The sequence below is a fragment of the Pseudomonas sp. GW704-F2 genome (assembly GCF_059423025.1).
This window is the reverse complement of the sequence record NZ_JBWKXO010000017.1, coordinates 32,879-139,641: the sequence shown is the minus strand read 5'-3', so window position 1 is coordinate 139,641 and position 106,763 is coordinate 32,879. Positions and strand designations below refer to the sequence as shown.

Sequence of the window (106,763 nt, the reverse complement as noted above, 5' to 3'; positions counted from 1 at the left end):
GGGGAATCGTGGGAATAAGGGTATGATCCCGTTTTTACTGATCGTTCATATTCCACAACATCCATATTATGATAAAATTCAAGAAGATGCCTAAATACGATTCGCTCCGCATAACAAACGCTCAACTTTAACCCCCTAAAGCCCATAAACTTTTTTATACTAAAAGCCGGCACCGTGCAATCACACTTCTCAACTAAAAAACGGGAAAGATCAGTGCAACGTGGCACACACCACTACTATGAGACATAGCCGACTAATGAGTTCGCTTAATATCATTGCCTGCCCTCAATCTTCGCCAAGAGAAGCGTGAAATTAATATCGAATAACTGGCGCGCATTTAGTCAATATTAAAAAATAATAAAAACACATATCTTTGAGCTTCAGCATAGTTCTGCCAAAAAACCACTCAAAGTGATAGCGAGTTAGCCGCTACCACCTCGTAAGTTATACAAGTCAATATTTACGAGAAAAATTTGATTTAACCACGCTTGAAATATAGCTATTGAGTCCGCGGCCAGCCACAGCAAGTCGCTGTAATTCCGCAACCATTACTGGTCCGGGGCGATTGGAATCATATACATAGGTTCTATAGGCTCCTGAGGCGAACTCTACCGATATCGACCCTTGGTCCAGTTCATATGCCACCACATTTGACTGACCACTGAGATTTTTGTAACGCTCCATGTGTCTCACCTCCCGGAACCGGCAAGTCGCCAGCACACATACTTTAGACATCAATTGCCTCCCAGCCAAGTCGAAAATCCATTACCTCAAGAAGCCCGTGTAAATTGCGAGTTTCGCCAATACCGAGTAGATACAGGAAAGGTTACGGAAGCTCAAAATCAGCAACTCTATGATGGGGAATAGAGGTCAGACCACGCTTTCAATTAAAGAACGAAAATCGTGGTCTGACCCCGTTTTTCTTCATATACACACCCTCAAGCAGGGGTGTGGGGGTCTCACCCTACGCTGATGATCCAACCATCGACGGGGTTCCTACGCCAGTTATAGCCGCTGGATGGCAACTGGTTTCGCGCTCACGGCTAAATTAGGAAAATAGGGGTCAGAGCATGTTTTCAATAATGGTGGTCTGACCCCTGTTTCCCTAGTGAGTGAGCCTTCTGAAAGATGGCATCAGGTTTTCAAGGATGCTTTGAGCTTTCTCAGGACTACTCTTGCTGAAGTCTGAGTGTGTATTCAGCTCTTCTTGAGTCATTCAGGCCAGCGCCCACCGATGAGGCTGGGGAATAAGGGTCTGACCCCGTTTTTATGACCCCGTTTTTACTACTTCTGACGCCCTCCGTCACTATTGCAAAGCGGAATTAGGGGACATAGAGCCAGTTGCAGATAGCAGGCCATAGCGCTAACCTCCTTCCCGTCGCTGCTCATCAGCGACCGGGCCTGGAAACCCGAAACCGAGACGCACGTAGCGTCGTCAAACAATCAGCGGACGCTTTTTTTGTGCCTGCCGTTTGTGCTTCATGGCGGCCGTGTGCGGGAGACATTCGTGTCTGCCGAGTTGTCTCTGTCTCGGTTTCCAGCCTGCGCACGGCTGCCACCCATCGCCTGGAATCGATGTGTGGCCGTCTCAGTTGGTCATCACAGAGGTTTCACACCATGCTTAATTACCGTAGTGCCGTCCGTCCCAATGCCGCCACCCTGTACGCAGGAGGTGAGCAATGAGCACCCCACCCGCAGAAGCCAAAACCATTGGCGCTCAGACCTTCGCAGATTGTGGCGAGGAAAAGTCCCATCTGAAATTGTTTCGAGTCAATGCTGGGGTTCCTATTCTCGAAGCCCTTGAACACGCAGCACACGTTCTCTACTACGCAAAAATGCTCTCGCTTGAAGCCGCCATGGACCCCAAGGCGGAGAAGTTCGCATTTGCCTCGCACTACCTGTGCGAAATGGGCAAAGCGATTGTCGATGACCTGCTTTCGGCTATGCAGCCAGGCGGGCCGCACCCGCAGTAAGTAGTCCGCGCCCGGTGCAGTGCATCGGGCGCCTGAAGCACAGTGTTCAACTACAATCAAACTGATATAACTTGATCGTTCAACGACCACTAATGGAAAATACATCCTCAATCGGCATGAGAAACGGCTTATCTATATCCCGCTCAGGTTCTGGAATGTAACTATCTAAATTCTCAAAAAGTTTCAAAGATTTTGCAGCAGGAGACAAAGCATAAGTTACAACTGCAATTCGCTCACCACTTGGGCGATCAAATAACATCACATTTTTGACCGACGAATTAGTTTTAGACTCAACATCTGACTTTACCTTCTCAGCAGTATCCGTGATAGGGGACAGATCCACCAGCAAAACCGTAACGTCTATCATGATAGCTCTCCTCAAGTATCGAAACGTAAAAAACCTGCTCAAACTAAAGGCAGGCCAACCTACGGTAAGACGTAACATTTCCGCCATCTACTGTTAAACGTAACAGGTCTTTAGACCAATTCTGACCAACTATTATTACGACAAATCATAAAAATCAGGCCTATACTTTGGCAATTGAAAAACACACGCGCACACTTCTACCTATATATGCCCCCTACGAGCTCATCTATCAATCCATTCTATGCCTCGATCCATACGCAACCGCCCATTCACCTGTAAAAACAACTGCCTGATCGACCGTATTTCATTATTCATATACACCCGATCAATCTTTTCCACATCCCCAAACCCCGCCGCATTTTCCGGCATGGAAAATAGTGGAAAATAGGGGTCAGAGCATGTTTTCAATAATGGTAGTCTGCCCCTGTTTCCCAAACTGTTCGACGGCGGCGGCATGTACCTTTTCGTCAAACCCAATGGCGTGAAGACCTGGCGCTTGAAGTACACCAAGCCCAGCGGCAAGGAAGGTACGCTCATCATTGGCAATTACCCCATCGTTACCGCCAACCTCTCCCGGTCGCTGCTCATCAGCGACCGAGGCTAAAAACTCCATTAACTCAGAGAATGCCGCACAGTTTACGTAAATGTTCACGCGGCTCACCACCGGCAAGTATCGTTACTCACCCTGAATTATTTTTGCTCCGTATTGAAACTGAGCCTCATTAACTCGGATCATCTCTCCAATGAAGGTTACAGACTGCCCAACGTGTAATGGACCTCCAGACACCACGTCCGAGTCGGAAAAGGTATAGTGATTGAGATTTTTTGTGTTCTTATCTGCAATTACCCCCCCCGAGCACTCAGAACTATATGACAGTACCGTACCGGAAAGTATGGTCATTCCCACCCTATACGGCCTACCTTGAACCAAGGTAGCTCTATATCCAGGGGTCCCGCCACTTAAAGATACTTCTTCAGTAAAAAACACAAGCTGGTCTTTTTCCAACGTCTCACCAGATACCACGTCCGAGTCATGAAAAACATAACGTTTCATGCTTCCCGCCTCGTCGCCTATCGTCCCCGTCTGGTACTTGGGATCATAAAATAAAACCTTTCCATTAAGAGTGGCCATGTGCACGCCTCCGAATAGTATGTTTGAAATTGCAAACATTTAAGCAAATTCACTATCACGAACCCGTGTACTATTCCACAGCATCAAAATGGCCAACACTGTTAGAAACAACAGGAAGTTAGATTAATTTGAATTATCCCTTATCGCCGGTGGTTTACTCCGTGAAGGCGCCTGCTCTCAGTGCTGCGTGTACAGGTCAATTGCTTGGAGAACAGCGGTCAATAGGGGCAAGGCCATATTTTCAATCAGATAACGAAAATCATGTTCTTCCCCTGACTCCCCCTAACGCCCAAAACCATCAACCCCCCAACTACTCCGACAACGACTCGATCATCTGCCCATGACACACCGCCAAAATCTCATCCGCCAGCGCCGAGTCGTCAGGGCAGGCGCGCGATAGCGTGATCGCGCCGACCGCGCGTGCCAGCAGGTCGATCATTTTCTCCCTTGCCTCACCCGGCGCCGCATCCGGGCCGGTCGGGTATTTTTCGCCGAGCGTTTGCAGCATGTGCTCGATGCCTTCAGCGAATGCCGATTTCAAGTCGCCCGATTGACGCGCTGCGTCACCGCACAGCGCTGCCATGGTGCAACCCGTGGCGCGTCTGTCGCGATGCTCCCTGGAGACGTACAGATCGATGAAGTCCTTCACGCTCAATGCTTCGGCGTTGGCCAGTGAGTGCGCAAGGCTGTTGGCCGAGGCTTCGGCCATCAGGTCGGCCTTTGAAGCGAAATGTTTGTAGAAACCGCCATGGGTGAAACCGGCGGCGGCCATCAGGTCGGCCACGCCGACTCCGTCAAAGCCGCGCTCGCGAAACACGACTGACGCCGTTTCGACGATGTGCTCCCGATTTGCCTGGGCCTGAGCCTTGGACACTCGCATGTTCGATACCTCTCTACCGCTGAAATTCATCGGCTGATGATACATAGATGTCGACCATAATCAAAACCGTTGACAGTTTAGATTTCGATCATCATCCTAATCGCAAGCAAGATGACCATTTACCAACGGGCACGGAACACACACCCATGAGCGACTTGAACCTGTTCACCCCCTACACACTGGGCGCTCTGACGCTGTCGAACCGCGTGGTTCTCGCACCACTGACGCGCAATCGCGCCGGAAAGGGTTTTGTCCCGAGTGAATTTGCTGCGGCCTATTACAGCCAGCGGGCCAGTGCGGGTTTGCTGATTTCCGAAGCCTCGCAGATCTCCCAGCAGGGGCAGGGCTATCAGGACACGCCAGGTATTTACACAGCGGCTCAGATAGAGGGATGGCGCAAGGTGACCGATGCTGTACACGCCAGGGGCGGGAGGATTTTCCTGCAGCTGTGGCATGTGGGCCGTGTTTCCCATGTGGATCTGCAACCGCACGGCGCGGCGCCGGTAGGCCCTTCCGCGCTGCGTGCGGCGACCAAGGTGTTCGTCAACAATCGCTTCGAGGACGTTTCCGAGCCGCGCGCGCTGGAAATTGACGAGCTCCCAGGCATCGTCAACGATTTCCGCCAAGCGGCGGCAAACGCCATTGCGGCAGGCTTCGACGGTGTGGAAATCCACGGTGCAAACGGCTATTTGCTGGATCAGTTCATCAAGGACGGCGCCAACCTGCGCACCGATGCCTACGGCGGCTCGATCGCAAACCGTGCGCGCCTGCTGCTGGAAGTGACAGCCGCGGTGGCCGCCGAGATCGGTGCTGATCGCACGGGGATTCGCCTTTCGCCGGTCTCGCCGGCCAATGGGGTATCGAGCAGTGATCCGCAGGCTCAGTTCGATTACATCGTCGATCAACTCAATGCCCTGGACATCGTTTATCTGCATGTCGTCGAAGGCGCAACCGGTGGGCCACGCGACGTAGCGCCCTTTGATTTCGACGCCTTGCGCCAGCGCTTCAAGAACACTTACATCGCCAACAACGGCTATGACCTGGACCTGGCCACCGCACGCCTTGCGCATGACAGGGCCGACCTGATCGCCTTTGGCCGCCCGTTTATCGCCAACCCCGATCTGGTGGAGCGGCTCAAGACCGCTGCGCCACTGTCCGCCTTCGACCCCTCCACGCTCTACGGTGGCGGCGCGGCGGGATACATCGACTACCCAACGCTTGCAGAATCCAGCACCCGCGCGAACTGAGCACTGGCTGATCGAGCCCGGTTTTATTCGTGCATCAATCCATGTTCCCGATAAAGAGCTGACATCATGACGACTTACCCTACTGTTCTCATCACTGGCGCTTCCACTGGCATCGGCGCGGTTTACGCCGAGCGTTTTGCCCAACGCGGGCATGATCTGGTGTTGGTTGCCCGCGACCACGCGCGCCTGGAAACGCTCGCCGCAAAGTTGCGTGGCAAACACAACGTCGCCGTTGAAGTGCTTGCGGCCGACCTGACTCAACTCAGCGACCTGCACACCGTCGAAGCGCGCCTGCGGGACGACGCTCGCATCGGCATCCTCGTCAACAATGCCGGTGCCGCGCAGTCCGGCAGCTTCATCGAGCAAAGCACCGACAGCGTGGCGCAGCTGGTGGCCCTCAACACCACGGCGCTGGTGCGACTCGCCAGCGCCATCGCGCCACGCCTGGCCAAAGCCGGTGCAGGCGCGATCATCAACATCGGTTCGGTGGTGGGCCTGGCGCCTGAGTTTGGTATGTCGGTCTATGGGGCGACCAAGGCGTTTGTGCTGTTCCTTTCCCAAGGCCTGAGCCTGGAGCTTTCGCCTCAGGGTGTTTATGTGCAGGCCGTATTGCCCGCGGCCACCCGCACGGAGATCTGGGATCGCGCCGGTATCGACATCAACACCTTGAGCGAAGTCATGGAAGTGGCTGACCTGGTCGATGCCGCACTGGTCGGCTTCGATCGCCGCGAACCGGTGACCATTCCGCCGCTGCAAGAAGGCGAGCGCTGGGATGCCCTGCAAACCGCACGTCAGGGTCTTTTGTCGCAGATCAGACAGTCCGTCGTGGCGCCGCGTTATTTGACTTAAGTCTGAACCCTGTCGAGCAGGTCGGCCTCGCTCCGCAATCGCACGGAATAAACATGACTCTTTTGGCTAGCAGCAATCATCCCGGTTCACCGTCGTCATTTATCCACGCGGCGAACCAGTCGGTTCTGGTGGGCGGGATACCTTTTGCCTACCGCGATCTGGGCCCCAGAACGCAGGTTCCGCTGGTCATGTTCAACCATTGGGGGGCAGTGCTGGATAACTTTGACCCCAGGATCATTGACGGTCTGGCGAAAAACCGGCGTGTCATCACCACCGATTACCGTGGTATCGGTGGCTCGGGTGGCGTCGCGCCGTTGACCGTCGGTGAAATGGCTGACGATGGCATCGGTTTTATCCGTGCGTTGGGTTTGGACAAGGTGGACCTGCTCGGCTTTTCACTCGGCGGCTTCGTCGCTCAAGACATCGCCCTGAAAGCCCCCGAACGCGTGCGCCGGCTGATCCTCACCGGAACCGGACCGGCCGGCGGCACAGGCATCGACAACGTCGGCTCGGTGACCTGGCCGTTGATGCTCAAGGGGCTGCTGACCCTACGCGATCCCAAGTTCTACCTATTCTTTACCGGCACGGCCAACGGACAACGCGCCGCGTCCGAGTATTTGCAACGGCTGAAAGAACGCCAGCAAGACCGGGACAAAGGCCCGACACCCCGTGCGTTTTTTCGGCAATTAAAAGCCATTACTGCGTGGGGCAGGCAGGCGCCGCAAGACCTCGGGCGCTTGCAGATGCCGACGCTGATCGCCAACGGCGACAACGACATCATGGTGCCCACGGTCAACTCGCTTGAGCTGGCAAAGCGAATCCCTGACGCGCAACTGGTCATTTACCCGGACGCCGGGCATGGCAGCATTTTCCAGCACCCTGGCGATTTCGTGAGCAAGGCCTTGGCGTTCCTCGACGCCTGAACGTCTCATCGCATCAACGTTGCCGGGGCCGCGCCCCGTTCTCATTCCACCGACAAGAGCGTTGCAACATGAAGGCATTTTTTATCGACCGCTACGGCAAGCAGAACGGCATGCTTGGCGAAGTGCCCGACCCTGCGGTCGGTGTGCATGACGTTCTGATCCAGGTACACGCAACGAGCGTGAACCCGCTGGACTCGAAGATCAGAACCGGCGAATTCAAACTGATCCTGCCTTATACATTTCCATTGGTCTTGGGCAACGACCTGGCGGGGGTGGTCGTTCGCACAGGCTCGGCGGTGACGCGGTTCAACCCGGGAGACGAAGTCTATGCACGCCCTCCCGAGGATCGGATCGGCACGTTTGCCGAACTGATCGCCGTGAACGAAAACGCACTCGCGCTGAAACCCTCGAACCTGAACATGGCCGAAGCGGCGTCCGTCCCCTTGGCCGCCTTGACGGCCTGGCAGGCGCTGGTTGAGACCGCCCAGCTGAAAAAAGGCCAGAAGGTGTTGATTCATGCCGGCTCCGGCGGTGTCGGCACGTTTGCCATCCAGCTCGCCAAACACCTCGGCGCTTTTGTAGCGACCACCACCAGCACGGCGAATGTCGAATGGGTGAAGGCGCTCGGGGCGGATGTGGTCATCGACTACAAGAAGCACGACTTTGCGAGCGAATTACACGATTTCGACGTGGTATTGAACAGCCTGGGCACGGATGTGCTGATGAAATCGGTCGAGGTTCTCAAACCCGGTGGACAGCTCATTTCCCTCTCCGGGCCACCGACGACAGCCTTTGCCCAAGCGCAAGGCTTGTCCTGGATGCTGCGACAAGTCATGCGCCTGCTGAGCAACGGTATTCGTAGAAAAGCCCGCAAGCACGGGGTGAACTATGCATTTCTGTTTATGCGGGCCAGCGGCGTACAACTGCAAAAAATCAGCTCGCTTATCGAAGCTGGCGTCATCAAACCGGTCATCGATCGTTCCTTCCCTTTTGAATCGACGGCAGAGGCGTTGCGCTACGTCGAGCAGGGCAGGTCAAAAGGCAAAGTCATCATCACTCTCCAATAAGCGCACTCCAACAATATGTCAGTCGATAACGCGCACGCCGCCAAGTATCAGCCCCCAGCGCCTGAACCAGAGGAACCGCCACCGCACACACAGGCGCCGTTGCAACCGCAAGTCGTACCTGTGGAAGCGCCGATAATCATTTGGTGTAGCTTGATGCTTGAGCAGTAACGGGAAAGGGTCGCCGAAAGATGAGCCTTTTTGTTTGTGCCTGCTCACGATGTTTCAGGTTGCGCCGGCAATTCACACACAGAATATGGCATTTCGCCACCTTTCCAATTGACACCCCCTCCCCACCACGTTAAAAACCCTGTCTTGCTGCTGCCTTTTATCGAGACATGGATGTTGTCGCCCCCCCCGCTGTTCAAATACCGCCGCTATTGGCTGGCGGCCCTCATCGTGCTGCTGGCGATCCTCGATCCTTTCGGCCTGGCCAGTTCCAGCGACAAGGCGTCGGCGCAGTGGCTCAACCGGATGTTCGCCAGCCACTACGCCCATGAAGGGCAGCAGCGGGTGGCGGTGGTGTTGATCGATGACGCGTACCTGATGCGCAACGCCACCTCCTGGCCGATGCCCTATGGCGAGCAGAGCAAGTTGTTCAAGCGCTTGCTGGCGTTCAAACCCAAGGCGGTGTTTGTCGACTTGCTCTACAGCCATGACCACTCTTTCGGCGACCCGGCACGGGGCAGTCAGTTATTGGCGAATGTGTTCGAGCGCTATCAACGCCAGGGCATTCCGTTGTGGCTGGCCAATACCGGGGTGGAGCGGGGTGAGGCAGGCCAGGCCAATACGCTGGCACCGTTTGTCGAGGTCAGCCGCCCGGGCCTGGTGGCATGGGATGGAGTCGATGACAAGTACCCGCTGGCGGTGAATACGCCCATAGGCCTGATGGAAACACCGGCCCTGGCGCTGTACCGCGCATTCTGTGGGACACAGGCCTGCCCGTCGCCGCCGGTGGACGCCCAAACCGCCGCACGCCGGCAACCGATCGCGGTGCAATGGGGGCTGAAGCTGGCACCGGAGCAGGCGCGGATCGCCGACGTGCGCCACTGCGCACCGGCGCGGCATTTTTTGCTGGATGGCCTGGCGCAGTTGCTCCAGGCGGTGTTCTGGAAACTCGATGGCTCGGAGCAGGCACGCTGCCCTTATACGCTGACGTTGGCGGCGAGCGACCTGGAAGTCAGCGACCCGGACGACCAAGCCCTGGTCGCCGAGTTGCTGCGCGACCGTCTGGTCCTGGTCGGGGCCAATATCACCTCGACGGGTGATCTGGTGGAGTCGCCGGTACACGGCCAGCTACCTGGCGTTTATCTGCATGCCATGGCCCTCGACAACCTGATCAATGCGGGCATGGACTATGACCATGAGCCTGCCAACTTCCCTGGCCTGCCCTTTAATTGGCTGGACCTGCTCGAACTGGGCCTGCTGGCGTTGATTGCCGTGCTCAAGGCGCTGCACGCGCGGCGGCTGGCGGGTCAGCGCACCTGGAGCCGGTGGCGGCGCCAGGAAATCTGGTTTTTTTCTTCGCCGTGCCCGTCATGGCTGCTGGTGATGTCGGTGCTCGTCTCGGTGAGTGTGCTGCTGAGCGTCAGCCACATCACGCCGGTGAACGTGTTGGGCATTGTTTTGCTGTCGTTGGTGCTGTTCAGCGAACGTATCGAAGCCTTCTTCGATCGCGATCGTTGAGCGCGTCGCTTTGTCATTTGACTCAAGGAATCCAAGGATGAACAGAAGTCTGATCGTCGTGCTCGTTGCACTCTTCACCCAGGGTGCCTGGGCGGAAACCCACAGCATCAAGGCGTTTCTGGCCGACCCGGTGGCGGTGCTGGATGAACAGGGTAAACAACAGCGCGAGCTGCCGAAAAAAGACGCGCCGACCCAACCCGTCCCCGTGTTGCAGTACAACAAGGCGCTGGATCTGGTGCAGGTTGAGCTGGCGGGTCAGAAGGTCTGGCTGGACACCATGGACCTGCGCATCGAACCGCCACTCAATGTGGTCGACCTGCCCTGCCAGGGCCTGACCAAGAGCCAGACCAAAGACAGCCGCAACAACTCCACCATCGGTTTTGGTGCGGGCTGCAATCAATAAAAGGAGCGGTGCGGTGAAGGGATCTCTATTGGCAGCCAGCTTACTGGCCAGCACGGTACTCAGTGGTTGCGCGACATTGAAGGGCGCCGACCAGGCGTTCCTGAACCTGGTGGGTCCGTCGACCCAATCCAGGGTCCAGGGCCACTACGTGGATAACACCGACGTGCGCCAGTACTACAAGCTCGACCCGCAACGCCAGAGCCAGCAGCGCTTGAGCTATGACGGGCGCGCCGTACCGGCGGCCGAAGCACGCCAGCAGAACCTGGTGGATATCCCGATGCTGCAGGTGTATCTGCAGGGGATTGTCACGCGCCTGTCCAAAGGTTGGCCGGGGGAGTTGCCGGCCTTGCAGGTGAAAATCACCGACAGCTACAGCTTCGGGCCCTCGGCGGACCCTTACGGCAATGTGTTCGTGCCGCTGGGCATGCTGGACAACGTCGGCAGCGAAGATGAAATCGCTGCAATGCTCGGCCACGAAATGAGCCACGTTCTGCTGCATCACCATGACCGCATGGCGGCCTTCCAGCAGCAGAAAGAGATGTTCACCACAGTGGCCTCCACCGTGGCCTTGGCCACCATGGCCGCCGATACCGGCGTGGACCGCAGTTCCGGCACGATGAAGCTGTTCAGCAAAGACCCCGCCGGCACCCAGAAAACCATCGGCAACACCGTGCTCTACACCACGTTGGCCAACACGTTTTCCGACCATGTGTGGAGCACCGCGTGGGGCCGCACCCAGGAAGACCAGGCCGACCTGCTCGGCACCGACTTGATGATCCGCGCCGGTTACGCGCCCCGTGCCGCCACCCATAGCCTGGAGCGCCTCAACGACTTCCAGGGCAAACAGAAACCGTTGCTCAGCGGCTTCCTGACCGCGCGCAAGAACGCCATGCAGGATTCGCTGCAGCAGTTCAATCTCAACCGCTTCACTCAGGAGCTGGACGTGCTGGTCAAAGATGGGCTGACCACCAGCATTTCCGCGACCACCCAGTATTTCAATCGCTCCCACATGTCGGCGATGGATCGCGACACCGAGTTGCGCCAGTACCTGCAGCGCGAGTACCGCCAGGAGCGCCGCGCGCGCATCAACCCCGAGAGCTGGGCGAAGATCAAAAGTACGCCACAAGTGGCCAAGGCCATGCAGGGCTACAAGGACGCCTACTTCGCCAACGACGCCCTGGAGAAAAACAAGCTGCCTGCGGCCGACGGGTTTATCCGCAAGGCCCTGGCCTCGCCGGTCAAGGACCAGCCAAGCATCCGGCGCACGGCGTATACCGTGCGCCTGGCCCAGGGCAACAGCGGCGCAGCCTTGAAAGAGTTGCAGGCCATCAAGGACTGGAGCCTGGCCGGCCCGTCGACCTATGACCTGATGATCAGCTACCACCTCAAGCGCGGCGACGGGCAATCGGCACTGGCGATGATCGACAAGGCCGAACGCAACCTGGGCTCGGAAGAGCTGTTCATCACCGAGAAGTTGCTGGCCAACCAGCAACTGCAGAACGCGCAGCAGGTGCAAACCGTGCTGCGCAAGTGCGAGCAATACCCGACCCGCAAGGCAAACTGCAAGAAACTGGCGCCAGCCAAAGCCTGAGGCTGACGATTTAGCCTACAGAGCCCTCCTCCTTCCCGCGGCGCTTTTTCCTAACGCCCGGGAAGACCGCTCCTCTCGCCCACCCCACCTGTTCTTCGGTATAAACGTTCGCTTTCTGCGTTGCGAACGGACTCCCATGAACGCCATAAAACTGATTTTCCTGCTGATCATTTTTCCCCTGCTGCTGGCCGGCGTTGGAACATGGCAATTGCAGCGCGCCACCGAGGGCGCGCGGGTTCCCGAACAAGCCCAAGCCTATGTCAACGTGCTGATCGGCGTGGCCGCGCTGGCCGGTACGCAATGGGCGGGGCGGCGCGCGCAGCAGTCGCGAGAACAGTTGCTGCAGGTATTTTCCCTGGGCAGCCGGTTGTTGCCCTACGTGCTGGTAAGCCAGGTGGTGGCGATGGCGAGGTGCTGTTGCAGATGGCGCAGCTGTGCATCGACAACAAGAAGATCGAACCCTATAAAGGCCTGATGCTGATGACTGACTACGTCAACGCATCCCTCGCCCGCAAGATTCTGCAAAACCGGCAGGACTGAACCCGCGACATAAAAAAACCCCGAACCAGTCGGGGTTTTTTATCGCCTGCAATCAGGCGCGACGCCGGATCAATTAGAAAACGTTGATCGGGTAGTCGGCGAACAGGCGGAATTCGTTACCGCCTACGTTGTACTTGTCAGCGTTGTTGGAAACGCGCAACCACGAGGCACGAGCACGCAGGCTCAGGTCTTTGGCTGGGCCGCTCTGGACGATGTACTTGAACTGGTTAAAGATTTCACGCTCGGTGCCATCGCCACGGCCACTGCCGTCGTCGATGTTGGTACCGCGCACGTAAGCCACGTTGTAGGTCAAGCCAGGTACACCGAAGGTAGCGAAGTCGATGCCGTAGGCCGCTTGCCACGAACGCTCGTCCTTGCCGTTGAAGTCGGACCAGTAGGAGTTGGCCAGCAGGATGGTGTTGCCGCCGTCGCCGATGCCGCCATCGTTGCGGTAGCCGCCGTACAGGTAGCCGGTGTCGCCGGTGCTGCGCTGGTGAGCGACGGTGAAGCTGTGCGGACCAACAGCCCACGTGGCGCCCAGGCTCCAGATTTTGTTGTCGCGCGCGTCTGCATCACCTTGGTTTTCCAGGGCGAAGCTGCGATCCAGCTTGGTCTTGTAGCCGTTGAAGTCAAACGTCAGCGACTGCTTTTCCGGCAGGGCCAGTACGTAGTTGACGTTGACGTATTGCTTCTTCAGCACGTCCTGCATGTCGGAGGCGTACAGCGCTGCCGACAGGCTTTCGGTGAATTTGTAGCTACCACCGATGTAATCGATGCTTTTCAGACGGCCGCTGTCGGTACCTTCAGCGCTCTTACGCGCTTCCTTGGTGAAGTGACCCGCGTCCAGTTGCAGACCTTCGATCTCTTTGGAAACGATCGAGGTACCGGTGTAGGTTTCCGACAACAGACGAGAGTTGTCGTAAGCCAGCACGGGCACGTTCGGGAACTGGTCGCCGTACTTGAGCACAGTGTTGGACAGGCGGAACTTCACCGCCGCGCCGCCTTTGGCCAGGTCGTTGGCAGCCGAGCCGCTGTCGCCTTGCTTGAAGAAGTCGATACCGCCCGCGCCGCTGCGGCCTTTACCGCCGTCCAGACGAATGGCGTACTGGCCAATCACGTCCACACCGACACCGACGGTGCCTTGGGTGAAACCAGACTCGAACTTGCCGATGAAGCCTTGGCCCCATTCGGCTTTGTCTTGCTTGTCGTTCTTGTAGTCACGGCTGATGTAAGCGTTACGTGCGGCGATGTTCAGGTGGCTGTCTTCAACGAAACCCTTGGATTGCTCCTGGTCGTTTGCCATGGCTGTCGATGCGCTCAAAATCCCCAGAGCGATCAGACTCATCCGTTGTTTCAACATTTCTTATATTCCTTATTACTGGTTGAGTACGCGCTATGACACCAGGCTCCATATTGCTGTTTTGGTGTCGACTTTTTCCGAAAAAAACAAAGCCCGCGGACGACTGAACTGCCGCGGGCCTTTTCTTATTGGTTAAGTCATGGCTGTTAGCCACAGGCGTTGGACGCAATGCTAGTCTCGCGTTGAACTATGTGTCAATTTCGCGAATCGTCTGTATTTAGGCAAAAAAATTCTAAGCCACGGCCTACAGCGCTTTGGCCATCGCCTGGAAGTCTTATCCATACAGAAAAAATACGGACTCACTAACATATTTTATAAGTCGAACGCGTGGGAACAGGCATGCGCCCAAATGCAAATAATTGTCATTATTCTCAAGTAAGGTCTTATGCGCTTAAGCGAACCATGTGACGCAGATTCAGCCCGAAGATCTGTCGTCACATCATGGTGAGGGGAACCTGCCGTTTCTGAGACTGAACCGACTTTAAATGAGAGCCTGCTCGCGACAGGTATAGCTCAATCACTTATTCAGTGAAGGGCACACCGCAATAGCGAACATGTTCCCTCGCCGATGGTTGATCGGCGAGTTCTCAGTTATTCATCAATTCGCACAATGCGTGCATTTCTTCGTCGCTGAACAAGCCTGCCGGGTAGCGCTCACTCATCACACTGAATAAATCGGGCGGCTGCCTGACCTGCCGTGAGCCATGTGCCTTCAACCAGAGCGCCAGCGCATGGATTTCGTCACTGTTGACTCGCACGGGGTGGAACGTGCGCGTGTGCATCAAGTTGATATCGACATTCATTTCAGCGCTCTCTCCTACTGCATGAGCGGCTAACTTACTCAAGGTTTATGACAGAACTGCGCAGTCATCACCGTGGGCCACTGTGACAATACCAATACAAGAGCTATGCCAATGTGCAGTATTTATAGGCAGTTGGACACAAAAAAGCCCACGGCCTTACGGGGCCGCGGGCTTGCTGTGAACGCTAGAACCGAGTGGCGCTCGGTCGTCGCTCCGACGTTGTTACAACCGCACTCAATTTTTCTGCGGGGCAGGCTGTTGTTGGGTCAGGCAATGGATATTGCCCCCACCCAGTAACAGTTCGCGGCCCGGCACCATCACCACTTCGTGCTGCGGGAACAGGTTCTGCAGGATTTCACGGGCCCGGTTGTCCAGCGGGTCGTCGAAGCTCGGCGCGATGATGCCGCCGTTGACGATCAGGAAGTTGACGTAGGAACCGGCCAGACGCACGGAAGGGTTGCGCTCCTGGCTGCCGTCCATCGGGTCCACACCCGCGCACTCTGCTTCGGTGGCATAAAGCGGCCCCGGAATCGGCATTTTATGCACTGTGAACGAGCGGCCCCGGGCATCGGTGCTGCTTTGCAGCACGTCCATGGCGGCGTGGCAGCGTGAGTAGTTCGGGTCTTGCGGGTCGTCGGTCCAAGCCAGCAGCACTTCGCCCGGGCGTACATAGCAGCAGAAGTTATCCACATGGCCGTCGGTTTCGTCGTTGAACAGGCCGTCTGGCAACCAGATGATCTTATCCACAGCCAGGTTGGCGCTCAGCACCGCCTCGATGGCTGCACGGTCGAGATGCGGGTTGCGATTGCGGTTGAGCAGGCATTCTTCGGTGGTGATCAGGGTGCCTTCGCCGTCGACATGAATCGAGCCGCCTTCCAGCACAAACCCTTCGGTGCGGTAGCGCGGCGCACGCTCGATCTCGAGGATCTTGCCGCCGACCTGCGCGTCACGGTTCCACGGCGCATACAGGCCGCCGTCAAAACCGCCCCAGGCGTTGAAATCCCAGTTTACGCCGCGCACTTCGCCACGGTTGTCGATCACGAAAGTCGGGCCGGTGTCGCGCACCCAGGCGTCGTCGCTGGACATTTCCACCACGCGGATATTGGGCACGTCGAGGCGGGCACGGGCGTTTTCGTACTGGCCGGCGGAAACCGCCACGGTGACCGGCTCGAAACGCGCGATAGCCTTGGCCACCGCCACGTGCGCGGCCTGCGCCGGCTTGCCACCCAGGCGCCAGTTGTCCGGGCGCTCGGGCCAGATCATCCAGGCTTGGGTCTGTGGCGCCCATTCGGCAGGCATATGAAAGCCATCGGAGCGAGGTGTGCTGTGCAGGGTGGTCATGGCGATCAGGGCTCCGAAAGGGTGAAGGCCGACTTTATAACCGATAAAAATCGGCCTTAAAAGCATCAAAACAATATAGCCGATAAATATGACAGCATTTAACCGATAACAATCGATTATTTATAGCTGTTCATCCAGCACCTTCGACAGCATGTCGACAAAGAAATCCACACTGCGTCTGGAGGTGACCATCGGCGGCTTGATCTTGAGAATATTCAGGTAATCACCGGTCGGCTGCATGAAAATCCCCAGCTCACGCAAGCGGTCGCACAGCAGTGTGGTCTCTTCGGTGGCGGGTTCCAGGGTATGCCGGTCGCGCACCAGTTCCAGGCCCAGATAGAAGCCGGACCCATGAACCGCGCCGACCAACGGGTGACGATCGATCAGGGCTTCCAGCCGCGCCTTGAAATGCGCGCCGACCACTTGGGCGTTTTCCCAGAGCTTTTCTTCCTCCATCACATCCAGCACCGCCATGCCGATCCGGCAACTGACCGGGCTGCCCCCTGAAGACGAGAAGAAATACCCCTCGGCCTCCAGCGCCTCGGCAATCTCGCGACGGGTGATCACCGCCCCCAACGGCTGACCGTTGCCCATGCCCTTGGCCATGGTAATGATATCGGGCACCACGCCCTGCTCTTCAAAGCCCCAGAAGAAATGCCCCATGCGGCCATAACCCACCTGAACCTCATCGGCGATGCACACGCCACCTTGGGCACGCACCAACGCATACACCTGCTGCAAATAGCCCGGCGGCAGGGAGATGCCCCCGGCATTGCCATACACCGGCTCACAGATGAAGCCGGCCAGTTGGCGCTGGCTCGCGGCGATTTTCGCCAAGTTGTGTTCCACACTTCGCACGTAATCCGGCGCGCTGTCCTGCCCGCGGAACTCACCGCGATAGGTATTGGGCGCGGTCACCGGGTGGACCCAGTCCGGACGACTGCTCAGGGCCTTGGGGTTATCGGCAATCGACGTGGACACCGCATCCGCCGCCACCGACCAACCGTGGTAGGCCTCCAGCACACTGAGCATGTCGCGCCCGCCGCTGTAGGCCCAGGCCAGGCGGATGGCCAGGTCATTGGCCTCGGTGCCGCTATTGACCAGGAAGACCCGGTCCATGCCGTCCGGCGCCAGCGCCAGCAAGCGCTCGGAGAATTCGGCAATCGCCGCATAGTGAAAGCGCGAGTTGGTGTTGAGCAGCGACCACTGCCGCGCTGCCACCGCTGCCATGCGGGGGTGACCATGGCCGAGCACGGCGACGTTGTTGAGCATGTCCAAATAGGAACGGCCTTGCATGTCGATCAGATGGTTGCGCCAGCCTCGTTCGATGCGCGGCGGATCGACGTAATAGTGCTTCTGCGAGCGCGCGAAGCTGGCGTCGCGTCGCGCCAGCAGGGCTTGGGGGTCGAGCTCGGGTTCGGCATCGCAGGCCAGCCCCAGCAGCGCCGAGGGTGACGGGCATAGCGCTTGCCACGCCGACGCCCGGCTCGGCGTGCAGAACAGCGGTGGCTCAACGTCAGCGCGGCACCATTGCACAGTCAGGGGGGCATGGACCTCGCCCAGTATTTGCCCTTCCACCACCGCCGCTCCCGCGCTCAATGAGGTGCTTACGCCCCACAAGCGCAGGCTCAACGGACCATCCTGCACGCACAGCAAGCCATCGGCACCGACACGCAGCACCCCAGCGAAGGGCGCCTCCACCGCTGTACCGTGGGGCAGGTGCAACTCGACATGCAGCGGGAACGTCTGCGGCTCCGTGGCGCTGTCCGGGCAGGTGCGCGACAAACGGTATTGGCCGTAGCGACTGGCGGCCAACCCGTGAACCGCCGCAGCCTCGTCCAGTAAGCGCCGGTCAATCCCCGGCTGCTCCCAATTGCCCGCTTCGAAGTGTGGGCTGAGCACTCCCAGGTCGATCAGCGCGAACTCGCGTCCCACCAGCCCCGGCAAGAGCGGCGCGAACCCCTCGCTGGCGATCGGTGGCAGCGTCTGCCCGACACAGAGCAGGATCGCCGCCTCCATCAATTCAAACGGCACCGACGTTGCAACCTGGAAAATTTCCCACTCATGCTCGGCGTTTTTCAACAGGTAGTCGTTATCGGGGTCCAGGCGTTGCTGCTGTTCGCTGCTGAGCACCAGCACCGCCGCACGGGCGACGATCAGCGGCCATAGCGCCTGCAGTTCTTCGCGCTGCAACGGCGTAACAGCATGACAGGCCTGGATTGCCGGCAAAATGGCAAAGGGATCGCCCTGGGCATGGTGCAACAGGGCGGCGCAGGTCACCGACAGGTCGGCGATGCGCCAGGTGTGTACCAGATCGCCGAAATCGATCACCCCCTGGATCTGCCAATGACGCAGGGCATCGCGCTGCCAGACCACATTGTCATCGGTAATGTCCATGTGTACCGCTTGCCACGGCAAGTGATCCGCCAGGGGCCGAATGCGCTCACCGACCTGCTCGGCGACTTGCTCCAATGCCGCGCGGTGGGGCAGGTCTGGCAGGGTCGCCAGCAGGTGGCTGATCAGTTCCTGCGCGTGGCGCGGGTCCCATTGCAGGGTCCGCTCCAGGCCCGGATGCGCAAAATCGGCCAGCGCCTGGCTCATCCGCCCGCACAAGTCACCGAAGCCTGCGATGACCTCGCGGCCCACGTGAGGCAGGTGGGTCAAGGGCTGGCCGTCGATGTAATCCAACAGCCGCAGGTGCAGGGTTTGCCCGTCGACGGTCACGGTCAGCAGGTCCTCACCGGTCAGGGCCTTGATGACTCGGGGGACGCGCAACCCGTCCTGCGCCTGCAAGGCGTGGAGCGCGGCGTGCTGGGCGTGCAATTCGACGGCGGCGTAGTCGCCCAGGCAGATTTTCAGAACAAAGCGGCCATGGTTGGTGTCGACGCTGTAGTTGAGGTCTTGTTGGCTGCCAAGTGATTGCAATGTGCCGCCAAGGCCATAATGCCGCTCAAGCAAGTGTGCAGCCTGATCGGGCCCCACTTGCGGGCAAGGCAGGCTGGTGCGATGGATCAACGTGGCAAGCAACATGATGAAGACCTCTGTTTTTATCAGGCGCCTATATCGCCATTGTTGATGGGGGTTAAGCAACCCCCCAACGTGCCGCGCTTGCACAGATCCGCGTCACAACTCAAGCTATGCCCCATTCGCTAAATGTCCGTCTAAGGAAAAGGCCCCCCGACATGCGTATTCTTATCACCGGTGGTGCCGGTTTCATCGGCTCTGCCCTGATCCGCCACCTGATTCAACACACCGAGCACGAAGTGCTCAACCTGGACAAACTGACCTACGCCGGCAACCTGGAGTCGCTGACCAGCATCGCGTCCAACAGCCGCTATGAGTTCGTCCAGGCCGATATCGTCGACCAGGCCACCGTCAGCGCCGTGCTCGCGCGCTTCGAGCCCCAGGCGATCATGCACCTGGCGGCCGAGTCCCATGTCGACCGTTCCATCGACGGCCCGTCGGATTTTATCCAGACCAACATTGTCGGCACCTACAGCCTGCTGGAAGCTGCCCGCGCGTATTGGCAAACGCTCGCAGAGCCGGCCAGGAGCGCGTTCCGCTTCCACCACATCTCCACCGACGAGGTGTACGGCGACCTGCACGGCGTGGACGATCTGTTCACTGAAACCACGCCCTACGCCCCCAGCTCGCCCTACTCGGCCAGCAAGGCCGCGTCCGACCACCTGGTTCGCGCCTGGCAGCGCACGTATGGCCTGCCGGTATTGCTGACCAACTGCTCGAACAACTACGGGCCGTTTCATTTCCCCGAGAAGCTGATCCCCCTGGTGATCCTCAACGCCCTCGCTGGCAAGCCGTTGCCAGTCTATGGCGACGGCTTGCAGGTCCGCGACTGGCTGTTCGTCGAAGACCACGCCCGTGCGTTGCTCAAGGTGGTGACCGAAGGCGTGGTCGGCGAGACCTACAACATCGGCGGCCACAACGAGCAGAAGAATATCGACGTGGTACGCAGCATCTGCGCCCTGCTGGAAGAGCTGGCACCGCAACACCCGGCCGGTGTCGCGCACTTTGCCGACCTGATCACCTTCGTCAAGGACCGCCCCGGCCACGACCAGCGCTACGCCATCGATGCCAGCAAGATCGAACGCGAGTTGGGCTGGGTGCCGCAAGAAACCTTTGAAACCGGGCTGCGCAAAACCGTGCAGTGGTACCTCGATAACCTGGAATGGTGCCGCAGGGTCCAGGACGGCAGTTATCAGGGCGAACGATTGGGCAATACCGACATGAAGGATCTGCTTGCATGACAAAGGGAATCGTATTGGCCGGCGGCTCCGGCACCCGTTTGCACCCCATCACCCTGGGCGTGTCCAAGCAACTGTTGCCGGTGTATGACAAGCCGATGATCTACTACCCGATCTCGGTGCTGATGCTCGCGGGAATCAAGGACATCCTGGTGATCTCCACGCCGGTGGACTTGCCGCAATACCGCAATCTGCTGGGGGATGGCAGCCAGTTCGGCGTGCGTTTCAGCTATGCGGAGCAGCCGTCGCCGGACGGTTTGGCTCAAGCCTTCATCATTGGCGAAGCATTCATCGGCGACGATCCGGTGTGCCTGATCCTGGGCGACAATATTTTCCATGGCCAACACTTCGGTGATCAACTGCGCACCGCGGCCGAACGCCCGTCCGGCGCCACCGTGTTCGGCTATTGGGTCAAAGATCCAGAGCGTTTCGGCGTAATCGACTTCGACAAAGAGGGCCGCGCCCTGTCGATCGAAGAGAAGCCGGCGAAGCCGAAATCCAGCTATGCCGTGACCGGTCTGTATTTCTACGATAACGACGTGATCAACATCGCCAAGGCGGTCAAGCCCTCGCCACGCGGAGAGCTGGAGATTACCGACATAAACAATGCTTATCTCCAACGCGGCGACCTGCATGTAGAGCGCTTCGGCCGTGGCTTTGCCTGGCTCGACACCGGCACCCACGACAGCCTGCTCGAAGCCTCGACCTATGTGCAGACCATCGAGCACCGCCAAGGGCTGAAAGTTGCCTGCCTTGAAGAGATCGCTTACGAGAATGGCTGGATCGATCGTGACCATCTGCTGGAACGCGCCAAGTACTTTGGCAAAACCGGCTACGGTCAATATTTGTACACGCTCGCCGGGGAAGCTGAATGAATGTAACCGCCACTGAGTTGCCCGGTGTATTGATCATCGAGCCGAAGGTTTTTGGCGATGAGCGCGGCTTTTTCTACGAGAGCTTCAACGCCCGGGATTTTGCCCAGGCCACAGGTTTACAACCACAATTTGTGCAGGACAACCACTCACGCTCGCAAAAAGGCGTGCTGCGGGGCCTGCACTATCAGATCGAACACGCCCAGGGCAAACTGGTACGCGTGACAGCGGGTGAAGTATTGGATGTGGCGGTGGATATCCGCCGCAGTTCGCCTAATTTCGGCAGGTGGGCCAGCGTGCGCCTGTCTGCCGACAATAGCCGCCAATTGTGGATTCCACCGGGGTTCGCCCACGGCTTTGTGGTCCTCAGCGACTACGCCGAGTTTCTCTACAAGACGACCGACTACTACACGCCTGCCGCAGAGCGTTGCATTCGCTGGAACGACACCGAACTCGACATCGATTGGCAGTTGGACGGCACACCGACATTGTCCGCCAAAGATCAGAACGGCAAAGACCTGAAGGACGCGGAGCTATTCCCTTGAGCAGCCGCCTTAAAATTCTGATCACCGGCCAACACGGCCAACTCTCCCAAGAGCTGCAACAACGGCTCCTGGGCCTGGGCGAACTCATCGTGCTGGGCCGCGACAGGCTGGACCTGGCTCACGTCGACCAGATCCGCCAGCAAGTGCGCGCCCATCGCCCCGACCTGATCATCAACGCCGCGGCCCACACCGCGGTCGATCAGGCCGAAAGCGAGCCGGACGCGGCCTTCGCGATCAATGCCACCGCGCCCGGCGTTCTCGCCGAAGAAGCCAAGGCCTTGGGCGTGCCGCTGATCCATTACTCCACCGACTACGTGTTCGACGGCAGTAAAACCGCGCCCTACACCGAAGCCGACACACCCAACCCGCTGGGCGTCTACGGCCAGAGCAAGCTCGCCGGTGAGCAGGCGATCGTGGCAGTCGGGGGCGAATACCTGATCCTGCGCACCAGTTGGGTTTACTCCCTTCACGGCAAGAACTTCCTGTTGACCATGCAGCGTCTGCTGCAAGAAAAACCGCAGATGCGGATCGTCGCCGACCAGATCGGCGCGCCGACCTGGGCCGGCACCATCGCCAACAGCACCCGCGCGTTGATCGAGCGCTGGCAGGCCGGGCAAGCGGGCGACTGGGGTGTCTATCACCTGACCGCCCAAGGCGAAACGTCGTGGTTCGGCTTCGCCCAGGCGATTGGCGAGCACCTGCGCGCCACAGGCAAACCCTGCGCCGACCTGGAAGCGATCCCGTCCAGCGCCTACCCGACGCCGGCCAGGCGCCCACTGAACTCGCGCCTCGATTGCAGCCGTCTGCAACAGCAGTGGCAGGTCAGCCAGCCACAGTGGCAAGACGCATTGCGCGAGTGTCTTGCACAGCAGCACTAGGCATAATGCGCCTGTACCCTCAGGCGCATGACTCCCATGACCCCACCCCTCCCGCGAAGACCCCGCTGGCGCAGCCTCGCCCTGTTGGCGCTGTGCCTGGCGCCGCTGCTGTGGCCGCTGGAGCACCTGGCCGAGCGCTACTACCGCAGCGAACTGGCCGGGCAGAACCGCCAGACCCTCGACCTGTACGTCGCCAACCTGCTGGGCACCCTGCACCGCTATGAAGTGCTGCCGCAGATCCTCGGCGACTTGCCAGCCCTGCGCACCGCGCTGGCGGCACCGCAGGTCAGTACCAACCTGGCCAACGCCAACCTGTTGCTCAAGGACGTCGCCGCCCAGGCCGGGGTCGAAGTGATGTACCTGATGGACACCACCGGCAAGACCCTCGCTGCGTCCAACTGGGACAAGCAAGACAGCTTCGTCGGGCGCAATTTCTCGTTCCGCCCGTATTTCAGCGAAGCCATGGCCGGACGCCTGGGCCGATTCTTCGGCTTGGGCACCACCTCGGCCAAACGCGGCTACTTCTTCGCCGCCGCGGTGCGCGATGGCGAGAAAGTCATCGGTGTGCTGGTGGTCAAGGTCGACCTGGACCACACCGAAAGCCTGTGGGGCAACACCCCCGAGCAACTGCTGGTCACCGACCACAACGGCGTCGTGATCCTGACCTCGCGCCCGCAATGGCGGTTCCGCGCCACCCGGCCACTGACGGACGAAGAGCACCAGGCGATCATCGCGATCCAGCCCTACCCGACCCGCGATCCGCAACCGCTGGCCTTGAGCCCGACGGCCTGGCTGCGCCAATCCACGGCCATCGCCGAAACCGGCTGGAACGTGGAGATCCTCGCGCCACAATCGTTGATCAACCGCCCGGTACGCACCGTGGTCGCGGTGGGCGGCGCCACGCTGTTGGTGCTGATGTTGCTGCTGGGCCTGATGATGCAGCGCCGTCGGCACTACCTGGACCGCATCGCCTTCGAAGCCAAGGCCCGACGCGAACTGGAAATGCGCGTGGCCGAGCGTACCAGCGACCTGGAAGGGCTCAACCGACGCCTGAAACAGGAAGTGCTGGAGCGCGAACATGCGCAGCAGGAACTGGTGCGCGCCCAGGACGACCTGGTGCAGGCGGGCAAACTGTCGGCGCTGGGCACCATGTCGGCGAGCATCAGCCACGAGCTCAATCAACCCCTGGCGGCGATTCGCAGCTACGCGGAAAACGCCGAAATCCTGCTCGACCATGAGCGAACCGACGACGCGCGCGGCAATCTCAAACTGATCAGCGAACTGACCGGCCGCATGGCCTCGATCATCGCCCACTTGCGCGCGTTCGCCCGCCGCGATCGGCATGCGCCGGAAAGCGTCGCCCTGCAACCGGCACTGGACGACGCGCTGGCGTTGCTGGCCAAACGGCGGCGCGCGATGGAAGTCGAGCTGATCCGCGATTTGCCCGAGGCGACCTTGTGGGTCGAGGCCGGTGAAACCCGCCTACGCCAGGTGCTGGGCAACCTGCTGGCCAATGCCCTCGACGCCCTCACCGAAAAAGGCCCGCCGCGCAAACTCTGGCTGAGTGCCGAAACCACCGAGCAGGGCGTCAACCTGTACATTCGCGACAACGGCCCGGGGTTTTGCATGGAAGCCCTGGGACGCGCCAGCGAGCCGTTCTATACCACCAAGACCCGCACCCAGGGCCTCGGGCTGGGCCTGGCGATCTGTGACACCTTGATGCGTGCCTTTGGTGGCGAACTGCTGTTTGCCAACCACAAGCAAGGCGGCGCGCTGTTAACCTTGAAATTGCGTGCCGGCTCGCCGGGCGTCAGTCTGCAACCGTCCGAGGACCGCAGTGTATGAGTATCGATAACCAGATTCAGGTGGTGTTGATCGACGACGATCCACACTTGCGTCAGGCCTTGTGCCAGACCCTGGACCTGGCCGGGCTGAAAGTCCTGCCCCTGGGCGAAGCCACCGGCCTCACCGCACAGCTGTCGCGGGATTGGCCGGGCGTGGTGGTCAGCGATATCCGCATGCCTGGCATGGACGGCCTGGAGCTGCTGGCCGAGCTGCACGGCCAGGACCCGGAGCTGCCAGTGCTGCTGATCACCGGCCACGGCGATGTACCGCTGGCGGTGCAGGCCATGCGTGCCGGTGCGTATGACTTCCTCGAAAAGCCGTTCGCCAGCGACGCCCTGCTCGACCGCGTGCGCCGCGCCCTGGCCCTGCGCCGGCTGGTGCTGGATAACCGCAGCCTGCGCCTGGCCCTCAGCGATCGCCAGCAATTGAGCACGCGCCTGGTCGGGCATTCCCCGCAAATGCTGCGCCTGCGCGAGCAGATCGGCGCGCTGGCGGCAACCAAGGCCGATGTACTGATCCTCGGCGAAACCGGCGCCGGCAAAGAGGTGGTCGCCCGCGCACTGCACGACTTGTCGAGCCGGCGCAGCGGGCCTTTCGTGGCGATCAACGCCGGCGCGCTCGCCGAGTCGGTGGTCGAAAGCGAGCTGTTCGGCCACGAGCCGGGCGCCTTTACCGGCGCGCAAAAACGCCGCATCGGCAAATTCGAATTCGCCAACGGCGGCACATTGTTCCTCGACGAAATCGAAAGCATGAGCCTGGACGTGCAGGTCAAGCTGCTGCGCCTGCTGCAGGAGCGCGTGGTCGAGCGCCTGGGCGGCAATCAACTGATCCCGCTGGATATCCGCATCATCGCCGCCACCAAGGAAGACCTGCGCCAGTCCGCCGACCAGGGCCGCTTCCGCGCCGACTTGTATTACCGCCTCAACGTCGCGCCGTTGCGCATTCCACCGCTGCGTGAGCGCGGTGAAGATGCGTTGATGCTGTTCCAGCACTTTGCCGACGAAGCCAGCAGCCGCCATGGCCTGCCGCTGCACGAATTGCAGCCGGGCCAGCGCGCGCTGCTGCTGCGCCACAGTTGGCCGGGCAATGTGCGGGAATTGCAGAACGCCGCCGAGCGCTTCGCCCTGGGCCTGGAGTTGGCGCTGGACAACACCCCGGACAATCTCTCCGCCGGCCTGCTGACCTCCACCCCCGGCGGCCTGAGCGAACAAGTCGAACAGTTCGAAAAAAGCCTGATCGCCGCCGAACTGAGCCGCCCCCACAGTTCCCTGCGCAGCCTCGCCGAAGCCCTCGGCGTACCGCGCAAGACCCTGCATGACAAACTGCGCAAGCACGGCCTCAACTTTGCCGACAGCGCCAGCCACAGCAGCGACGACGAATGACCCACCCTACCCACCAAGAGGCCGCCATGAGCCGCGACAGCCGTTACCTGGAATCTATCCTCCACCACGACATCCCCCTCACCCGGGAAATGGGCCTCAAGGTGCTCGACTGGCAACACGGCCAATTGCAACTGCACTTGCCCCTGCAAGCCAATATCAACCACAAGAGCACCATGTTCGGCGGCAGCCTCTATTGCGGCGCGGTCTTGGCGGGTTGGGGTTGGCTGCACTTGCAGTTGCGCGAAGAAGGCATTCTCGAAGACGGGCATATCGTGATCCAGGAAGGGCAGATCAGTTACCCGCTGCCGGTCACACGAGACGCGACCGTGATCTGCCAGGCGCCGGAGGAGAAAGTGTGGAAGCGCTTTGTGGCGACGTACAAGCGCTATGGCCGCGCGCGGTTGACCCTGGAAACGTGGATTGTGAATGACGGCAGTGACGAGCGCGCAGTGGTTTTCAGCGGCCAGTACGTCCTGCACCGCTAGCCGCCGCGCCACAAAACAAAGTGGGAGCAAGTCGAATCGTCGCACCGCCCCTCCCACATGTTGATCTGCTGAGGCCTTAAGCGCGGGCCAGGGTGAGCAGGCGTTCGCGCCACGCGGCTTTGGCCGGCAGCGCCAGGAAGAACGGGTTCAGCAACGATTCCCGCGCCGGATAGCTGAACGGCTCGCCGCTCAACTCCAGCACTTCGCCGCCCGCACCTTCGAGCACGCCCTGGGCTGCGGCGGTATCCCACTGGGAGGTCGGCGCCAGGCGCGGGTAGCAATCGGCACTGCCTTCGGCCAACAGGCAAAACTTCAACGAGCTGCCGATATTCGCCAGCTTCAACTCACCCAAGCCTTCGCTCAAGCCCTGGAGCAAACGCTCCTGCTCAGGGCTGCTGTGTCGGCGGCTGGCAACCACGGTAAACGCCTCGCCGGCGGCCGGGGCCAGGCGCACCTGGATCGGCCTGGGCGCTTCGTTCACATCGGAGCGCCACGCCCCCAGGCCCGCGCCGCCAAAGTAGCAACGGCCGCTGGTGGGCATCGACACCACGCCAAACACCACGCGGCCCTGTTCGATCAACGCGATGTTGACAGTGAACTCATCGCTGCCGGAAATGAATTCCTTGGTGCCATCCAACGGGTCCACCAACCACCAGCGCTGCCAGCCGGCACGCACGCTCTGGTCGATATCGGCGTCTTCTTCAGAAAGCACCGGGATGCTTGGGTCCAGCGCGGTAAGGCCGGCGAGAATCAGATGATGAGCGGCAAGGTCCGCCGCCGTCACGGGTGAATTATCGGACTTGGACGTCACGGCCACATTGGCGCGCCAGAACGGCATGATGACTTCACCGGCCTGGCGCGCCAGCTCGATCACCGGGGCAATGAATGGGTGGCCTAGAAACAATTCGCTCATGCGCTGAACACTCCACGCTGGGTCAACAGGTCTCGTACCAGGTACAGCGCGGCCAGGGCACGGCCTTCGCTGAACTGCTCGTTTTGCGCCAGTTGCGCCAGCTCGCGCAGGTTGACCCGGTCTACACGCATCGGCTCGGGCTCATCGCCTTCCAGGCGTTCTTCATACAGATCGGTGGCCAGTACCACCTGGATTTTCTGGCTCATGTAGCCAGGCGACAGCGAAAGCTCGGTGAGGTGCTCCAACTGGCGTGCGCCATAGCCGGCTTCTTCCTTGAGTTCACGGTCCGCCGCCGCCAGCACATCCTCGCCCGGCTCGATCAAACCCTTGGGCAGCGAAAGCTCGTATTCGTCGGTCCCGCCGCAGTATTCCTCCACCAGCAACGCATGCTCGGCGTCGATCATCGCCACGATCATCACCGCGCCGTAGCCGGCACCGCGCCCCACCAGGCGCTCGTAGGTCCGTTCTACGCCGTTGGAAAAGCGCAATTGCACTGCTTCCACGCGGAACAAACGGCTACTGGCGACTATTTCGCGGGAGAGGACGGTGGGTTTCTGGCGCATAAGCGGCTCCTTGGGGTGATCGGGTTACTATACCGTGGCTTTTCCGATTGTCTGTGTCGGATATCTTTACTTACGTGAGAACGCCCCATGCCCTCTTTGCCCTGGCACGCCATCGACACCGTCCTGCTGGACATGGACGGCACCCTGCTCGACCTGCATTACGACAACCACTTCTGGATGGAACACCTGCCCCAACGCTACGCCGAGCTGCATGGGGTGAGCCGTGCCATGGCCGAGATGGAGTTGCAGCCTCTGTTCGAGCGTAACGCCGGCCAGTTGCAATGGTATTGCCTGGATTTCTGGAGTACCGAGCTGAAAATCCCGGTGCGCGAACTCAAGCAGGAAACCGCCCACCTGATCGCCCTGCGTGCGGATGCCGATACGTTTCTGGCGGCGATCCGACAGGCCGGCAAGCGCGTGATCCTGATCACCAACGCGCACCGTGATTCGCTGTCATTGAAGATGGAACGCATCGAGCTGGCGCCGTATTTCGAGCGGATGATCAGTTCCCACGACTACGGTTTCGCCAAGGAAAACCCACAGTTCTGGGACGCCCTGCAGGCCGATATCGACTTCGACCCGGCGCGCAGCCTGTTCATCGACGACACCTTGCCGATCCTGCGCAGCGCCAGGGACTTCGGCGTGGGGCATTTGCTGGCGGTGAAAGAGCCGGACAGCAAAAAAGGGCCAAAGGACACCGGGGAATTTGCGGCAGTCGAAGACTACCGGGATCTCATTGTCGGACTCTGAACCCATGTGGGAGCAAGCCCCCACACAGGTTTACCGCGTGTACTACTCGGGAATACGCAGCGTCTGCCCCGGGTAGATCTTGTCCGGATGCGACAACATCGGCTTGTTGGCCTCAAAGATCTTGTTGTACAGATTGGCGTTGCCGTACACCGCCAGGGAAATCGCGCTGAGGGTGTCGCCCTTCTTCACCACGACAAAACGCGCCGCCACAATCGGTGCGGGGTCGGTGACCTTGATCTGGTCATCCACACTCGCGACCCCGGCAATATTGCCCAGCGCCAGCAGGATCTTCTCTTTCTCTTCCTGGCTGGCGACTTCGCCGGTCACGGTCACCTTGTCGCCGTCAACCGTGGTCTGTACGTTCGGATTACCCAGACCGACCTTGGCCACATGCTCTTTCAACTGCTCGCTGGCGTTCGCATTACCCGGCGTCAACAGGTCGATCAACTTTTCGCCGGCTTCCTTAACAAAGCTCAAAATACTCATGCTGCTCTCTCCTTGGGTTTGAGTTCCAGATGCCAAAGACTAGACCAGCCCAACAGATCTGGGTTCCCAGCCGCCTAAAGACCCAAACACGCTAGAATCCCCCCGCCATTGGAATAAGCCCTGGAGCGAAGATGGACATCAAGCAGCTGAAATTCCTCATCGCCCTCGACGAGACGCGCCACTTCGGCCAGGCGGCCGCGCGTTGCCATATCACCCAGCCGACCCTGTCGATGCGCCTGCGCAGCCTCGAAGAAGAACTCGATCTGCCACTGGTCAACCGTGGCCAGCGCTTCGAAGGCTTCACCGCCCCGGGTGAGCGCGTGCTGGCCTGGGCGCGCACGGTGCTGGCGGCGTATGACGGCCTGCTGGCCGAAGCCGCAGCCTGTCGCGGCAACCTGGTGGGGACGTTGCGCCTGGGCGTGGTGCCGCTGTCGAGTTTCGATCCGTTGGCGCTGATGCAGCAACTGCATACAGAACACCCAAGCCTGCGCTTTGAGCTGTCGGCCCTCAGCTCTGAACAGATCCTCGAACAATTGGCGAGCAATCGCCTGGACCTCGGCGTGTCCTACCTCGACCGCCTGGACAACGAGCGCTTCGACTCCCTGGCCCTCGGCGAAACCCGCATGGGCCTGCTGTACGACCAACGCTATTTCAGCTTCGGCGAAAAGCCCCTGAGCTGGGAAGCCCTGATCGAACTGCCGCTGGGCATGCTCACCAGCGGCATGCACTTCCGTCAGTCCATCGATCACAACTTCCATAGCCGGGGCCTGCACCCGCAACCGTTGTTGCAGACCGACGCGGTCCATCAGTTGTTACAAGCGGTTCACGGCGGGCTGTGCTGTGCGGTGATGCCCTTGGACGGTGGCCTGGATGCGCTGACCGAGCATCTGCGCCTGCAACCGATCGAAGACGCCCACACCCTGGCGCGCCTGGGGCTGATCATGCGCCGCAGCGCCCCGCGCTCTGCGTTGGCGGAAGCGTGTTTCGCGCTGTTTCAGAAATCGCAAACCGAGTCTTGATCGACGTCATCTATCGGTAGATCAGTACTGGCAATTAGACGCGACGCTTTGTCGCGCCTAGTCTAAACACTGACCCATCCGCCGTCGGTACTGCCTCATGAACGCCAAGCGCCCAGTCTGCGCGGCGCCCGCTGCTCAAACGCCCGCGTCCGCCGCCAGCCAGAGCTACCAGTTTTGCACGCTCGAACACACGGAAGTCGCCAGCACCGCGTTGGCGGAAGAAGTGGCGTTGGCGATTGCCTATAACGACATCAGCCAGGCCGTGATGCTGGTGACGCCGACGGACCTCGAAGACTTCATTGTAGGCTTCAGTATCGGCAGCGGCATTATCGCCGACGTTAGCGACATTTATGACCTGAAACTCAGCGGCACGGGCTCTGCCCAGTACGCTCAGGTGCAGATTTCCAGTCGCGCGTTCTGGAACCTCAAGCAGCAGCGCCGCCAACTGGCCGGTACCAGCGGTTGCGGGTTGTGCGGCGTGGAAGCGCTGGAACACGCCCTGCCGGACCTTGAGGTACTGCCCGGCGCGCCCCTGCCGCCGGCCGAGTGGCTCGACGGCCTGCGCCAGCGCATCAGCGCGTTCCAGCCTCTGGGCCAGCACAGCGGCGCGGTGCATGCGGCGGTGTTCATGAACAACCAGGGCGAACTGCTGCTGGGCCGCGAAGACATCGGCCGACACAACGCCCTCGATAAATTGATCGGCGCGCTGATCCGCCAACGGATTCCAAGCGAAGGCGGCCTGGCCATTGTCACCAGCCGTTGCAGCCTTGAGTTGATCCAGAAAGTCCTGCGCGCAGGCATCCAGACCCTGGTCAGCCTGTCGTCGCCCACCGGCCTGGCCCTGCAATGGGCACGCCGGCACAACCTCAATCTCATCCACCTGCCGCAGAAAAGTGCGCCGCGGGTCTACAGCCCTGCGATGGAGAAACAGCCATGAGCAATCACCACCAAGCCGACCAACCCCCAACCCCGCGCTACAAGCCTTACAAGGGTGCGGCGGGCGGCTGGGGCGCGCTGATCAGCGTGGCGCAGGCATGGCTGACCAGCGACAACGCGCTGAAAAACCTGCGCATGATGCTCAAGACCAACCAGAACGGCGGCTTCGACTGCCCGGGCTGCGCCTGGGGCGACTCGCCGGAAAGCGGCATGGTCAAGTTCTGCGAAAACGGTGCCAAGGCAGTCAACTGGGAAGCCACCAAACGCCGCGTCGATGCCGCGTTCTTCGCCAAACACAGCGTCACCGCGTTGCTGGAGCAAAGTGACTATTGGCTGGAATACCAGGGCCGCCTGACCGAGCCGATGCGCTACGACGCACAGACCGACCGTTACCAGCCCATCAGTTGGGAGGCGGCGTTCGAGCTGATCGGCCAGCACCTCAACGCCCTGCCGAGCCCGGACATGGCCGAGTTCTACACCTCGGGCCGCGCCAGCAACGAAGCGGCGTACCTGTACCAGTTGTTCGTGCGCGCCTACGGCACCAACAACTTCCCGGATTGCTCGAACATGTGCCACGAAGCCAGTGGCGTGGCCCTGGCGCAAAGTGTCGGTGTCGGCAAAGGCACCGTGACCTTTGACGACTTCGAACACGCCGACGCGATTTTCGTCTGGGGCCAGAACCCCGGCACCAACCACCCGCGCATGCTCGAACCGCTGCGCGAAGCGGTGAAGCGCGGCGCTCAAGTGGTGTGCATCAACCCGCTGAAAGAGCGCGGCCTGGAACGCTTCCAGCACCCGCAACACCCGCTGGAAATGCTCACCAACGGCGACAAGCCGACCAATACCGCATACTTCCGCCCGGCGCTGGGGGGCGACATGGCCATCCTGCGCGGCATGGCCAAGTTCCTGCTGTTGTGGGAGCGCCAGGCCCAGGCCGAAGGCAAGGCAGCGGTGTTCGACCACGACTTCCTCAACGAACACACCACCCACGTGCTCGATTACCTCGGACAGATCGATGACACCTCCTGGGAAGAAATCGTCGCGCAGTCCGGCCTGCCCCTGGTGGAAATCGAGCAAGCGGCGCGCATGTACGCCAAAGGCAAGAACGTGATCATGTGTTGGGCGATGGGCATCACCCAGCATCGTCACTCGGTGCCGACCATCCAGGAAATCGCCAACCTGATGCTGCTGCGCGGCAATATCGGCCGCCCGGGCGCCGGCCTGTGCCCGGTGCGCGGCCACAGTAACGTGCAGGGCGACCGCACCATGGGCATCAACGAACGGCCGCCGGTGGCGTTCCTCGACGCCCTGGAGCGGCGCTTCCAGTTCCAGGTGCCGCGCACCAACGGGCACAACGTGGTCGAGGCGATCCACGCCATGCTGGAAGGCCGCGCCAAAGTATTTATCGGCCTGGGCGGCAACTTCGCCCAAGCCACCCCGGACAGCCCGCGCACCTTCGAAGCCCTGCGCAATTGCGACCTGACCGTGCAGATCAGCACCAAGCTCAACCGCAGCCACCTGATGCACGGCAAAGACGCGCTGATCCTGCCGTGCCTGGGCCGCACCGACATCGACATCCAGGCCGAAGGCCCGCAGGCGGTGACGGTGGAAGACTCGTTCAGCATGGTCCACGGCTCCAACGGCCAGCTGCAACCGCTGTCGAGCCGGATGAAATCCGAGCCAGCCATTCTCGCCGGCATCGCCGCCGCCACCCTGGGCAGCCAACCGGTGGACTGGAACTGGCTGGTGGCCGACTACGGACGTATTCGCGAGCTGATCGCCGACACCATCCCAGGCTTCAAGGACTTCAACGAGCGGATCAAAAACCCGGGCGGTTTCTACCTGGGCAACGCCGCCGGGGCACGTCGCTGGAACACGCCTTCGGGCCGCGCCAACTTCCGCCCGAACGTTCTGCCCAAGGACCTGATCCACGAACGCACCCACGCCACCGGGCACGTGCCGGACCTGATCATGCAGTCGATGCGCTCCCACGATCAGTACAACACCACCATTTATGGCCTGGACGACCGCTATCGCGGGGTCAAAGGTCAACGCGACGTGTTGTTCGTCAACGAAGCCGACATCATCCGCCTGGGCTTCAAGCCGGGGCAAAAGGCCGACATCGTGTCGCTGTGGGAAGACGGCCGTGAGCGCCGCGTAAAAGGCTTCACCTTGCTCGCGTTCGATATTCCGGCGGGGCAGGCAGCGGCTTACTACCCGGAAGTGAACCCGCTGGTGCCCTTGGAAAGCACCGGGGATGGCAGCCATACGCCGACGTCGAAATTTGTGGCGATCCGCCTGGAAGCGGCGAGCGACAATGGCCTGATCATGGCGCGCTCGGCGTAAATCCCGGGCACAAAAAAGGCCGCTTTTGCATAAAAGCGGCCGTTCCGAAGTAACTAAAGACCCGCCGAAATCACTTAAGTTCCCTAGCTAAAACAGTAAGTTAGAGAATTGTGTACAAGTCGTGTTACTGGTCGGATTTCTATTGTCACAATGTCGACACAGCCTCAGGATCGCGCCGTCATCCTCTTGAGGTCTCTCTATGAAGTTCTCCTCGATTCTCTTGTTGTCCCTTGGCCTGGTCAGTGGCGCAGCCATGGCCGGTGGCACCACCGAAGCCGGTGTAGGCGGCGCATTGGGCGGGGTACTCGGTTCGGTTGTCGGCCAGCAGGTCGGCGGTAATACCGGTTCAGCCATCGGTGCAGCCCTGGGCGGCGCGGGCGGCAGTGCGGTCGGCGCTGACAAGCGCAGCCGCGGCGAAGCAGCCATTGGCGGCGCCCTGGGCGCAGCGGGCGGCAACGTGGTAGGCCGCAGCATGGGCGGCACCACCGGCAGCCTGATCGGCGCAGCCGCTGGCGGCGGCGCGGGCGGCGCGCTGGGCAACTACATGGGCAACAAGAGCGATGACGACGACCGTCGTTACCGTGGCCGTGACGACCGTCGCTACTACCGGGATGGTCACCCTGGCCGTGGCCATGCCTATGGCCATCGCAAGAACAAGCATCACTACCGTGATTGATCAGATCTAAAGAACACTGAAGAAACACTGTGGGAGGGAGCTTGCTCCCGATAGCCGAGTTTCAGTCACCCATGTGCTGGCTGATACACCGCTATCGGGGGCAAGCCCCCTCCCACAGTCAGGCCACCAACCGCTGCAACGCCTCGCGCAACATCCCCGGAATCGTCACCGGCTGGTTCGTCCCCCGATCCACGAACACATGCACGAAGCGCCCCGCCGCACAGGCGTCCTCCTCGCCTGCCTTGAACACCGCCAACTCATACTGCACCGAGCTGTTGCCCAACTTGCCGACCCGCAGGCCTATTTCGATGCGCTCGGGAAAGGCGACGGAAGCAAAGTAATCACACGCCGAACTCACCACAAACCCGACCACCTCGCCGTCATGAATATCCAAGCCACCGTGTTCGATCAGGTAGGTATTCACCGCGGTATCGAAGAAGCTGTAATAGGTCACGTTGTTCACATGACCATACACATCATTGTCGTGCCAGCGCGTAATGATCGGCTGGAAGTGCCGGTAATCGGCGCGTTGGGGCATGGAGTCAGGCATCGGCGCGTCTCGTCAAAGTGGGTTTACAGGTTATTCAAATGGGTTTCGGCCCACTCGCGTACCTCGGCGTAGGGGTAGTCCTCCAGCGCAGCAAAACCAGGGATGCCGCGTGCCTTCAATTTGGTGAACAGCGGCACGCTGATACCGCCCAGGAACCGCGTCAGCCGTTCGGCGCCGGGCAGTTGGCCGCAGTACTCATGATGCCTGTGGATAAAATCACCGCACAGCCCCATGAAGTTTTTATCCACAAGCGGCGCCAGGCTCGGCGGCGCCGGCAAATGCGCGACATGGCCGTGGCACACCGAACAATGCCCGCAGCGCTGCGGTGCATGTTCATCACCGAAATAGCGGGCCAGGCGCTGGCCCAGGCAGTGTTCGGTGGCGAACAGGTCGAGCATGGCGTGAATCCGCGCCACTTCCGTGACCTCGTGTTGCTTGAAGCCTGTGTATAACTCGGCGCTCAACACCTGCGAATCGAAATCGGTATTCAGCAGGCTGTAGACCTCCGTCATCTGCTTGCTTTCCAGCTCGATCAGGCCCTGCTCCTGGAAGTAATCCAGCGCTTTCACCACGCGATTGCGCTCGGCCTGGTGCTGTTGATAAAGCGTGTCGAAATCCACCGTCGCCCAGGTCTTGGCCCGTTTGCACACTTGGACGATCGCGGCGACAAACGCCTGCCGCTCCCCGGAAAACCGCGCCAACAAGGCGTCGGGCTCGATCAGGTACTTGAACCGGTATTCGGCGTAAAACGCGTAGCGCGGCGCAATCACGCCTTTGAGTTCCAACTGCACCAGCAGCGTCTTGAGGGGCAGCTCGCGGATGTTGCTGTGGTCCGACAGCGAGCGCAGCAGAAACTCCCACTGCCCGTCCCCTCGCGCGGCCTGCAACTCGTCCAGCACACGGCGAATGCCCTCCTGCTCGGGCGTGTCGCCGTACACGAAGTTTTCCAGCACATTGAGGCTGTCGCGGTTGGCGAGCACCAGGCAATCCGAGGGTTGCCCGTCACGCCCGGCGCGGCCGATTTCCTGGCTGTAGTTTTCGATGGATTTGGGCAGGTCGAAATGCACCACGTTGCGGATATCGCTCTTGTCGATGCCCATGCCAAACGCGATGGTGGCGACGATGCAATTGGAGCGCCCACCCATGAAACGCTGCTGGATGCCCTCGCGTTTGTCGTGGGGCAAGCCGGCGTGATACGCCTCGGCCTGGATGCCATGGCGATTCAGGTGCTCGGCGATCTGCTCGGCGGTTTTCTGCAAGGTAACGTAGACGATGCTCGGCTGGCCGGGCCGCTCGTTCATCCATTGCACCAGCCGCCGACGCTTGTCCGCGCCGCTCACCGGCTCCACCAACAGGTTGAGGTTCGGCCGGTAGAAGCCCGTGGTGATCACGTCGTCAGGCGCAATGGCGAACTTGGCCTGCATGTCGGCAATCACCTTGGGCGTCGCTGTAGCCGTCAGCAGCAGCGCTTGTGGGATATTGAACTGATGCTGGTAGTCCGGCAGCTTCAAATAATCCGGACGGAAGTTGTGGCCCCATTCGGAAATACAGTGCGCCTCATCCACCACCAGCAATGAAATGGGCACGCTCTGCAGGAAGTTGCGAAAGCGCTCGTTCTTCAAGCGCTCCACGGAAATCATCAGGATTTTCAACTCGCCCGAGCGCGCGCGCGCCATCACCTCATTGGCCTCATCGCGGCTTTGCGCCGAATCGATACTGCCGGCCGAGATGCCATGGCGTTGCAGGAAACCCAACTGGTCCTGCATCAGCGCCAGCAACGGCGACACCACCAGCGTCAGGTGCGGTAGCAACACCGCCGACAGCTGGTAACACAGGGACTTGCCCGACCCGGTCGGAAAAATCGCTGCCGCCGAACGACCGGCCAGTACGGCGCTGACCGCGGCTTCCTGGCCCAAACGAAATTGTGGATAACCAAAGACCTGCTGGAGGGTGTCGTGCATAAGCTGTCACTCCATTGACCGCTGAAGGTGGCTCAAAAACATAGCCTGGGACGCTCAGCGAATCGAGATAGGTCGCAAGGAAAAAAGAGACAGGATGATACACAGGCTGGGGCAATGGCCTTGGGCCAAATGTGACAAGTTCGACTGTGTAAGTAGGAACATCACAAACCAAATGTGGGAAGGGGATTGCTCCCGATGGCAGTGTATCAGTCAGAAATTAACCGACTGAATTACCGCCATCGGGAGCAACCTCCTTCCCACACCTTAGAACGGCCCTACAGCTAAATCAGCGGTTCTGCACACGCTCGATCGCCGTGTCATACACCGGATTGGCCTTCTGTTCCTTGGCCAACTGGTAGTGACGCAACGCATCCGCGAACTGCCCCGCCGCTTCGTAGATCCGCGCAATGTTGTAGTAGGCGCCGGCACGCACAGTCGCGGCAGTGGCACCGTTCGCCAGGGCGATGGCCTTGCGGTTGGCCCAGATCGACTCGGCGGTGTTGCCGGCCTTCTGATACGCCAGGCCCAGGTTGCCGTAGGCTTTGCCGAAGCTATTGTCCAGGTCGATGGCCTGACGGAACAGGTCGATGGCCTGGTCCAGGTTACCTGCCTGGTAGGCTGCTTCGCCCTTCAGGTTCAGCTTCTTCGCATCCGCTTGTACCGACGAGCTGACAGCCACTGCGGTGACAGCCACGCTGTCGTCCAGCAGAGGCTTGACCTCATTGAGTACGTCTTCGGCACCGACTCTCACACCGGTGAACGTGTTGATGTCCTGGAAGTCGCCACTACCGGTCATGCGGAACACGGTCCACAGGTTGCCAGCGCGGTTCTGCGGCACGTAGTAGGTGCGTACCAGGGATTGCCCCATGTACACAAACACCTTGGCCTCACTGTTGGACAACTCGTTCGAGTTTGGATAACCACTGTTGGAGTAGTCATGCACGGCATACACGTAGCTTTCGCCGTAGTGCTTCTTCTGCAGGGTAATGGTTTCCGGGCCATAGCTGTCGGTGTCGTCCACATCCAACTCAGCGTCGGTGCCCTTTTTGTTACGGAAGAAGATGTTATTGCCGGGGAAAATCATATGCGAGTCGAGGTCGCGCGGGGTCTTGCCCCAGGTCAGCACCACACGCAGGCCGTCGAGGTTTTCCATCACCGGGCTGATGGCGTAGGTCATGCCGGCGCAGGGGCACTTCACTACCAGGTTGGAATAGCCGGGCTTCTTGATGATCAACAGGTTGCTGGCATCATCGGCCGCTTCGCTGGTGAGGGTCACCTGGCCCTGGGCGTTGGTGCGGCCCACTACGTTCTGTGCGCCGTTACGTTGCAGCAGGACTTCGGCGTCGGCGATTTTCTGGTCCTTGACCACCGCACTGAGCACCTCGATCGGCAACTGCTCGGCCTGGATCGAAAAAGCCACTGCACACAATGACATCGCCGAAGCGACACGAAGCAAACCCATGCTTAACTCCCTTTAAGTAGTAGGCGGAATCGCCCTGTAAGATTTCGCGGTGAAACATACGCTGAATTCAGAGCGCTGGCAGAATTTTTCTACAGAATGTGATGTGGTTTTATCGAGCACTTGGTACTACGCCAAGATCAGCCTTCGCCTCGGACGACGGGCAAGCGCAACGCCCACAATTGATTGGTTTTACCCGGCAAGTCCCGGCGAAATAAAAAATGCCGGAAGCATCTGTAAGAAACCGTTAAATACAGCGTAATCCTCTTCCTAAACCGCTTCAAACACCCGCTTGGCCCTCTATAGAAGTGACCTGCGGCTGACCGAAAATAGCGTCCTCTCAACTATTTCGGCAAAAGCCCGTGAATTTAGAAAGGACTCAATACATCGGTCATTACGGCGTCACGCTCTCCGTGATTCGCTCCACCGTAAAGCCTAACGGCAAGCAAGCGCTCAGCGATTTGATATCTCGCAAACCCTGCAACTTGCATAGCGCAGACATCATCATCGGCCTCGATGCTCAGGCGAGCGGTGGCATAGACCCTCAGCGCTCAAGCATCTCAATGCACGTGTATTCAAATGAACCATAATCAATGGCTTTACCTACAGACGGCGCTATTTCTTGCCTTCTATTTATCGCTTTACTACAAAATCACCGACTGCACGCTAAGAAAGCGTTTCGCCGTTACCTTCGTCGTAACTGGGTTAGTCCTTTTGTTCTGGCTACCCTACGTCGCCATCATCCTTAGCATTCAACTCCTTCCTCTAGCCCTGTTCTTGATAGGCTTGGCACTCTTCATCACCCGAAACAAATTTCGCCTCAAACGCGACCGTCCCCCTCACCCACTCCTGCGTGCTCCCACCATGAACCTGGCTCCCAACTTCCCCGAAGACCCCGTCATGCAGCAACTCCTGCAACTGCTGCACGAAGAAATCGGCCTGCCCAAACACAAGACCATTCGCCTGCAGACCTCACTCAACTTCGACCTGGGCTGCGACGGCAGTGAAGCCAAGCAACTCATGGAAGCGCTGGAGCAGGAATTCGCCCTCGATCTGGGCGACTACGACACTTATCGTTACTTCAACCCACCGGTGTTTGATGTGTTCCTCAAGCGGCGGGCCAAGGGGCGTGGCGAAAAGGTGCCGCTGACCATCGGCATGCTTTACCTGGCGATCAAAACCCACAGCTGGGACACGCAGACGCTGGAAAACCTGAGTTAACCGGCAAAACAGCGGCAGGCGCCAACTGACCGTTCGCGCACAAAAAAGCCGCTCACAAGGAGCGGCTTTTTCACAACGACCGAATCTTACAACTTCGGACCCGCTGCCTTGATCGCATCGCTCACGTCAAACTTCTTGAAGTTCTCGATGAACAGACCCGCCAGCGCCTTCGCCGCTTCGTCGTAGGCAGCCTTGTCAGCCCAGGTGTTACGTGGGTTCAACAGGCCGGTCTCAACGCCCGGTACAGCCAATGGCACGTCCAGGTTGATGGTGTCGAGGTGTTGCGTTTCAACGCCGATCAACGCGCCGCTCTGGATCGCTGCGATCACGCCGCGGGTGGTCGGGATGTTGAAGCGTTGGCCGACGCCGTAGCCGCCGCCGGTCCAGCCGGTGTTGACCAGGTAGACCTTGGAGCCGAAGCCGCGGATGCGCTTGATCAGCAGCTCGGCGTATTCGCCGGCAGGGCGTGGGAAGAATGGCGCACCGAAGCAAGTCGAGAAGGTCGACTTGATGCCGCTGCCCGAACCCATTTCAGTCGAGCCCACCAGTGCGGTGTAGCCGGACAGGAAGTGGTAGGCCGCTTGTTCTTCGCTGAGGATCGACACAGGCGGCAGTACGCCAGTCAGGTCGCAGGTCAGGAAGATCACAGCATTTGGCTCGCCGCCGAGGTTCTTCTCGGAACGCTTGGCCACATGCTCGAGCGGGTAGGCGGCACGGCTGTTCTGGGTCAGGCTGACATCGCTGTAGTCGGCATGCTTGGCCTCGTCGATGACGACGTTTTCCAGCACCGCGCCGTGCTTGATGGCTTTCCAGATAACCGGCTCGTTCTTCTCCGACAGGTCGATGCACTTGGCATAGCAACCGCCTTCGATGTTGAACACCACGCCCTTGCCCCAGCCGTGTTCGTCGTCACCGATCAGGTAACGGCTTTCGTCGGCGGACAGGGTGGTCTTGCCGGTGCCGGACAGGCCGAAGAACAGGGTCACATCGCCTGCTTCGCCAATGTTGGCGGCGCAGTGCATCGGCAGTACGTCGGCGGCCGGCAGCAGGAAGTTCTGCACCGAGAACATGGCTTTCTTCATTTCACCGGCGTAAAGCATGCCGGCGATCAGCACTTTTTTCTGGGCGAAGTTGAGAATCACGCAACCGTCGGAGTTGGTGCCGTCACGCTCAGGCACGCACTCGAAGTTGGCCACGTTGAGCACTTGCCACTCGTCACGGCCGGCCGGGTTGTACTGGGCCGGGTTGATGAACAGGCAACGACCGAACAGGTTATGCCAGGCAGTCTGGGTGGTCATCTTCACGGCCAGGTAGTGGTCTTCGGAGGCCCCTACATGCACGTGGGAAACAAAATGTTCTTGCGCGTTGTTGAACGCCTCGACGCGAGCCCACAGGGCATCGAACTTGTCGGCCGGGAACTTGCGGTTGATCGGGCCCCAGGCAATGGCGTCCTGGGTCGAAGGCTCTTCAACGATGAAACGGTCGACTGGCGAACGGCCGGTACGGTGACCGGTTTCTACGACCAGTGCGCCAGTATCGGCAAGCACGCCTTCACCGCGCTGCAGGGCTTCTTTGACCAGATCGTCAACACTCAGATCGGTGTATACGGCGTTATTGGCTTGCGTCATGAGGTTCCCCGTCGGCCTGTGGCCGAGTGCTCCAAACGTTTTGTAGTAGAAAGTTGCGCACTACTACCGCGAAAAAAGTGGGCCGGATTATGCCAGAAAAGCCCAAAAAAAGTAGGGCCCTCCCGTCAGAACAGCGCTAATCCGGCATTTGTCAGGTGATTTACCTGTGCTTAAACGTTTTAGTGGCGGGTATCTGAGGGGGTACCGATACCGGCGCCGGCGAACAATTGGGCGATATCGGCGGCGTCGAACAGGTAGCGCTGGTTGCAGAACTGGCAGTCGATTTCGATCTGACCACCGTGTTCCACCACCAGATTTTGCGCATCTTCCAGGCCGAGACTGACCAGCGCGTTCGCCGAACGCTCGCGAGAGCAACTGCAATGGAAGCGCAAGCCCTGCGCGTCGAACAGGCGCACAGTCTCTTCGTGGTACAGGCGATGCAGGATGGTTTCGTTGTCCAGGGCCAGCAATTCTTCAGCGGTCAGGGTGCCAGCCAGGGCGGTGAGGTTGCGCCAGCTTTCGGCGCGTTCGTCGTCGTCCTTGATGCGGTCGGCGGGCAGCTGTTGCAGCAACAGGCCACGGGCGCGCTTGCCGTCGGCGTTGAGCCAGAAGCGCGTGCCGATCTGCTGGGACATAACGAAATAGTTGGTGAAGCAGTCCGACAGGTTTTCGCCGTCGAGGTCGACGATGCCCTGGTAACGCTGGCCGTCGGTCGGGTCGACGGTGAGCGCCAGCACGCCGTTGGGCATCAGGTCGGCCAGGGTCGCGTCCGGGGCGATCAGGTCAGCCTCATACCGGGCCAGGCCACGGATCTCACGCTCGCTGGAGCACTCGATCATCAGCAACGGGACCGGACCTTCGGACCGCGCCTGCAGGATCAGCAACCCGTCGAATTTCATGGTGCCGACCAACAGCGCCGCCGCCGCCATCAATTCACCGAGCAGTTGCGCGACCGGCTCCGGATAGGGGTGCTTGGCGAGGACTTCGGCATAGCTGCGCTCCAACGAGACCAGTTCGCCGCGGGCGTCGTTCTCGTCGAAGATAAAGCGTTGGGTGAAGTCGGTATCCGGTAAATCAGTCATAGGTCTGGGTATCTGAATTGATGACAAAATTATTACAATATTTATAAGATTGAACGCTTTCGCACCATTTTAGTGCGACTTTCTCCGGGAAACAGAGAGCTTATATAGAGCAAAGAGGGACAGTTTATGAACAATCCGGGTTTGTTCCAAGCCAAGTGGAACCTCCGGCGATGGGCTTTTTGCAATCTACTCGCATTCGGGCTGCTGTGTTTTTGGCTGTGGCCCGCAGGCCAGATGCTATGCGTGTTTTTCGACGAGTGGCTGTTTCACCTGTTCAATGCCCCCCTGGCGAGCAATCCGACCTGGCTGCATGTGTGGGCCGCGGCCAGCCTGCGGCCGTTTGATGCGGTGGTCGGCGTGATTCTGCTGACGCTGTTGATTCGCGGCGATTGGGTGTTCAAGGCGGCGCAGGTGCGCCAGGCGTTTCTTGGCTTCTTCGGGATTCTGCTGCTGTTGCTGTTTATCCGCATGCTGTTTTCCAAACTCGCGGCGCAGATGGGTTGGCAACACAGCAGCCCTTCGATGGTGCTCAGCGGCGCGATTCAGATGAGCGACTATTTCCCGGGGCTGGAGAAAACCTGGGAGTTGAAAGACCGTTCGAGCCAGAGTTTCCCTGGGGATCATGCTTCGGTGCTGCTGATCTGGGGAATGTTCATGACGGTATTCGCCCAGCGGCTGGGCCAGGTGCTAGTGATCTGGGGCCTGGCGTTGTTGTTCATGATGCCGCGGCTGGTGGCGGGCGCACATTGGGCGCAGGACGATTATATCGGCGGAGTGTTGCTGGCACTGCTGGCATTGGGATGGGGCTATTACACACCGTTTGCGGCAAAGGTGTCGCAGGTGTTGCTACGGCTGACCGCGCCAGTGTTCGGGTTACTCGCCAAGCTGCCGGTGATCGGGCGATTGAGCGTCATGCGCGCATCCTGCTGACGCTCCCACATCTATCGATCTGCTTTGCGCTGACGATGTGCGCGGTCAATCGTCATTACCGCTGCCGCGAAACTTGAACAGGTCGCGGCGCTGCTTCTTGCTCGGCTTGCCATCGGTGGTCATGCCTGTGGCGCCGGCCTTACGCATCGCCGCTGCGTTTTCGCGCTTGGCGACGCTGGCTTCGGTCTCGGCATACAGCGCCTGCGCTTCGGGCGCGCCACGGCGCACGCTGGAAAGCGCCTGGACCACGACAGTTTTTTCGTCAAACCCTATGCGAATCTGCAACTCATCACCCACGCGCGGCTCTTTGCCCGGCTTGCAGCGTTCGCCGCGATGATGCACCTTGCCACTCTCGATAGCGGCCTTGGCCAAGGCACGGGTCTTATAGAAACGCGCCGCCCACAGCCATTTGTCCAAACGGATTTTTTCTTCCTCTGCCTGCTTCTGAGCCACTTGAATTCCTCGTTCTGAAAAATGTCGCAACTTTACTGTTGAAACCCTTCGACGCATAAACCCCAAGGCTCACCTAAGATACGCCAGGTAGCCCCCTGTTTTCGCGAGGATACCCTGTGACCGACTTCCCGACTTCACTCACCTCGTCCAACCAGCATTGCGTGGGCTGCCAGCAAAGCGAGCCCTTGGGTTTTGATTTTGCATTCGCCTACCAACCGATCGTAGACCTTCGCGACCATTCGGTTTTTGCCCACGAAGCCTTGGTTCGGGGTTCACAGGGCGAAGGGGCGTTGTCGGTGCTGGCCCAGGTCAACGATAGCAACCGCTACCGTTTCGACCAGCGTTGCCGTACCCAGGCAATCGCCGGCGCCGCCGCCCTGGGGATGCAAACCTGTCTTTCCATCAATTTCATGCCCAACGCGGTGTATCGACCCGAGCTGTGCATTCGCAGCACCCTGGAGGCCGCCCGCACGCACAATTTCCCGCTTGACCAGCTGATTTTCGAGACACTGGAAAGCGAACACATAGATAACCATCGCCATTTGACGAATATTCTGCGTGAATACCGCGAATTCGGCTTCAAAACTGCCATCGACGATTTCGGCGCGGGCTATTCGGGGCTGAACCTGCTGGCCGATTTCCAACCTGACTTGATCAAACTCGACATGGCGCTGATTCGCGATGTCGACCAGGATCGTGTCCGCCAGGTTATCGTCCAGGGGATTGTCACAATCTGTGAGCAGTTGGGCGTTACTGTCATCGCTGAAGGCATTGAAAGTGCCGGTGAGCGCGACTTCCTGTCCGACTGTGGAATATTTCTGATGCAGGGCTACTGGTTTGCCAAGCCCGCATTCAACGCGCTGGCCGAGGTTTCCCCTCAAGCCTGGGCGAATTGACCGGTTACCCATATTGAAGACATTTGACCATTTGACCGTTGTCGGTCTGCGCGAGTGGGTGGCACTTCCCGACTTGGGAGTGGCAGGCCTGCGCGCGAAGATCGACACCGGTGCCAGCACTTCGAGCCTGCACGCCACCGATATCGAACCCTTTGAGCGCGACGGTGAGAAATGGGTGCGCTTTACCGCACACCTGGGCAGCGTTGTGCAGTTGCGTCACCGCCGCTGCGAAGCGCCGCTGGTGGCGATGAAAACCATCAAGAGCTCCAATGGTCATGCGCAGGTGCGCTATGTGATCAGCACCACCCTGGCACTGGGCGACCGGGTATGGCGGGTGGAATTCACCCTCGCCTGCCGCAAGGCCATGCGCTACCGCCTGCTCCTCGGTTCCAAGGCGCTGATTGACGGCCAGTTGGTGGTCAATCCCGGCGTCAAGTACGTTCAAGACAAGCCGGTGTTCCCGGTCTCCACTATTTCTGCCCCAGGTGCTGCATGAAGATTGCTGTGCTGTCGCGAAACCCGCGTCTGTATTCCACCCGCCGCCTGGTCGAGGCCGGCACCGAACGTGGCCACGAAATGGTGGTGATCGACACGTTGCGTGCCTATATGAACATTGCCAGCCATAAGCCGCAGATCCATTACCGCGGCAAACCACTGGAAGGCTTTGATGCGGTGATCCCGCGTATCGGCGCCTCGGTGACCTTTTATGGCTGCGCGGTGTTGCGCCAGTTTGAAATGATGGGCGTCTCCCCGCTGAATGAATCCGTCGCGATCGCGCGCTCACGGGACAAGCTGCGCTCGCTGCAATTGCTGTCGCGCCGGGGTATCGGCCTGCCGGTCACCGGCTTTGCCCACTCCCCCGACGACATTCCCGACCTGATCGAAATGGTCAACGGCGCACCGCTGGTGATCAAGGTGCTGGAAGGCACCCAGGGCATCGGCGTGGTGCTGTGCGAAACCGCCACGGCGGCGGAGTCGGTGATCGAGGCATTCATGGGCCTCAAGCAGAACATCATGGTGCAGGAATACATCAAGGAAGCCGGCGGTGCGGATATCCGCTGCTTCGTGGTCGGCGACAAGGTGATTGCCGCGATGAAACGCCAGGCCAAGCCTGGGGAATTCCGTTCCAACCTGCACCGTGGCGGCAGCGCCAGCCTGATCAAGATCACCCCCGAAGAGCGCATGACCGCGCTACGGGCGGCCAAGGTCATGGGGTTGAGCGTGGCGGGTGTGGACATCCTGCGTTCCAACCATGGCCCGCTGGTGATGGAAGTCAATTCATCACCTGGCCTGGAAGGCATCGAGACCACCACCGGCAAGGATGTGGCGGGGATCATCATTCAGCATCTGGAAAAGAGTGGCGGGCCGAACATGACCCGGACCAAGGGCAAGGGCTAGAGGAGCAGTCTTCAGCTTGAAGCTTCAGGCTGCAAGAGACGGGCAGAAGCCGTTTGCTTTTCTCTTGCAGCTCTAAACGTGCAGCTTGCCGCTGCAGCTATACCGCGTCTCGGGGCAACATCAAACCCAACGGCAAGCGCACCCGCGCTTCCAGCCCACCGCCCTCGCGGTTGCGCAGCTCAACATTGCCGCCATGCATCGAGGCAATCCGCCGCACAATCGCCAGCCCCAAACCGGTGCCCTTGCCACCCCGAGCACGGTCGCCACGGGTGAAGGGGTTGAAGATGCCTTCCAGCTCGGCCGGATCGATACCGGCCCCGCGATCCATCACGCTCAGCACCACATAGGGCGCAGCACTGTCACCGGAGACATACGCCGCCACTTCCACATCCGAACCGGCGTGGTGCAAGGCGTTGCCGATCAGGTTGTTCAGCAGGCGCTTCATCGAGACCCGACGCAACGCAAACGGCTGGATCGGCTCCAGGCGCATCCGCACCTGCTCGCCATTCTGGTTGTAGGGCGCTACCACCTCGCGCACCAGGTCCGTCAGGTCGACGACTTCCACCACCTCGTCGCGACCATCGCGGATAAAGGCCAGGAACTGGTCGAGAATCGCGTCCATGTCCTCGATATCACGCACCATGTCGTCCGTGAGATCGGTATGGTTGCCCATCAGCTCCAGGGACAGCCGCAAACGCGTCAATGGCGTGCGCAAGTCATGGGACACGCCCGCAAGCATCAGCTCGCGCTCGCGCCCGGCCTGTTCGACGTCCTCGGCCATCTGGTTGAACGCGCTGTAGACCTCGGTCATCTCGCTGGGCGTGTCGCTGACCGGCAGGCGCACACTGCGCCCCTGTCCCAGCTGGCGGGCGGCGAACACCAGGCGCTTAAGCGGTTGATTGAGCTGGCGCACGAAAATCCACGCAGACGCCGTCGAAAGCAGGCCGATAGCCAGGAACCAGCCCAGTACATTCCAGATCTTCTGCCCTCGCAAAGGGTGCGGATACAGCGGCACCTTCAGCCAATCTTCCCCCAGGCTCGGCGCGCGCACCCACAGCGCGGGTGACACATGCATACGCAGCCGAACTTCGGTGTCGTCGCCCAATTCCGCCTGCATCTGGCGCTGGTAAATCTCACTGTAGGGCCAATGCTGCTCGCCTTCCGGCACACCTGCACCCGCCACGCGCACCAGTGTGGCCGCCTTGGCGATTTTCTCGCGGTTCTCGGGGTCGGCCGCCCAATAGGCGCGCAAGGTCAGGGCGACACCGTGGCTGTATTGCCGATCTACCAGCACGTCTTCGTTCATCAACAGATAAACCAGCGTGAGCGCCTTGGAAAACAGAACGACGATGAGCACCAGCCAAAGGGTGCGGGAGAAGAAACTTTGCGGGAACCACAGCGGGGTTTTCATAGGAGACAGCTAGACACCTTGCAGGAACGAGCGGCGCTCGCAGAATTGCAGACGCCGGACATCCCGTCGCCCCTCATGGAGCCAAACGCCAGGATGCCCGCCCCTGCAAATCATCGGTCACTTGGTTGCAGTGCCATCCGGCACAAACACATACCCCACGCCCCACACCGTCTGGATATAACGCGGCTTGGACGGGTCCGGCTCGATCATTCGGCGCAGACGGGAGATCTGCACGTCGATGGAGCGCTCCAGAGCGTCCCATTCCCGACCACGGGCCAGGTTCATCAGTTTGTCGCGGGTCAGCGGCTGGCGCGCGTTCATCACCAGCGCCTTGAGCACGGCGAACTCGCCGGTGGTGAGCATGTGGACTTCATCGCCACGCTTGAGCTCACGGGTGGCCAATGACAGTTCGTAATCGCCGAAGGTGACGCTTTCGTCTTCACTGCCCGGTGCGCCCGGCACCGGCGCCGCCTGGCGACGCAATACGGCCTTGACCCGCGCCATCAGTTCGTCCGGGTTGAACGGCTTGGCCAGGTAGTCATCAGCGCCCAGTTCGAGGCCCTTGATGCGGCTCAGCTCATCGCCCTTGGCGGTGAGCATGATGATCGGAATCTGGTTGTTCGCGCCGCGCAGGCGTTTGCAGGCGGTGAGGCCGTCTTCGCCGGGTAGCATCAGGTCGAGCACGACCAGGTTGAACACTTCCCGCCCCAACAGGCGGTCCATCTGTTCGGTGTTCGGCACCGCGCGGGCACGATAACCCTTGGAGTTGAAAAAACGCTCCAGCAGGCTGCTCAGCCCCGGATCGTCATCAACGATGAGAATTTTTTCGCCTTCAGCAGTTTGTGCAGTGCTGCTCATTGGATGCTCCTCTTATCTCGGCGCGCATTATGGCCTAGCTGCCGTTATACGCACCGTGTGCATTGTTAGCAGATTTTTCCTCTACTGCCAGCGAACCCACGCCCTACAACCTGTGGCGCAGTCCCCCCCAAGGACAGAACGCTGGTTATAATGCGGCGCCTTCGTGCAGGGCAACGTCAGATCGTTACCGTTTACTGCCGGGCTTTTTTTCACCCGCTTGTCGTGATTTTTACGATTTCGAGGGTCAATAGGCAGCCTCTTGACCCAGGCAGCGGCGCCAGTCGGGCCGCTCAACCAGCCTCGTCGGGCCTTGTTTTCCGGGCTTGCGAGCTGCTTTTAAGAATTTCAGGTGGTTTTATGGACAGCATCAACAGCCGCATCGCCGAGGAACTCGGCGTACGCCCCCAACAGGTCGAAGCGGCCGTCGCTCTACTGGATGAGGGCTCCACGGTGCCCTTCATCGCCCGTTACCGAAAAGAAGTGACCGGCAGCCTCGACGACATTCAACTGCGGCACCTGGAAGAGCGCCTGCGCTACCTGCGAGAACTCGACGAACGGCGCATCAGCATCCTCGCCAGCATCGCGGAACAGGGCAAGCTGACCCCACAATTGGAACGCGACATCAAACTCGCCGATACCAAGACCCGTCTCGAAGACCTCTACCTGCCGTACAAACAGAAGCGCCGCACCAAGGGCCAGATCGCCCTGGAAGCCGGCCTCGGCGACCTGGCCGACGGCCTGTTCAACGACCCATCGCTGAACCCGGATACCGAAGCCGCGCGCTTCATCAACGCTGAAAAAGGCGTCGCCGACGTCAAGGCCGCCCTCGAAGGCGCCAAATACATCCTGATGGAACGCTTCGCCGAAGACGCCAGCCTGCTGGAAAAGCTGCGCACCTACCTGAAGCAGGAAGCCATCCTCAGCGCCCGCGTGATCGCCGGCAAAGAGGAAGAAGGCGCCAAGTTCCGCGACTACTTCGAACACGACGAACCACTCAAGAGCATGCCGTCCCACCGTGCCCTGGCGATTTTCCGCGGCCGCAACGAAGGTATTCTCAGCTCCGCGCTGAAAGTCGGCGACGAACTGCCGGGCACCATGCACCCGTGCGAAGGCATGATCGGTCAACAATTCGGCATCCAGAATCAGAACCGTCCTGCGGACAAGTGGCTCGGTGAAGTTGTGCGCTGGACCTGGAAGGTCAAGCTCTACACCCACCTGGAAACCGACCTGCTCGGCGAGTTGCGCGACGGCGCCGAAACCGAAGCAATCAACGTCTTCGCCCACAACCTGCACGACCTGTTGCTGGCCGCACCGGCCGGCCCGCGTGCCACCCTGGGCCTCGACCCGGGCCTGCGCACCGGCTGCAAGGTCGCCGTGGTCGACTCGACCGGCAAGCTGCTGGACCACGCCACCGTGTATCCGCACGTGCCCCACAACAAGTGGGACCAGACCCTCGCGATCCTCGCCGCCCTGTGCGCCAAGCACGCGGTGGACCTGATCGCCATCGGCAACGGCACCGCCAGCCGTGAAACCGACAAACTGGCCGCCGAACTGATCAAAAAATACCCGGCCATGAAGATGACCAAGGTCATGGTCTCCGAGGCGGGCGCTTCGGTGTACTCGGCGTCGGAACTGGCTTCCAAGGAATTCCCGGACCTCGACGTGTCGATCCGTGGCGCGGTGTCCATCGCTCGTCGTCTGCAAGACCCGTTGGCCGAACTGGTGAAAATCGACCCGAAATCCATCGGCGTCGGCCAATACCAGCACGATGTGTCGCAGCTGAAACTGGCACGCGGCCTGGATGCGGTGGTGGAAGACTGCGTGAACGCCGTGGGCGTGGACGTGAACACCGCCTCCGTCGCGCTGCTGGCGCGGATCTCCGGCCTCAACGCGACCCTGGCGCAGAACATCGTGACCCACCGCGACGAAAACGGTGCGTTCAAGACCCGCGCCGCGCTGAAAAAAGTCGCACGCCTGGGTGAAAAAACCTTCGAACAGGCCGCCGGCTTCCTGCGCGTGATGAACGGCGACAACCCGCTGGACGCCTCGGCGGTCCACCCGGAAGCCTACCCGCTGGTGCAACGCATCGCCGCCGAGACCGACCGCGACATCCGCTCGCTGATCGGCGACGCCGCGTTCCTCAAGCGCCTGGACCCGAAGAAGTACACCGACGAGACCTTCGGCGTGCCGACCATCACCGACATCCTGCAAGAGCTGGAAAAACCCGGACGCGACCCGCGTCCCGAGTTCAAGACCGCCGAGTTCCAGGACGGCGTCGAAGACCTCAAGGACCTGCAACTGGGCATGATCCTCGAAGGCGTGGTGACCAACGTGACCAACTTCGGTGCCTTTGTGGACATCGGCGTGCATCAGGACGGTTTGGTGCATATCTCCGCGCTTTCGGAGAAGTTCATCAAAGACCCGCGCGAAGCGGTGAAGGCCGGTGACGTGGTCAAGGTCAAGGTCATGGAAGTCGACATCCCGCGCAAGCGCGTCGGCCTGTCGATGCGTATGAGCGACACCCCCGGCGAGAAAATCGACGGTGCCCGTGGCGCCCGCCCAGGCTCGGCGCCGCGCCAGTCGCAAAACAACGCGCCGCGCAAGGAAACCGCGACCGCAGCGCCGAGCAACAACGCCATGGCCTCGCTGTTCGCCAACGCCAAACAGTTGAAGAAACGCTGATGGAGATTCCGGCCGGCTTGACCCAAAGCGCGTTCAGCGAACTGATCGGCTGCCGCCTGCAACGCCTGGAGCAGGGCGTTGCCGAGGTGGCCCTGAGCCTGGAACCGCAACTGCGCAACCGCGCAGGCAAGCTGCATGGCGGGGCGATTTTCAGCCTGGTCGACATCACCATGGGGCTGGCCTGTTCCAGCGCCCACGGGTTCGACCAGCAGAGCGCGACCATCGAATGCAAAATCAACTACATCCGCGCGGTGGAAAACGGCGAGGTGCTGTGTACCGCGCGGGTGATTCACCCCGGGCGGCGCACGTTGGTGGTCGAAGCCGACGTGTACCAGGGTGAAAGACTTGTCGCAAAAGCGCAGGGCACCTTCGCTGTCCTATAGCTCCCCGCCCTCGATTTGAGTTAATTTCGGCGCTGCGATAACAGCGTCGGAATTTTCTTGCTGCGCTACACCCCAATTCATGGAGTGATGTAGGCTTTTTCAAAGCGGGTCAAATCGACTCAAAACCAGGCGATCACGCCAGTTTTAACTTCACCCTTGTAGACCGTCCTGCCCACCCCCATATTGGGGCGACTGACGCGTGAAGGAATCCAACTTGAGCGAACTTCTCAACCGCCGCCTGGCCCTGCTCGGCAAGCGCGAACACCTCTCCCTGCTGGAGCATTGCTTGCACGGCATCGAGCGCGAATGCCTGCGTGTCACCCATGAAGGTCGCCTGGCGCAGACGCCGCATCCCGAAGCCCTGGGCGCCGCGCTGACCCACGAACAGATCACCACCGACTACTCGGAATCGTTGCTGGAGTTCATCACCCCAGCCCTGCCCAACCCGGCCGATACCCTGAGCAGCCTGGACAAGATCCATCGCTTTGCCTACAGCAAGCTCGGCAGCGAATACCTGTGGAGCCCCTCGATGCCGTGCCCGTTGCCGGCCGAGGAAGACATTCCGATTGCCTACTACGGCACCTCCAATATCGGACAGCTCAAGTACGTGTATCGCAAGGGCCTGGCCCTGCGTTACGGCAAGACCATGCAGTGCATTGCCGGCATCCACTACAACTTTTCCCTGCCGGAAAAATTGTGGCCGCTGCTCAAGGAAAGCGAAGGCTTCGTCGGCACCGACCGCGACTATCAGTCCGACGCCTATATCGCGCTGATCCGTAACTTCCGCCGCAACAGCTGGCTGCTGATGTACCTGTTCGGTGCCTCGCCAGCGCTGGACGCAGGCTTCCTGCGCGGCCGTTCGCACCAGTTGGACGTGCTGGATGCCGACACCTTGTACCTGCCGTATGCCACCAGCCTGCGCATGAGCGACCTGGGTTACCAGAGCAACGCCCAGGCCGGCCTGACGCCGTGCTACAACGATTTGGCCAGCTACACCGACAGCCTGCGCGAAGCGGTGGCAACGCCCTACGCGCCTTATGTCGAAGTCGGCACCCACAAGGACGGAGAGTGGGTGCAGCTCAACACCAACATCCTGCAGATCGAAAACGAGTACTACTCCAACATCCGCCCCAAGCGCGTGACCTACACCGGCGAGCGGCCGATCCAGGCGCTGATGGCCCGTGGCATCCAGTACATCGAAGTGCGCTGCCTGGACATCAACCCGTTCCTGCCGATGGGTATCGACCTGCAAGAGTCGCGCTTCCTCGATGCGTTCCTGCTGTATTGCGCGATGAACGACAGCCCGCTGTTCGCCGACAACGAGTGCGGCAATGCCACCTCGAACTTCCTCAGCGTGGTCAAGGAAGGCCGGCGTCCAGGCCTGCAACTGCAGCGCAAGGGCCAGGCGGTGGACATGAAGGAATGGGCCACCGAACTGCTGGAGCAGATCGCGCCGCTGGCGGCCCTGCTCGATCAGAGCCACGGCATCGAGGAACACCGCCAGGCACTGGACGCCCAGTTGGCCAAGGTCAACGACCCGTCCCTGACGCCATCGGCCCAGGTGCTGGCCGCGATGGCCGAGCGCAAGGAAAGTTTCGCCCAGTTCTCCCTGCACCAGAGCGAGGTGCATGCCGAGTATTTCCGCAGCGAACCGTTGCCCGCCGAAGAGCAGGCGCACTTTGAAGAACTGGCACGCAAGTCGCTGGCGCAACAGGCGGAGCTGGAGCAGAACGAAGTGGGCGATTTCGATGTGTTCGTCGGCTCGTACCAGGCCAGCATCCTGGCCATCAGCAACTAAAAACCGAACTCACTCCCCCAGGGAAATGAGCTCTATGTGGGAGGGGGCTTGCCCCCGATGGCGCTGTATCAGTCAATGCATGTACTGACTGACCCACCACCATCGGGAGCAAGCCCCCTCCCACATTTGCCCTCACTGGGATGAAGAATCCCGCCCACCCTTCTCCTCATAAGCTAATTCGAAAAAGTTATTTATTTTCGCATTCTTAGATCATTTAGTCTCCTCACACGCCGACACTCGGCCGCCTGATTGAGGAGCTTCCCCTTGAAACTGCATTCCCCTCTCCGCCTCTTGGCGGCATTGTCCCTGGCCGGTGCCAGCCTGTTCGCCCAGGCGGCGGACGTGACCATCGCCTACCAGACCACCGTGGACCCGGCGAAAGTCGCCCAGGCCGACGGCGCGTATGAAAAAGCCACGAACGCCAAGATCGACTGGCGCAAATTCGACAACGGTTCCGACATCATCGCCGCCATCGCGTCCGGCGATGTGCAGATCGGCTACCTCGGTTCCAGCCCGCTGACCGCCGCCATCACCCGTAAAGTGCCGGTGCAGACCTTCCTCGTCGCCACCCAGATCGGCGGCGCTGAAGCCCTGGTGGCGCGCAACGGTTCGGGGATCAACGGCCCGCAGGACCTGATCGGCAAAAAAGTCGCCGTGCCCTTCGTATCCACCGGCCACTACAGCCTGCTGGCCGCGCTGAAGCACTGGAACATCGACCCGGCGAAAGTGACCATCCTCAACCTCGCGCCGCCGGCCATCATCGCCGCCTGGAAGCGCGGCGATATCGACGCCACCTACGTATGGGACCCGGCCCTGGGCGTGGCCAAGGAAAACGGCAAGGTGCTGATCACTTCCGGCGAGCTGGCCACGTTCGGCGCGCCGACCTTCGACGCGTGGATCGTGCGTAAGGACTTCGCCGAGAAGCATCCGGAAATCGTCAGCGCTTTCGCCAAAGTCACCCTGGATGCCTACGCCGCGTACCGCAAAGACCCACAAGCCTGGCTCGCCGACAAAAGCAACGTCGACAAGCTGGTGAAACTCTCCGGGGCCAAGGCCAGCGACATCCCCGCGCTGCTGCAAGGCAACGTCTACCCGCTGGCCGCTGAGCAGGTGACGCTGCTGGGCGCGCCGACCATCAAGGCGGTAACCGACACCGCGGCATTCCTCAAGGAACAAGGCAAGGTCGAGGCGGTGCTGCCGGATTACGCCCCTTACATCAGCGCCAAGTTCATCACCCACTGATCAGGAGTTCATCGCGATGGCCTTGCTACAACTGGAGCGCATCAGCGCACGGTACCCAGGCGCCACAGAACCGGTACTGTCTGATATTTCACTCGAACTTGGGCCCCGGCAATTGCTGGTGGCCCTCGGCCCGTCCGGCAGTGGCAAGACTTCGCTGCTGAACCTGATTGCCGGTTTTGTCGAGCCCTCTGCCGGGCGCATCAGCCTCGATGGCGTGCCAGTCAAAGGCCCGAGCGCCGAACGCGGCGTGGTGTTCCAGGACGATGCTCTGCTGCCCTGGCAGGACGTGCTGGCCAATGTCGGCTTCGGCCTGGAGCTGGCCGGCGTGAGCAAGGCGCAACGCGAAGTGCGCGCCCGGGAAATGCTCGCGCTGGTGGACCTGGCCGGTTTCGACAGCCGGCGCATCTGGCAACTGTCCGGCGGCCAGAAGCAACGCGTCGGCCTGGCCCGCGCCCTGGCGGCAGACCCGCGTGTACTGCTGATGGACGAACCCTTCGGCGCCCTCGATGCATTCACCCGCGAACAGATGCAGGAGCTGCTGCTGCAAGTCTGGCGGCGCACGGCCAAGCCGGTGTTCCTGATTACCCATGACATCGAAGAAGCGGTGTTCCTTGCCACCGATCTGATCCTGCTGGCGCCCAACCCCGGTCAGATCGTCGAGCGCCTGCACCTGGATTTCGGTCAACGTTATGCGGCCGGCGAGTCGGCGCGAGCGATCAAATCCGACCCGCGCTTTATCGAAACCCGCGAACACGTGCTGGGCAAAGTGTTCTCCCAACGGCAGGTGTCCGCATGAGCAGCTACGAACTTCCCGCCACGGTCGCCAAGCCGGTGGCGCGCACCGTTATCCCGCTGCGGCGCAGCCTGAGTACGCGTTGGATCAGCCTGTTGACGCTGGTTGCCTTGCTGGTGATCTGGTGGGCGGTGACCGCCAGCGACCTGATCGAACCATTGTTCCTGCCGCCACCGTCCGCCGTGCTGCAAAAAGGCTGGTTGCTGGCGACCACGGGCTATATGGATTCCACCTTGTGGCAGCACCTCGGCGCGAGCCTCGAACGCATCGGCCTGGGCCTGGGCTTTGCGGTGCTGACCGCGGTCCCGGTGGGGATTGCCATCGGCTCGAACCGTATCGCGCGGGGCATTCTCGACCCGTTGATCGAGTTCTACCGGCCGATTCCACCCCTGGCCTACCTGCCGCTGATCGTGATCTGGTGCGGCATCGGTGAGCTGTCCAAAGTGCTGCTGATCTACCTGGCGATCTTTGCCCCGATTGCCATCGCGACCGCGACCGGCGTGCGTACCGTCGACCCGGCCAAGCTGCGTGCCGCGCAGTCGCTGGGGGCCACGCGCGCCCAGCTGATTCGCCACGTGATCTTGCCGAGCGCGCTGCCCGACATCCTCACCGGCGTGCGTATCGGGCTGGGAGTTGGCTGGTCGACCTTGGTCGCCGCCGAGCTGATCGCCGCCACCAGCGGCCTGGGCTTCATGGTGCAGTCGGCGGCGCAGTTCCTGGTCACCGATGTCGTGGTGCTGGGGATTCTGGTGATCGCACTGATCGCCTTCGCCATGGAAATGGGCCTGCGGGCCCTGCAGCGTAAATGGGTGCCGTGGCATGGCCAGGCACACTGAGTGATGAGAACCCAATGAGCAGCCTGACCGTTACCCCATTAAGCACCGCCCTCGGCGCGCAGATCAGTGGCGTCGATATCACTCAACCGCTGACCCCCGAACAGCGCGACGCCATCGAACAGGCGTTGCTCACTCATTCGGTGGTGTTTTTCCGCGACCAGCCGCTCACGCCGCAGCAACAAGCACGCTTCGCGGCGAACTTCGGCGATCTGCACATTCATCCGATCTACCCCAACGTGCCGGAACAGCCCGAAGTGCTGATCCTCGACACCGCCGTCACCGACGTGCGCGACAACGCCGTCTGGCACACCGACGTGACCTTTCTGCCCACCCCGGCCCTCGGCGCGGTGCTGAGTGCCAAGCAACTGCCGGCGTTTGGCGGCGACACGCTGTGGGCCAGCGGGATTGCTGCGTATGCGGCCCTGTCCGAGCCGCTGAAGAGGCTGCTCGACGGGCTCACCGCCACGCACGATTTCACCAATTCCTTCCCGCTGGAGCGTTTTGGCAACACTGCCGAAAACCTGGCGCGCTGGGAAGAAACCCGCAAGAAGAACCCGCCGCTGTCGCACCCGGTGGTACGCACCCACCCGGTGAGTGGGCGCAAGTCGCTGTTTGTCAGCGAGGGCTTCACCACCAGAATCAACGAGCTGGAAGCGGCGGAGAGCGAGGCGATCTTGAAGCTGCTGTTCGCCCACGCGACACGCCCGGAGTTCACGATTCGCTGGCGCTGGCAGGAGAATGACGTGGCGTTCTGGGATAACCGCGTCACCCAGCATTACGCGGTGGACGACTACCGGCCACAGCGGCGGGTGATGCACCGGGCGACGATTCTTGGCGATGTGCCGTTCTGAGCCGAACACGACAGTCGCCACACTGAAGACAAAATGTGGGAGGGGGCTTGCCCCCGATGGCGCTGTATCAGTCAATGCATGTACTGACTGACCCACCATAATCGGGGGCAAGCCCCCTCCCACATTGACCGGGTTATTCAGCCGTCGATGGCTTTTCCCACAGGTTGATCCCGCCTTCCAACGCGAACCGATCGATCTCCGCCAGTTCTTCGGCGGTAAAGCTCAAGTTCTTCAGCGCCCCGACGTTCTCGATGATCTGCTCCGGCCGGCTCGCGCCGATCAGCGCACTGGTTACCCGTGGGTCACGCAGGGTCCAGGCCAGCGCCAGTTGGGCCAGGCTTTGGCCACGGCGCTTGGCGATTTCATTCAGCGCGCGCACGTGAGCGAGGTTGGCTTCGGACAAGTGCTTGGCCTGCAACGAACCGCCGCCGGGGCGATTGACCCGTGCATCGGCCGGCACGCCATTGAGGTACTTGTCGGTCAGCAGCCCCTGGGCCAACGGCGTGAACGCGATCACCCCGGCGCCGAGGGCTTCGGTGGTGTCGAGCAGGTCTTTTTCCACCCAGCGGTTGAGCAGGTTGTAGGCCGGCTGATGGATCAGCAGCGGGACTTTCCACTCGTTGAGCAAGGCGGCGATTTCGCGGGTTTTCACCCCGGAGTAGGAAGAAATACCGATGTACAACGCCTTGCCTTGCTGCACGGCGGTGGCGAGGGCGCTGGCGGTTTCTTCCAGGGGGGTGTCGGCGTCGAAGCGGTGCGAGTAGAAAATATCCACATAGTCGACGCCCAGGCGCTGCAGGCTCTGGTCCAGGCTCGCCAGGATGTATTTGCGCGAACCGCCGCCCTGGCCATAAGGGCCGGGCCACATGTCCCAACCGGCCTTGCTGGAGATGATCAATTCGTCGCGGTAATGCTTGAAGTCTTCGCGCAGCAAACGCCCGAAGTTGATCTCGGCGCTGCCATAGGGCGGGCCGTAGTTGTTGGCCAGGTCGAAGTGGTTGATCCCCAGGTCGAACGCGGTGCGCAGCAGGGCGCGCTGGGTGTCGATCGGGGTGCTGTCGCCAAAGTTGTGCCACAGCCCCAGGGACAGTGCCGGCAGCACCAAGCCACTGCGGCCAACGCGGCGATACGGAATAGATTCGTAGCGGTTTTCGGCAGCGATATAAGTCATCGAATCCTCTCTTGGACGGGGGCAAATAAGGCCTGGGAATAAGCCTATTCCCAGGCCTTTTAAGCAGCTGAATCGCTTAACGTTGCCTTTCCGTTTTACAGCAAACTCCTACCAAAGTGGAACGACATAGCTGACATAAAAGCGGTTTTCATCCTGCACGGTGGCACCGGTAATGTCCGGGCTGGCGTGGGCGTTTTTCCAGGTCACGCCCAGGCCCTTGAGGGTGCCGGTCGGCACTTGGTAGGCCACGGCAACGTTGCGTTCCCATTCGCTGGTAGTGCCCTGTGCGGTGCGGATGTCATCGCCGTGGGCATAGGCGGCGGAGAACGTCAGGCCGTTGAGGCCCAGTTTGCCGAAGTCATATTTGTATTGCGCCAGCCAGGTGCGTTCGCCGGCGTGCTGGAATTTGTTCAACTGCATGTTGGTCAGCGCCGGGGTGTCGGCACCCGAGCCGGGGCCCTGGTGGCTGTCGCCGCTGTTCAGGCCGGAATCCAGGTAGGGGAAGTCGCTGCTGCCGCTGTTTTTCTGGATGCCGAGGCCGACGGTATGACCTTCCAGGCTGTAGCTTTCCAACAGGCTGACGGTGGACTGGTTGATGCGGCCCTTGTTCACGCCATCGCCATAGACCCCCGCCGCGGCATAATCCTTGTCGCCATCGGCGTTACCGCCCACCCCCAGGCTGCGGAACATACGCACATCGGTGTCGATTGCACCGACCGACAACGCGTCATGGCGCTTGGCACCGAGGAAGAATTGTTGGTAGTAATCCTCAAGGTTGGAATACCACAGGCTGACGGTGGTGCCCGGCAAGCCGGTGTAGTCGGCACCGCCGAAGAGGAAGCGGTCGCTTTCCTTGGTGCCGCCCGCGGTGATCATGCCCTGGTCGCCGGTTTCATTGCGGATCTTGGTCTTGAAGATATCGCCACCGGTGAAGGTGAAGTCGCTGAGGTCCTTGGAGACCAGTTGCACACCGGTGTTGGTCTGCTGGTACAGGCGGCCGTCGGTGTTGGCCAGCACCGGGTTGTTGCCATACAGCGTACCGACCCGCAGTTCATCCTTGGCGAAGCGCATTTTGAACGTCGGGCTCAGCACGCCGAACTGGTCAGCGGATTTACCGTCGTCCAGCGGGAACATGCTGCCGGGGTAGCGGCCCTGGTGATTCTTGTCATTGAGGTCGCCGCCGGAGTCCAGTTTCAAACCATAGAACGCCTGCAAGTCGAGGCCGAAACCCACGGGGCCTTCGGTGTAGCCGGACTTGAAGTTGAACTCGAAACCCTGGCCCCAATCGCGAATGCTGTGGGCCTTGGCATTGCTGCCGACCACGTCACGCCCCTGCTGGTTGAGATAGCGGTTGAGCAGGGTCACATCGGCGTGGCTGTCATCGATAAAATCGGCATGGGCGGACAACATAAAGCTCGCCATGGCGACACCGACCATGGGGCTTAATAACGTCTTCATTGTTACCGGTCTCCGTCACTGTTCTGAAATGAAAGCGTCAAACGCTTCACACAATTACGCAGTGGCTAGATGACAGTTGCGCGTCAAAACGCGGCGGGGGCACATGAAATTAAGTTTAAGAAAGCCCCGTAATAGAGGCTTTGCGTGGGGGTGAAGCGCGCCCTGCCCACGCGGGAGCAGGGCCTGAAACATCAACGCACCAAGTGCAGGAACTGCAGGTGGCGCTCGTACTGGTCGAGAATATCGTTGATGACCTGCTCCTTGGTATAGCCCACCAGATCGTAGTCCTGGCTGCCCTCGCTCAAGTGGACTTCGGCCCGGTAGTAGCGACGGTTGTTGAGCTCCTTGGAACCCATGCCGCCACGGGCAAATGACGGCGTGAAGTACCCGCGCATTTGTACCTGATAAACGAACGGATGCTCTTCGCCATGGCCGATTTCCAGGCTGACGCTGTCGTTGGACGGGTCAGGCTGGGTCACCACATTCAGGCCCTTCTCGACGAACACGGCGGTCACTTCTTCGATCGCCGGGCGTACCGTCGACTCAAGGAAGCGGTACACCTCGTCGCGCGACGGGAAATGCACCGCCTGGCTCAAACGCTGGCGCCAACCGCCACGGCCCTTGCGCGCCGCGGACACCGGGGCCAACGAATGCAGTTGGGCGATCTGCTTCTGCGATTCGAGGTAGAAGGCTTTGTGCAGCCCCCACATCATCAGCAGCAGGATCAACGAGAACGGCAACGAGGTCAGCACCACCGCCGATTTCAGCGAATCGATACTGCCTGCAAACAGCAAGGCACTGGTCACCAGCGCGGTCATCGCGCCCCAGAACACCCGCAGCCACTTCGGCCCGTCTTCATCGGCGTTGCCGCCTTTGGATGACAGCGTGGATAGCACCACGGTGCCGGAGTCGGCGGAGGTGACGAAGAACACGAAGCTGATAAACACCGTGACCGCGATCACCGTCTTGCTCCACGGGTAGGTTTCCAGCAGCAGGTAGAGGCTCATCGACGGGTCATCGATGGCCGACTGGCCGAGCGCCGTCATCCCGTGATTGAGCACCTGGTCGATGGCGCTGTTGCCGAAGATCGACATCCACGCCAGGGTGAAACCCAGCGGGATCAGCAGCACGCCAAACACGAATTCGCGGATGGTGCGGCCACGGGAAATACGCGCGATAAACAGGCCCACGAACGGCGACCAGGCAATCCACCAGGCCCAGTAGAACACGGTCCAGCCACCCAGCCAGTCGCTCGGCTTGTCGTAGGCGTAGACGTCGAAACTCTTGGTCGGCAGTGCGCCGAGGTAGTCGCCGATGTTCTGGATCAGGGTGTTGAGCAAGTGCTGGGTGGGCCCGGCGAACAACACGAACAGCAGCAGCGCACAGGCCAGCAGCATGTTGATGTCGGACATCACGCGCACGCCCTTGTCCACGCCAGCCACCGCCACCAGGATCGCCGCCCCCATCATCAGGGTGATCAGGCCGACCTGGATCCACTGGGTGTGGGCAATGCCAAACAGGTAATCCAACCCGGCGTTGAGGTGCAGCACACCGAAGCCCATGTCGGCACCGAGGCCGAACACCGTGGCGATGATGCCGAAGCCGTCCACCGCGTAGCCGATCGGGCCGTTGATGCGCTTGCCGATCAGCGGGTACAGCGCCGAACGCAACGCCAGCGGCAGGTTATGCCGGTAGGCGAAGTACGCGAGGGCCATGCCGACAAAGGCGAACACGCCCCAGCCATGCAGGCCCCAGTGCAGAAACAGGATCTGCATGGCCTGGCGCGCGGCATCGGCGTTCATCGCCGCGCCCTGGGGCGGTTGCACCAGGTGCGTCAGCGGCTCGGAGACGCAAAAGAAAAACAGCGTGATGCTGATCCCTGCGGCGAACAGCATGCCGGCCCAGGACAGGTAACTGAACTCGGGCTCGTCGTGGTCGGCACCGAGTTTTATCTTGCCGTAGCCCGATAGCGCGGTGACCACCACGAAGACCAGATACAGAGTCATCGCGAGCATGTAGTACCAGCCGACCGTATTGGCCGCCCAGTTTTGCGCCGCCAGCAACCAGGCACCGGCCTGTTGCGGGATGGCGATGACGGTGATGCCGAACAGCAGGATGAAGCTTGCGGCGAAATAGAACACGGGCGCATTCATACGCACCAGACCGCTGGGTGGGGTGGTCGATGCACTCATGAACGATGCACCCCTGAGGTGTGAGATGTGACTGTGAATAACGGACTCAGCAAAGGTAAGCCTCCTGTTGTGAGCGGGCAGCGAACCACCGATTTAACTTGAACAAACGTTCAAGTTAAACATGGATAGGCGGTTTTGGACTAATCGCAGGGCTGAGTGGTAGGTGATTCCTACACTAGCTCAAGGACTGGTATGACGCCTGGGCGAGGCAAATCGTTCAGCGGTTGCCGACTGAAATACCGCTCACATTTGAAATACAGTCACCCTGTGGGAGGGGGCTTGCCCCCGATTGCGGTGGGTCAGCCAGCACATGCATTGAGCGGCCCACCGCTATCGGGAGCAAGCTCCCTCCCACAGGGTTTTGTGTGATCGATAGGCCTCAAGGCTGAGGGGTAGGTGATTGAACGAGGCAAATCATCCAGCGGTTGCCGACTGAAATACCGCTCACATTTGAAATACAGTCACCCTGTGGGAGGGGGCTTGCCCCCGATTGCGGTGGGTCAGCCAGCACATGCATTGAGCGGCCCACCGCTATCGGGAGCAAGCTCCCTCCCACAGGGTTTTGTGTGATCGATAGGCCGCAAGGCTGAGGGGTAGGCGATTGAACGAGGCAAATCATCCAGCGGTTGCCGACTGAAATACCGCTCACATTTGAAATACAGTCACCCTGTGGGAGGGGGCTTGCCCCCGATTGCGGTGGATCAGCCAGCACATGCACTGAGCGGCCCACCGCTATCGGGAGCAAGCCCCCTCCCACAGGTTTGTGTGTGATGTTTAAGGGCGTGCGCTACTTTTGGGTGCCGTCGTCATGCTGCAGATTCGCCTGCGTGATGTTCGCCCCCACCGGTACGCTGCGGGTCAGCCACACGTTGCCGCCAATGGTCGAGCCCTTGCCGATGGTGATCCGCCCGAGGATCGTCGCCCCGGCATAGATCACCACGTCGTCCTCGACAATCGGATGGCGTGGATGGCCTTTCTGCAACTGCCCGTCCTCATCCGCCGGGAAGCGCTTGGCGCCCAACGTCACCGCCTGATAGATACGCACGCGCTCGCCGATGATCGCGGTTTCGCCAATCACCACACCCGTGCCGTGATCGATAAAGAAACTCGGGCCGATCTGCGCGCCGGGGTGTATGTCGATGCCGGTGGCCGAGTGGGCGATCTCCGCGCTGATGCGCGCCAACAACGGCAGGCCGGCGCGGTACAGATGGTGGGCCAGGCGATGGTGAATCACCGCCAGTATCCCCGGATAGCACAGCAGCACTTCATCCACGCTGCGCGCAGCCGGGTCGCCGTGGTAGGCGGCCAGCACATCGGTGTCCAACAGGCTGCGCAGGGACGGCAAGGCCAGGGCGAAATCCTGGATCAGGCGGATGGCGCGGGCGTCGACCTCGCTGTCATCCTGGCCGCTCTGGCGCGCGGCGTAGCGCAGTTCCAGGCGCGCTTGGCCGAGTAAGGCATTCAAGGCGACGTCGAGGGTGTGGCCGACGTAGAAATCTTCACTTTCCTCACGCAGGTCCACCGGCCCCAGGCGCATCGGAAACAGCGCGCCGCACAGCGCTTCGAGGATCTGCGCCACGGCCTCGCGCGAAGGCAGCTCACGACCGCCATGCTCACCACTCATGCGGCCATTGCGCGCTCGCCACTGGTCCCGCGCGCTGCGCAGTTGGCTGACAATGGTGGGTAATTGCCAATGACTGGAACGCTCACTCACGGTTTTCACTCCTGACAAAATGGCCATCACTTTACGATAGGCACCCCGGCCGCTCTTAAGAACCAATGGTGCGATGCTAAGAACCATCAAGCATAAACGATTGGCGGTTGCCCGATGAAAAGTGCCTGCCTATAGTCGCCCCATCACTTAGCAACCGTGCGTAGCCATGATCAAACAACAGCTCGACCGTTTTAACCGCCTGGAACTGCTGGGCGGCGCCACTGCCCTGGAAAAACTCGAGCGGCTGTCGACCTGGCTGGGCAGGGACATCTACGTCAAGCGCGACGACACCACACCGCTGGCCATGGGCGGCAACAAGCTGCGCAAACTCGAATACCTGGCGGCCGATGCCATCGCCCAGGGCGCCGATACCCTGGTGACCGCCGGGGCCATCCAGTCCAACCACGTGCGCCAGACCGCCGCGCTGGCCGCCAAGCTGGGCCTGGGCTGCGTCGCCCTGCTGGAAAACCCCACCGGCACCGAAGACCCCAACTACCTCGGCAACGGCAACCGTCTGCTGCTGGACCTGTTCGACGCCAAGGTCGAGTTGGTAGAGAACCTCGACAACGCCGACGACCAGCTCAACGCCCTCGCCGATCGCCTGCGCAGCAACGGCAAGAAGCCGTACCTGGTGCCCATCGGCGGTTCCAACGCGCTCGGCGCCCTGGGTTATGTGCGGGCCGGGCTGGAACTGGCCGCGCAGATCGAGGACAGCGGTCTGGAATTCGCCGCCGTGGTCTTGGCCTCGGGCAGTGCGGGCACCCACAGCGGCCTGGCCCTGGCGTTGAGCGAAGTGCTGCCGCAGTTGCCAGTGATCGGCATCACCGTATCGCGCACTGAAGAAGCGCAGTGCCCGAAAGTGCAGGGCCTGGCCGAGCGCACCGCCGCGTTGCTCGGTGTGGACATCCCCGAGGCCTTCAAGGTGATCCTGTGGGACGAATACTTCGGCCCGCGTTATGGTGAACCGAACGCCGGCACCCTTTCAGCGGTCAAGCTATTGGCGAGCCAGGAAGGCTTGCTGCTCGACCCGGTCTACACTGGCAAGGCCATGGCCGGCTTGCTGGACGGTATCGGGCGTCAGCGCTTTGAGGATGGCCCGATCATTTTCCTGCATACCGGTGGGGCGCCGGCGTTGTTTGCTTACAACGCCGTATTTAACTGAATAAACAGGGATCAACATGTGGGAGGGGGCTTGCCCCCGATAGCGGTGGGTCAGTGATACATGCATAAGCTGACACGGCCCTATCGGGGGCAAGCCCCCTCCCACAATTGGATTGAGTGCATGTTCAAAAATAGAATATAAATTTAGATTTATATTATTTTCAAGTCTTAAAAACCGGCTTTATCATCGCGCCGTAGGCGAAGACGCGCTACGCGCTTTAAGGCAGGATACGTCTACCGCGTCACCTGCTTCGCTCAACATAACAACACAGGGGCTCTTCATGACTATTTCTGTATTCCGTCGCACATTGCTGGTCGGCACACTGGGCCTGGCCCTCGGCGCTGGTTTGTTGGGCCAGGCCGTGGCCGGCGAACAGTTGGGCAACATCAAGAAAGCCGGTGAGATCAAGATCGGTCTCGAAGGCACTTACCCACCGTTCAGCTTTGTCGACGAAAGCGGCAAGCTCAGCGGTTTCGAGGTCGAGCTGTCGGAGGCGCTGGCCAAGGAGCTGGGCGTCAAGGTCAAACTGCAGGCCACGCCATGGGACGGCATCCTCGCCGCCCTGGAATCCAAGCGCCTGGATGCGGTCGTCAACCAAGTGACCATCTCCGAAGAGCGCAAGAAGAAGTACGACTTTTCCAAGCCTTATACCGTCTCCGGTATCCAGGCCCTGACCCTGGCCAAAAACGTCGACACCATCAAGACCGCCGACGACCTGGCCGGCAAGAAAGTCGGCGTGGGCCTGGGCACCAACTACGAACAATGGCTCAAGGACAATCAGCCCAAAGCCATCATCAAGACCTACAACGATGACCCTACCAAGTTCCAGGACCTGCGCATCGGCCGCATCGACGCGATTCTGATCGACCGCCTCGCCGCACTCGAATACGCCAAGAAAGCCAAGGACACTGCCGCCGCCGGCGACGCCTTCTCCCGCCAGGAAGCCGGTATTGCCCTGCGCAAAGGCGAGCCGGAATTGCTCGAGGCCGTGAACAAGGCGCTCGACAAACTGCGCGCCGACGGCACCCTGAAGAAGCTGTCCGAGAAGTACTTCAACGCTGACGTCACTCAATAATGGAAGCAGGTTTCCAACTCGCGCTGGACTCCGCGCCCTTTCTGCTCAAGGGCGCGTATTTCACGGTAATCCTCAGCCTCGGCGGGATGTTTTTCGGCTTGCTGCTGGGCTTCGGCCTGGCCTTGATGCGCCTGTCGCGCTTCATGCTGCTGCGCGGCGTCGCTCGCGTCTACGTGTCGTTCTTTCGCGGCACGCCCCTGCTGGTGCAACTGTTCCTGATCTACTACGGCTTGCCGCAAGTGGGCATCGAGCTGGACCCGATCCCGGCCGCCATGATCGGCTTCTCGCTGAACATGGCCGCCTACGCCTGTGAAATCCTGCGTGCCGCCATCGCGTCCATCGAGCGCGGCCAGTGGGAAGCCGCGGCCAGTATCGGCATGACCCGCGCGCAGACCCTGCGCCGGGCCATCCTGCCGCAAGCGATGCGTACCGCGTTGCCGCCGCTGGGCAACAGCTTTATTTCGCTGGTCAAGGACACCGCGCTGGCGGCCACCATCCAGGTGCCCGAGCTGTTCCGCCAGGCGCAACTGGTGTCGGCGCGCACCTTCGAAATCTTCACCATGTATCTGTCCGCCGCCCTGATCTACTGGGTCCTGGCAAGCATCCTGGCGCATTTTCAAAATCGTCTGGAAGACCGGGTCAACCGGCACGACCTGGAGTCTTGAAGCATGATCGTGGTTGAAAAACTGACCAAACAATTCAACGGCCAGGTGGTGCTCAACGGCATCGACCTGGAGGTCAAGGAAGGCGAAGTCGTCGCCATCATCGGCCCCAGCGGCTCCGGCAAGACCACGTTCCTGCGCTGCCTGAACTTCCTCGAAACCCCCACCAGCGGTCGCATCAAGGTCGGTGACATCGAGATCGACAGCAGCAAGCCGCTCAACCAGCAACAGGGCCTGGTGCGGCGCCTGCGCCAGCACGTGGGTTTTGTGTTCCAGAACTTCAACCTGTTCCCGCACCGCACCGCGCTGGAAAACGTCATCGAAGGCCCGATCGTGGTCAAGAAGATGCCCCGCGAGGCCGCGACCGCCCTGGGCCGCACGCTGTTGGCGCGGGTCGGCCTGGCCGGCAAGGAAGACGCCTACCCCCGGCGCCTCTCCGGCGGCCAGCAACAGCGCGTGGCGATTGCCCGGGCGTTGGCCATGGAGCCGGAGGTGATCCTGTTCGACGAACCCACCTCGGCCCTCGACCCGGAACTGGTGGGCGAAGTGCTGGCGACCATTCGCAGCCTGGCCGAAGAAAACCGCACCATGGTGATCGTCACCCACGAAATGAGCTTTGCCCGGGATGTCGCCAACCGGGTGATCTTCTTCGACAAAGGGGTGATCGTGGAGCAAGGCGAGGCCAAGGCGTTGTTCGCCAACCCCAGGGAAGAACGCACGAAACAGTTCCTGAGCAAGTTTCTCGCGCATTGACGCGCGCCCACCGGCAGCACAACGCGTGTGGGGGAGCCCGCTCCCGCACACGCCCGGCCTGCCTGGGTAAAACAGCCCCCGCGCCCCCCCCGAAATTCCCGCGCCCAGTCAGACCGTTCTGAATCGTCCCAAACCCGCCGTTTAGCCTTTTGCCGCCATTGACGCCCTCCGGCCAACGCTCTTATCTAGCGCCCAGAGGATTGGATCCTATCCCGGCTTTTCACTGAATCGTTCCTTTCGGCCCCCGTCGCGTTCCCGCGCCAAGGGTCCGGAACGATTGCTGCTGGCTGCATCAAGGAGATTACTATGACGCGCACCGCAACCCCGGCCCTGCTCACTGCCCCGACCCTGCCCCAGGCACTTGGCAACGGCATCAACGCCCTGGCCGCCACACAGCTGCAAGTCGACATCGCGCCCTACCCCGGCATGGATGAGGGTGACCTGATCGAGCTGTTCTGGAACAACTGCTTTGCCGACTCGCGGCGTATCACCGCGTGCAAGGTCGGCACCGCCACCCAACTGCGGGTGCCGGAAAGCTTTGTGCAGGACGGCCATGCGCGGGTTCACTACCAGGTCATGCAGATCGGCCACGGCCCCGCACGCTCAGCGGTGACCACGGTGCAGGTCAAGACCAACTACCCGGGCGGCCAACCGAGCGCGCTGTACAGCGACGAAAACCAGAACCTCGCCCCTGTGGGCCTGCCCGACATGATTCGTCGCTACGGCGTCAACAGCAGCCAGGTGCGGCGCGGTATTCCGCTGACCATCGAACCCTACCTGAACATGACCCGCGGCGACGCCATCACCCTGCGCTGGGGCGATGCGCGCCTGGACCTGCCGAAAATCCAGGCCCGAGCCGTCGGCATCGCGGTGCAGGTGTGGGTGCCGTCGGCGATCATCATCGAAGCCGGCGACGACAGCCGGCTGGACGTCACGTACTGCATTCTCGATCGGGTGGGCAATAACTCACGCTGGGCGCCGGCCCGCACACTGCGCATCGCCGCCTATGTGCCGGCGACGCCGAAGCGCCCTTCCAGCGCCGCGCAGATCTATCAACCGCGTCGCCCCTGAAGCGTGGGTAACGGCCCTTCTATGCATATTCCTAAAAGTTAGTTTATTTAAATATTTAACACGTTTAGGGTATATAAACCGGACCACCGGACATTCCTGATTGTTTTGTTTCCATTTCATTGAATGCGAGGTCGGTATGGTCAGAATTACCCCGGTGCAGAACGCCAGGGCATTACGTGCAGCCAAGGAGCGGCGCTGATGTCTAACTTGGCTCTAACACCCCCCCAGAGTGATCTGGACGTCGCTCCCCTGCTGTTGCCGGCCGTTGTGCTGCGCAACGATGCCCAAGCGCTGAGCGCGGCCCATGAGTTGGCCCAGGCCGCGCGCGTACAGGCCGCCAAGCGCGACCAGCAGCGCAAGCTGCCCTGGGCGCAGATCGAGCAATTCACCCGCAGTGGTCTGGGCAGTATTTCCATTCCCCGCGAGTACGGCGGCCCGCAGGTGTCGTTCACCACCCTGGCCGAAGTCTTCGCGATCATCAGCGCGGCCGACCCGGCCCTCGGGCAGATCCCGCAGAACCATTTCGGCATCCTGCACCTGCTGCTGGGCGCGGCCACCGAGCGCCAGAAAAACAGCTGTTCCAGAGCGTGCTCGACGGCTGGCGCATCGGTAACGGCGGCCCGGAGCGCGGCACCAAAAACACCCTGGAGCTCAAGGCGCGGATCAGCGCCGAAGGCGACGGTTATGTGATCAGCGGCCAGAAGTTCTACTCCACCGGCGCCCTGTTCGCCCATTGGGTCGCGGTGAAGGCGCTGAACGACGACGGCAAGCAGGTCATGGCATTTGTGCGCCGTGGCACGCAAGGACTGCGCATCGTCGACGACTGGTCCGGCTTCGGCCAACGCACCACCGCCAGCGGCACCGTGCTGCTCGACCGGGTGCCGGTGGACGCAGAGCTGGTGGTCGAAAACTGGCGCCTCGGCCAAAGCCCGAATATCCAGGGCGCGGTCTCGCAATTGATCCAGGCGGCCATAGATGCCGGCATTGCCCGTGGCGCGCTGGATGACACCATTGCGTTCGTCCGCGAGCGCTCACGCCCGTGGATCGACGCCAAGGTCGAACGCGCCAGCGATGACCTGTATGTGATCGCCGACATCGGCAAATTGAAGATCGAACTGCACGCCGCCGAAGCCCTGCTGCGCAAGGCCGGCCAGGTGCTGGACCAGGTCAGCGCCGCGCCGATCACCGCGCAGTCCGCTGCACGCGCCTCGATTGCCGTGGCCGAGGCCAAGGTGTTGACCACCGAAGTGTCGCTGCTGGCCAGCGAAAAACTCTTCGAACTGGCCGGCAGCCGCGCCACCCTCGCCGAATTCAACCTCGACCGCCACTGGCGCAATGCCCGGGTCCACACCCTGCACGACCCGGTGCGCTGGAAGTATCACGCGGTGGGCGCTTATCGCCTGAACGGCACATTGCCGGCTCGTCACTCCTGGATTTAACCGCCCAGAACACTTTTTCCACGCGCTTCTGGAGAACACCGATGACTTTATCTACCCACGTCGCGCTCATCACCAGCGACGAACAAGCCCTGATTGTCGCCAGCGACCTGGCTGAAGACCTGCGCCGCGACAGCGCCCAGCGCGACCGCGAGCGCCGCCTGCCGCTGCCCGAACTGGACGTATTTTCGCGCTCCGGCCTGTGGGGCATCAGCGTGCCGAAAGCCTATGGCGGCGCTGGCGTGTCCAACGTCACCCTGACCAAGGTCATCGCGCTGATCGCCCAGGCCGACGCCTCGCTGGGCCAGATCCCGCAAAACCATTTCTACGCCCTCGAAGTGCTGCGCGTGAACGGCAGCCCCGCGCAGCAACAACGCCTGTACGCCGAGGTGTTGGCCGGCCAGCGCTTCGGCAACGCCCTGGCGGAACTGGGCACCAAGACCGCCCACGACCGCGTGACCCGCCTCACCCGCGACGGCGACGGCTTTCGGATCAATGGCCGCAAGTTCTACGCCACCGGCGCGATCTACGCGCAACGCATCCCGACCTCCGTGGTGGACGAGAACGGCATCCAGCACCTGGCCTTCGTGCCCCGCGACAGCACGGGCCTGACGGTGATCGACGACTGGAGCGGCTTCGGCCAGCGCACCACCGGCAGCGGTTCGGTGGTGTTCGACAACGTGCGGGTCGCAGCGCACGACGTGCTCCCGTTCCAGAGCGCCTTCGAACGCCCGACCACCGTCGGCCCGCTGGCGCAGATCCTCCACGCCGCCATCGACACCGGCATCGCCCGCGCCGCCTTCGAGGACGCGCTGCACTTTGTACGCACCAAGACCCGCCCGTGGATCGACTCCGGCAGCGACAAGGCCAGCGAAGACCCACTGACGCTGAAGAGCTTCGGCCACTTGAGCATTCGCCTGCACGCCGCCGAAGCCTTGCTGGAGCGCGCGGGCGCGTTTCTCGACCGCGCCCAGGCCGACAGCCACGCCGAGACCGTGGCCGCCGCCTCGATCGCGGTCGCCGAAGCACGCGCCCTGAGTACCGAAATTTCCCTGGCGGCCGGCAGCACCCTGTTCGAACTGGCCGGCAGCCAGGCGACCCTGGCCGAGCACGGCCTCGATCGCCACTGGCGCAACGCCCGCGTGCATACCCTGCACGACCCGGTGCGCTGGAAATACCACGCCGTGGGTAATTACTACCTCAACGATGAAAACCCGCCACTGCGGGGGACCATCTGAATGGCGAAGAAAAAAATCCTGCTCAATGCCTTCAACATGAACTGCATCGGGCATATCAATCACGGCTTGTGGACGCACCCGCGGGACACGTCCACCCAGTACAAAACCCTCGAGTATTGGACCGACCTGGCGCGAACCCTGGAGCGCGGGCTGTTCGACGGGTTGTTCATTGCCGATATCGTCGGCGTCTACGACGTGTACCAGGACGCCATCGACGTGCCGCTCAAAGAGTCGATCCAACTGCCGGTCAACGACCCGTTGCTGCTGCTCTCGGCCATGGCCGCCGTGACCCAACACCTCGGTTTCGGCCTGACCGCCAACCTGACCTACGAGCCGCCGTATCTGTTCGCCCGGCGCATGTCCACCCTCGACCACCTGAGCCGTGGTCGGGTCGGCTGGAACATCGTCACCGGCTACCTCGACAGCGCCGCCAAGGCCATGGGCCTGACCGAACAGGTCGAACATGACCGACGCTACGACCAGGCCGATGAGTATCTGCAGGTGCTGTACAAACTCTGGGAAGGCAGCTGGGAAGACGACGCCGTGCTCAACGATCCGCAGGCGCGGGTGTATGCGCAGCCGGGCAAGGTGCACAAAGTCGAGCACCACGGTGAGTTCTACCAGGTGGAGGGTTATCACCTGTGCGAACCGTCGCCGCAACGCACACCGCTGCTGTTCCAGGCTGGCACTTCGGCGCGTGGCCTGGTGTTCGCCGGGCGGCATGCCGAGTGCGTGTTCATCAGCGGGCGGGACAAGGCCAGCACCCGGCTCCAGGTGGACAAGGTGCGCGCCAGCGCCGTGGCGGCCGGGCGCAACCCGCACGACATCAAGGTGTTCATGGGCCTCAACGTGATCGTTGGCGCCACTGAGGAACTGGCCTGGGCCAAGCACGCCGAGTACCTGAGCTATGCCAGCGCGGAAGCCGGCGTGGCGCATTTTTCGGCGTCCACGGCGATCGATTTTTCCCAGTACGCCCTCGACGAACCGATCCAGTACGTGAAGAGCAACGCGATCCAGTCCGCCACCCAGCACCTGCAGAACAACGATTGGACCCGCCGCAAATTGCTCGAGCAGCACGCCCTCGGCGGGCGCTACATCACCGTGGTCGGCTCGCCCGAGCAAGTGGCGGACGAGTTGGAGTCCTGGGTCGCTGAAACCGGGCTGGATGGCTTCAACCTCACACGCATCGTCACTCCGGAAAGCTATGTGGACTTCATCGACCTGGTGGTGCCGGAGTTGCAGCGGCGTGGGTCGTACAAGACCGCTTACGACACCGGAACGCTGCGGGAAAAAGTCTTCCACGCCAGCGCCCGTCTGCCCGAACAACACACCGGCTCCACCTACCGCCACTGATCGAAAAATGTGGGAGGGGGCTTGCCCCCGATAGCGGTGGTTCAGTCACCTGCATCGTTTGCTGAACCACCGCAATCGGGGGCAAGCCCCCTCCCACATGGGATCTCTATTGTTTGCACCCATCACTTATGACTGGAACTCGATTATGAAAAAGACCCTGTTGTCCCACCCAGTCAAAGCCCTGGCCCTGGCCTTCGGGTTGTTCAGTTCGACGCTGTTCGCCGCCGACGCGCCGCTGAAAGTCGGCACCACCGCGGCCTTCGCGATTCCCCTGGAAGCCGCCGTGGCCGAGGCCGGCAAGCAAGGTTTGAACGTCGAGCTGGTGGAGTTCACCGACTGGATCGCGCCCAACGTCAGCCTGGCCGCCGGCGATATCGACGTGAACTACTTCCAGCACATCCCCTTCCTGGAAAACGCCAAGGCCGCCGCCGGGTTTGATCTGGTGCCGTATGCGCCGGGCATCATCAACAACGTCGGGCTGTATTCGAAAAAATACAAAAGCTTCAACGAGCTGCCCCAAGGCGCCAGCGTGGCGATTGCCAACGACCCGATCAACAGCGGGCGCGGCCTGCAACTGCTGGCCAAGGCGGGGCTGATCACGCTCAAGCCGGGCGTGGGTTACAAGGCCACCGAAGAAGACATCATCGCCAACCCGAAGCAGCTCAAGATCCTGCAAGTCGAGGCCGTGCAGTTGGTGCGCGCGTATGACGATGCGGATCTGGTGCAGGGTTATCCGGCGTATATCCGCCTGTCCAAGACCTTCGATGCCGAGTCGGCGCTGCTGTTCGACGGCCTCGACCACCCGGAATACGTGATCCAGTTCGTGATCCAGCCGAAAGCCAAAACCGACCCGCGGGTGATCAAGTTCGTCGACCTCTACCAACACTCGCCGGTGGTGCGCGCCGCCCTGGATAAATCCCTCGGCAAGCTCTACCAAGTCGGCTGGGAAGGTTGAACATGACGGCCGCCAACATCCAACTGCGCGACCTGGGCACACCACCCAGGAACGCCGAGCAGACTGAACTGCATCCGCACCTCAACCGCGCCCATGTGCGTTTTATCAACCTGGGCAAGACCTATGACGGCACGGTACACGCGCTGCAAGGCATCGACCTGGCGATCCAGCGCGGCGAAGTGTTCGGCATCATCGGCCGCAGCGGCGCCGGCAAGTCGTCGCTGATCCGCACCATCAACCGCCTGGAACAGCCCAGCAGCGGGCGCGTGCTGATCGATCAGGTCGACATCGGCGCGTTCGACGAAGACCGCCTGGTGGCGCTGCGGCGGCGCATCGGCATGATCTTCCAGCACTTCAACCTGATGTCGGCCAAGACCGTGTGGCAGAACGTCGAGTTGCCGCTCAAAGTCGCCGACGTCCCCAAGTTGCAGCGCGAGCAGAAGGTGCGTGAACTGCTGGAGCTGGTGGGCCTGAAGGACAAGCACAAGGCCTACCCGGCGCAACTCTCCGGCGGGCAGAAACAGCGCGTGGGCATCGCCCGTTCGCTGGTCCACGACCCAGAGATTCTGCTGTGCGACGAGGCCACCTCGGCCCTCGACCCGGAGACCACCCAATCGATCCTCGGCCTGCTGCGCGAGATCAACCAACGGCTGGGCCTGACCATCGTGTTGATCACCCATGAGATGGCGGTGATTCGCGAGATCTGCGACCGCGTGGTGGTGCTCGAACACGGGCGCATCGTCGAGCAAGGCCCGGTGTGGGAAGTATTCGGCAACCCGCGGCATGAGGTCAGCCGAACCCTGCTGGCGCCGCTGCAACACGGCCTGTCGGAAGAACTGCAAAGCCGCCTGCAACCCACGCCGGCCTCGGCTGACGCCGCGCTGGTACTGCGCTTGCAGTTCACCGGCAGCGCCACCGATGAACCCGACCTGGCCGCGCTGTTCGGCGCCCTCGGCGGGCGCGTGCGCTTGCTGCAAGGCGGCGTGGAACGGATTCAGGGACATGCCCTGGGGCAATTGCTGCTGGCGGTGAATGGCTCGCCCCATGACCCCGACACACTGCGCAGCCGCGCCGGGCATTGGGCACAACAGGTGGAGGTGTTGGGTTATGTGGTTTGATCGTTTAGTGCAGGGCGCCATCGACACGCTGTTGATGGTCGGCGTGTCGTCGCTGATCGCGTTGCTGGTGGGGATTCCGCTGGCGGTGTTCCTGGTCACCAGCGACAAGGGCGGCATCTACCAGGCTCCGGCGCTGAACCGGGTGCTGGGGGCGTTCGTCAATCTGTTCCGCTCGATTCCGTTTCTGATCCTGATGGTGGCGCTGATCCCGTTCACCCGGCTGATCGTCGGCACCACCTACGGCGTGTGGGCGGCGGTAGTGCCGCTGACCATCGCCGCGACGCCGTTCTTTGCGCGCATCGCCGAAGTGAGCCTGCGCGAAGTCGACCACGGCTTGATCGAAGCCGCACAAGCCATGGGCTGCCGGCGCTGGCACATCATCTGGCACGTACTGTTGCCCGAAGCGCTACCGGGGATCGTCGGCGGGTTCACCATCACCCTGGTGACCATGATCAACTCCTCGGCCATGGCTGGGGCGATTGGTGCAGGCGGGTTGGGGGATATTGCCTACCGCTATGGTTATCAGCGCTTTGATACGCAGATCATGCTCACGGTGATTGTGCTGCTGGTGCTGCTGGTGGCGGTGATTCAGCTGGGCGGAGACCGCTTGGCACGGGGGCTGAACAAGCGCTGAGCACTCGTTTGGACCTGTCAAGGTTGACAGTTGTTGGAGGGGGCTTATGCAGGTTTAATCGACTCGACACCGTTTGCGACGGATCAGGGAGCGAATGCCATGTCCACTGTAACCACCTGCGCCAGGTGCGCCACGCTGGTGTTGGCGCTGGCCGCCGTCACGCTTGGCGATGCAGCGGCAATTCCGCTTCACGGGCAATATTCAACAACTACCGTTAACAACTCCTTCACGTTCAACAAAGGAGCGATCTTTAACTGGGGTAATAATGTGTTTACACAGAAGCTCCAATACAAATAGACACTGACTGACATGTAGTGTGAGTGGGCTCCCACCCCCACCCTTACTCATCACTGTGATTAATCCACAAAGCGCGGGGGCTGAACACGCGCTGAGCACTCGTTTGGACCTGTCAAGGTTGACAGTTGTTGGAGGGGGTTTATGCAGCTTTAATCGGCTCGACACCGTTTGCGACAGATCAGGGAGCGAATACCATGTCCGCTATAACCACCTGCGCCAGGTGCGCCACGCTGGTGTTGGCGCTGGCTGCCGTCACGCTTGGCGATGCAGCGGCAACTCCGCTTCACGGGCAATATTCAACAACTACCGTTAACAACTCCTTCGCATTCAACAAAGGAGCGATCTTTAACTGGAAAGCTAGCACTTTCTATAGATCGCTTGTCCAATACTGACGTTACTTCAGGGTACGCCTTTACGCGCATGAACCATATCGCCACGGGCCTCGACGGTCACGGCCTGGTAATACAAGCCCCCTCCCACATTTTCAACTGCCCTGCTTCGGTTCGCGAATCTTGTACCAAGCCACATACAGCGTCAGCAGCATGGCGATGATGACCCCGTCAATCATCGCGTAGGCCATCGTTGGGTCGGGATCGGTTGGCGCGCTGAGCACTCGTTTGGACCTGTCAAGGTTGACAGTTGTTGGAGGGGGGTTATGCAGGTTTAATCGGCTCGACACCGTTTGCGACGAATCAAGGAGCGAATACCATGTCTACTATAACCACCTGCGCCAGGTGCGCGACGCTGGTGTTGGCGCTGGCCGCCGTCACGCTTGGCGATGCAGCGGCAACTCCGCTTCACCGGCAAAATTCAACAACTACCGTTAACAACATCCCCCAACCCAAATACAGTTACATCTTGATGACCTCTTTACGGAGTATACAAATCCTATCCAATGAGTCGTACTACTCCGTAAATTTCACTGATTAATTCAAGCGCAGTCATCAAATGAAGAGCCGTCTCAGGGGGCAGTCAACTGGACATGGGATATAGTCAGCACTTCACCTCCAAAGCGCCTCCCCATGAAACTCGCCCCCGACGACCTCAACCAGATCACCGCCACCACCCTCGACCACTACAACAGCGTGGCCGAGGACTTCCGTGAAGGCACCCGCGATCACGATGTGAGCCAGAACATCGACGCGCTGCTGCGGCATATCCGGGGCGCGGCGCCGTTTACCGTGCTGGACTTCGGCTGCGGGCCGGGGCGGGATTTGCAGACCTTTACGCGCATGGGCCACATCGCCGTGGGCCTCGACGGCTCCGAGCGCTTTGCGCAGATGGCGCGCGAAGACAGCGGCTGCGAGGTGCTGCAGCAGGACTTCTTGAAGCTGGACCTACCCAACGCACGCTTCGACGGGATCTTTGCCAATGCGGTGCTGTTTCACATTCCCAAGCAGGAACTGCCGCGTGTGCTCAAGCAACTGCATGGCGCGCTGAAACCGGGCGGGGTGTTGTTCAGTTCCAATCCACGCGGTGACAACCGCGAAGGCTGGAATGGGCCGCGATATGGGTCTTATCACGACTTGGAAGCGTGGCAATCGTTGCTGACCGCCGCCGGTTTTGTGGAACTGGAGCACTACTATCGCCCAGCCGGACTACCCCGCGAGCAGCAGCCCTGGTTGGCCAGCGTCTGGCGCAAAACCTGAATAACCGCCTGACAATACATTCCAAATGTGGGAGGGGGCTTGCTCCCGATAGCGCTGGGTCAGTCAAAGTTGCGCCAACTGAAGTACCGCTATCGGGAGCAAGCCCCCTCCCACATTTTTAACCGCGTTCTTCCTGATGTTCCGGCTTCGGTTCGCGAATCTTGTACCAGGCCACATACAGCGCCGGCAGGAACAACAGCGTCAGCAGCGTGGCAATGATGATCCCGCCGATCATCGCGTAGGCCATCGGCCCCCAGAACACTTCCCGCGCAATCGGGATCATGCCCAGGCTCGCCGCAGCCGCCGTCAGCAGGATCGGCCGGCGCCGGTGTTCGGTGGCTTGCACCACCGCATCCCACGGCGTGTAGCCGGCCAGTTCATATTCCTCGATTTGCGTCACCAGGATCACCGAGTTGCGGATGATGATGCCGATCAGCGCCAAAATGCCAAGGATCGCCACGAAGCCCATGGGCGTGCCGGTGGGGACCAGCGCCAGCACCACGCCGATCAGCCCCAGCGGCGCGACGCTGGCCACCAGGAACATCTTCTGTACGCTGTGCAGCTGGATCATCAGGAAGGTCGCCATCAAAAACAGCATCAACGGCACCACGCTGGCAATCGGGCCCTGGGCCTTGCTGCTTTCTTCCACGGTGCCGCCGGTGGCGACCTTGTAGCCCACCGGCAGGCCGGCGTTGAACGCATCGATCTCGGGCTTGAGCTGTTTGACCAGATCGGTCGGCTGCATCGCGTCGCGCACCGCCACCTTGAGGGTGATGGTCGGCTTGCGGTCGCGGCGCCACACCAGCGGTTGCTCCAGCTCATAACGCACAGTGGCGAAAGCCAGCAGCGGAATCGAGACGCCGTTGGGCGTGACGATCTGCAGGTTCTGCAAGGTTTCCGGCGTGCCGCGCTCGGCATCTTCGGCGCGGCCGACCACGTCGATCAGGTAGATATCGTCATGCACCTGAGTCACCGACGCGCCGCTGACCACGCTGTTCATCAACTGCGCCACGTCTTCGGAAGACAAGCCCAACTGCCGCGCCTTGTCCTGGGCAATCTCGATGCGCAGGACTTTGCCCGGTTCGTTCCAGTCGTAAATGATCTCGCCCAGGTGGCGGTTCTTGTCCAGCAAGGTCGCCAGTTCGATGGCGTGCTTGCGCACCTGGTCAGTGTCTTTGCCGGAGACGCGGTACTGGATCGGCCGCCCCACCGGCGGGCCCATCTCCAGCGGCTGCACAAAGCTGCCGACGCCGACGAAATCCTCACGCAGGCGTTTTTGCAGGCGCGCGATCAACTCGCCGCGCGCCTTCAGGCCCTTGCTGACGATCACCAACTGCGCGTAGTAGGGGTTTTCCAGTTGTTGGTCGAGGGGCAGGTAGAAACGGATCGCGCCCTGGCCGATGTAAGTGCTCCAGCGCTCGATATCCGGGTCGTCCTTGATGATCGCTTCGAGGCGGTCGACGGCTTTGCGGGTTTCGTTGATCGAGGCGTTTTGCGGCAGGTTGAGGTCGACGAGGATCTCCGGGCGGTCCGACGACGGGAAGAACTGGTTCTGCACAAACTGCATGGAAAACACCGACGCCGCGAACAGCGCCACGGTGATGCCGATGGCCCACCAGCGGTTGCGCATGGCCCACAGCATGCCGCCATTGAAAGCGCGGCCGATGCGCCCCGGTTCGGCACTGTGGGGTTTCACGTTGGCGCTGAGGATATGCACGCCGATCACCGGCGCAAACAGCACCGCCACCACCCACGACACCAGCATCGCCACGGCAATCACCGCGAACAGGGTGAAGGTGTACTCGCCCGCCGAACTGGCGTTGAGGCCGATCGGCACAAACCCGGCCACGGTCACCAAGGTGCCGGTGAGCATCGGGAACGCGGTGGAGGTGTAGGCGTAGGTCGCCGCCTGTGCCTTGGTTTCGCCTTTTTCCAGGCGCGTGATCATCATCTCCACGGTGATCATCGCGTCGTCCACCAGCAAACCGAGCGCGATGATCAGCGCCCCCAGGGACACGCGCTGCATGGTGATGCCGCTGTATTCCATGAACACGAACACCAGCGCCAGCACCAGCGGGATCGAGCACGCCACCACCAGCCCGGCACGCAGGCCGAGGCTGATAAAGCTCACCACCAGCACGATCACCACCGCTTCGAACAGCGCGCTGGTGAAGCCGCCGACGGCCTCTTGCACCACTTCCGCCTGGTCGGAGACCTTGTAGACGCCAACGCCCACCGGCAGGTCGGCGGTCAGTTCGTCCATGCGCGTGTGCAGGGCCTCGCCGAACGACTGGATATTGCCGCCCTTCTGCATCGCGATCGCCAAACCGATCGCCGGCTTGCCGTTGAAACGGAACATTGGCGTCGCCGGGTCAACGTAGCCACGGCTGATGTCGGCGACGTCCGCCAGGCGATAGAAGCGGTCATTGAGGCGCAGGTTGACGTTGGCCAGGTCTTTTTCCGAGGCGAACTGCCCGGACGTCCGCACGGAAATGCGCTCCGGCCCGGCTTCGATCACCCCGGCCGGGGTCACTGCGTTCTGCGCCTGCAGACTCTGCACCACCTGGCGCTGGTCGATCCCCAGGGCCGCGAGTTTGCGCGTGGAAAAATTCAGGTAAATCACTTCGTCCTGCTGGCCGATCAGCTCGACCTTGCCCAGGCCCGGCACCGCACGGATCTCGGCGCGCGCCTGCTCCACGTAGTCGCGCAGCTGGCGCATCGACAGGCCGTCGCTGGTAAAGGCGTACACCGAGCCGAACACGTCACCGAACTCATCGTTGAACGACGGCCCCTGCAAGCCCTGGGGGAAGCTGCCGCGAATATCGTCGATCTTCTTGCGCACCTGGTACCAGATCTCGGGGATCGCCTTGGCGCTGGTGGTGTCCTTGAGGTACACAAACACCGTGGACTCACCGGGCCGGGTGTAACTGTCCACGTAGTCGAGGGCGTCGAGTTCTTCGAGTTTTTTCTCGATGCGGTCGGTCACCTGTTTGAGCGTTTCTTCCTGGGTCGCGCCCGGCCAGCGGGTCTGGATCACCATGGTTTTGATGGTGAACGAAGGGTCTTCCTCACGACCCAGGTTCTTGTAGGAAAACACGCCCATCAGCAGCGCGACGAACATCAGGTACCAGATGAAGGACTGATGCTTGAGGGCCCATTCGGATAAGTTGAAGCTCCCTTTCATCGCGGGCTGTCCTCGTCGATCTTGACTGTTTGCCCCGGTTGCAGGCTGTTCACACCGGCGACGATGATGCGCTCACCGGGCTTGACCCCGCCGCTGAGCAAAACGCTGTCGGCGTCACGACTGAGCACCGTGACTTCACGCGGCTGCACGGTCCGGCTTTGGGTGTCCAGCAGCCAGATCCGCGTTTTGCCGTCGATTTGCTGCAAGGCGCTCAACGGCAGTTCGATGCGCGGTGGGATGGCCGAGCTCAAGGTCACGCTGATCGCCGTACCCAGCAGAAAGGCCGCCGGCGTGTCGGCCAAGGTCAGGCGCGCGCGACGGGTGCGCGTGGCGCTCTGGGCCTGGGGCTCGATTTCGCGCACGGTGGCAGTGGTGTTCACGCTGGGGTCGAGTTGCCCGGCGACAAGGAACACCACATCGGGCGGCAGGCGCTCGGCGAGGCCGGCGGGCAGGTCGATCACCGCCTCCTTGATGTCCGGGCGCGCCAGGGTCACCACTTGCTGGCCCGCGCTGACCACCTGGCCGGCCTCGGCGTTCCAGGCGGTAACGATGCCGCCATGGTCGGTACGCAGTCGGGTGTAGTTGAGCTGGTCCTTGGCCTGGTTGACCGAGGCCTGTGCCTGGTCGAGGCTGGCCTGGGTGGTTTTCAGGTCGGTCTGGGCTGCGTCCAACTGGGCCTGGGCGCCGACGCCACGGTTGAACAACGCCTGCTGGCGACGGGCGCTGGCCTGGGCGTTGATGAACTGCGCCTGCACGCGGGCGAGGTCGCCTTGGACCGCGCGCAGTTGGTTCTGCTGATCGGTGGGGTCGAGTACGGCGAGTACCGCGCCCTTCTCCACCTCAGCGCCGACATCCACGGTGCGGTGGGCGATGCGCCCGGGCACGCGGAACCCCAGGTTGCTTTCGTAGCGCGCCTGGATGGTGCCGGCGAAACGGCCGAGGGTTTCCTGGTCTTCGGCTTTCACTTCCATGGACAACACCGGGCGCACGGGCTCGGGTGGCGGGTCGTTCTTGGAGCAGGCCAGCAGCAACAGGCTGGCGGCGAGCAGGCCGGTCAGGCGCATCATGGTTGCACTCCTTGGGCCTGGGCCGAGTCGGGCGGCTGGGCGATTTCGACGCGCATGCCGGGGTGCAGCAATTGCCCGCCGGCCACCACGACTTTTTCACCGCCCTGCAGACCGTCACTGATGATCACCTTGCCGGTGAGGTAACGCGCCACACTGACCTTGCGCAACTGCGACAGGCCGTCGCCATCCACCAGCCACACAGCGGGGTCGCTGAGGTCTTTGGTCAGCGCCGACCATGGCAGCTCGATGCTGGGCTTGGCCGGGCCGTTGGCGGTAGCGCTGACCACCGAGCCCAGATGCATGCCCGCGGGCAGGGCCTCCAGAGCGATTTTGACTTGCACCGTGCCGGTATTGGCAGCGACGGCCGGGGTAACTTCGCGGACGTGGCCCTGGACCTTGATATTGGGGTTATCCAACAGGCTCACCGTGATCGGCGCATCGGCCGGCGGCTCCACCAGCAACGACTCGTACACATCGAATACCGCGTCGCGCTCGCCCTCGCGGGCCAGGCTGAAGATTGGCACGGTGGCCTGCACCACCTGGCCCACTTCAGCCTGGCGCGCAGTAATCACCCCGGGGGCCTCGGCGAACAGCGCGGTGTAGCCCAGTTGCTCGCGGGCATTGGCCAGTTGCGCCTGGGCGGCGGCCAGGGCGCTTTGGCTGCTGCGCAACGCCGCCTGGGCGGTGTCGTATTCGCTGCGGCTGGTGTAGCCCTTGGGCAGGAGTTTTTCCTGGCGCACGAACGCGGCAGCGGTCTGCTTGACCCGCGCCTGCTCGGCCACGACCTGGGCCTGGGCGGAGTCGACACTGCTCTGCAAGTCCTTGGGGTCGAGCTTGGCCAGCACTTGCTTGGCGCTGACATGGTCGCCCACATCGACCATGCGCTGAATGATCTTGCCCCCCACGCGAAAGGACAGATCGGTTTGCACCCGCGCCTGGATATCGCCGGTCAGCGTGACGGCCACTGCGTAGTCAGTCGGCTGCACGGTCTGCACGAACACCCGCGCATGCTGCTTGGGCTCGGCTTTTTCCTGGCCGCAGCCGCTCAGCAGCGCCAACAGGCCAAGTGCGAAAATAACTGTCGAAGGGTGACCGCCCATGCAGGCTCCTTTACGTGATGCCAACTTGCCGGAGTGTAGGCGACTACGACCTTTTAGCAGGGTTCCATGTGCATGGATGGCGCCCAACGCCAATGGTTCCGAAGCCAAACGAATGCCCACGCTCAAGACGCCGGGTAGCCCGGCCTTTATTGGCATAAACCGTCCATTTTTGATACCGAAATATCACATTGATATCGCCCAACACGATAGCTGCCAGATTCGCGGGGTTGGCCAATGACGGCTATGGTTGTGGGGTCTGTGATTCGAGGGAATGAACAATGAACGAAGCGAAACCGATTGATCCGCAGGAGCTGGTGAAATGGTTGGTGGCATTGCGCAGGGCGATCAACGCCCGAGTGCGGTGAAACGCTGAAAATCCACTGTGAGATAAAAATCAAATGTGGGAGGGGGCTTGCCCCCGATAGCGGTATGACAGTCACCGATGCATTGACTGAACCACTGCTATCGGGGGCAAGCCCCCTCCCACAATTTTGAGCGCATTCCAAATTCCAACCATAAAAAAACGCCGACGCTATGCAAGCCGTCGGCGTTTAAACCTTGAAAGGTTTTACCGCTCGATCAGAACGCCGGCACGACTGCGCCGTTGTACTTCTTCTCGATGAACGCTTTGACTTCCGGGCTGGTCAGGGCCTTGGCCAGTTTCTGGATAGCAGCGCTGTCCTTGTTGTCCGGGCGCGCCACCAGGAAGTTCACATACGGCGATTTGGCGTCTTCGATGATCAACGCGTCCCTGGCCGGGTTGAGGCCAGCTTCCAGGGCGTAGTTGGTGTTGATCATGTCCAGGTCAACCTGGTCCAGCACACGTGGCAACAGGGCTGATTCCAGCTCTTTGAACTTCAGGTTTTTCGGGTTGCTGGCAATGTCTTTTGGCGTCGCCAGCGCATTGGTCGGGTCTTTCAGGGTGATCACACCGGCCTTCTGCAGCAGCAACAGGGCACGGCCGCTGTTGGAGCCTTCGTTCGGAATGGCCACGGTGGCGCCATCTTTGAGCTCAGAAATGTTTTTGATTTTCTTCGAGTAACCGCCGAAGGGTTCAACGTGTACGCCCACTACGGTGACCAGGTTGGTGCCTTTACCTTTGTTGAAGTTTTCCAGGTACGGCAGGGTCTGGAAGTAGTTGGCGTCCAGACGCTTCTCGGCCACCTGCACGTTGGGCTGTACGTAGTCGGTGAAGACTTTGATTTCCAGATCCACGCCTTCTTTGGCGAGGGTCGGCTTGACCAGCTCGAGGATCTCGGCGTGCGGGACCGGGGTAGCGGCCACTATCAGCTTTTCGTTGGCCTGGGCGAAGCCCGCAGTCAGGGCAGCCGCCAGTGCGGTAAACAACAGAACCTTTTTCATGAGTGTCCTTATCGACATTCCGGGGCGTCTCTGACGACCGTATTGGTGTGGAGTGCCAGCGAAGTGCTATCGCGGCGTGAGAGTGACAATACCTAGATTTTTTATTCCCGAACAATACCTTTTATTCAGGTTGATATTCCATTTTGTTCATGTAGGAATTTGCGCAAGGTTTCCCGTTCGGCCGCACTGGCGCTTTCGAATATCCGCTGCACCTGCTCCAGCGGCGAACCGGCGGTCGGCAGGTTCAAATGCTCCGGCAAGATGTCGTCGCCGCTGCTGACCAGCAAGGCAAAGTGGATGACGTTCTCCAGTTCGCGGGTATTGCCCGGCCAGCTGTGGTGTTCCAGCACGCGCTGGGCCGCGTCGCTGATCAGCGGCACCGGCAGGTCCAGGCGCTGGCTGTAGATGCCGAGGAAGTATTCGGCCAGGGGCAGGATGTCGCCGACCCGCTCGCGCAAGGCCGGCAGGTCCAACCGGCCTTCGCTGAGGTAGTGGAACAGGCGCTCATTGAACTTGCCTGCGGCCACGGCCTGGGCCAGGTCGATGCTGGTCGCCGCCACTAGGCGCACGTCCACCGGGCTTGGTTGCTGCGCGCCGACGCGGGTGACTTCGTGGTTTTCCAGGGCGGCGAGCAATTTGACCTGGATCGGCAACGGCAAGTCGCCGATCTCATCCAGGTACAAGGTGCCGCCGTTGGCCGAGCCGAACCAGCCGGCCCGGCTGCTCGCCGCGCCACTGTGGGCGCCGGCCGCGTAGCCGAACAGCTCGGCATCGGCGTAGGTCGGGCTGATCGCGCCGCAATTGACCGAGACAAACAGCCCGGCGCGGTCGCTGCCCCGATGGATATGCCGCGCCAGCAACTCCTTGCCGCTGCCGGTCTCGCCACGGATCAACACCGGCAAGGCGCGGGGCGCGAGGTGTTCCAGCGCTTCGCGCAGTTGCCGCGAACGCGGGTCGACGAACACCAGTGCCTTGGCGCGGATGCTCAGCGGGCTTTTTTCGGCGTCGGGGAAGGTCAGCAGCGGCTGACCGAAGGTTTCATGCAGACTCATGGCAGGCTCCCGCCCCCAATCCGCTCAGGGACGGGGCGTTGAAAAAGGTTCAGGCCGTGCGCCGGGCGTGATGCTCCAGGCGGCTTTGCAGGCGATAGAGATACGCGAAACCCTGCTCCCAGCGCTGGTGGCCTGACTTCACATTGATATGCCCGGCACCGGACAAAATGCCGGCTTCAGCGCCCCAGTCGCGCGCCAGCTCCATGGCCCTGGGGGCGCTGACGGCACTGTCGTTGTCGGAGCTGACCACCTGGCTGGGAAACGGCAGCAGGTCGCGTGGAATCGGCGCGAAGTTACGCAGCGCGGGGGCACAGGCCGGGCGTTCGACATCCGCCGGCGCCACCAGCAACGCCCCGCGCACCTGCCGCAAAAATTGCAGCGGGGCAGTGGCAGCCCAGTGGGCCACGGTGATGCAGCCCAGGCTATGGGCGATCAGAATCACTGGCGTGCTGTCGGCGGCGATCGCCTCGGCCAGCGCGGCCACCCAGTCTTCGCGACGCGGCGTCAGCCAATCGGCCTGCTCCACCCGGGCGCTGTTGGGCAGGCTGTTCTGCCAATGCGTTTGCCAATGATCTTCTGGCGATCCTTGCCAGCCCGGCACGATCAGGTAACGAATCGATTCGCTGTGCATGGGTGTGCCCTCCTGCAGCGTTTAACGTTGCTGGACAGTATAGGGACGGGGTTTATATTCGTTAAGGAATAAGAAGCTATTTATTAATAACTAAAAAATCAAACTATGGGAGGGGCGGTGTATCAGCTAGCGCATTCATCAATTGATCCACTGTCATCGGGGGCAAGCCCCCTCCCACATTTAACAGCCGGGCTTGCCCGCGATCGCGAGAGCCCAGGCCACACATCTATCAGCGCCCGCGATCGCGACGCAGTAGTTTTTTCACGCGCATGACCAGCGCCTTGTCTTCAAACGGCTTGAGTAAATAATCATCTTCATGCAATTCCAAGTCGCGCAGACGGTCTTCGATCCCACCCGGGCTGGTCAGAAACAATACCGGCGTCTCGCCTTTGTGCCGAATCGCCTGCTGCAACTTCCAGGCGTTCTGCCCGGGCAGCATCACGTCCAGAATCACCAGGTCGTACTCGTTGCCCTCGACAAGCCGCTGGGCGGCCATGCCGTTGGCCGCGACTTCCACGGAATAACCGGCCTCGTTCAAACCCTGGGCCATCCGCTGTGCTTCTTCGGATTCATGTTCCACTAACAGCACGCGCATAACACACCTCGATTGATCAGACCTGCAGGCTAACACCCTGAGGTGTGCGCCGCCTCACGCAGGCGCTGTGCATCGAGGATTTCGATCTCGCCATAGCCCAGGCGCACGATGCCCTGGGCTTGCAGGTCCTTGAGCAAGGCGTTGGTGGTCTGGCGCGACAGGCTCAACATCGCCGCCAGGTCTTCCTGGGGTAACTGCAGGCGGCGTTTTGAGGGCTCGATGTCGCCGTACCCTTCAATGATCATCAACAAACGATGAGCCAGCCGCACCGAGGCGGGCATCAGGCTGAGCTGTTCGAGGCCGATGAAACTCAGGCGCAACTTTTGGCTCATCAGCAAGGCCAAGTCGCGCCAGTACTGCGGGGTTTCATCGAGAATGTCGAGCAATGCCTGCTGGGGCACCTGCAACAGCCTGCACGGCCCGACCGCACAGGCGTCGTGGGTGCGCGGCAGGCCGTCGAACAGGCAGATTTCACCGAACCAGTAGGGCGACTCCACCAGGCTAAGCAGCGCTTCCTTGCCCTGCTCATTCACCGCGCTAATCCGCAAACTGCCGTCGAGCACCGCATACAAGCCGCAGGGCGGGTCACCGCGCTTGAACAGGTATTGCCCCGCCGTCAGCAGCCGCAGCCGCGCATGGACCAGCAGACTATGCTGAAAAGCGCCGGGCAAGTGGCTGAACCAGTGCCCGGCAGCCAGCCGGGGTCGCCATTGCTCTGCGTTCATGAGAACTCCGAAGATTGTCGCCCAGTTGACAGTTAGGCGAAGGCTGACAGGGCATGATCAAACATCCTACAGGAGGAATAACAATGAAAAGCCTCGTCGACCACCTCAGTCAATACGCCGCCTACCACCGCGACCCGCGCAATATCGCCAGCCACTTTATCGGCATCCCGCTGATCGTGGTCGCCGTCGCCGCGTTGCTTTCACGCCCGGAGTGGCCGCTGGCCGGGCTCTGGCTGTCGCCGGCACTGATCGTCGCGCTGCTTGCGGCGTGGTTCTACCTGCGCCTGGAACTCGCGCTGGGCGTGCTGATGAGCGTGTTGATGGGCTTGTCGGTGTGGGCCGGGCATGTACTGGCGGCGCAAAGCACGCCGGTCTGGCTGAGCAGCGGCATCGGTATGTTCGTGGTGGGTTGGGTGATTCAGTTTGTCGGGCATTACTACGAAGGCAAGAAGCCGGCGTTTGTGGATGATGTGTCGGGGCTGATCGTCGGGCCGTTGTTTGTGGTGGCGGAGTTGGCGTTTTTGCTGGGGTTGCGGCACGAGCTCAAAGAGCAGATTGAACGCCGCTCCGGGCCAGTCGCTCGCCGAGATCTGAAGCCGAGAGAAGTCTGAATGTGGGAGGGGGCTTGCCCCCGATAGCGGTGGGTCAGTCAATATCTTCAGTGACTGATCCACTGCTATCGGGGGCAAGCCCCCTCCCACATTGGGTGTTGTAGTGTACTTAGGCTTTTTGCCAGACCTTGGGTTTGAAGAACAAGGTCTCGCCTCGTGCCAGGCCGATCAGGCTGTCGTGGTCTTTCACCACTTCGGCTTCGATCAGTTCGCTCTGGCCTTCGACTTTCAAGGTCACCCGCGTGGTCGCCCCCAGCGGCCGGATATCGCGCACTTCGGCGGCATGGTGGTCTTCCAGTTCATGGCGCGACAGCGACACTTCGTGGGGGCGGAACAGCACGTGTTGGTCGCCCCCCAGGTGCAGGCGGTTGGAGTCGCCGAGGAAGTGGTAGACGAAATCGCTGGCCGGGTTCTCGTAGACGTCGCCCGGTGAGCCGATCTGCTCGATCACGCCCTTGTTCATCACCACGATACGGTCGGCGACTTCCATCGCCTCTTCCTGGTCGTGGGTCACGAACACCGAGGTCAGGTTGATATCTTCGTGCAGGCGCGCCAGCCAGCGGCGCAGCTCTTTGCGCACCTTGGCGTCGAGGGCGCCGAAGGGTTCGTCGAGCAGCAGCACTTTGGGCTCCACCGCCAGGGCGCGGGCCAGGGCGATGCGCTGACGTTGGCCACCGGAGAGTTGTTCCGGGTAGCGGTCGGACAGCCAGTCCAGTTGCACCATGTTCAACAGTTCGTGGACTTTGACTGCGATCTGGCTTTCGTTCGGGCGCTGGTTTTTCGGCTTCATGCGCAAGCCGAAGGCGACGTTATCGAACACGGTCATGTGGCGGAACAGCGCGTAGTGCTGGAACACAAACCCGACGTTGCGATCACGCACGTCGTGGCCGGAGACGTCTTCACCGTGGAACACGATGCTGCCGGTATCCGGGGTTTCGAGACCGGCGATGATGCGCAGCAAGGTGGTCTTGCCGCAGCCGGAGGGCCCCAGCAACGCCACCAGCTCGCCACTCTGGATGTCCAGGTTGATGCTGTTCAGGGCCTTGAAGGCGTTGAAGTTCTTGCTGACATTACGGACTTCGATGGACATGGATTATTCCTCAGCCGCAGCTGCGCGCAGGCGGTTGATACGGTTCTCGCTCCACTGCTTGAGCAGCAGGATGAAGAGCGCCAGGATCAGCAACAGACTCGCCACCGCAAACGCGGCGACGTGGTTGTATTCGTTGTAGAGAATCTCGACGTGCAGCGGCAACGTGTTGGTCACGCCGCGAATGTGGCCGGACACCACCGACACCGCGCCGAACTCCCCCATCGCCCGCGCGGTACACAGCACCACGCCGTAGATCAGGCCCCATTTGATATTCGGCACGGTGACATGCCAGAACATCTGCCAGCCATTGGCGCCAAGCAGCCGCGCGGCTTCTTCTTCCTGGGTGCCTTGTTCCTGCATCAGCGGGATCAGCTCCCGGGCCACGAACGGCACGGTGACGAAGATGGTCGCCAGCACGATGCCCGGCAAGGCGAACACGATCTGGATGTCATGCGCCTGCAGCCACGGCCCAAAGAAGCCCTGGGCGCCGAACATCAGCACATAGACCAGGCCCGCGATCACCGGCGACACCGAGAACGGCAGGTCGATCAGCGTCACCAGGATGCTCTTGCCACGGAACGAGTACTTGCTCACGCACCATGCGGCGCTGACGCCGAACACCACGTTGAGCGGCACCGAGATCAGCACGGCGACCACCGTGAGCTTGAGCGCCGACAGCGCATCGGGCTCGAGGATCGCGGTGAAGAACGCGCCGAGGCCATTCTTCAAGCCCTGGGACACCACGATAAACAGCGGCAGCACCAGGAACAGGAAGAACACCAGCCAGCCCAGGCTGATCAGGATGCGCCGCGACAGCGCACTGCCACGCCGGGCAGCGTTGGCCGAGGACGCAGCGGAGATAGACGATTGGGACATGTTCCGCGCCTCCTTATGGGTGTTCGATGCGCCGCTGCAGCAAATTGATCAGCAGCAGCAACACGAAGGAAACCACCAGCATCAGCACACCGATGGAGGTGGCGCCGTGGTAGTCGTACTGGTCGAGCTTGACCATGATCAGCAGCGGCAGGATCTCGGTCTTCATCGGCATGTTGCCGGCGATGAAGATCACCGAACCGTACTCACCGACGCCACGGGCAAACGCCAGGGCGAAGCCGGTCAGCCAGGCAGGCAGCAACGCGGGCACGAGGATGTAGCGAAACACCTGCAACGGCTTGGCGCCCAGGCAGGCGGCGGCTTCTTCGATTTCCCGGGGGATATCGGCGAGGACCGGCTGCACCGTGCGGACCACGAACGGCAACGTGACGAAGGTCAGCGCCAGGGTGATGCCCAAGGGGCTGTAGGCGATCTTGAAGCCCAGGTCGGCAGCGAACTGGCCGACCAGGCCGGTCGGTGTGTACAGCGCAGTCAGCGCGATACCGGCGACGGCGGTGGGCAGGGCGAACGGCAGGTCGATCATCGCATCGATGATCTTGCGCCCGGGGAAGGTGTAGCGCACCAGCACCCAGGCCAGCAGCGTGCCGATCAGGCCATTGATCAGCGCGGCGTACAGCGCGGTGCTGAAGCTCAACTTCAATGCCGCCAGCACACGCGGTGCGGTGATGATGTTCCAGAACTGATCCCAGGTAAGTTGAGCGGCGTGTACAAACATCGCCGCGAGGGGGATGAGTACGATCAGGCTGAGGTACACCACGGTGTAGCCCAGCGTCAGCCCGAAGCCGGGTATGACGGGGGAAATACGACGCGACATAAAAGTCCTTGGTTAGCAGGTCTGACACACAAAACCCGCAGGTGAATGCGTGCTCTGTAGGAGCGGGCTTGCCCGCGAAAAACGTCAACGATAATGCGCACATTCTGGGTGCATGCGGTGCCTGGACCTTCTTCGCGAGCAAGCTCGCTCCTACAGAGGGCGGTGTTTTTATTGCGCCGAGTAGATCTGGTCGAACACGCCACCGTCGTTAAAGAATTTCGGCTGCGCAGTTTTCCAGCCGCCGAAGTCTTTGTCGATAGTCACCAAATCCAGCTTCGGGAACTGCTGGGCGTATTTGGCGGCGATTTTCTCATCGCGTGGGCGGTAGAAGTTCTTCGCCGCAATCTCCTGGCCAGCCGGGCTGTACAGGTGCTTGAGGTACTCGGTAGCGATCTCGGTGTTGCCCTTTTTCTCAGCGTTCTTGTCGACCACGGCCACAGGCGGCTCGGCGAGGATCGACAGGGACGGTACGACGATGTCGAACTTGTCGGCGCCGCCGTTTTCTTTCAATGCCAGGAACGCCTCGTTTTCCCAGGCCAGCAACACGTCACCCTGACCGTTGTTGACGAAGGTGATGGTCGAACCGCGCGCCCCGGTGTCGAGGACCGGTACGTGCTTGAACAGCTCTTTGACGTATTCCTGCGCCTTGGCTTCGCTGCCACCGGCTTTCAGGCCATAGGCCCAGGCGGCGAGGAAGTTCCAGCGCGCACCGCCGGAGGTTTTCGGGTTCGGGGTGATGACCGCCACGTCTTTCTTGATCAGGTCGCCCCAGTCCTTGATGCCTTTGGGGTTGCCCTTGCGCACCAGGAACACGATGGTCGAGGTGTACGGGGTGCTCGCATCCGGCAGGCGGGTCTGCCAGTTTTCCGGCAGGGTCTTGCCCAACTTGGCGATTTCGTCGATATCACCGGCCAGGGCCAGGGTCACGACGTCGGCACGCAGGCCGTCGATCACCGCACGGCCCTGTTTGCCCGAGCCGCCGTGGGATTGCTGGATCTTGACGCTGTCGCCGGGGTGGGACTGTTTCCAGTAGCTGGTGAACTCAGCGTTGTAGTCCTGGTACAGCTCACGGGTCGGGTCATACGAGACGTTGAGCAACTCGTAGTCCTTGGCAACGGCAGACCCGGCAAACACGGCGCTGGCCAAGGCAGCCAGGGCGTAACGGCGAATCGACGACATAGAAAGCTCCTGAAATTCCGGGGTGTTGGCTGACGACTGTAGGAGCGAGCTTGCTCGCGAAAAACGTCAACGATAACGCTGCACATCAGGTGCAACGCGTTGCCTTCAAGCTTTTCGCGAGCAAGCTCGCGCCTACAGGGGCATTTCTTATAGTGATGGGTTCTATCGCCGCTCTTGCTCAGGCCGGTTTGTTACCCGGGTTCTGCAGGCGGAATTTTTCTTTGCGTTCGATCTGTACTACTTGAGCGTTGTGTACAGTGATTTCCACCGCGCCAAAGCGCAGATCGCGCAACGCGCTCTGGATCTCACGCAAAATGGCTGCTTCGTCCTGGCCGTCGACGCTACGTAGAGATGCGCTCATGGTCTCGCTCCTGAAATGAAGAGTGCCGCGCAGTGGCGGCACTGCTTGCGGCGTGAGGGCGATAGTAGATAAGCGCTGATATTCTTAAAAATACTATTTAAGAATGTTTATATAACCAGAAAGAATTTTCTGGCCGGACGTGGGGTTACGACGGCGTTTTGTGGCCAAGTGCCAAAATCGAGCCTGGCGAATATCCAATTGTGGGAGGGGCTTGCTCCCTCCCACACTTGACTGCATTTCAACTCGGGATGGCGGGGGCTCGGTCCCAATCGATCTCACACGCCGGCATCGGGCGGCCAAACCAATAGCCCTGGCCCATGTCGCAGTTTTGCTCCAGCAGGAACCGCGCCTGCTCCACCTGTTCGATCCCCTCGGCGTGTACCTGCATGCCCATGCTTTTCGCCAGGGCGATCACCACGCGCACGATGGCGGCGTCGTCTTCATCCCACGGCACCCCGGCGACAAAGCCCTGGTCGATCTTGAGCTTCTGCACCGGCAGGCGCTTGAGGCGCAGCAGCGACGAATAGCCGGTGCCAAAGTCGTCAATGGCCAGGCGCAGGCCCAGCTCGCGCAGGCGGTGCAGTTGTTCCAGGGCCACTTCGGGGTCTTCCATCACCGCGCTTTCGGTGACTTCCAGCTCCAGGTAAGCCGGGTCCAGGCCAGTGTCGTGCAGCACCTTGGCGACTTGCTCATACAACTCGCGTCGCGCAAACAAGCGACTGGACACGTTGATCGCGATAAACCTCAACGGCACGCCGTCCTCCAGCCACTGGCACATCTGGGCGCAAGCCTCGTGCATGACCCAGGCGTCGATATCGGCAATCAACCCGGTGCGTTCGGCGATGGGGATGAACTCGACCGGCGGCACCAGGCCACGCTCCGGGTGTTGCCAGCGCACCAGGGCTTCGACGCCGATCAGGCGGCTGGTGTGCAGGTCGTGAACCGGCTGGTAGTAGACACGCAGCTCCTGCTGGTCGAGGGCGCGGCGCAGTTCGCCGGCAATTTCCACGCGGTTCTGCGCGTGGGCAGTCAACTCTTCGGTGTACAACGCGTAGCCTTCACGGCCGACGCTCTTGGCCTTGAACAACGCGGAATCGGCGTTACGCAACAACTGCTGGGCACTCAGCGCGTCGCTGGGAAACAGGCTGATGCCAACGCTCGCACTGATAAACAATTGGTGGCCGTCGAAATTGAACGGGAGTTTCATCGCATCGAGCATGCGTTGCGCGAGCGCGGCGGCCTGCACCACCTGTGGACAGTTTTCCGCCAACACCGCGAATTCGTCCCCGCCCAGCCGCGCCAGCGTCACGCCGGTGCCGAATTGGCTTCTCAGGCGTTCACCGACCAATTTGAGCAACTGGTCGCCGACGTTATGGCCCAGGCTGTCGTTGATGATCTTGAAGTGGTCCAGGTCGAGCAGCAGCAACGCACAGCCGCGTTTATGCACTTGCGCCGAAGCCAGGGCCTGCTCGGCGCGGTCGGTGAACAGCAGGCGGTTGGGCAGGTCGGTCAGCGGGTCGTGGTGCGCGAGGTGCGCCAGTTCGTGCTCGGAATCCTTGATGGCGCTGATATCGGAAAACACCGCGACGTAATGGCTGACATGGCCGAGGTCGTCGTGAATCACCCGGATGGTTTGCCACTGTGGATAAATCTCGCCGCTTTTGCGCCGGTTCCAGATTTCCCCGCTCCACTCGCCGGTTTGCTCCAGGGCCAGGAACATCTGCTGGTAAAAACTCGACGAATGGCGGCCTGACTTGAACAAGCTGGGTTGCTCGCCCATGACATCTTCGCGCCGATAGCCGGTGATCGCCATAAAGGCCCGGTTCACATGGACGATCTGCCCCTTGGCATCGGTGACCAGCACCCCTTCACGGGTGCAATCGAACACGGCAGCGGCCTGGCGCAGGCGCTCACGACTCTCTTTGAGCGGTTGCTGCAATTCGTTGACGCGCGCAAAGCGCGCGCAAATCAGGTAAATCACCAGGGCGCTGAGGGCCACCCACACATAGCCGCGCAACTGCAGCCACTGATCTAACTCAACCGGGTCATCGAGGAACTTGATCAATACCCGGTGAGTAAGCACAACCCACAGCAGCGAAACCAGCAGATATACCAACCCCGCGCGCCGGGCACCTCGGTATGAGAACAACATATGGCCAGTAATCCTTACTAAAAAGCTAGATTCGCCCTACAAAGGTTACGGATTATAGAATAAGAAACATCCCGTCACTCCTATCTGAAAGGTCGGCTGGTTTTCTCTGTGAGCTTAGTGATAATGCGTGAGCTGTTTTTTTCTTTATCTGAGGGCCATACAGCCTATGTGGTACAACGGTTTTCTTGACCTGTCAGCCTGGCAACTGGTGGCAGTCACCCTGTTGATGACCCACGTGACCATTATTGGGGTCACCGTCTATCTGCACCGCTATTCAGCCCATCGCTCCCTGGAGCTCAATGTCGGCCTGAAACACTTCTTCCGCTTCTGGCTGTGGCTGACCACGGCGCAGAACACCCGCGAGTGGACCGCCATCCACCGTAAGCATCACGCCAAATGCGAAACCGTCGACGACCCGCACAGTCCCGTCATTAAAGGCCTGTCTACCGTATTGCGCAAAGGTGCCGAGCTCTATCGCGCCGAAGCGGAGAACCCCGAGACCCTGCGCATCTACGGCAAGAACTGCCCGGACGACTGGATCGAACGCAAACTCTACACGCCCTACCCGCTTTTGGGTGTGGCAATCATGGGTGTGATCGACCTTCTGCTGTTCGGCACCATCGGCATCACCATCTGGGCGATCCAGATGATGTGGATTCCATTCTGGGCCGCCGGTGTGATCAACGGCCTCGGCCACGCCGTGGGCTATCGCAACTTCGAATGCCGGGACGCGGCGACCAACCTGGTGCCGTGGGGCATCATCGTGGGCGGCGAAGAGCTGCACAACAACCACCACACCTACCCCAACTCTGCCAAGCTGTCGGTGAAGAAATGGGAATTCGACCTCGGCTGGGCGTGGATCAAGCTGTTCAGCTTGCTGCGCCTGGCCAAGGTGCAGCGCGTCGCGCCGATCGCCCACCGCGTCGAAGGCAAGGGCCACCTGGACATGGACACCGCCATGGCGATCCTCAACAACCGTTTCCAGATCATGGCCCAGTACCGCAAGCTGGTGATCGGCCCGCTGGTCAAGCAGGAACTGGAGAAGGTCGATCACTCGGTGCGCCACCAGTTCCACCGTGCCAAGCGCCTGCTGTCGCGGGAAACCAGCCTGCTGGATGACCGCCACCACCTGCGTATCCAGAGCATGCTGGAACACAGCCAGGCCCTGAAAGTGATCTACGAAAAGCGTCTGGCCCTGCAGCAGATCTGGCTCAAGACCAGCTCCAACGGCCACGATATGCTGGCCGCGATCAAGGAATGGGTGCATGAGGCCGAGGCCAGCGGCATCCAGTCCCTGCGCGATTTTGCCCACCAATTGAAGACCTACTCGTTGCGCCCTGCAACGGTGTGAACACGCGGAGGGGAAGGCTTGCCTTCCCCTTTGATCGCTTTTTTGACGCCATTCTCCAGACACCCATAAATCCGTCACAATCGCCCCCAATGACGGAACTTAGACGCAATTCGCCCCTCTCAAACAACACTTCGCCATCATGGTGGCCCCTTGTTGTGACCGCTGCTGAACCCTGCGGCGCGCCCAGAGAGAGTTGTGCCGATGGTCCAAGAAAAAACGCACCTGCCCGCTCCCCCCACCGCTGAACCCCCACGCCCCGCAGCCGCAGCAACCTTGCTGGCGTTGATGCACGCCCAGGGCGAGGTCGAGCGGCTGAGTGAGCGTGAGCAATTACTCAGTTCCCTGCTGGTCAGCGTGAATGCGGTGCTATGGGCCATCGACTGGGCGTCGCGGCGCGTGCTGTATGTGAGCCCGGCGTATGAGCGGGTGTTCGGCCGTTCCGCCGGCATGCTGCTGGCCGACCACCGGGAATGGCGCAACAGCATTCACCCCGAAGACCTCGACTACGCCGAACACAGCCTGGCCAGCGTACTCGAACAAGGCGCCGTGGAAGACCGCGAGTACCGCATCATCGCGGCCGGCGGGCAGATTCGCTGGCTCAGCGACAAGTGCTACATCAACCAGCAGGCCGAACCGGGCGAACCATTGATCGTGGTCGGCATGGCCGAGGACATCACCGACAAGAAACAGTTGGAGCTGGAGCTGCACCGCCTGGCCACCACCGACGTGCTGACCCAGAGCAGCAACCGCCGACACTTTTTCGAATGCGCCAACCAGGCCTTCGACAGCGCCCGCGCCCAGGCTGCGCCGCTGGCATTCCTGCTGCTGGACATCGATGACTTCAAGGACGTCAACGACACCTACGGCCACTTGGAGGGCGATCAGGTGTTGCGGCGCATTGCCGAGAGCGGTCGTGGCGTACTGCGCCGTGGCGACCTGTTCGGGCGCATTGGCGGCGAAGAGTTCGCCGCCGTGCTGCCCGGTTGCGCGCCGGAGATGGCGCAGCAGGTCGCTGAGCGGCTTGGCAAGGAAATCCAGGCGTTGAGCTTCAGCTATGAAGGCCACGCGTTCACCGTGACGGTCAGCCAGGGCCTGGCCAGCCTCAACGAGCAAGACTCGACCCTGGACAGCCTGTTCGCCCGCGCGGATGGCGCCATGTACGAGGCCAAGCGCCTGGGCAAAAACCGCGTGGTTGCTGGCTAGAGAATCAACACAGATCACATGTGGGAGGGGACTTGCCTCCTCCCACATCTGAATTTCATAGCCCTTTAGGCCTTGCGCAACCTCATCAGCTCCGACAGCCCCACTTTCAGCAAGCGCGCGGTCTTGCTCCTGACCAGCGCTTCCAGCCCTTCATGCTCGGTCAACCGCGCCATCTGCGCCGCCAGGTTCATCACCAGCGCCTCCCGCGAATACACCCCGCCTTCCAGGGAGTAGATCGCCGCGATCAACTGGCGCAGTTCCAGCGGCAAGCGCCAACGCGTGCGCAACGCCGAACCGTAGGCGGCACCCAAGGCGTGCAGCGACTCGCCAATCGCTTCGTCATCCAGCGCCCCGCCACCCTGGCGCCAGTCTTCCAGGCAGCGCAACAACGCCAGGTCGCCGAGCCGATGCAGGATGCCCGCGCTGTAACAGCGCTCGTGGTCCAGCTCCAGCATGCGCGCCAGGCGGCGGGCGTAGTCGGCGGTGTCCTGGGACAACTGCCAGTGACGCTCGGCATACGCCACCAGGCCCGGATCACCCAATACCACGTTGTGCTTGAGCGCCAGGCCGAGTATCAGGTTCATGCTTTGCCCGGCCTGCAGCTTGTGCAACGCCGCCGACAGGGTCTGCACCGGCGTGCCGTGATGGCCGGCGCTGTTGGCGGCGGCGATCAGCACGGCAGTGATCTGCGGGTCCATACACACGCGGTCTTCCAGGCACTTGAGGTCCAGGCCCTCCGGCCCGAGGCTGTCTTGCACGGCGGCCTTCACATCGACCCACAGCGGCGCGCCATCGCAGGCGTCGCGGCGGCGCTCGAGGAACACCGGCAAGGTCATGCCCGGCGCCAGTCGCGGCACTTCGCAGTACACGCTTTCGCCTTCGTTGAGCAGCAGGTCTTGCAGGCGCTGGGTCAGGCCGTCCATGTTCAGCGGTTTGGTCAGATACGCCGTGGGCGCCAAGGGCAAGGCCTCACGCACACTGGCGCTGTCATTGCGACTGCTCAAGAGGATGAACGGCAAAGCGGGCGAGCGACGCTGCTGACGCACATTGCGCAACAGGCTCAGGCCATCGATGCCCGGCAGTTCCCAATCCGCCACGATCAGGTCGTAGGCTTTGTCGCGCAGCAGCGTAGCCGCTTGCCGGCCATCGCCACACATATCCAGCCGTGCGTCGCAACGCACATTCAACAACACCTGCTTGAGCAGGTCCCGCGACCAAGGGTCTGCCTCAGCAATCAACACCCGGGGTACAGCGGGTAAATCCACAGCACTCATCCTGCACGCTCCATCTGCAATGCCTGCACCTTAGACAATGCGGCGGCCTACGTACAATGAACAACCACTGAATGTGCTGCATCAGGTAAAAAAAAACCCGCCGAAGCGGGTTTTTTCTATCGATCGGTTCAGCCCGGGCTTACAGCTCGGAGAAGCACTCTTCGATGATTGCCAAGCCTTTGTCCAGTTGCTCGTCCGGCGCGGTCAGCGGCACCAGGATGCGCAACACGTTGCCGTAAGGGCCGCAGGACAGCAGGATCAAGCCTTTCTCACGCGCCTTGGCCACTACAGCGGCAACGGCAGCAGCGTTTGGCTTGTGGGTGTCGCCACCTTCGAACAGCTCGATCGCGATCATCGCGCCCAGGGCACGCACATCGCCAATCACCGGGTACTTGGCCTGGATGGCCTTGAGGCCGGAAACCAGACGCTCGCCGACGGCTTTGCAGCGATCCAGCAGGTGCTCTTCTTCGAACACTTCCAGCACGGCCAGGGCCGCGGCGCAAGCGATCGGGCTACCGGCGTAGGTGCCGCCGAGGCCGCCTGGCGCGATGGCATCCATGTATTCGGCCTTGCCGCACACACCGGCCAACGGGAAACCGCCGGCGATGGATTTGGCGAAGGTGGTCAGGTCGGCAGTCACGCCCATCTGTTCCATGGCGAAGAACGTACCGGTACGGCCGGCACCGGTTTGCACTTCGTCGGCGATCAGCAGGATGCCGTGCTTGTCGCACAGTTCGCGCAGGCGCTTCATGAAAGGTTTAGGCGCGACGTAGAAACCGCCTTCGCCCTGCACCGGCTCGATGATGATGGCAGCGATATCACGCGGCTCGGCATCGTTCTTGAAGATGCGTTCGATGCTGGCAATGGAGTCGTCGACGCTCACGCCATGCAGTTCGTTCGGGTACAGCGCGCGGAAGATGCCGCCTGGCATCAGGCCCATGCCGGCCGAGTAAGGCACGACTTTACCGGTGAGGCCCAGGGTCATCATGGTGCGACCGTGGTACGCGCCGGTGAACGCGATGATGCCGGCACGGCCAGTGGCAGCGCGGGCGATTTTCACGGCGTTCTCAACCGCTTCGGAACCGGTGGTGACCAGCAGGGTTTTCTTGGCGAAATCGCCTGGGACCTTGGCGTTGATTTTTTCGCACAGTTCCACGTAAGGCTCGTAGGCCAGTACCTGGAAGCAGGTGTGGGTCAGCTTGTTCAGTTGCTCGGTCACGGCCGCGATGATTTTCGGGTGTACGTGGCCGGTGTTCAGCACGGCGATACCGCCGGCGAAGTCGATGAACTCGCGACCTTCAACGTCGGTCACGGTGGCGTTCTTCGCGGACTCGGCGAAGATCGGGTGAATCTGGCCAACACCGCGTGGTACAGCGGCTTCGCGGCGTTTCATCAGGGAAGCGTTGGTCTTGCTCATAAAGTCCTCATTCGCCACTCATCGGGTGGCGTTGTTCAAGGAATACGTGGCGGGGGGCAACTACGGCAGCATGCGATGATCGACTGACACAGCGTTCCCGGCCACTACGAATAACGGTGTAAAACACGCAAAGGGTCAGCGCTCTCGTGCCCTTTGCGTTTGCAGCAATGCCTTGCCGGGCTTAGATGCCCAGGCAGAGGTATTTGATTTCCAGGTAATCCTCGATCCCGTACTTGGAACCTTCACGGCCCAGGCCCGAAGCCTTGATACCGCCGAACGGCGCCACTTCGTTGGAGATCAACCCGGTGTTGACGCCGACCATGCCGTATTCCAGGGCTTCGGCCACACGGAACACACGGCTCAGGTCACGCGCATAGAAGTAGGACGCGAGGCCGAACTCGGTGTCGTTGGACATCGCGATCACTTCGGCTTCGTCCTTGAAACGGAACAGCGGCGCCAGTGGGCCGAAGGTTTCTTCCTTCGCCACAGCGGCATCTTTCGGCACGTTGGTCAGGATGGTCGGCTCGAAGAAGTTACCTTCCATGACCTTGCCGCCCGCCAGCAGCGTGGCGCCTTTGGCCAGCGCGTCCGCAATGTGTTCCTGGACCTTGGCCACGGCTTTGCCGTCGATCAGCGGGCCGGTGGTGGTGCCGTCTTCCAGACCGTTGCCGATCTTGAGCTTCGCCACCGCCACTTTGAGTTTTTCCGCGAACGCGTCGTACACCGCGTCTTGAACGTACAGACGGTTGGCGCAGACGCAGGTCTGGCCGTTGTTGCGGTACTTGGAGATGATCGCGCCTTCGACGGCCTTATCCAGGTCAGCGTCGTCAAACACGATGAACGGCGCGTTGCCGCCCAGCTCCAGGGACACTTTCTTGATGTCCTTGGCGCATTCGGCCATCAACTGGCGACCGATTTCGGTCGAGCCGGTGAAGGACAATTTACGCACGATCGGGTTGCTGGTCAGCTCGCTGCCGATATCGCCGGCGCTGCCGGAGACCACGCTGAACACGCCTTTCGGAATGCCGGCACGCTGCGCCAGTTCAGCCAGGGCGAACGCCGAGAACGGCGTTTGCGAGGCAGGCTTGAGCACCATGGTGCAACCGGCGGCCAGGGCCGGGCCGGCTTTACGCGTGATCATCGCGGCAGGGAAGTTCCACGGCGTGATCGCAGCAGTCACGCCGATCGGTTGCTTGATCACGATCAGACGCTTGTCCGGCTGGTGGCCAGGAATCACATCACCGTAGATGCGCTTGGCTTCTTCGGCGAACCACTCGATAAAGGAGGCGGCGTAGACAATTTCGCCCTTGGCTTCGGCCAGCGGCTTGCCCTGTTCCAGGGTCATCAGGCGCGCCAGGTCTTCCTGGTTCTCGATGATCAGCTCGAACCAGCGGCGCAGCTTGTTGGCGCGCTCCTTGGCGGTCAGCGCACGCCAGGCCGGCAGCGCTTTGTCCGCCGCTTCGATGGCGCGGCGGGTTTCAGCGGCGCCCATCTTCGGCACAGTGCCGAGAATCTCGCCCGTGGCGGGGTTGTTGACCTTGATGGTCTGACCGTTGTCCGCATCGACCCAAGCCCCATCGATAAAGGCTTGCTGGCGGAACAACTGGGCATCTTTAAGCTGCATGTCGGCTTTCCTTAACAGCACCGCGCGCGCGCGGAGCGAATTAGAGTTGTTGAAAGGCGCCTTTGGGGGCTGCCGTCAGGGAAATCAGCCCCTGCGTGCAAGCAAGTGGAGAGCGCACGGGAGACAGAGCGTTTGAAATCTCAAACGAATCCTAGGATCAAAGGGGGTACAGGGCAATAGGATGTTCGAAAAAAAGAACGAAAACCGCTTATTTGCCGGATTTATCGGATCAGCGACCTTCAGCCCCGTTTCCCGCCACCGCTCCCTCGCACCCGGCGCAGAGCCCCGACACAGACAATTCCTACCCGCCAGCAGCCAAAAACCAGCATGGACGCCCAAGGTCGACATGGGTATGATGTCGCCCGCACAAGCATCCGTAGCTCAGCTGGATAGAGTACTGCCCTCCGAAGGCAGGGGTCGTGGGTTCGAATCCCGCCGGGTGCACCACATACTCGTTTCTGGCTGTCTCAGACAGTCTACGAAACATCCCAAGAAGCCCGCCTTGTGCGGGCTTTGTTGTTTCTGCTTGTCTACAGTCATCTCCCCCGCCACGTGATGAATGCCCATTTGTCGACAAGTCGTTTCGTTTGTTGCGATTTTCGTTTGTTTCGAATATAGATTGTGACTGGTTGCTGATCAGCAGCCATGAAAACAGCTGAATAGAAAGTTTTGGAGCTAATCATGACCACCGCCAACCTCGCTCGCACCATTCTTCCCGATGAGAAGGAAATCGCTGCGGCCGTGGCGTCAAGCCGTCAGTTGGCCGCCTTCCTCACAACAAAATTTGAGACACAACGCATTGAGTTGGTTGACGAAACGCAACACCGCGAAGTCGTCGAACTTCCTACTTTCGCCCTCCGTTTACTCGGCGAAATTTTAAGCGAACTCGCGCTGGGTAACGCCGTCAAGGTCGTGCCGATTCATGCGGAATTAACGACCCAAGAAGGGGCAGACATGCTCAATGTTTCGCGGCCTCACCTGGTGAAACTACTGGATAACGGCGCATTGCCCCACACCAAAACCGGGAGACATCGTAGGATCAAGTTCGCTGATCTAATGACCTACAAGGAGCAACGCGACCAGGCAAGCCGTAATGCCATGGATGAGCTAGCTGCACAAGCCCAGGAATTAGGGATGGGGTATGAATGAGGCATTCACCTTTCACAGCCTTCTATGACGCGAATGTTCTCTACCCTGCACCACTGCGTGACTACTTGATGCATCTAGCCTTGACCGGCGTGTACCGCGCACGCTGGTCAGCTCTGATTCATGAAGAATGGAAGCGCAATCTACTGATCAACCGTCCAGAGCTTACACGTGAGCAATTGGACCGAACGTCCTCGCTGATGGATAAAGCCGTTCCGGATGGTATTGTCACTGAATACGAGCCTCTTATAGAGGGACTGACTCTACCGGACGCTGACGACCGCCATGTGCTGGCAGCAGCTATCAAATGTAACGCCTCGGTTATCGTGACTTTTAACCTTAAGGATTTCCCAAAGAGCGCTCTCGACGCGTTCGATATAGAGCCATTACACCCTGACGACTTTATTGCCGACCTATGGGATCTAGATCAAGCAGCTGTTTTGGAAGCAGCGCAAAGGCAGCGTGCATCCCTGAAAAACCCACCGCATAGCGCACGCGAGTATCTAGATAAGCTACTACAGCAGAAGCTACCCGAAACCGTAAAATTGCTGTCCGGTTTTGAGTTCCTGATTTGAGACTGTGCCCAAGCACGCCGACCCTATGGCTGCACGTTATAAAGAAAACAAATTGGCAAGAGAGATCGGACAACATCGAACGGTCCCAGAACCATTCCCACAGGCATTGCGCGGTTGAATCTGGCAACAATCAAGAATCGCGGCCAGTATCACCGGGAAGCGCTAATCCGCCGCTAGAACTACCCAGCCCAGCGCAAAACCGTCAAAACCAAATCCGATGCCCGAGCCCTGGGCACGCATAAGCGAAAGCGACCGGGATGTTTTTGTCTCTCGCGTCGAGGCTGAACGCACCGCCTTCGATCCACTCATTGATCGCTCAAAGCGCGAAGACTCCACCGCTCCCGCCATTTACAACGAAATGGCAGGAACGATGCCTCGATCAGTACTGCAATGCCAGACGCGTCAGGCGCTCACTTCAGACCCGAGCAGGCGACACAATAATCTTCACATTGTGCTCCTTGTTTTTAACCAACTCCTCAAAGCCCTGCCCCACGATCTGTTCCAACTGGATACGCCCCGTCACCAGCGGCGTAATGTCCAGCCGTCCATCGGCGATAAACGCGATCACGTCAGCGAACTCGCCGTTGTAGGCCAGCGCGCCCATCACCTGTTTTTCCGTCGCCACCAACTCGAAAAAGTTGAACTCGCTGGGCTCCTCGAAGATCCCCACCAGGACGCACTTGCCGGCCTTGCGGATCAGGTCGATTGCGAGCTTGGCCGTGTGTTTGTTGCCGATGCATTCGAAGCTGACATCCGCGCCGAGCCCGCCCGTGAGGCGGCGGACTTCGGCCAGGGCATCGCATTCATTCGGATCGAGCACATGGGTCGCGCCCACTTCCCGGGCCTTGGTCTTGCGGGCGCCGGACATTTCCAGCGCGATCACCTGCGCCGCACCGGCCGCCTTGGCGCACATGATAGTACACAGGCCGATGGTGCCGGCACCGACCACCACTACGTTTTGCCCGAGCAGGCTTCCGGCTTTTTTCACTGCGTGCATGCCCACCGCCAGCGGCTCGATCAGTGCCCCGGCTTCAGCGGGAAAATTCGCCGGCAATTTGTACAGCAGGTTGGCGGGCACGTTGACCAGTTCGGCGAAGGCACCATTGTTCATCAGCCCGGTGAAGGCCAGGTTCTCGCAGATGTTGTACATCCCGTGGGTGCAGTAGTAGCACGTGCCGCAATGCTGGCACGCATCGGCCGCCACCGGTTCGCCGACGCTGAAGCCCTGTACGCCGGCGCCAAGTTCGACGATCTCGCCACAAAACTCATGCCCGAGAATGCACTGCCCCTTTATCCCGGTCAGCGGGTGCGGGGCGTCGACCGGTATGAACACCGGCCCGGCCACGTACTCATGCAAATCGGACCCGCAGATTCCGCACCACTGCACGCGGATCTGCACCCAACCGGCCGGCGGCGAAATGGGCAGCGGGACGTCTTCGACGCGGATATCGTGACGGCCGTGCCAGACAGCGGCGCGCATGCTGCGTTGCGGATTGATCGAAAGGGTCATAGCGAAATCTCCTTGGAACGATTGGCCCTGGCGCCCCGCAAGAGTCCGCCAGGAGGGGCGTCAGCGCGGTAGCACAAGGTCCAGAACCAGTCGATTGAGCTGTTGCGGCATGCGACTCATGACGCCGCCACGGGCAGAACCGGGAAAGGGAGTTGGGCAGGACATCGGGCACCTGTTTTTATTATTGGGTCACCAGTCGGGCTGGTTACCAGAGCCAGAGCAAGGCCGGTGCCAGATCCGCAAAAGCACCTGAACAGGCCTTGCTTAGAGCGGTCCGCTGGAACCCCAGGGGCGGCCGCGATCGCGTTGGAATGAGACGCGCCATGCCAGACCACACCTGGTGGCAATGAGACGGCGAGACGTTGCGTCTCACCGCCCGCCCCGCGTTCAGCGCTTGCGCAACACCTCCAGGCGCGCCGGCAAGTCCTCCTGGGGAAAGCGCGCGTGCAACGCCAGCAGCTTCTCATCCGCCGCTTGGCTGTCCCCGGCCGCCCGCAGGTTGACGATTTCCTGCAAGCCCTCTTCCAATGAAGGCAGTGCAACCGGTGCGCGCTTGCTGAGCCTGGCCGGCGATTGATCCAACAACGCCCCGGCAATTTCGGCTTGGACCGGCGCGCTTTCGGCTCTGGGCGCGACGGCCATCCGGGCCATCGGCGCGGGGGCCGGGCGGGCGCTTTCTGGGTGGGGCGCGGAGAACGTCGCCGGGGAGATGTCGGGTTGAGGCACGGGCGAGCGCATGACCACGCCGATCATCAGCGCTAACCCTGCGACGGTGGCGAATGCCATCTGCCAGCGTGGGCGTTGGCAGGCGTGCAGCCAGCGTTGCCAGCGGCTGGGTTGCGGCGCTGGGGTTTCGCGGCGGGCGGTGGCGAGAATGAAGGCATCGAGGGACGCCGGTGGCTCGCCGCGGCTGTGTTGACGCACGTGCTGGATGAGCAGGTCGTCGGGGTCGGGGGTGTATCGGGAGTCGGTCATGCGGGTATCTCCTCGGCCAGCAGGCGGCGCAGTTTCTGCTGGGCGTAACGCAGGCGGCTTTTCACGGTTTCCAGCGGGGCGCCGGTGAGGGCGGCGATCTGCGGCACGTCGAGGTCGCCATGCAGGCGCAGCAGGAAGACTTCGCGCTGGTCTTCGGGCAAGTCTTGCAACGCGGCGTCGAGACGCGCCTGGTCGCGGCTCAGGCTCAGATGCTGCTCGGGGCCGGCGCTGGTGTCGGGCTGGGCGTGCAGTTGTTCATCGTAACTGTCGTGCAACGGGTTGTGGATGCCGTGCTTGCGCCAATAGTCGATCAGGCGGTTGCGGGCGATCTGGAACAGCCAGGTACGAAAACTCGCCCGGCCTTGTGGCTGGGTGGCGCTGCGGATCAGGCTGAGCCAGGTCTCCTGATAAATTTCCTCGGCCAGTTCGGCCTTGTTGCTCAGGGACACCAGGAAGCGGTAGAGACCTTGGCGGTGCCGCGCGTATAAGGCTTCGAACGCGGCGCCGTCACCGCTTCGGTAGCGGGCCAGCAGCGATTCGTCGCTGGGTGAATCATCTGGAGCGGGCATGTCGGTGGCGAACTCCTTTCTGGTCGTTGTGTTCACGATCAAGGTTTGAGGCTTTGCGCCACTTCCACCAGTTGCACGAATTCATTGCGCAAGCCGAACGGGTCATCGCCCCGGGCAGAGCGGGCGAGTGCGGCGGTGTCCTGCAAACTCATGCTGCCAGTGTAGCGGCCATCGCCCTTGAGTTGCTGGGCGAAGGCGGCCACGGCGGCGCAGAAGCGCAGGTCGTCGCTGGCCTTGGCCGAGGCGTTGCTCACCGGCCGCTCGATCAAGCGGCTCGCGCCACCGGCCGCGGGCTTGTAGCGCACGCGCAACATGGCCAACTCATCGGAAGCGCCCGACACCGCAGGCGCGGAGGCATAGCGCAGCGGCTCCAGCCAGCCCTGCTGGCCCTTCGGTACAATTTCGTACAGCGCGGTCAGCGTGTGCCCGGCGCCGATCTCTCCCGCGTCGACCTTGTCGTTGTTGAAGTCCTCACGCTTCAACGCGCGGTTTTCATAACCCAACAAGCGGTATTCGCTGACCTGGGCCGGGTTGAATTCCACCTGCACCTTCACATCCCGCGCCACCACCGCCAGGGTCGAGCTGAGTTGGTCCACCAGCACCTTGCGCGCTTCGCGCAGGGTGTCGATGTAGGCGTAGTTGCCGTCGCCCGCGTCGGCCAGTTGTTCCATCAGGTGTTCGTTGTAGTTATCCACACCGAAGCCGAGGGTGGTCAGCGACACACCGCTTTTGCGTTGTTCCGCGGCCATTTGCTTGAGGCTGTCGAAATCGCTGACGCCGACATTGAAGTCGCCATCGGTGGCCAGCAGGATGCGGTTGATGCCCTGCTCGATAAAGCCTTCGCGGGCCATCTGGTAGGCCAGTTCGATGCCTGAAGCACCGGCGGTGGCACCGCCCGCGCTGAGCTGGTCGATGGCGTTGCGCAGCTTCACTTTGTCGCGCCCGGAGGTCGGAGGGAGCACCACGCGCGACTCGCCGGCGTAGACCACCAGCGACACACGGTCTTGCTCGCGCAATTGATCCACCAGCAATTTCAGGGTGCTTTTCACCAGCGGCAAGCCTTCGCGACGGTCCATGGAGCCGGACACATCGACCAGAAACACCAGGTTGGCCGGCGCCAGCTGCGCTACGGCGCGGTCGGAGGCCTTGATGCCGATGCGCAGCAGTTGGGTGCGCGGGTTCCACGGGGTGGCCGCCAGTTCGGTGGTCACGCCAAACGGCGAACCGTCGGTGGGCAAGGCGTAGTGATAGGGGAAGTAGTTGAGCATTTCCTCCAGTCGCACAGCGCCCTCGGGCGGTAGACGGCCTTGGTTGAGGAAACGTCTCACGTTGGCGTAGCTGCCGGTGTCGACGTCGATGCTGAAGGTCGAGACCGGCGTTTCGGCGACCCGATGCACCGGGTTGTCCGGCAGGTTGGCGTACTGCTCGCGGGGTTCGCTTTGGTAATCCAGGGTTGCCGACTCCTGCATCCGCATCGGTGCAGGCATCGCCTGGCGCTTGACCAACGCGCCCTGGACCGGCGCGCTGTGCAGCTCGGCGACGGGCTCAGCCGGTTTGGCTAAATCAGGCGGCGAAGACAGCCCACAACCGGCCAGCGCCACCAGCAAAGTAACCGCAAAGCCCTGGGCAGCAGGACGCAGGAAAAGCAGAGGACGGGACATGGACTGAACCTCGTGAATGAATGATCCGTTCACAAGGTCAGACGCAAGGTGTGGGGTGTTCGGGTTAAACCCTGGTTTAGATAACACCTCGATCAGTGTGGGAGGGGGCTTGCCCCCGATTGCCAACTGTCAGCCACTGCATCGGGCGACTGAC

Annotated in this window: 95 protein-coding genes, 1 tRNA gene and 4 pseudogenes; 54 read left to right on the top strand and 46 right to left on the bottom strand. The window is 61.1% G+C overall.

Translation table 11 applies throughout. The features are described from left to right. Positions 1–453: 453 nt before the first annotated feature. Positions 454–684: a hypothetical protein gene (locus tag AC07W0_RS16465; protein ID WP_102617749.1), complete on the bottom strand. Its 231-nt coding sequence runs from the start codon at positions 682–684 to the stop codon at positions 454–456. A 995-nt stretch (positions 685–1,679) separates the two neighbouring features. On the opposite strand from AC07W0_RS16465, the gene AC07W0_RS16460 reads away from it, so the two are divergent. Further along, positions 1,680–1,973: a DUF3077 domain-containing protein gene (locus AC07W0_RS16460; protein WP_017848532.1), complete on the top strand. Its 294-nt coding sequence runs from the start codon at positions 1,680–1,682 to the stop codon at positions 1,971–1,973. Positions 1,974–2,055: 82 nt separating this feature from the next. On the opposite strand, the pseudogene AC07W0_RS16455 reads toward AC07W0_RS16460, so the two are convergent. Both AC07W0_RS16455 and AC07W0_RS16450 read right to left on the bottom strand, forming a co-directional pair. Next, positions 2,056–2,157, bottom strand: a pseudogene (locus AC07W0_RS16455) (hypothetical protein); the annotation flags it as partial. A 405-nt stretch (positions 2,158–2,562) separates the two neighbouring features. After that, positions 2,563–2,709 (bottom strand): annotated as a pseudogene (locus tag AC07W0_RS16450) (phage portal protein); the annotation flags it as partial. A gap of 64 nt (positions 2,710–2,773) precedes the next feature. On the opposite strand from AC07W0_RS16450, the pseudogene AC07W0_RS16445 reads away from it, so the two are divergent. Continuing rightward, positions 2,774–2,917: pseudogene (locus tag AC07W0_RS16445) on the top strand (Arm DNA-binding domain-containing protein); the annotation flags it as partial. A 99-nt stretch (positions 2,918–3,016) separates the two neighbouring features. Here AC07W0_RS16445 and AC07W0_RS16440 read toward each other — a convergent pair. Both AC07W0_RS16440 and AC07W0_RS16435 read right to left on the bottom strand, forming a co-directional pair. Then, a complete protein-coding gene (locus tag AC07W0_RS16440; protein WP_102617751.1) occupies positions 3,017–3,472 on the bottom strand; it encodes a hypothetical protein in 456 nt (151 codons plus the stop codon). A 310-nt stretch (positions 3,473–3,782) separates the two neighbouring features. Then, entirely contained in the window at positions 3,783–4,352 is a 570-nt protein-coding gene (locus AC07W0_RS16435) for a TetR/AcrR family transcriptional regulator (protein ID WP_102617752.1), read from the bottom strand. 146 nt (positions 4,353–4,498) lie between these two features. Here AC07W0_RS16435 and AC07W0_RS16430 point away from each other — a divergent pair, with 146 nt between their 5' ends. From AC07W0_RS16430 to AC07W0_RS16395, 8 genes are all read left to right on the top strand, one after another. Beyond that, positions 4,499–5,599 (top strand): alkene reductase, encoded by a 1,101-nt coding sequence (locus AC07W0_RS16430; RefSeq protein WP_102617753.1) that lies wholly within the window; start codon positions 4,499–4,501, stop codon positions 5,597–5,599. A gap of 66 nt (positions 5,600–5,665) precedes the next feature. Next, positions 5,666–6,448: an SDR family NAD(P)-dependent oxidoreductase gene (locus AC07W0_RS16425; RefSeq protein WP_102617754.1), complete on the top strand. Its 783-nt coding sequence runs from the start codon at positions 5,666–5,668 to the stop codon at positions 6,446–6,448. Between the two features lie 53 nt (positions 6,449–6,501). Next, positions 6,502–7,371: an alpha/beta fold hydrolase gene (locus tag AC07W0_RS16420; protein WP_102617755.1), complete on the top strand. Its 870-nt coding sequence runs from the start codon at positions 6,502–6,504 to the stop codon at positions 7,369–7,371. Between the two features lie 68 nt (positions 7,372–7,439). Continuing rightward, the gene (locus tag AC07W0_RS16415) at positions 7,440–8,438 is read left to right on the top strand and encodes an NADP-dependent oxidoreductase (protein ID WP_102617756.1); all 999 of its coding nucleotides are present in this window, start codon (positions 7,440–7,442) and stop codon (positions 8,436–8,438) included. Positions 8,439–8,777: 339 nt separating this feature from the next. Continuing rightward, the gene (locus AC07W0_RS16410; protein WP_017848540.1) at positions 8,778–10,121 is read left to right on the top strand and encodes a CHASE2 domain-containing protein; all 1,344 of its coding nucleotides are present in this window, start codon (positions 8,778–8,780) and stop codon (positions 10,119–10,121) included. A gap of 37 nt (positions 10,122–10,158) precedes the next feature. Next, positions 10,159–10,524: a hypothetical protein gene (locus tag AC07W0_RS16405; protein WP_017848541.1), complete on the top strand. Its 366-nt coding sequence runs from the start codon at positions 10,159–10,161 to the stop codon at positions 10,522–10,524. A 13-nt stretch (positions 10,525–10,537) separates the two neighbouring features. Further along, positions 10,538–12,115 (top strand): M48 family metallopeptidase, encoded by a 1,578-nt coding sequence (locus AC07W0_RS16400; protein ID WP_102617757.1) that lies wholly within the window; start codon positions 10,538–10,540, stop codon positions 12,113–12,115. 136 nt (positions 12,116–12,251) lie between these two features. Continuing rightward, a complete protein-coding gene (locus AC07W0_RS16395; protein WP_177429288.1) occupies positions 12,252–12,590 on the top strand; it encodes a hypothetical protein in 339 nt (112 codons plus the stop codon). 138 nt (positions 12,591–12,728) lie between these two features. Here the strand turns inward: AC07W0_RS16395 and AC07W0_RS16390 are convergent, their stop codons facing one another. The 4 genes from AC07W0_RS16390 to AC07W0_RS16375 form a co-directional block, all read right to left on the bottom strand. Beyond that, a complete protein-coding gene (locus tag AC07W0_RS16390; RefSeq protein WP_102617758.1) occupies positions 12,729–14,015 on the bottom strand; it encodes an OprD family porin in 1,287 nt (428 codons plus the stop codon). Positions 14,016–14,602: 587 nt separating this feature from the next. Beyond that, positions 14,603–14,818 (bottom strand): hypothetical protein, encoded by a 216-nt coding sequence (locus tag AC07W0_RS16385; protein ID WP_017848546.1) that lies wholly within the window; start codon positions 14,816–14,818, stop codon positions 14,603–14,605. A gap of 234 nt (positions 14,819–15,052) precedes the next feature. After that, positions 15,053–16,159 (bottom strand): agmatine deiminase, encoded by a 1,107-nt coding sequence (aguA, locus tag AC07W0_RS16380; RefSeq protein ID WP_102617759.1) that lies wholly within the window; start codon positions 16,157–16,159, stop codon positions 15,053–15,055. A gap of 120 nt (positions 16,160–16,279) precedes the next feature. Continuing rightward, the gene (locus tag AC07W0_RS16375; RefSeq protein ID WP_102617760.1) at positions 16,280–19,189 is read right to left on the bottom strand and encodes an aminotransferase; all 2,910 of its coding nucleotides are present in this window, start codon (positions 19,187–19,189) and stop codon (positions 16,280–16,282) included. A 152-nt stretch (positions 19,190–19,341) separates the two neighbouring features. Between AC07W0_RS16375 and rfbB the strand changes: the two genes are divergently transcribed. From rfbB to AC07W0_RS16340, 7 genes are read left to right on the top strand one after another with little or no spacing between them, the layout of a single operon-like run. Further along, positions 19,342–20,424, top strand: a complete 1,083-nt coding sequence (rfbB, locus tag AC07W0_RS16370) for a dTDP-glucose 4,6-dehydratase (protein WP_017848549.1) — start codon at positions 19,342–19,344, stop codon at positions 20,422–20,424. Next, positions 20,421–21,296, top strand: coding sequence for a glucose-1-phosphate thymidylyltransferase RfbA (rfbA, locus tag AC07W0_RS16365; RefSeq protein ID WP_017848550.1), 876 nt, complete (start codon positions 20,421–20,423; stop codon positions 21,294–21,296). Before rfbB ends, rfbA begins: the two co-directional genes overlap by 4 nt. Next, positions 21,293–21,838 (top strand): dTDP-4-dehydrorhamnose 3,5-epimerase, encoded by a 546-nt coding sequence (gene rfbC / locus AC07W0_RS16360; protein ID WP_102617761.1) that lies wholly within the window; start codon positions 21,293–21,295, stop codon positions 21,836–21,838. Before rfbA ends, rfbC begins: the two co-directional genes overlap by 4 nt. Then, positions 21,835–22,716 carry a dTDP-4-dehydrorhamnose reductase gene (rfbD, locus tag AC07W0_RS16355; protein ID WP_017848552.1) on the top strand — a complete coding sequence of 294 codons (882 nt, stop codon included), beginning with the start codon at positions 21,835–21,837 and terminating at the stop codon, positions 22,714–22,716. The genes rfbC and rfbD overlap by 4 nt, the downstream gene beginning before the upstream one ends. Positions 22,717–22,752: 36 nt before the next feature. Then, positions 22,753–24,561, top strand: coding sequence for a sensor histidine kinase (locus AC07W0_RS16350; RefSeq protein ID WP_046488743.1), 1,809 nt, complete (start codon positions 22,753–22,755; stop codon positions 24,559–24,561). Continuing rightward, positions 24,558–25,943, top strand: coding sequence for a sigma-54-dependent transcriptional regulator (locus AC07W0_RS16345; RefSeq protein ID WP_017848554.1), 1,386 nt, complete (start codon positions 24,558–24,560; stop codon positions 25,941–25,943). Before AC07W0_RS16350 ends, AC07W0_RS16345 begins: the two co-directional genes overlap by 4 nt. A gap of 26 nt (positions 25,944–25,969) precedes the next feature. Next, positions 25,970–26,428 (top strand): YiiD C-terminal domain-containing protein, encoded by a 459-nt coding sequence (locus AC07W0_RS16340; protein WP_017848555.1) that lies wholly within the window; start codon positions 25,970–25,972, stop codon positions 26,426–26,428. Positions 26,429–26,504: 76 nt separating this feature from the next. Here AC07W0_RS16340 and cysQ read toward each other — a convergent pair whose 3' ends face one another. Further along, a complete protein-coding gene (gene cysQ / locus AC07W0_RS16335; protein ID WP_017848556.1) occupies positions 26,505–27,341 on the bottom strand; it encodes a 3'(2'),5'-bisphosphate nucleotidase CysQ in 837 nt (278 codons plus the stop codon). Next, positions 27,338–27,904 carry an ADP compounds hydrolase NudE gene (nudE, locus tag AC07W0_RS16330; protein ID WP_017848557.1) on the bottom strand — a complete coding sequence of 189 codons (567 nt, stop codon included), beginning with the start codon at positions 27,902–27,904 and terminating at the stop codon, positions 27,338–27,340. The genes cysQ and nudE overlap by 4 nt, the downstream gene beginning before the upstream one ends. An 87-nt stretch (positions 27,905–27,991) precedes the next feature. Here nudE and yrfG point away from each other — a divergent pair, with 87 nt between their 5' ends. Then, a complete protein-coding gene (gene yrfG / locus AC07W0_RS16325; protein WP_046385044.1) occupies positions 27,992–28,654 on the top strand; it encodes a GMP/IMP nucleotidase in 663 nt (220 codons plus the stop codon). 42 nt (positions 28,655–28,696) lie between these two features. Here the strand turns inward: yrfG and lysM are convergent, their stop codons facing one another. Continuing rightward, on the bottom strand, positions 28,697–29,140 hold the full coding sequence (gene lysM, locus AC07W0_RS16320) for a peptidoglycan-binding protein LysM (protein ID WP_017848559.1): 444 nt from the start codon (positions 29,138–29,140) through the stop codon (positions 28,697–28,699). A gap of 131 nt (positions 29,141–29,271) precedes the next feature. Here lysM and AC07W0_RS16315 point away from each other — a divergent pair, with 131 nt between their 5' ends. The 4 genes from AC07W0_RS16315 to AC07W0_RS16300 all read left to right on the top strand — a co-directional run bounded on the left by AC07W0_RS16315 (position 29,272) and on the right by AC07W0_RS16300 (position 34,117). After that, positions 29,272–30,159, top strand: a complete 888-nt coding sequence (locus AC07W0_RS16315; protein WP_017848560.1) for a LysR family transcriptional regulator — start codon at positions 29,272–29,274, stop codon at positions 30,157–30,159. 97 nt (positions 30,160–30,256) lie between these two features. Next, entirely contained in the window at positions 30,257–31,096 is an 840-nt protein-coding gene (gene fdhD / locus AC07W0_RS16310) for a formate dehydrogenase accessory sulfurtransferase FdhD (RefSeq protein WP_102617762.1), read from the top strand. Beyond that, positions 31,093–33,441, top strand: coding sequence for an FdhF/YdeP family oxidoreductase (locus AC07W0_RS16305; RefSeq protein ID WP_102617763.1), 2,349 nt, complete (start codon positions 31,093–31,095; stop codon positions 33,439–33,441). The genes fdhD and AC07W0_RS16305 overlap by 4 nt, the downstream gene beginning before the upstream one ends. Positions 33,442–33,640: 199 nt before the next feature. Further along, a complete protein-coding gene (locus AC07W0_RS16300; protein ID WP_017848563.1) occupies positions 33,641–34,117 on the top strand; it encodes a glycine zipper domain-containing protein in 477 nt (158 codons plus the stop codon). Between the two features lie 118 nt (positions 34,118–34,235). Here the strand turns inward: AC07W0_RS16300 and AC07W0_RS16295 are convergent, their stop codons facing one another. The 3 genes from AC07W0_RS16295 to AC07W0_RS16285 form a co-directional block, all read right to left on the bottom strand. Further along, positions 34,236–34,667 (bottom strand): acyl-CoA thioesterase, encoded by a 432-nt coding sequence (locus tag AC07W0_RS16295; protein WP_102617764.1) that lies wholly within the window; start codon positions 34,665–34,667, stop codon positions 34,236–34,238. A 23-nt stretch (positions 34,668–34,690) separates the two neighbouring features. Next, positions 34,691–36,628, bottom strand: coding sequence for a RecQ family ATP-dependent DNA helicase (locus tag AC07W0_RS16290; RefSeq protein ID WP_102617765.1), 1,938 nt, complete (start codon positions 36,626–36,628; stop codon positions 34,691–34,693). Positions 36,629–36,914: 286 nt separating this feature from the next. Then, positions 36,915–38,090 carry a tetratricopeptide repeat protein gene (locus AC07W0_RS16285; protein WP_017848566.1) on the bottom strand — a complete coding sequence of 392 codons (1,176 nt, stop codon included), beginning with the start codon at positions 38,088–38,090 and terminating at the stop codon, positions 36,915–36,917. An 861-nt stretch (positions 38,091–38,951) separates the two neighbouring features. Between AC07W0_RS16285 and AC07W0_RS16280 the strand changes: the two genes are divergently transcribed. After that, positions 38,952–39,308, top strand: a complete 357-nt coding sequence (locus AC07W0_RS16280; protein ID WP_017848567.1) for a DUF1493 family protein — start codon at positions 38,952–38,954, stop codon at positions 39,306–39,308. A gap of 86 nt (positions 39,309–39,394) precedes the next feature. Here AC07W0_RS16280 and AC07W0_RS16275 read toward each other — a convergent pair whose 3' ends face one another. Together AC07W0_RS16275 and hslO are read right to left on the bottom strand one after the other, a co-directional pair. Then, positions 39,395–40,936 carry a phosphoenolpyruvate carboxykinase gene (locus tag AC07W0_RS16275; RefSeq protein WP_017848568.1) on the bottom strand — a complete coding sequence of 514 codons (1,542 nt, stop codon included), beginning with the start codon at positions 40,934–40,936 and terminating at the stop codon, positions 39,395–39,397. A 179-nt stretch (positions 40,937–41,115) separates the two neighbouring features. Then, positions 41,116–42,018: an Hsp33 family molecular chaperone HslO gene (gene hslO / locus AC07W0_RS16270; protein ID WP_017848569.1), complete on the bottom strand. Its 903-nt coding sequence runs from the start codon at positions 42,016–42,018 to the stop codon at positions 41,116–41,118. A 126-nt stretch (positions 42,019–42,144) separates the two neighbouring features. Between hslO and AC07W0_RS16265 the strand changes: the two genes are divergently transcribed. Then, positions 42,145–42,948: a phosphatase PAP2 family protein gene (locus tag AC07W0_RS16265; RefSeq protein WP_017848570.1), complete on the top strand. Its 804-nt coding sequence runs from the start codon at positions 42,145–42,147 to the stop codon at positions 42,946–42,948. Between the two features lie 45 nt (positions 42,949–42,993). Here AC07W0_RS16265 and AC07W0_RS16260 read toward each other — a convergent pair whose 3' ends face one another. Next, on the bottom strand, positions 42,994–43,401 hold the full coding sequence (locus AC07W0_RS16260) for an RNA-binding S4 domain-containing protein (RefSeq protein WP_017848571.1): 408 nt from the start codon (positions 43,399–43,401) through the stop codon (positions 42,994–42,996). Between the two features lie 116 nt (positions 43,402–43,517). On the opposite strand from AC07W0_RS16260, the gene rimA reads away from it, so the two are divergent. Genes rimA through rimK form a run of 3 tightly spaced genes read left to right on the top strand, consistent with a single transcriptional unit; the run spans position 43,518 to position 45,695 of the window. Next, on the top strand, positions 43,518–44,297 hold the full coding sequence (gene rimA, locus AC07W0_RS16255) for a S6 modification regulatory phosphodiesterase RimA (protein WP_046488753.1): 780 nt from the start codon (positions 43,518–43,520) through the stop codon (positions 44,295–44,297). Positions 44,298–44,310: 13 nt separating this feature from the next. Next, positions 44,311–44,793: a retropepsin-like aspartic endopeptidase RimB gene (rimB, locus tag AC07W0_RS16250; protein ID WP_026140222.1), complete on the top strand. Its 483-nt coding sequence runs from the start codon at positions 44,311–44,313 to the stop codon at positions 44,791–44,793. After that, positions 44,790–45,695, top strand: coding sequence for a 30S ribosomal protein S6--L-glutamate ligase (gene rimK, locus AC07W0_RS16245; RefSeq protein WP_003213178.1), 906 nt, complete (start codon positions 44,790–44,792; stop codon positions 45,693–45,695). Before rimB ends, rimK begins: the two co-directional genes overlap by 4 nt. Before the next feature lie 97 nt (positions 45,696–45,792). Here rimK and AC07W0_RS16240 read toward each other — a convergent pair whose 3' ends face one another. After that, complete coding sequence (locus AC07W0_RS16240) at positions 45,793–47,106, bottom strand: ATP-binding protein (RefSeq protein ID WP_017848574.1); 1,314 nt, start codon at positions 47,104–47,106, stop codon at positions 45,793–45,795. A 117-nt stretch (positions 47,107–47,223) separates the two neighbouring features. Beyond that, positions 47,224–47,964 carry an osmolarity response regulator transcription factor OmpR gene (gene ompR / locus AC07W0_RS16235; protein WP_003213175.1) on the bottom strand — a complete coding sequence of 247 codons (741 nt, stop codon included), beginning with the start codon at positions 47,962–47,964 and terminating at the stop codon, positions 47,224–47,226. Positions 47,965–48,321: 357 nt separating this feature from the next. On the opposite strand from ompR, the gene AC07W0_RS16230 reads away from it, so the two are divergent. From AC07W0_RS16230 to tauD, 7 genes are all read left to right on the top strand, one after another. Continuing rightward, a complete protein-coding gene (locus AC07W0_RS16230) occupies positions 48,322–50,646 on the top strand; it encodes a Tex family protein (RefSeq protein WP_046385051.1) in 2,325 nt (774 codons plus the stop codon). Further along, positions 50,646–51,029, top strand: coding sequence for a PaaI family thioesterase (locus AC07W0_RS16225; RefSeq protein ID WP_017848576.1), 384 nt, complete (start codon positions 50,646–50,648; stop codon positions 51,027–51,029). Before AC07W0_RS16230 ends, AC07W0_RS16225 begins: the two co-directional genes overlap by 1 nt. 214 nt (positions 51,030–51,243) lie before the next feature. Next, positions 51,244–52,827, top strand: a complete 1,584-nt coding sequence (gshA, locus tag AC07W0_RS16220; protein ID WP_017848577.1) for a glutamate--cysteine ligase — start codon at positions 51,244–51,246, stop codon at positions 52,825–52,827. Positions 52,828–53,091: 264 nt separating this feature from the next. After that, the gene (gene tauA / locus AC07W0_RS16215) at positions 53,092–54,069 is read left to right on the top strand and encodes a taurine ABC transporter substrate-binding protein (protein WP_079442631.1); all 978 of its coding nucleotides are present in this window, start codon (positions 53,092–53,094) and stop codon (positions 54,067–54,069) included. Positions 54,070–54,085: 16 nt separating this feature from the next. Further along, positions 54,086–54,865: a taurine ABC transporter ATP-binding subunit gene (gene tauB, locus AC07W0_RS16210; RefSeq protein WP_017848579.1), complete on the top strand. Its 780-nt coding sequence runs from the start codon at positions 54,086–54,088 to the stop codon at positions 54,863–54,865. After that, positions 54,862–55,698 carry a taurine ABC transporter permease TauC gene (tauC, locus tag AC07W0_RS16205; RefSeq protein WP_102617767.1) on the top strand — a complete coding sequence of 279 codons (837 nt, stop codon included), beginning with the start codon at positions 54,862–54,864 and terminating at the stop codon, positions 55,696–55,698. The genes tauB and tauC overlap by 4 nt, the downstream gene beginning before the upstream one ends. Before the next feature lie 14 nt (positions 55,699–55,712). Then, positions 55,713–56,549, top strand: coding sequence for a taurine dioxygenase (gene tauD / locus AC07W0_RS16200; protein ID WP_102617768.1), 837 nt, complete (start codon positions 55,713–55,715; stop codon positions 56,547–56,549). 133 nt (positions 56,550–56,682) lie between these two features. On the opposite strand, the gene mgrA is transcribed toward tauD, so the two are convergent. From mgrA to epsC, 4 genes are all read right to left on the bottom strand, one after another. Further along, complete coding sequence (gene mgrA, locus AC07W0_RS16195) at positions 56,683–57,720, bottom strand: L-glyceraldehyde 3-phosphate reductase (protein ID WP_017848582.1); 1,038 nt, start codon at positions 57,718–57,720, stop codon at positions 56,683–56,685. Positions 57,721–57,828: 108 nt separating this feature from the next. Then, the gene (locus tag AC07W0_RS16190; RefSeq protein ID WP_017848583.1) at positions 57,829–59,157 is read right to left on the bottom strand and encodes an OprD family outer membrane porin; all 1,329 of its coding nucleotides are present in this window, start codon (positions 59,155–59,157) and stop codon (positions 57,829–57,831) included. 212 nt (positions 59,158–59,369) lie between these two features. Then, positions 59,370–61,331, bottom strand: coding sequence for a choline transporter BetT (gene betT / locus AC07W0_RS16185; protein ID WP_017848584.1), 1,962 nt, complete (start codon positions 61,329–61,331; stop codon positions 59,370–59,372). An 826-nt stretch (positions 61,332–62,157) separates the two neighbouring features. After that, complete coding sequence (gene epsC / locus AC07W0_RS16180; protein WP_017848585.1) at positions 62,158–63,084, bottom strand: serine O-acetyltransferase EpsC; 927 nt, start codon at positions 63,082–63,084, stop codon at positions 62,158–62,160. A 166-nt stretch (positions 63,085–63,250) separates the two neighbouring features. On the opposite strand from epsC, the gene AC07W0_RS16175 reads away from it, so the two are divergent. From AC07W0_RS16175 to AC07W0_RS16115, 13 genes and pseudogenes are all read left to right on the top strand, one after another. Further along, positions 63,251–64,246 (top strand): D-cysteine desulfhydrase, encoded by a 996-nt coding sequence (locus AC07W0_RS16175; protein WP_102617769.1) that lies wholly within the window; start codon positions 63,251–63,253, stop codon positions 64,244–64,246. A gap of 280 nt (positions 64,247–64,526) precedes the next feature. Continuing rightward, entirely contained in the window at positions 64,527–65,321 is a 795-nt protein-coding gene (gene tcyJ / locus AC07W0_RS16170) for a cystine ABC transporter substrate-binding protein (protein ID WP_102617770.1), read from the top strand. After that, positions 65,321–65,986, top strand: coding sequence for a cystine ABC transporter permease (gene tcyL, locus AC07W0_RS16165; RefSeq protein WP_017848588.1), 666 nt, complete (start codon positions 65,321–65,323; stop codon positions 65,984–65,986). The genes tcyJ and tcyL overlap by 1 nt, the downstream gene beginning before the upstream one ends. Before the next feature lie 3 nt (positions 65,987–65,989). Then, complete coding sequence (gene tcyN, locus AC07W0_RS16160) at positions 65,990–66,736, top strand: L-cystine ABC transporter ATP-binding protein TcyN (protein WP_017848589.1); 747 nt, start codon at positions 65,990–65,992, stop codon at positions 66,734–66,736. A gap of 306 nt (positions 66,737–67,042) precedes the next feature. Beyond that, positions 67,043–67,807, top strand: coding sequence for a hypothetical protein (locus AC07W0_RS16155; protein WP_017848590.1), 765 nt, complete (start codon positions 67,043–67,045; stop codon positions 67,805–67,807). A gap of 198 nt (positions 67,808–68,005) precedes the next feature. Beyond that, positions 68,006–69,246 (top strand): annotated as a pseudogene (locus AC07W0_RS16150) (SfnB family sulfur acquisition oxidoreductase). Between the two features lie 41 nt (positions 69,247–69,287). Then, complete coding sequence (locus AC07W0_RS16145) at positions 69,288–70,481, top strand: SfnB family sulfur acquisition oxidoreductase (RefSeq protein WP_102617771.1); 1,194 nt, start codon at positions 69,288–69,290, stop codon at positions 70,479–70,481. Beyond that, positions 70,482–71,834 (top strand): LLM class flavin-dependent oxidoreductase, encoded by a 1,353-nt coding sequence (locus AC07W0_RS16140; RefSeq protein ID WP_102617772.1) that lies wholly within the window; start codon positions 70,482–70,484, stop codon positions 71,832–71,834. It begins immediately after the preceding gene. 145 nt (positions 71,835–71,979) lie between these two features. Next, positions 71,980–72,789 carry a MetQ/NlpA family ABC transporter substrate-binding protein gene (locus AC07W0_RS16135; protein ID WP_102617773.1) on the top strand — a complete coding sequence of 270 codons (810 nt, stop codon included), beginning with the start codon at positions 71,980–71,982 and terminating at the stop codon, positions 72,787–72,789. Positions 72,790–72,791: 2 nt separating this feature from the next. Further along, a complete protein-coding gene (locus tag AC07W0_RS16130) occupies positions 72,792–73,907 on the top strand; it encodes a methionine ABC transporter ATP-binding protein (RefSeq protein ID WP_102617774.1) in 1,116 nt (371 codons plus the stop codon). Next, complete coding sequence (locus tag AC07W0_RS16125; protein ID WP_010214125.1) at positions 73,897–74,541, top strand: methionine ABC transporter permease; 645 nt, start codon at positions 73,897–73,899, stop codon at positions 74,539–74,541. The genes AC07W0_RS16130 and AC07W0_RS16125 overlap by 11 nt, the downstream gene beginning before the upstream one ends. 99 nt (positions 74,542–74,640) lie before the next feature. Beyond that, positions 74,641–74,838: a hypothetical protein gene (locus AC07W0_RS16120; RefSeq protein ID WP_102617775.1), complete on the top strand. Its 198-nt coding sequence runs from the start codon at positions 74,641–74,643 to the stop codon at positions 74,836–74,838. Between the two features lie 194 nt (positions 74,839–75,032). Further along, the gene (locus AC07W0_RS16115; protein ID WP_146013173.1) at positions 75,033–75,230 is read left to right on the top strand and encodes a hypothetical protein; all 198 of its coding nucleotides are present in this window, start codon (positions 75,033–75,035) and stop codon (positions 75,228–75,230) included. Between the two features lie 92 nt (positions 75,231–75,322). Here AC07W0_RS16115 and AC07W0_RS16110 read toward each other — a convergent pair whose 3' ends face one another. Continuing rightward, on the bottom strand, positions 75,323–75,451 hold the full coding sequence (locus AC07W0_RS16110) for a hypothetical protein (protein ID WP_256581836.1): 129 nt from the start codon (positions 75,449–75,451) through the stop codon (positions 75,323–75,325). A 409-nt stretch (positions 75,452–75,860) separates the two neighbouring features. On the opposite strand from AC07W0_RS16110, the gene AC07W0_RS16105 reads away from it, so the two are divergent. Beyond that, positions 75,861–76,487 carry a class I SAM-dependent methyltransferase gene (locus AC07W0_RS16105; RefSeq protein ID WP_102617777.1) on the top strand — a complete coding sequence of 209 codons (627 nt, stop codon included), beginning with the start codon at positions 75,861–75,863 and terminating at the stop codon, positions 76,485–76,487. Positions 76,488–76,605: 118 nt separating this feature from the next. Here the strand turns inward: AC07W0_RS16105 and AC07W0_RS16100 are convergent, their stop codons facing one another. From AC07W0_RS16100 to AC07W0_RS16065, 8 genes are all read right to left on the bottom strand, one after another. Next, entirely contained in the window at positions 76,606–79,671 is a 3,066-nt protein-coding gene (locus AC07W0_RS16100; RefSeq protein WP_102617778.1) for an efflux RND transporter permease subunit, read from the bottom strand. Next, positions 79,668–80,738, bottom strand: a complete 1,071-nt coding sequence (locus AC07W0_RS16095; protein WP_046488778.1) for an efflux RND transporter periplasmic adaptor subunit — start codon at positions 80,736–80,738, stop codon at positions 79,668–79,670. The genes AC07W0_RS16100 and AC07W0_RS16095 overlap by 4 nt, the downstream gene beginning before the upstream one ends. Next, a complete protein-coding gene (locus tag AC07W0_RS16090; RefSeq protein WP_102617779.1) occupies positions 80,735–81,838 on the bottom strand; it encodes an efflux RND transporter periplasmic adaptor subunit in 1,104 nt (367 codons plus the stop codon). Before AC07W0_RS16090 ends, AC07W0_RS16095 begins: the two co-directional genes overlap by 4 nt. A gap of 579 nt (positions 81,839–82,417) precedes the next feature. Continuing rightward, a complete protein-coding gene (locus AC07W0_RS16085; RefSeq protein WP_017848601.1) occupies positions 82,418–83,200 on the bottom strand; it encodes a MetQ/NlpA family ABC transporter substrate-binding protein in 783 nt (260 codons plus the stop codon). Between the two features lie 125 nt (positions 83,201–83,325). Continuing rightward, positions 83,326–84,252 carry a sigma 54-interacting transcriptional regulator gene (locus tag AC07W0_RS16080; RefSeq protein ID WP_102617780.1) on the bottom strand — a complete coding sequence of 309 codons (927 nt, stop codon included), beginning with the start codon at positions 84,250–84,252 and terminating at the stop codon, positions 83,326–83,328. 49 nt (positions 84,253–84,301) lie between these two features. Continuing rightward, on the bottom strand, positions 84,302–84,883 hold the full coding sequence (locus AC07W0_RS16075) for an alpha/beta hydrolase (RefSeq protein WP_017848603.1): 582 nt from the start codon (positions 84,881–84,883) through the stop codon (positions 84,302–84,304). 229 nt (positions 84,884–85,112) lie between these two features. Continuing rightward, a complete protein-coding gene (locus tag AC07W0_RS16070; protein WP_017848604.1) occupies positions 85,113–85,478 on the bottom strand; it encodes a response regulator in 366 nt (121 codons plus the stop codon). 29 nt (positions 85,479–85,507) lie between these two features. Further along, positions 85,508–86,203 (bottom strand): Crp/Fnr family transcriptional regulator, encoded by a 696-nt coding sequence (locus AC07W0_RS16065; protein ID WP_102617781.1) that lies wholly within the window; start codon positions 86,201–86,203, stop codon positions 85,508–85,510. Positions 86,204–86,286: 83 nt separating this feature from the next. Here AC07W0_RS16065 and AC07W0_RS16060 point away from each other — a divergent pair, with 83 nt between their 5' ends. Further along, the gene (locus AC07W0_RS16060) at positions 86,287–86,814 is read left to right on the top strand and encodes an Mpo1 family 2-hydroxy fatty acid dioxygenase (protein ID WP_102617782.1); all 528 of its coding nucleotides are present in this window, start codon (positions 86,287–86,289) and stop codon (positions 86,812–86,814) included. A gap of 109 nt (positions 86,815–86,923) precedes the next feature. Here the strand turns inward: AC07W0_RS16060 and AC07W0_RS16055 are convergent, their stop codons facing one another. The 6 genes from AC07W0_RS16055 to dibA form a co-directional block, all read right to left on the bottom strand. Then, complete coding sequence (locus AC07W0_RS16055; RefSeq protein WP_017848607.1) at positions 86,924–87,904, bottom strand: sulfate/molybdate ABC transporter ATP-binding protein; 981 nt, start codon at positions 87,902–87,904, stop codon at positions 86,924–86,926. A 3-nt stretch (positions 87,905–87,907) separates the two neighbouring features. After that, positions 87,908–88,780, bottom strand: coding sequence for a sulfate ABC transporter permease subunit CysW (gene cysW / locus AC07W0_RS16050; protein WP_017848608.1), 873 nt, complete (start codon positions 88,778–88,780; stop codon positions 87,908–87,910). A 13-nt stretch (positions 88,781–88,793) separates the two neighbouring features. Next, on the bottom strand, positions 88,794–89,612 hold the full coding sequence (gene cysT / locus AC07W0_RS16045; protein WP_017848609.1) for a sulfate ABC transporter permease subunit CysT: 819 nt from the start codon (positions 89,610–89,612) through the stop codon (positions 88,794–88,796). A 168-nt stretch (positions 89,613–89,780) separates the two neighbouring features. Beyond that, positions 89,781–90,791, bottom strand: coding sequence for a sulfate ABC transporter substrate-binding protein (locus AC07W0_RS16040; protein ID WP_017848610.1), 1,011 nt, complete (start codon positions 90,789–90,791; stop codon positions 89,781–89,783). A 178-nt stretch (positions 90,792–90,969) separates the two neighbouring features. Beyond that, a complete protein-coding gene (oscA, locus tag AC07W0_RS16035; protein ID WP_010565387.1) occupies positions 90,970–91,152 on the bottom strand; it encodes a sulfur starvation response protein OscA in 183 nt (60 codons plus the stop codon). 238 nt (positions 91,153–91,390) lie between these two features. Continuing rightward, the gene (gene dibA, locus AC07W0_RS16030; RefSeq protein ID WP_102617784.1) at positions 91,391–93,304 is read right to left on the bottom strand and encodes a phosphodiesterase DibA; all 1,914 of its coding nucleotides are present in this window, start codon (positions 93,302–93,304) and stop codon (positions 91,391–91,393) included. A gap of 166 nt (positions 93,305–93,470) precedes the next feature. On the opposite strand from dibA, the gene desA reads away from it, so the two are divergent. Together desA and AC07W0_RS16020 are read left to right on the top strand one after the other, a co-directional pair. Beyond that, entirely contained in the window at positions 93,471–94,655 is a 1,185-nt protein-coding gene (desA, locus tag AC07W0_RS16025) for a delta-9 fatty acid desaturase DesA (RefSeq protein WP_017848612.1), read from the top strand. A gap of 201 nt (positions 94,656–94,856) precedes the next feature. Then, positions 94,857–95,858: a sensor domain-containing diguanylate cyclase gene (locus tag AC07W0_RS16020; protein ID WP_102617785.1), complete on the top strand. Its 1,002-nt coding sequence runs from the start codon at positions 94,857–94,859 to the stop codon at positions 95,856–95,858. Positions 95,859–95,923: 65 nt separating this feature from the next. Here AC07W0_RS16020 and AC07W0_RS16015 read toward each other — a convergent pair whose 3' ends face one another. From AC07W0_RS16015 to gabD, 3 genes are all read right to left on the bottom strand, one after another. Next, positions 95,924–97,132 carry an HDOD domain-containing protein gene (locus tag AC07W0_RS16015; RefSeq protein ID WP_102617786.1) on the bottom strand — a complete coding sequence of 403 codons (1,209 nt, stop codon included), beginning with the start codon at positions 97,130–97,132 and terminating at the stop codon, positions 95,924–95,926. A gap of 139 nt (positions 97,133–97,271) precedes the next feature. Then, complete coding sequence (gabT, locus tag AC07W0_RS16010) at positions 97,272–98,549, bottom strand: 4-aminobutyrate--2-oxoglutarate transaminase (protein ID WP_017848615.1); 1,278 nt, start codon at positions 98,547–98,549, stop codon at positions 97,272–97,274. 181 nt (positions 98,550–98,730) lie between these two features. Beyond that, a complete protein-coding gene (gene gabD / locus AC07W0_RS16005) occupies positions 98,731–100,173 on the bottom strand; it encodes an NADP-dependent succinate-semialdehyde dehydrogenase (protein ID WP_017848616.1) in 1,443 nt (480 codons plus the stop codon). Between the two features lie 370 nt (positions 100,174–100,543). Between gabD and AC07W0_RS16000 the strand changes: the two genes are divergently transcribed. From AC07W0_RS16000 to AC07W0_RS15990, 3 genes are all read left to right on the top strand, one after another. Beyond that, a tRNA-Arg gene (locus AC07W0_RS16000) sits at positions 100,544–100,620 on the top strand. A gap of 234 nt (positions 100,621–100,854) precedes the next feature. Then, on the top strand, positions 100,855–101,322 hold the full coding sequence (locus tag AC07W0_RS15995) for a helix-turn-helix domain-containing protein (protein WP_046488815.1): 468 nt from the start codon (positions 100,855–100,857) through the stop codon (positions 101,320–101,322). Continuing rightward, positions 101,319–101,894: a PIN domain-containing protein gene (locus tag AC07W0_RS15990; protein ID WP_046488818.1), complete on the top strand. Its 576-nt coding sequence runs from the start codon at positions 101,319–101,321 to the stop codon at positions 101,892–101,894. Before AC07W0_RS15995 ends, AC07W0_RS15990 begins: the two co-directional genes overlap by 4 nt. A 415-nt stretch (positions 101,895–102,309) precedes the next feature. Here AC07W0_RS15990 and AC07W0_RS15985 read toward each other — a convergent pair whose 3' ends face one another. From AC07W0_RS15985 to AC07W0_RS15970, 4 genes are all read right to left on the bottom strand, one after another. Continuing rightward, complete coding sequence (locus AC07W0_RS15985) at positions 102,310–103,374, bottom strand: 2,3-butanediol dehydrogenase (protein ID WP_226926362.1); 1,065 nt, start codon at positions 103,372–103,374, stop codon at positions 102,310–102,312. 417 nt (positions 103,375–103,791) lie between these two features. After that, positions 103,792–104,379, bottom strand: coding sequence for a protein kinase family protein (locus tag AC07W0_RS15980; RefSeq protein WP_102617787.1), 588 nt, complete (start codon positions 104,377–104,379; stop codon positions 103,792–103,794). Continuing rightward, on the bottom strand, positions 104,376–104,948 hold the full coding sequence (locus AC07W0_RS15975) for an RNA polymerase sigma factor (protein ID WP_017848620.1): 573 nt from the start codon (positions 104,946–104,948) through the stop codon (positions 104,376–104,378). Before AC07W0_RS15975 ends, AC07W0_RS15980 begins: the two co-directional genes overlap by 4 nt. Before the next feature lie 38 nt (positions 104,949–104,986). After that, positions 104,987–106,609 (bottom strand): vWA domain-containing protein, encoded by a 1,623-nt coding sequence (locus tag AC07W0_RS15970; protein ID WP_102617788.1) that lies wholly within the window; start codon positions 106,607–106,609, stop codon positions 104,987–104,989. Positions 106,610–106,763 lie beyond the last annotated feature (154 nt).

Bases quoted from the DNA above. Each gene is read 5' to 3' on its own strand.
- AC07W0_RS16465 (WP_102617749.1), bottom strand. From the start codon at position 684: ATGGAGCGTTACAAAAATCTCAGTGGTCAGTCAAATGTGGTGGCATAT.
- AC07W0_RS16460 (WP_017848532.1), top strand. From the start codon at position 1,680: ATGAGCACCCCACCCGCAGAAGCCAAAACCATTGGCGCTCAGACCTTC.
- AC07W0_RS16440 (WP_102617751.1), bottom strand. From the start codon at position 3,472: ATGGCCACTCTTAATGGAAAGGTTTTATTTTATGATCCCAAGTACCAG.
- AC07W0_RS16435 (WP_102617752.1), bottom strand. From the start codon at position 4,352: ATGCGAGTGTCCAAGGCTCAGGCCCAGGCAAATCGGGAGCACATCGTC.
- AC07W0_RS16430 (WP_102617753.1), top strand. From the start codon at position 4,499: ATGAGCGACTTGAACCTGTTCACCCCCTACACACTGGGCGCTCTGACG.
- AC07W0_RS16425 (WP_102617754.1), top strand. From the start codon at position 5,666: ATGACGACTTACCCTACTGTTCTCATCACTGGCGCTTCCACTGGCATC.
- AC07W0_RS16420 (WP_102617755.1), top strand. From the start codon at position 6,502: ATGACTCTTTTGGCTAGCAGCAATCATCCCGGTTCACCGTCGTCATTT.
- AC07W0_RS16415 (WP_102617756.1), top strand. From the start codon at position 7,440: ATGAAGGCATTTTTTATCGACCGCTACGGCAAGCAGAACGGCATGCTT.
- AC07W0_RS16410 (WP_017848540.1), top strand. From the start codon at position 8,778: ATGTTGTCGCCCCCCCCGCTGTTCAAATACCGCCGCTATTGGCTGGCG.
- AC07W0_RS16405 (WP_017848541.1), top strand. From the start codon at position 10,159: ATGAACAGAAGTCTGATCGTCGTGCTCGTTGCACTCTTCACCCAGGGT.
- AC07W0_RS16395 (WP_177429288.1), top strand. From the start codon at position 12,252: ATGAACGCCATAAAACTGATTTTCCTGCTGATCATTTTTCCCCTGCTG.
- AC07W0_RS16390 (WP_102617758.1), bottom strand. From the start codon at position 14,015: ATGTTGAAACAACGGATGAGTCTGATCGCTCTGGGGATTTTGAGCGCA.
- AC07W0_RS16385 (WP_017848546.1), bottom strand. From the start codon at position 14,818: ATGAATGTCGATATCAACTTGATGCACACGCGCACGTTCCACCCCGTG.
- aguA (WP_102617759.1), bottom strand. From the start codon at position 16,159: ATGACCACCCTGCACAGCACACCTCGCTCCGATGGCTTTCATATGCCT.
- AC07W0_RS16375 (WP_102617760.1), bottom strand. From the start codon at position 19,189: ATGTTGCTTGCCACGTTGATCCATCGCACCAGCCTGCCTTGCCCGCAA.
- rfbB (WP_017848549.1), top strand. From the start codon at position 19,342: ATGCGTATTCTTATCACCGGTGGTGCCGGTTTCATCGGCTCTGCCCTG.
- rfbA (WP_017848550.1), top strand. From the start codon at position 20,421: ATGACAAAGGGAATCGTATTGGCCGGCGGCTCCGGCACCCGTTTGCAC.
- rfbC (WP_102617761.1), top strand. From the start codon at position 21,293: ATGAATGTAACCGCCACTGAGTTGCCCGGTGTATTGATCATCGAGCCG.
- AC07W0_RS16350 (WP_046488743.1), top strand. From the start codon at position 22,753: ATGACCCCACCCCTCCCGCGAAGACCCCGCTGGCGCAGCCTCGCCCTG.
- AC07W0_RS16345 (WP_017848554.1), top strand. From the start codon at position 24,558: ATGAGTATCGATAACCAGATTCAGGTGGTGTTGATCGACGACGATCCA.
- AC07W0_RS16340 (WP_017848555.1), top strand. From the start codon at position 25,970: ATGAGCCGCGACAGCCGTTACCTGGAATCTATCCTCCACCACGACATC.
- cysQ (WP_017848556.1), bottom strand. From the start codon at position 27,341: ATGAGCGAATTGTTTCTAGGCCACCCATTCATTGCCCCGGTGATCGAG.
- nudE (WP_017848557.1), bottom strand. From the start codon at position 27,904: ATGCGCCAGAAACCCACCGTCCTCTCCCGCGAAATAGTCGCCAGTAGC.
- yrfG (WP_046385044.1), top strand. From the start codon at position 27,992: ATGCCCTCTTTGCCCTGGCACGCCATCGACACCGTCCTGCTGGACATG.
- lysM (WP_017848559.1), bottom strand. From the start codon at position 29,140: ATGAGTATTTTGAGCTTTGTTAAGGAAGCCGGCGAAAAGTTGATCGAC.
- AC07W0_RS16315 (WP_017848560.1), top strand. From the start codon at position 29,272: ATGGACATCAAGCAGCTGAAATTCCTCATCGCCCTCGACGAGACGCGC.
- fdhD (WP_102617762.1), top strand. From the start codon at position 30,257: ATGAACGCCAAGCGCCCAGTCTGCGCGGCGCCCGCTGCTCAAACGCCC.
- AC07W0_RS16305 (WP_102617763.1), top strand. From the start codon at position 31,093: ATGAGCAATCACCACCAAGCCGACCAACCCCCAACCCCGCGCTACAAG.
- AC07W0_RS16300 (WP_017848563.1), top strand. From the start codon at position 33,641: ATGAAGTTCTCCTCGATTCTCTTGTTGTCCCTTGGCCTGGTCAGTGGC.
- AC07W0_RS16295 (WP_102617764.1), bottom strand. From the start codon at position 34,667: ATGCCTGACTCCATGCCCCAACGCGCCGATTACCGGCACTTCCAGCCG.
- AC07W0_RS16290 (WP_102617765.1), bottom strand. From the start codon at position 36,628: ATGCACGACACCCTCCAGCAGGTCTTTGGTTATCCACAATTTCGTTTG.
- AC07W0_RS16285 (WP_017848566.1), bottom strand. From the start codon at position 38,090: ATGGGTTTGCTTCGTGTCGCTTCGGCGATGTCATTGTGTGCAGTGGCT.
- AC07W0_RS16280 (WP_017848567.1), top strand. From the start codon at position 38,952: ATGAACCTGGCTCCCAACTTCCCCGAAGACCCCGTCATGCAGCAACTC.
- AC07W0_RS16275 (WP_017848568.1), bottom strand. From the start codon at position 40,936: ATGACGCAAGCCAATAACGCCGTATACACCGATCTGAGTGTTGACGAT.
- hslO (WP_017848569.1), bottom strand. From the start codon at position 42,018: ATGACTGATTTACCGGATACCGACTTCACCCAACGCTTTATCTTCGAC.
- AC07W0_RS16265 (WP_017848570.1), top strand. From the start codon at position 42,145: ATGAACAATCCGGGTTTGTTCCAAGCCAAGTGGAACCTCCGGCGATGG.
- rimK (WP_003213178.1), top strand. From the start codon at position 44,790: ATGAAGATTGCTGTGCTGTCGCGAAACCCGCGTCTGTATTCCACCCGC.
- AC07W0_RS16240 (WP_017848574.1), bottom strand. From the start codon at position 47,106: ATGAAAACCCCGCTGTGGTTCCCGCAAAGTTTCTTCTCCCGCACCCTT.
- ompR (WP_003213175.1), bottom strand. From the start codon at position 47,964: ATGAGCAGCACTGCACAAACTGCTGAAGGCGAAAAAATTCTCATCGTT.
- AC07W0_RS16230 (WP_046385051.1), top strand. From the start codon at position 48,322: ATGGACAGCATCAACAGCCGCATCGCCGAGGAACTCGGCGTACGCCCC.
- AC07W0_RS16225 (WP_017848576.1), top strand. From the start codon at position 50,646: ATGGAGATTCCGGCCGGCTTGACCCAAAGCGCGTTCAGCGAACTGATC.
- tauB (WP_017848579.1), top strand. From the start codon at position 54,086: ATGGCCTTGCTACAACTGGAGCGCATCAGCGCACGGTACCCAGGCGCC.
- tauC (WP_102617767.1), top strand. From the start codon at position 54,862: ATGAGCAGCTACGAACTTCCCGCCACGGTCGCCAAGCCGGTGGCGCGC.
- tauD (WP_102617768.1), top strand. From the start codon at position 55,713: ATGAGCAGCCTGACCGTTACCCCATTAAGCACCGCCCTCGGCGCGCAG.
- mgrA (WP_017848582.1), bottom strand. From the start codon at position 57,720: ATGACTTATATCGCTGCCGAAAACCGCTACGAATCTATTCCGTATCGC.
- AC07W0_RS16190 (WP_017848583.1), bottom strand. From the start codon at position 59,157: ATGGTCGGTGTCGCCATGGCGAGCTTTATGTTGTCCGCCCATGCCGAT.
- betT (WP_017848584.1), bottom strand. From the start codon at position 61,331: ATGAATGCGCCCGTGTTCTATTTCGCCGCAAGCTTCATCCTGCTGTTC.
- AC07W0_RS16175 (WP_102617769.1), top strand. From the start codon at position 63,251: ATGATCAAACAACAGCTCGACCGTTTTAACCGCCTGGAACTGCTGGGC.
- tcyJ (WP_102617770.1), top strand. From the start codon at position 64,527: ATGACTATTTCTGTATTCCGTCGCACATTGCTGGTCGGCACACTGGGC.
- tcyL (WP_017848588.1), top strand. From the start codon at position 65,321: ATGGAAGCAGGTTTCCAACTCGCGCTGGACTCCGCGCCCTTTCTGCTC.
- tcyN (WP_017848589.1), top strand. From the start codon at position 65,990: ATGATCGTGGTTGAAAAACTGACCAAACAATTCAACGGCCAGGTGGTG.
- AC07W0_RS16155 (WP_017848590.1), top strand. From the start codon at position 67,043: ATGACGCGCACCGCAACCCCGGCCCTGCTCACTGCCCCGACCCTGCCC.
- AC07W0_RS16145 (WP_102617771.1), top strand. From the start codon at position 69,288: ATGACTTTATCTACCCACGTCGCGCTCATCACCAGCGACGAACAAGCC.
- AC07W0_RS16140 (WP_102617772.1), top strand. From the start codon at position 70,482: ATGGCGAAGAAAAAAATCCTGCTCAATGCCTTCAACATGAACTGCATC.
- AC07W0_RS16135 (WP_102617773.1), top strand. From the start codon at position 71,980: ATGAAAAAGACCCTGTTGTCCCACCCAGTCAAAGCCCTGGCCCTGGCC.
- AC07W0_RS16130 (WP_102617774.1), top strand. From the start codon at position 72,792: ATGACGGCCGCCAACATCCAACTGCGCGACCTGGGCACACCACCCAGG.
- AC07W0_RS16125 (WP_010214125.1), top strand. From the start codon at position 73,897: ATGTGGTTTGATCGTTTAGTGCAGGGCGCCATCGACACGCTGTTGATG.
- AC07W0_RS16120 (WP_102617775.1), top strand. From the start codon at position 74,641: ATGTCCACTGTAACCACCTGCGCCAGGTGCGCCACGCTGGTGTTGGCG.
- AC07W0_RS16115 (WP_146013173.1), top strand. From the start codon at position 75,033: ATGTCCGCTATAACCACCTGCGCCAGGTGCGCCACGCTGGTGTTGGCG.
- AC07W0_RS16105 (WP_102617777.1), top strand. From the start codon at position 75,861: ATGAAACTCGCCCCCGACGACCTCAACCAGATCACCGCCACCACCCTC.
- AC07W0_RS16100 (WP_102617778.1), bottom strand. From the start codon at position 79,671: ATGAAAGGGAGCTTCAACTTATCCGAATGGGCCCTCAAGCATCAGTCC.
- AC07W0_RS16095 (WP_046488778.1), bottom strand. From the start codon at position 80,738: ATGATGCGCCTGACCGGCCTGCTCGCCGCCAGCCTGTTGCTGCTGGCC.
- AC07W0_RS16090 (WP_102617779.1), bottom strand. From the start codon at position 81,838: ATGGGCGGTCACCCTTCGACAGTTATTTTCGCACTTGGCCTGTTGGCG.
- AC07W0_RS16085 (WP_017848601.1), bottom strand. From the start codon at position 83,200: ATGAAAAAGGTTCTGTTGTTTACCGCACTGGCGGCTGCCCTGACTGCG.
- AC07W0_RS16080 (WP_102617780.1), bottom strand. From the start codon at position 84,252: ATGAGTCTGCATGAAACCTTCGGTCAGCCGCTGCTGACCTTCCCCGAC.
- AC07W0_RS16075 (WP_017848603.1), bottom strand. From the start codon at position 84,883: ATGCACAGCGAATCGATTCGTTACCTGATCGTGCCGGGCTGGCAAGGA.
- AC07W0_RS16070 (WP_017848604.1), bottom strand. From the start codon at position 85,478: ATGCGCGTGCTGTTAGTGGAACATGAATCCGAAGAAGCACAGCGGATG.
- AC07W0_RS16065 (WP_102617781.1), bottom strand. From the start codon at position 86,203: ATGAACGCAGAGCAATGGCGACCCCGGCTGGCTGCCGGGCACTGGTTC.
- AC07W0_RS16060 (WP_102617782.1), top strand. From the start codon at position 86,287: ATGAAAAGCCTCGTCGACCACCTCAGTCAATACGCCGCCTACCACCGC.
- AC07W0_RS16055 (WP_017848607.1), bottom strand. From the start codon at position 87,904: ATGTCCATCGAAGTCCGTAATGTCAGCAAGAACTTCAACGCCTTCAAG.
- cysW (WP_017848608.1), bottom strand. From the start codon at position 88,780: ATGTCCCAATCGTCTATCTCCGCTGCGTCCTCGGCCAACGCTGCCCGG.
- cysT (WP_017848609.1), bottom strand. From the start codon at position 89,612: ATGTCGCGTCGTATTTCCCCCGTCATACCCGGCTTCGGGCTGACGCTG.
- AC07W0_RS16040 (WP_017848610.1), bottom strand. From the start codon at position 90,791: ATGTCGTCGATTCGCCGTTACGCCCTGGCTGCCTTGGCCAGCGCCGTG.
- oscA (WP_010565387.1), bottom strand. From the start codon at position 91,152: ATGAGCGCATCTCTACGTAGCGTCGACGGCCAGGACGAAGCAGCCATT.
- dibA (WP_102617784.1), bottom strand. From the start codon at position 93,304: ATGTTGTTCTCATACCGAGGTGCCCGGCGCGCGGGGTTGGTATATCTG.
- desA (WP_017848612.1), top strand. From the start codon at position 93,471: ATGTGGTACAACGGTTTTCTTGACCTGTCAGCCTGGCAACTGGTGGCA.
- AC07W0_RS16020 (WP_102617785.1), top strand. From the start codon at position 94,857: ATGGTCCAAGAAAAAACGCACCTGCCCGCTCCCCCCACCGCTGAACCC.
- AC07W0_RS16015 (WP_102617786.1), bottom strand. From the start codon at position 97,132: ATGAGTGCTGTGGATTTACCCGCTGTACCCCGGGTGTTGATTGCTGAG.
- gabT (WP_017848615.1), bottom strand. From the start codon at position 98,549: ATGAGCAAGACCAACGCTTCCCTGATGAAACGCCGCGAAGCCGCTGTA.
- gabD (WP_017848616.1), bottom strand. From the start codon at position 100,173: ATGCAGCTTAAAGATGCCCAGTTGTTCCGCCAGCAAGCCTTTATCGAT.
- AC07W0_RS15995 (WP_046488815.1), top strand. From the start codon at position 100,855: ATGACCACCGCCAACCTCGCTCGCACCATTCTTCCCGATGAGAAGGAA.
- AC07W0_RS15990 (WP_046488818.1), top strand. From the start codon at position 101,319: ATGAGGCATTCACCTTTCACAGCCTTCTATGACGCGAATGTTCTCTAC.
- AC07W0_RS15985 (WP_226926362.1), bottom strand. From the start codon at position 103,374: ATGCGCGCCGCTGTCTGGCACGGCCGTCACGATATCCGCGTCGAAGAC.
- AC07W0_RS15980 (WP_102617787.1), bottom strand. From the start codon at position 104,379: ATGACCGACTCCCGATACACCCCCGACCCCGACGACCTGCTCATCCAG.
- AC07W0_RS15975 (WP_017848620.1), bottom strand. From the start codon at position 104,948: ATGCCCGCTCCAGATGATTCACCCAGCGACGAATCGCTGCTGGCCCGC.
- AC07W0_RS15970 (WP_102617788.1), bottom strand. From the start codon at position 106,609: ATGTCCCGTCCTCTGCTTTTCCTGCGTCCTGCTGCCCAGGGCTTTGCG.